At 70.0% G+C, this 115,343-nt stretch carries 92 protein-coding genes and 1 pseudogene (2 of these 93 cut by a window edge); 48 read left to right on the forward strand and 45 right to left on the reverse strand.

Annotated elements, in window-relative coordinates:
- Positions 1-13, forward strand: partial view of a CU044_5270 family protein gene (locus BLU81_RS01990; protein ID WP_157751089.1) — the 3' portion only. It extends 935 nt beyond the left edge of the window; the window shows 13 of its 948 coding nt (coding positions 936-948); the start codon falls outside the window, past its left edge; its stop codon occupies positions 11-13.
- Positions 14-60: 47 nt separating this feature from the next.
- On the opposite strand, the gene BLU81_RS01995 is transcribed toward BLU81_RS01990, so the two are convergent.
- Positions 61-1,227, reverse strand: a complete 1,167-nt coding sequence (locus BLU81_RS01995) for a dipeptidase (protein WP_092541057.1) — start codon at positions 1,225-1,227, stop codon at positions 61-63.
- A 170-nt stretch (positions 1,228-1,397) separates the two neighbouring features.
- Here BLU81_RS01995 and BLU81_RS02000 point away from each other — a divergent pair, with 170 nt between their 5' ends.
- The gene (locus BLU81_RS02000; protein ID WP_092541059.1) at positions 1,398-2,486 is read left to right on the forward strand and encodes a glycoside hydrolase family 26 protein; all 1,089 of its coding nucleotides are present in this window, start codon (positions 1,398-1,400) and stop codon (positions 2,484-2,486) included.
- Positions 2,487-2,758: 272 nt separating this feature from the next.
- Here the strand turns inward: BLU81_RS02000 and BLU81_RS02005 are convergent, their stop codons facing one another.
- From BLU81_RS02005 to BLU81_RS02015, 3 genes are read right to left on the reverse strand one after another with little or no spacing between them, the layout of a single operon-like run.
- Positions 2,759-3,334: a P-loop NTPase family protein gene (locus tag BLU81_RS02005; RefSeq protein ID WP_092541061.1), complete on the reverse strand. Its 576-nt coding sequence runs from the start codon at positions 3,332-3,334 to the stop codon at positions 2,759-2,761.
- A gap of 49 nt (positions 3,335-3,383) precedes the next feature.
- Positions 3,384-6,095, reverse strand: coding sequence for a DUF7824 domain-containing protein (locus BLU81_RS02010; protein WP_092541063.1), 2,712 nt, complete (start codon positions 6,093-6,095; stop codon positions 3,384-3,386).
- Entirely contained in the window at positions 6,092-7,426 is a 1,335-nt protein-coding gene (locus BLU81_RS02015; protein WP_092541065.1) for an SWIM zinc finger family protein, read from the reverse strand. Before BLU81_RS02015 ends, BLU81_RS02010 begins: the two co-directional genes overlap by 4 nt.
- A gap of 236 nt (positions 7,427-7,662) precedes the next feature.
- Between BLU81_RS02015 and pgi the strand changes: the two genes are divergently transcribed.
- From pgi to BLU81_RS51765, 3 genes are read left to right on the forward strand one after another with little or no spacing between them, the layout of a single operon-like run.
- The gene (pgi, locus tag BLU81_RS02020) at positions 7,663-9,294 is read left to right on the forward strand and encodes a glucose-6-phosphate isomerase (protein WP_092541067.1); all 1,632 of its coding nucleotides are present in this window, start codon (positions 7,663-7,665) and stop codon (positions 9,292-9,294) included.
- Positions 9,295-9,327: 33 nt separating this feature from the next.
- A complete protein-coding gene (locus BLU81_RS02025; protein ID WP_373873333.1) occupies positions 9,328-10,383 on the forward strand; it encodes a winged helix DNA-binding domain-containing protein in 1,056 nt (351 codons plus the stop codon).
- Between the two features lie 24 nt (positions 10,384-10,407).
- Positions 10,408-10,767, forward strand: a complete 360-nt coding sequence (locus BLU81_RS51765) for a carbohydrate-binding protein (RefSeq protein WP_331717476.1) — start codon at positions 10,408-10,410, stop codon at positions 10,765-10,767.
- Between the two features lie 54 nt (positions 10,768-10,821).
- Here the strand turns inward: BLU81_RS51765 and BLU81_RS51370 are convergent, their stop codons facing one another.
- Genes BLU81_RS51370 through BLU81_RS51770 form a run of 3 tightly spaced genes read right to left on the reverse strand, consistent with a single transcriptional unit; the run spans position 10,822 to position 13,096 of the window.
- A complete protein-coding gene (locus tag BLU81_RS51370) occupies positions 10,822-12,573 on the reverse strand; it encodes a sensor histidine kinase (RefSeq protein ID WP_092541071.1) in 1,752 nt (583 codons plus the stop codon).
- Positions 12,570-12,962: a response regulator transcription factor gene (locus BLU81_RS02035; RefSeq protein WP_307833813.1), complete on the reverse strand. Its 393-nt coding sequence runs from the start codon at positions 12,960-12,962 to the stop codon at positions 12,570-12,572. Before BLU81_RS02035 ends, BLU81_RS51370 begins: the two co-directional genes overlap by 4 nt.
- Positions 12,932-13,096, reverse strand: coding sequence for a hypothetical protein (locus BLU81_RS51770; protein ID WP_307833814.1), 165 nt, complete (start codon positions 13,094-13,096; stop codon positions 12,932-12,934). The genes BLU81_RS02035 and BLU81_RS51770 overlap by 31 nt, the downstream gene beginning before the upstream one ends.
- 387 nt (positions 13,097-13,483) lie before the next feature.
- On the opposite strand from BLU81_RS51770, the gene BLU81_RS02040 reads away from it, so the two are divergent.
- The gene (locus tag BLU81_RS02040; RefSeq protein WP_092541074.1) at positions 13,484-14,056 is read left to right on the forward strand and encodes a hypothetical protein; all 573 of its coding nucleotides are present in this window, start codon (positions 13,484-13,486) and stop codon (positions 14,054-14,056) included.
- Between the two features lie 8 nt (positions 14,057-14,064).
- Here BLU81_RS02040 and BLU81_RS02045 read toward each other — a convergent pair.
- From BLU81_RS02045 to BLU81_RS02080, 6 genes and pseudogenes are all read right to left on the reverse strand, one after another.
- Positions 14,065-14,515, reverse strand: a pseudogene (locus BLU81_RS02045) (IS630 family transposase); the annotation flags it as partial.
- Between the two features lie 124 nt (positions 14,516-14,639).
- A complete protein-coding gene (locus BLU81_RS02050) occupies positions 14,640-15,287 on the reverse strand; it encodes an MFS transporter (protein WP_157751091.1) in 648 nt (215 codons plus the stop codon).
- 546 nt (positions 15,288-15,833) lie between these two features.
- A complete protein-coding gene (locus BLU81_RS49075) occupies positions 15,834-16,067 on the reverse strand; it encodes an SDR family oxidoreductase (protein ID WP_092541082.1) in 234 nt (77 codons plus the stop codon).
- A 484-nt stretch (positions 16,068-16,551) separates the two neighbouring features.
- A complete protein-coding gene (locus BLU81_RS02070; RefSeq protein ID WP_092541086.1) occupies positions 16,552-18,825 on the reverse strand; it encodes a glycoside hydrolase family 3 N-terminal domain-containing protein in 2,274 nt (757 codons plus the stop codon).
- 28 nt (positions 18,826-18,853) lie between these two features.
- A complete protein-coding gene (locus BLU81_RS02075; protein ID WP_092541088.1) occupies positions 18,854-20,059 on the reverse strand; it encodes a glycoside hydrolase family 1 protein in 1,206 nt (401 codons plus the stop codon).
- Positions 20,060-20,079: 20 nt separating this feature from the next.
- Positions 20,080-21,387 carry an MFS transporter gene (locus BLU81_RS02080; RefSeq protein ID WP_092541090.1) on the reverse strand — a complete coding sequence of 436 codons (1,308 nt, stop codon included), beginning with the start codon at positions 21,385-21,387 and terminating at the stop codon, positions 20,080-20,082.
- Positions 21,388-21,489: 102 nt separating this feature from the next.
- On the opposite strand from BLU81_RS02080, the gene BLU81_RS02085 reads away from it, so the two are divergent.
- Positions 21,490-22,122: a TetR/AcrR family transcriptional regulator gene (locus BLU81_RS02085; protein WP_092541092.1), complete on the forward strand. Its 633-nt coding sequence runs from the start codon at positions 21,490-21,492 to the stop codon at positions 22,120-22,122.
- 76 nt (positions 22,123-22,198) lie between these two features.
- Here BLU81_RS02085 and BLU81_RS49080 read toward each other — a convergent pair whose 3' ends face one another.
- Positions 22,199-22,453, reverse strand: coding sequence for a hypothetical protein (locus tag BLU81_RS49080; RefSeq protein ID WP_172890467.1), 255 nt, complete (start codon positions 22,451-22,453; stop codon positions 22,199-22,201).
- 116 nt (positions 22,454-22,569) lie between these two features.
- Between BLU81_RS49080 and BLU81_RS47525 the strand changes: the two genes are divergently transcribed.
- From BLU81_RS47525 to BLU81_RS02110, 6 genes are all read left to right on the forward strand, one after another.
- Positions 22,570-22,917 (forward strand): hypothetical protein, encoded by a 348-nt coding sequence (locus BLU81_RS47525; protein WP_157751095.1) that lies wholly within the window; start codon positions 22,570-22,572, stop codon positions 22,915-22,917.
- Between the two features lie 259 nt (positions 22,918-23,176).
- On the forward strand, positions 23,177-29,110 hold the full coding sequence (locus BLU81_RS02090; RefSeq protein ID WP_092541094.1) for a non-ribosomal peptide synthetase: 5,934 nt from the start codon (positions 23,177-23,179) through the stop codon (positions 29,108-29,110).
- Complete coding sequence (locus BLU81_RS02095) at positions 29,107-29,313, forward strand: MbtH family protein (protein ID WP_092541096.1); 207 nt, start codon at positions 29,107-29,109, stop codon at positions 29,311-29,313. Before BLU81_RS02090 ends, BLU81_RS02095 begins: the two co-directional genes overlap by 4 nt.
- Complete coding sequence (locus BLU81_RS02100) at positions 29,271-30,029, forward strand: sulfotransferase-like domain-containing protein (protein ID WP_157751097.1); 759 nt, start codon at positions 29,271-29,273, stop codon at positions 30,027-30,029. Before BLU81_RS02095 ends, BLU81_RS02100 begins: the two co-directional genes overlap by 43 nt.
- On the forward strand, positions 30,019-31,755 hold the full coding sequence (locus BLU81_RS02105; RefSeq protein WP_197686097.1) for an ABC transporter ATP-binding protein: 1,737 nt from the start codon (positions 30,019-30,021) through the stop codon (positions 31,753-31,755). Before BLU81_RS02100 ends, BLU81_RS02105 begins: the two co-directional genes overlap by 11 nt.
- A 254-nt stretch (positions 31,756-32,009) precedes the next feature.
- Positions 32,010-33,215, forward strand: coding sequence for a dienelactone hydrolase family protein (locus BLU81_RS02110; RefSeq protein ID WP_092541100.1), 1,206 nt, complete (start codon positions 32,010-32,012; stop codon positions 33,213-33,215).
- Here the strand turns inward: BLU81_RS02110 and BLU81_RS02115 are convergent.
- A complete protein-coding gene (locus BLU81_RS02115; RefSeq protein ID WP_092541102.1) occupies positions 33,212-33,559 on the reverse strand; it encodes a DUF7638 domain-containing protein in 348 nt (115 codons plus the stop codon). The two genes, BLU81_RS02110 and BLU81_RS02115, sit on opposite strands and share 4 nt — an antisense overlap.
- Positions 33,519-34,670 (reverse strand): acyltransferase family protein, encoded by a 1,152-nt coding sequence (locus BLU81_RS02120; protein ID WP_092541104.1) that lies wholly within the window; start codon positions 34,668-34,670, stop codon positions 33,519-33,521. Before BLU81_RS02120 ends, BLU81_RS02115 begins: the two co-directional genes overlap by 41 nt.
- Before the next feature lie 26 nt (positions 34,671-34,696).
- Between BLU81_RS02120 and BLU81_RS02125 the strand changes: the two genes are divergently transcribed.
- Entirely contained in the window at positions 34,697-35,737 is a 1,041-nt protein-coding gene (locus BLU81_RS02125) for an alpha/beta hydrolase (protein WP_092541106.1), read from the forward strand.
- On the opposite strand, the gene BLU81_RS02130 is transcribed toward BLU81_RS02125, so the two are convergent.
- The 6 genes from BLU81_RS02130 to BLU81_RS02155 form a co-directional block, all read right to left on the reverse strand.
- Positions 35,734-36,549, reverse strand: coding sequence for a nucleoside-diphosphate kinase (locus tag BLU81_RS02130; protein WP_157751099.1), 816 nt, complete (start codon positions 36,547-36,549; stop codon positions 35,734-35,736). The two genes, BLU81_RS02125 and BLU81_RS02130, sit on opposite strands and share 4 nt — an antisense overlap.
- 37 nt (positions 36,550-36,586) lie before the next feature.
- A complete protein-coding gene (locus BLU81_RS02135; protein WP_092541110.1) occupies positions 36,587-40,072 on the reverse strand; it encodes an ABC transporter ATP-binding protein/permease in 3,486 nt (1,161 codons plus the stop codon).
- Between the two features lie 199 nt (positions 40,073-40,271).
- On the reverse strand, positions 40,272-41,453 hold the full coding sequence (locus tag BLU81_RS02140) for a metallophosphoesterase (RefSeq protein ID WP_172890481.1): 1,182 nt from the start codon (positions 41,451-41,453) through the stop codon (positions 40,272-40,274).
- Between the two features lie 151 nt (positions 41,454-41,604).
- Positions 41,605-42,273 carry a nucleoside/nucleotide kinase family protein gene (locus BLU81_RS02145; protein ID WP_092541112.1) on the reverse strand — a complete coding sequence of 223 codons (669 nt, stop codon included), beginning with the start codon at positions 42,271-42,273 and terminating at the stop codon, positions 41,605-41,607.
- A complete protein-coding gene (locus BLU81_RS02150; protein ID WP_231954035.1) occupies positions 42,270-43,019 on the reverse strand; it encodes a TetR/AcrR family transcriptional regulator in 750 nt (249 codons plus the stop codon). Before BLU81_RS02150 ends, BLU81_RS02145 begins: the two co-directional genes overlap by 4 nt.
- Positions 43,020-43,258: 239 nt before the next feature.
- A complete protein-coding gene (locus BLU81_RS02155) occupies positions 43,259-43,918 on the reverse strand; it encodes a hypothetical protein (protein ID WP_092541114.1) in 660 nt (219 codons plus the stop codon).
- Between the two features lie 253 nt (positions 43,919-44,171).
- Between BLU81_RS02155 and BLU81_RS02160 the strand changes: the two genes are divergently transcribed.
- A complete protein-coding gene (locus BLU81_RS02160) occupies positions 44,172-44,963 on the forward strand; it encodes a polysaccharide deacetylase family protein (protein ID WP_092541116.1) in 792 nt (263 codons plus the stop codon).
- A complete protein-coding gene (locus tag BLU81_RS02165) occupies positions 44,960-46,012 on the forward strand; it encodes a glycoside hydrolase family 26 protein (RefSeq protein WP_092541118.1) in 1,053 nt (350 codons plus the stop codon). Before BLU81_RS02160 ends, BLU81_RS02165 begins: the two co-directional genes overlap by 4 nt.
- Here BLU81_RS02165 and BLU81_RS02170 read toward each other — a convergent pair.
- The 6 genes from BLU81_RS02170 to BLU81_RS02190 all read right to left on the reverse strand — a co-directional run bounded on the left by BLU81_RS02170 (position 46,002) and on the right by BLU81_RS02190 (position 53,745).
- Complete coding sequence (locus BLU81_RS02170; protein WP_092541120.1) at positions 46,002-47,117, reverse strand: hypothetical protein; 1,116 nt, start codon at positions 47,115-47,117, stop codon at positions 46,002-46,004. The two genes, BLU81_RS02165 and BLU81_RS02170, sit on opposite strands and share 11 nt — an antisense overlap.
- An 81-nt stretch (positions 47,118-47,198) precedes the next feature.
- Entirely contained in the window at positions 47,199-47,978 is a 780-nt protein-coding gene (locus BLU81_RS02175) for a DUF1616 domain-containing protein (RefSeq protein WP_157751101.1), read from the reverse strand.
- The gene (locus BLU81_RS47535; protein ID WP_157751103.1) at positions 47,975-50,302 is read right to left on the reverse strand and encodes a hypothetical protein; all 2,328 of its coding nucleotides are present in this window, start codon (positions 50,300-50,302) and stop codon (positions 47,975-47,977) included. The genes BLU81_RS02175 and BLU81_RS47535 overlap by 4 nt, the downstream gene beginning before the upstream one ends.
- Positions 50,303-50,399: 97 nt before the next feature.
- Complete coding sequence (locus BLU81_RS02180; protein ID WP_172890482.1) at positions 50,400-51,725, reverse strand: glycosyltransferase; 1,326 nt, start codon at positions 51,723-51,725, stop codon at positions 50,400-50,402.
- The gene (locus BLU81_RS02185; RefSeq protein WP_157751105.1) at positions 51,722-52,678 is read right to left on the reverse strand and encodes a glycosyltransferase family 2 protein; all 957 of its coding nucleotides are present in this window, start codon (positions 52,676-52,678) and stop codon (positions 51,722-51,724) included. Before BLU81_RS02185 ends, BLU81_RS02180 begins: the two co-directional genes overlap by 4 nt.
- A gap of 53 nt (positions 52,679-52,731) precedes the next feature.
- Positions 52,732-53,745, reverse strand: a complete 1,014-nt coding sequence (locus BLU81_RS02190) for a glycosyltransferase family 2 protein (RefSeq protein ID WP_231954037.1) — start codon at positions 53,743-53,745, stop codon at positions 52,732-52,734.
- 941 nt (positions 53,746-54,686) lie between these two features.
- Here BLU81_RS02190 and BLU81_RS02195 point away from each other — a divergent pair.
- From BLU81_RS02195 to yidC, 5 genes are all read left to right on the forward strand, one after another.
- Positions 54,687-55,622: a sulfotransferase family protein gene (locus BLU81_RS02195; RefSeq protein WP_092541128.1), complete on the forward strand. Its 936-nt coding sequence runs from the start codon at positions 54,687-54,689 to the stop codon at positions 55,620-55,622.
- Between the two features lie 23 nt (positions 55,623-55,645).
- Entirely contained in the window at positions 55,646-56,557 is a 912-nt protein-coding gene (locus BLU81_RS02200; RefSeq protein WP_092541130.1) for a glycoside hydrolase family protein, read from the forward strand.
- Positions 56,558-56,825: 268 nt separating this feature from the next.
- Positions 56,826-57,920, forward strand: a complete 1,095-nt coding sequence (locus BLU81_RS02205) for a serine/threonine-protein kinase (protein WP_092541132.1) — start codon at positions 56,826-56,828, stop codon at positions 57,918-57,920.
- 261 nt (positions 57,921-58,181) lie between these two features.
- Complete coding sequence (locus BLU81_RS02210; RefSeq protein WP_231954039.1) at positions 58,182-58,460, forward strand: DUF6412 domain-containing protein; 279 nt, start codon at positions 58,182-58,184, stop codon at positions 58,458-58,460.
- A gap of 134 nt (positions 58,461-58,594) precedes the next feature.
- Positions 58,595-59,734 (forward strand): membrane protein insertase YidC, encoded by a 1,140-nt coding sequence (yidC, locus tag BLU81_RS02215; RefSeq protein ID WP_231954040.1) that lies wholly within the window; start codon positions 58,595-58,597, stop codon positions 59,732-59,734.
- 199 nt (positions 59,735-59,933) lie between these two features.
- On the opposite strand, the gene BLU81_RS02220 is transcribed toward yidC, so the two are convergent.
- Positions 59,934-60,848, reverse strand: a complete 915-nt coding sequence (locus BLU81_RS02220; RefSeq protein WP_157751107.1) for a S8 family serine peptidase — start codon at positions 60,846-60,848, stop codon at positions 59,934-59,936.
- 206 nt (positions 60,849-61,054) lie between these two features.
- Here BLU81_RS02220 and BLU81_RS02225 point away from each other — a divergent pair, with 206 nt between their 5' ends.
- Positions 61,055-61,405, forward strand: coding sequence for an STAS domain-containing protein (locus BLU81_RS02225; protein ID WP_231954042.1), 351 nt, complete (start codon positions 61,055-61,057; stop codon positions 61,403-61,405).
- Between the two features lie 73 nt (positions 61,406-61,478).
- Here BLU81_RS02225 and BLU81_RS02230 read toward each other — a convergent pair whose 3' ends face one another.
- Positions 61,479-63,677: a glycoside hydrolase family 9 protein gene (locus BLU81_RS02230; protein ID WP_092541136.1), complete on the reverse strand. Its 2,199-nt coding sequence runs from the start codon at positions 63,675-63,677 to the stop codon at positions 61,479-61,481.
- A gap of 161 nt (positions 63,678-63,838) precedes the next feature.
- On the opposite strand from BLU81_RS02230, the gene BLU81_RS02235 reads away from it, so the two are divergent.
- The 4 genes from BLU81_RS02235 (at position 63,839) to BLU81_RS02250 (ending at position 69,139) form a co-directional block, all read left to right on the forward strand.
- Positions 63,839-64,279 (forward strand): DUF5990 family protein, encoded by a 441-nt coding sequence (locus tag BLU81_RS02235; protein WP_092541138.1) that lies wholly within the window; start codon positions 63,839-63,841, stop codon positions 64,277-64,279.
- 154 nt (positions 64,280-64,433) lie between these two features.
- Positions 64,434-67,424 (forward strand): DEAD/DEAH box helicase, encoded by a 2,991-nt coding sequence (locus tag BLU81_RS02240; protein WP_092541140.1) that lies wholly within the window; start codon positions 64,434-64,436, stop codon positions 67,422-67,424.
- Positions 67,417-68,190, forward strand: a complete 774-nt coding sequence (locus tag BLU81_RS02245) for an SWIM zinc finger family protein (protein ID WP_172890483.1) — start codon at positions 67,417-67,419, stop codon at positions 68,188-68,190. Before BLU81_RS02240 ends, BLU81_RS02245 begins: the two co-directional genes overlap by 8 nt.
- A gap of 274 nt (positions 68,191-68,464) precedes the next feature.
- On the forward strand, positions 68,465-69,139 hold the full coding sequence (locus BLU81_RS02250) for a hypothetical protein (protein ID WP_157751109.1): 675 nt from the start codon (positions 68,465-68,467) through the stop codon (positions 69,137-69,139).
- A gap of 104 nt (positions 69,140-69,243) precedes the next feature.
- Here BLU81_RS02250 and BLU81_RS02255 read toward each other — a convergent pair whose 3' ends face one another.
- The 3 genes from BLU81_RS02255 to BLU81_RS02265 all read right to left on the reverse strand — a co-directional run bounded on the left by BLU81_RS02255 (position 69,244) and on the right by BLU81_RS02265 (position 78,492).
- Positions 69,244-70,671, reverse strand: coding sequence for an SDR family oxidoreductase (locus tag BLU81_RS02255; RefSeq protein ID WP_092541146.1), 1,428 nt, complete (start codon positions 70,669-70,671; stop codon positions 69,244-69,246).
- Positions 70,672-70,869: 198 nt separating this feature from the next.
- Entirely contained in the window at positions 70,870-77,715 is a 6,846-nt protein-coding gene (locus BLU81_RS50170) for an MMPL family transporter (RefSeq protein WP_231954044.1), read from the reverse strand.
- 39 nt (positions 77,716-77,754) lie between these two features.
- A complete protein-coding gene (locus BLU81_RS02265; protein ID WP_231954045.1) occupies positions 77,755-78,492 on the reverse strand; it encodes a hypothetical protein in 738 nt (245 codons plus the stop codon).
- 198 nt (positions 78,493-78,690) lie between these two features.
- Between BLU81_RS02265 and BLU81_RS02270 the strand changes: the two genes are divergently transcribed.
- Positions 78,691-79,227: an FKBP-type peptidyl-prolyl cis-trans isomerase gene (locus BLU81_RS02270; RefSeq protein WP_092541150.1), complete on the forward strand. Its 537-nt coding sequence runs from the start codon at positions 78,691-78,693 to the stop codon at positions 79,225-79,227.
- Here the strand turns inward: BLU81_RS02270 and BLU81_RS02275 are convergent.
- Positions 79,224-80,021 (reverse strand): YaaA family protein, encoded by a 798-nt coding sequence (locus BLU81_RS02275; RefSeq protein ID WP_092541152.1) that lies wholly within the window; start codon positions 80,019-80,021, stop codon positions 79,224-79,226. The genes BLU81_RS02270 and BLU81_RS02275 overlap by 4 nt on opposite strands.
- Before the next feature lie 9 nt (positions 80,022-80,030).
- On the reverse strand, positions 80,031-81,737 hold the full coding sequence (locus BLU81_RS02280; RefSeq protein ID WP_231954047.1) for a copper resistance CopC/CopD family protein: 1,707 nt from the start codon (positions 81,735-81,737) through the stop codon (positions 80,031-80,033).
- A 94-nt stretch (positions 81,738-81,831) separates the two neighbouring features.
- Here BLU81_RS02280 and pgm point away from each other — a divergent pair, with 94 nt between their 5' ends.
- From pgm to BLU81_RS02300, 4 genes are all read left to right on the forward strand, one after another.
- On the forward strand, positions 81,832-83,457 hold the full coding sequence (pgm, locus tag BLU81_RS02285; RefSeq protein ID WP_092541156.1) for a phosphoglucomutase (alpha-D-glucose-1,6-bisphosphate-dependent): 1,626 nt from the start codon (positions 81,832-81,834) through the stop codon (positions 83,455-83,457).
- Between the two features lie 82 nt (positions 83,458-83,539).
- Complete coding sequence (locus tag BLU81_RS02290) at positions 83,540-85,789, forward strand: putative bifunctional diguanylate cyclase/phosphodiesterase (RefSeq protein ID WP_092541158.1); 2,250 nt, start codon at positions 83,540-83,542, stop codon at positions 85,787-85,789.
- A gap of 153 nt (positions 85,790-85,942) precedes the next feature.
- Positions 85,943-87,031 carry a metallophosphoesterase family protein gene (locus BLU81_RS02295; RefSeq protein WP_157751111.1) on the forward strand — a complete coding sequence of 363 codons (1,089 nt, stop codon included), beginning with the start codon at positions 85,943-85,945 and terminating at the stop codon, positions 87,029-87,031.
- Positions 87,022-91,044: a hypothetical protein gene (locus BLU81_RS02300; RefSeq protein WP_157751113.1), complete on the forward strand. Its 4,023-nt coding sequence runs from the start codon at positions 87,022-87,024 to the stop codon at positions 91,042-91,044. Before BLU81_RS02295 ends, BLU81_RS02300 begins: the two co-directional genes overlap by 10 nt.
- 12 nt (positions 91,045-91,056) lie before the next feature.
- On the opposite strand, the gene BLU81_RS02305 is transcribed toward BLU81_RS02300, so the two are convergent.
- Positions 91,057-92,031, reverse strand: coding sequence for a hypothetical protein (locus BLU81_RS02305; protein WP_197686098.1), 975 nt, complete (start codon positions 92,029-92,031; stop codon positions 91,057-91,059).
- A 176-nt stretch (positions 92,032-92,207) separates the two neighbouring features.
- Between BLU81_RS02305 and BLU81_RS51375 the strand changes: the two genes are divergently transcribed.
- From BLU81_RS51375 to BLU81_RS02345, 8 genes are all read left to right on the forward strand, one after another.
- Complete coding sequence (locus BLU81_RS51375) at positions 92,208-92,420, forward strand: EAL domain-containing protein (protein WP_269461091.1); 213 nt, start codon at positions 92,208-92,210, stop codon at positions 92,418-92,420.
- Positions 92,421-92,429: 9 nt separating this feature from the next.
- The gene (locus BLU81_RS02315) at positions 92,430-93,767 is read left to right on the forward strand and encodes an MFS transporter (RefSeq protein ID WP_092541166.1); all 1,338 of its coding nucleotides are present in this window, start codon (positions 92,430-92,432) and stop codon (positions 93,765-93,767) included.
- A 46-nt stretch (positions 93,768-93,813) separates the two neighbouring features.
- A complete protein-coding gene (locus tag BLU81_RS02320; protein WP_092541168.1) occupies positions 93,814-94,665 on the forward strand; it encodes a carbon-nitrogen hydrolase family protein in 852 nt (283 codons plus the stop codon).
- 154 nt (positions 94,666-94,819) lie between these two features.
- Entirely contained in the window at positions 94,820-94,990 is a 171-nt protein-coding gene (locus BLU81_RS02325) for a hypothetical protein (RefSeq protein WP_157751115.1), read from the forward strand.
- Positions 94,991-95,049: 59 nt separating this feature from the next.
- On the forward strand, positions 95,050-95,595 hold the full coding sequence (locus BLU81_RS02330) for a MauE/DoxX family redox-associated membrane protein (protein ID WP_092541172.1): 546 nt from the start codon (positions 95,050-95,052) through the stop codon (positions 95,593-95,595).
- Positions 95,592-96,179, forward strand: coding sequence for a thioredoxin domain-containing protein (locus BLU81_RS02335; RefSeq protein ID WP_092541174.1), 588 nt, complete (start codon positions 95,592-95,594; stop codon positions 96,177-96,179). Before BLU81_RS02330 ends, BLU81_RS02335 begins: the two co-directional genes overlap by 4 nt.
- Entirely contained in the window at positions 96,179-98,002 is a 1,824-nt protein-coding gene (locus BLU81_RS02340) for an ABC transporter ATP-binding protein (RefSeq protein ID WP_092541176.1), read from the forward strand. The genes BLU81_RS02335 and BLU81_RS02340 overlap by 1 nt, the downstream gene beginning before the upstream one ends.
- Positions 97,986-98,423, forward strand: a complete 438-nt coding sequence (locus BLU81_RS02345; protein WP_092541178.1) for a S26 family signal peptidase — start codon at positions 97,986-97,988, stop codon at positions 98,421-98,423. Before BLU81_RS02340 ends, BLU81_RS02345 begins: the two co-directional genes overlap by 17 nt.
- Here the strand turns inward: BLU81_RS02345 and BLU81_RS02350 are convergent.
- Together BLU81_RS02350 and gndA are read right to left on the reverse strand one after the other, a co-directional pair.
- Positions 98,416-99,399 (reverse strand): AfsR/SARP family transcriptional regulator, encoded by a 984-nt coding sequence (locus BLU81_RS02350; RefSeq protein WP_172890484.1) that lies wholly within the window; start codon positions 99,397-99,399, stop codon positions 98,416-98,418. The genes BLU81_RS02345 and BLU81_RS02350 overlap by 8 nt on opposite strands.
- 255 nt (positions 99,400-99,654) lie before the next feature.
- Positions 99,655-101,091: an NADP-dependent phosphogluconate dehydrogenase gene (gene gndA / locus BLU81_RS02355; protein WP_092541182.1), complete on the reverse strand. Its 1,437-nt coding sequence runs from the start codon at positions 101,089-101,091 to the stop codon at positions 99,655-99,657.
- A gap of 153 nt (positions 101,092-101,244) precedes the next feature.
- Between gndA and BLU81_RS02360 the strand changes: the two genes are divergently transcribed.
- Entirely contained in the window at positions 101,245-102,636 is a 1,392-nt protein-coding gene (locus tag BLU81_RS02360; RefSeq protein ID WP_157751117.1) for a GGDEF domain-containing protein, read from the forward strand.
- Positions 102,637-102,712: 76 nt separating this feature from the next.
- Here BLU81_RS02360 and BLU81_RS02365 read toward each other — a convergent pair whose 3' ends face one another.
- On the reverse strand, positions 102,713-103,027 hold the full coding sequence (locus BLU81_RS02365; RefSeq protein ID WP_092541186.1) for a type II toxin-antitoxin system PemK/MazF family toxin: 315 nt from the start codon (positions 103,025-103,027) through the stop codon (positions 102,713-102,715).
- Between the two features lie 870 nt (positions 103,028-103,897).
- On the opposite strand from BLU81_RS02365, the gene BLU81_RS02370 reads away from it, so the two are divergent.
- From BLU81_RS02370 to BLU81_RS02385, 4 genes are all read left to right on the forward strand, one after another.
- Positions 103,898-105,499: a SpoIIE family protein phosphatase gene (locus BLU81_RS02370; protein WP_231954049.1), complete on the forward strand. Its 1,602-nt coding sequence runs from the start codon at positions 103,898-103,900 to the stop codon at positions 105,497-105,499.
- Between the two features lie 7 nt (positions 105,500-105,506).
- The gene (locus BLU81_RS02375) at positions 105,507-105,905 is read left to right on the forward strand and encodes an NUDIX domain-containing protein (RefSeq protein WP_197686099.1); all 399 of its coding nucleotides are present in this window, start codon (positions 105,507-105,509) and stop codon (positions 105,903-105,905) included.
- A complete protein-coding gene (locus BLU81_RS02380) occupies positions 105,902-106,177 on the forward strand; it encodes a sulfurtransferase TusA family protein (protein WP_092541190.1) in 276 nt (91 codons plus the stop codon). The genes BLU81_RS02375 and BLU81_RS02380 overlap by 4 nt, the downstream gene beginning before the upstream one ends.
- A 345-nt stretch (positions 106,178-106,522) precedes the next feature.
- Entirely contained in the window at positions 106,523-107,626 is a 1,104-nt protein-coding gene (locus BLU81_RS02385) for an alpha/beta fold hydrolase (protein ID WP_231954053.1), read from the forward strand.
- 38 nt (positions 107,627-107,664) lie between these two features.
- Here BLU81_RS02385 and BLU81_RS02390 read toward each other — a convergent pair whose 3' ends face one another.
- The 3 genes from BLU81_RS02390 to BLU81_RS47545 are packed head-to-tail and all read right to left on the reverse strand — an operon-like array spanning position 107,665 to position 109,125.
- Positions 107,665-108,714 (reverse strand): spore photoproduct lyase family protein, encoded by a 1,050-nt coding sequence (locus BLU81_RS02390; protein WP_092556493.1) that lies wholly within the window; start codon positions 108,712-108,714, stop codon positions 107,665-107,667.
- Positions 108,715-108,719: 5 nt separating this feature from the next.
- Positions 108,720-108,905: a hypothetical protein gene (locus tag BLU81_RS02395; RefSeq protein ID WP_092541192.1), complete on the reverse strand. Its 186-nt coding sequence runs from the start codon at positions 108,903-108,905 to the stop codon at positions 108,720-108,722.
- Entirely contained in the window at positions 108,889-109,125 is a 237-nt protein-coding gene (locus BLU81_RS47545; protein WP_157751119.1) for a hypothetical protein, read from the reverse strand. The genes BLU81_RS02395 and BLU81_RS47545 overlap by 17 nt, the downstream gene beginning before the upstream one ends.
- 143 nt (positions 109,126-109,268) lie before the next feature.
- Here BLU81_RS47545 and BLU81_RS50180 point away from each other — a divergent pair, with 143 nt between their 5' ends.
- Positions 109,269-109,607, forward strand: a complete 339-nt coding sequence (locus tag BLU81_RS50180; protein WP_092541194.1) for an alpha/beta fold hydrolase — start codon at positions 109,269-109,271, stop codon at positions 109,605-109,607.
- A 37-nt stretch (positions 109,608-109,644) separates the two neighbouring features.
- On the opposite strand, the gene BLU81_RS02405 is transcribed toward BLU81_RS50180, so the two are convergent.
- From BLU81_RS02405 to BLU81_RS02415, 3 genes are all read right to left on the reverse strand, one after another.
- Complete coding sequence (locus tag BLU81_RS02405; protein WP_092541196.1) at positions 109,645-110,976, reverse strand: MFS transporter; 1,332 nt, start codon at positions 110,974-110,976, stop codon at positions 109,645-109,647.
- 286 nt (positions 110,977-111,262) lie between these two features.
- Entirely contained in the window at positions 111,263-111,643 is a 381-nt protein-coding gene (locus BLU81_RS02410; RefSeq protein WP_092541198.1) for a hypothetical protein, read from the reverse strand.
- A gap of 21 nt (positions 111,644-111,664) precedes the next feature.
- Entirely contained in the window at positions 111,665-112,456 is a 792-nt protein-coding gene (locus BLU81_RS02415; RefSeq protein WP_092541200.1) for an alpha/beta fold hydrolase, read from the reverse strand.
- A 270-nt stretch (positions 112,457-112,726) separates the two neighbouring features.
- Here BLU81_RS02415 and BLU81_RS02420 point away from each other — a divergent pair, with 270 nt between their 5' ends.
- The 3 genes from BLU81_RS02420 to glgX form a co-directional block, all read left to right on the forward strand.
- Positions 112,727-113,923: a glycosyltransferase gene (locus tag BLU81_RS02420; RefSeq protein ID WP_092541202.1), complete on the forward strand. Its 1,197-nt coding sequence runs from the start codon at positions 112,727-112,729 to the stop codon at positions 113,921-113,923.
- A gap of 4 nt (positions 113,924-113,927) precedes the next feature.
- Positions 113,928-114,551 (forward strand): TetR/AcrR family transcriptional regulator, encoded by a 624-nt coding sequence (locus BLU81_RS02425; RefSeq protein WP_092541204.1) that lies wholly within the window; start codon positions 113,928-113,930, stop codon positions 114,549-114,551.
- Between the two features lie 449 nt (positions 114,552-115,000).
- Positions 115,001-115,343, forward strand: the beginning of a protein-coding gene (gene glgX, locus BLU81_RS02430; protein WP_231954055.1) for a glycogen debranching protein GlgX. The gene runs 1,781 nt beyond the window's last position; the window shows 343 of its 2,124 coding nt (coding positions 1-343); its start codon is at positions 115,001-115,003; the stop codon falls past the right edge of the window.

Here is a 115,343-nt window from a genome sequence, read left to right on the forward strand (position 1 = left end):
CGAACGGCCCTGAGGTGCGCCCGGGCGGCAGCTCGGGCGCACCCTCGCTAAAGATGACGGTCAGCGTGGCCAGAGGTGCTCCTCGGCGTGCTCCTCCGCGTCGCGCAGAGCCCGCATGATGTTGCGGTTGGCGAGGCGGTCCAGGTCGGGTTCGGTCCAGCCGCGTTTCGTCAGCTCGGCGAAGAGCCGTGGGTAGGCGGACACGTCCTGCAGATCGGCCGGCACCTCCGGGGTCCCGTCGAAGTCGCCACCTATGCCGATGTGATCGATGCCGGCCACCTCGCGGGCGTGTTCGACGTGGTCGGCGACCTGGGCCACCGTCGCCGCCGGTTTCGGGTTGGCGGCCAGCCACGGCTGGAAAGCCGGTTCGGCGGCCTGATCCACTACTCGCAGCACCGGGACCTGGGATTCCGGCTCGCCGGGGCGCGGGGCTCGTGGCCAGCCGAACTCCAGCGGCGGCAGACCCAGCCGGGACCATTCGGCGTCCGCGGCGAGCTGCCAGTCCCGGGCCGCCGCGGACACGAAGAGCGACACGAACGTCAGCATCAGGACGCCGCCGTTCTCCGGAAGCCGTTCGAGGACGTCGTCGGGGACGTTGCGCGGATGGTCGGTGACCGCGCGGGCCCCGGAATGGCTGAAGATCACCGGGGCGGCGGCCTCGTCCAGGGCGTCGCGCATGGTGTCGGCGGAGACGTGCGAGAGGTCCACCAGGATGCCAACCCGCTGCATCTCCCGGACGATCGCCCGCCCCTCGGCCGTCAGGCCGCCGTGCACCGGGTCCTGCGTCGCCGAATCCGCCCACGACGTGTGGTGGTTGTGGGTCAGCGTCACGTACCGCACACCCAGCCGGGCCAGTGTGCGCAGCACCCCGGCGGAACCGGCCAGGCAGTGGCCGCCCTCGACCCCGAGCAGCGACGCGATCCGGCCGCGTTCCAGCGCCCACTCCACATCCGCCGACGTGTAGGCCATCGCCAGATCGTCCGGGTAGGCGGCCACCATCCGGTGCACCAGGTCGATCTGCTCCAGGGTGTGCGTGACCGCCACCGCCTCCGGAAGGTCCGACGGCACGTAGACGGACCAGAACTGGCCGCCCACCCCACCGGCGCGCAGTCTCGGCAGATCGGTGTGCAGCGGTGGCCGCTCCCGTTCGAGCCCGGCCACGCCCGAGCCGTGCCACTCGCGCAGTCGCATCGGCAGGTCGTTGTGGCCGTCGATGATCGAATTCATGACCTGTAACTACAGACCGTTGCCCTCAGACGCAAGCCGATCCCGTCCTTCGGTGTGGAAAACCCGCAACCGGCCGGCACCGGCACGGGCACTGGCCTCGCACCCCGCGCCCTGGAATCTCTTTCACATGCCCGGCCGACAACGCGCCGGACAAACGGGGGAGTTACTGAATGCGACTGGCCAAGCTGCCGAAGTTCCTGACAGCTCTGACCGCCGTACTCGCTGGTGCCGGTGCCGCTCTGGTTCCGTCCGCCGCGCAGGCCGCTCCGGCCGCCGGTAGCGACTGTGTCACCGACGCCAAGCTCGTCCCGTCCTGCAACGTCCTCTGGGGCGGTGCGGCCGGCGGCTTCACCAGCACCCCGCGCGACCAGGCCCTGAAGACCTGGGAGAAGGCCAGTGGCCGGACCGCGTCGCTGTTCCACCAGTACCACAAGGGTGACGAGATCTTCCCGACCAAGGCGGAGATCGCGATGACCGAGGACCCCGCGAACCCGCGCGTCCTGCTGCTCAACTGGAAGATCGCTTACGGCTCGAACTGGGCCAAGGTCGCCGACGGCGCCCAGGACCGTCGCATCGACGCGTTCGCCGCCCGTGCCAAGAAGTTCGGCAAGAAGTTCTTCCTCGTCCTCAACCACGAGCCGGAGAACGACGTCATCGCCAAGAAGGGTTCCGGCTGGGAGGCCAAGGACTTCGCGGCCATGTACCGGCACACCATCGAGCGTCTGCGCGCCCAGGGTGTCGACAACGCGATCAACGTCGTCGCCTACATGGGTAACGAGGACTGGATGGCGAAGAGCTGGTGGGGCGACCTGTACCCCGGCGACGACGTCGTCGACTGGATCGGCCTGGACTCGTACGTCTCCGTCGAGAAGCACTGCCCCAAGGCGAACGCCAAGCCCAGCGCCAAGAAGAAGACCTGCTACCACTACGGCGACTTCGCCGACCTGCTCGACCGTAAGCCCAAGGGCGGCGGCCTCGGCTTCTACGACTGGGCCGTCACCAAGCACGCCGGCAAGCCCTTCATGGTCGCCGAGTGGGGCGCCTACCACCGCGTCGGCAAGCTCACCGACAAGGACGCCGTCTACGACAACGTCGCCGCCGAGCTCGCGAAACGCCCCGCCATCAAGGCGATCGTGCACTTCGACACCAAGAAGGACGACCAGGGCGACCGCGACATCAGCATCGACAGCACCCCGGCGAGCCTGGCCGCGTTCCAGAAGCTGGCCGCCAACCCGATCTTCGACGTGAAGATCGGCTGACTTTCCCCACCCCCGGTAAAGAGAGCGCCGCCCGGCCCCCCGCCGTGCGGCGCTCTCTCGTTGCCACCACAAACCCCGAAATCCCCGATTCCCCGTACGCCACAACGGCCCCCACCCGCAGCAATCCCCGGCCGCGCCCACCGCGCGAGGCCCCCGGCCCCTTACGGCCGCCCCGCGACCGCCGGGCCGAAGCGTCCCCGCACCGGCCTCCCGGCCGTCACCCGCGGTGCCCCCACTGCCAGCCCGTACTCCGCGAGCGTGCAGACGCCGGTTCATCCGTGATCCTCGCCCAGGTTGTGGCCGGCCCATCGGGTCACCTGGCGCCGACCCCGGAGACGGACCACGACCACATCGTGGCCTCGCCGCTCCAACAGTGTCCGCACCCTCGCTCCAGGACCGCCGAACGTCCGCCACGCCCAGCGAATCACGTGATCACGATCGGTGAACACGGTTCGGAGTGGCGGCTCGATGTTGCCGTTCCACAGCGGCTCGCGCTGAACGCGCCGGGCGACGGTACGCCCGATGACCTGGCGCATCACCAGATGGCGGGGATGGTCCAGCCACAGCACGCAGTCCGCGCGGCTGTGCAGGACGTCGCCGAGTCTCGTGGTGAACTGCCACTCGGTGACCCAGCGCGGCTGCGCGGCGAACGCCTCGACCTCGGCGACGAACGTCTGGCGCGGCTGCCAGTCCGGCCCGTGAGGCAGGGCGTCGAGTTCGACCCGGGGCAACTGCCAGCTCCGGGCGACGAGAGCGGCCAGCGTCGTCTTCCCCGAGCCGGACACTCCGGCGACCAGTACGCGCCGGGGGCGGCCGGGCAGAGTGTCGTCCCAGTTCAACAGCGGCACGGTGACAGCCTGGTCGGCGGGATCGTGGCAGTGCGTGCTGTCGGGCCGGTCATGCCGGGCCGGCCAGGGTGGTGTGCAGGCGTTTCGACTCCTGGACCAGGCGGGAGGTGCCGGGGAGAGCGGCCACCTCGGCCAAGCCGGGGATCTCGGTGCTCCTGGCGTGTGGGCCCAGAGCGACCGCCACCTGGGTGGCCAGTTCCAGCAGATCGGGGACGGCCCGCAGCCTGGTCGCCAGCAGCGGTGGCAGGACTGTGGTCAACAGTTCCCAGACCGCTGTGGAGGCTCCGGCCCGGTGGGCGTCGGCCAGCGCTGGAGTCACCCGGGACAGTTTCACCGTGCTGTCGGCGCACAGGTCGGCCAGGGCCGCACCGACCGCCGCCGCGAACGGTTCGGGTGTGGCGGCCAGCGTCAGGAACGCGTCGACGGCGGCCACCCGGTCCTGTTCGTGTTTGGCGCCCAGGCCGTAGGCCAGTCCGTACGCCAGAGCGGGACCGACCGGGCCGGTGCACTCGGCCAGCAGCGGCAGCAGCGCGCCGTGCTCCTTCCGGCCCTGGTCGGCCAGGGAACCCAGGTCGCCCAGCGCCCACGCCGCCGCCACCTCGCGATGGTGTGGCAGCACCATGGTCAGCACACTGTGCACACCCATGAAGTCGTCCGGTGACCACTCCGGATGTCTTTTCGGCTGATGAGTGAGCAGCTGCCGTTCCAGGCGGAGGCCGCCGTCCCGGGCCGGGGTGAGCCGCGCGCCCATCCGGCGGGGGACCGGTGCGTCCCAGGTGAACGCGCCCGACTCGTTCTTCTCGCCGAGCTGCTCGAACGGCTCGCTGACCGGATCGGGCAGGCCGCCGGAGTCGAGCCACTGCGCGAACTGCCGCCCGGCCGGTGAGGTGAGCTGCCCGGCCGCGACCGGGATCCCGGCCGGGACGCCGGTGCGGGGCAGCCGCAGCAGAGCCTGTTCCAGGTCGAACTGCCACGGCTGCCAGCCCTCGGCCTCGGCCCGGGTCAGCCGCTCCAGCAGCACCGCCGGGTTGATGCTCCCGTTCGTGTGGGTCGGGGTGGCGACCAGCATCGGCATCATCGAACCGTTGATGTGCACGGCGATCTCGGCGGCCCGCAACGCCAGCACCCCGGTCGGCGACGCGGACAGTTTCGAGCTGCCGCCGCCCCGGCGTCCCTCCTGCCAGGCGATCCGCACCGAACTGTAGAGCTGCTGGTGACCGGTGTCGTGCCGGGGCGGGTCGGTGGACATCCGGATGGCGGTGCCGAGGCCGTGGAAGGGCGACCCGGAGTTCCACCGGTTCGTGTCGAACCAGCCGGAGTGCCGGTCGAGGATCGGGGCCAGCGCGCCGGCCAGCTCCGCCCGGCGGCCACCGGCGTGCAGGGTGACCACGGCGGCCAGCACCCGCTCCCACCGGACGCCGGTCTGGTCGTGCAACAGGATCACCAGTTCCTCGGCCAGCTCGGCGGCGGTGGTGATCGGCGGTGGCATCAGAGGCGTCTCGACCGGGACCAGCACCACCGGCGCCACCGGGGCCGAGCCGGCGGCCACCGTGGTGCCGAAGATCTCGGCGGCCCGCGCGGTCAGGTCACCGGCCAGCATCGACGACTCACCGGCGATCCGGGCGGCGCTGCCCGGATCGAGACCGGGCAACTGCTTGGCGATCAGGGTCAGCGCCCGCTCCTGAATGTCCAGTGCGGGATGGCCGAACGCCGCGGCGATCGTCTCGTAGATCGCGCCGGCCTGGCCGGGTTCCCGGCGAGCCAGCCTCTCCAACCACGCGATCTGCGCTTTGACCAGCGTCTTCTCCTTGCGCACCAGCATCGGGACGCTGGCGTCGAGCAGGGTTTCCGGGTCGAGACGGCCGCTGTCGTCGAGCGTCCGCAGTGCGGTCTGGGCGAGCGCGGCGATCGGGCCGGGCGCCTCGGCCAGCAGCTGGTGATAGTCCGGCGAGTACTCCGCGATCTCGTCCACCGTGGGTGCCAGCGTCTCGTGCAGGACCACGAACGGGCGCAGCGCGTTGGGTCTGTCGCCCCGGGCCAGCCGGTCGACGGTGGCGGCCAGGACCGTCTTACGCTCCAGCCGGCCCTCGGCGACCAGGGCGGCGACCGCGCCGGGGAAACGGGTCACCGACCCCGGGTTGTCCGAGCCGTCACTCCAGGCCGCGTTGAAGATGTCGGCGCCCAGTCCGTCGATCTCGAAGACCGAGGGCAGGAGCAGATCGAGGTACGGATCGTCCCGCAGCCGCATCGTCAGCGGCGGCACCCGTTTCCCGCGGGGGCGGATCAGCCCCGCCAGCCAGCCTTTCACCACGCTCTCGGTGACCGGCGGCTCGACTCCGCCGGCCCGCATGAACGCGGCGGTGAAATCGAACTCGCTGCTGTCCCACACGTCCCGGGTGGACAGCCGCTGGGCCAGCCGGTGCCCCAGATCGCCGAGCCAGTCCACCTCGCGGGCGGCGGCGACGTCCAGCATGTATCCGACCGGCATCCACCGCCACTGGTCCCGCAGGTTACGGCGGGTCAGCAGGGCTGCCGCCTTCTGCGCGGTCGGTGCGGTGCCGAGGACGGCGATGGCGAACGCCCCGGCCGGGTTGATCTGGTCCCGCCACCAGGCCGACGGGTCCGCACCCTTGATCCCGGCCTCGACCGCCTTGAACACCGCCAGGCGCTCGGCTTCGGTGGCCCCGGTCAGCAGCCGGACGATCCCGGCGCCGTGATCCTTGCCGGCCAGTCCCTCCAGGGTCTCCCAGGTGAGGCTCATGCCGTCACCTCCGCGTCCTCCAGGTCGGCGGCGGCGCCGGCCTGGACCAGGCGCACCGCCAGGGCGTGTTTGCACGGGCCACGATCGCCGCGGTGCTTTGCCCACCACGGGCAGGTGCAGGACGTCGCGTCGCGCACGTGGTAGATCTCGTCGCCGCTGCGCACCACCGACACCTCGGGCCCGGCGGTCACCGTGCCGGCCGCGGCCAGCGCCCGGGCACCGGCCAGGCGGGGGTTCATCTTCTCCACGACGTCCGCGGAGTACGGCAGGGTGCGGTGGAAGTAGCCCGCCTCGGCCACGTCGTAACCGACCCGCCCGGCCGTCCCGAGCTGGGTGAGCGCGTCGCGGACCCGGGCCGCCCCGAGGCCCGCGGCGGTGGCCAGCGCGTCCACGTCGATCGTCGGATCCCACGAGAGCAGGGCGCTGACCAGGTCAGCGTCGTCGGCCGCCTCGTCACTGATCAGCGAGTCGAGGACCGCGCCCTCACCGGAGAAGCCACGGGACGGCTCCGGCGACAACGTCAGCGACAGCCGCAGCGACGGCGTGCTCAACTCCCACGTGCTGGCGACCGGGCCACTCCCGGCGGCGACGGCCGGGCCGTAGACGGTGAGCTTCCCCCCGTACCGCAAGAAGGGTTTGAGGGCTGTCAGTCGCCCGGCGCCCGGGAGGCAGACCGCGCCCGGCACCGGCCGGGAGGTGAAGCGCAGCGAACGACCGGCCGGAACCGCCCAGAGAACCGACTTGTCACCGACCGGCAGCCGGTTGAGCAGCACCCGGGCCTCGGCCACGCCGACCTCGGCGCGCGCGTCGAACCGGGCGGTGAGGACCTGCGCCTCGGCGAACCCGCGCAGCCAGCGGGACGGCAGCGGCACCTTGCGCTCGACCAGTTCACCGTCGAACGTGGTGACGGTCAGGTCGTCGGGGCCGACCGCGACGTGCATCGGATCGGTGCGCCCGACCCGGGTCAGGGCCCGCTGCAACGGCAGGTTGACGTCCACGTTGGTGGTGCCGTGCGCGACGATGTCGCCGTCCAGGCCGCCGGGCAGCACGTCCATCCGCGCGTAGACCCCGCAGCAGCCGGAGAACGACTCGAACCGCAGCCGGTCCGAACCGGCCGTGACGACCGGGTCGAGGCTGGTCGGCGGCAGCGGCCGGAAGTAGCGGGTGCGGGCCACCTCGGCCACGGCCAGCAGACCGGTGGCGGCGGCGCCGGGATCGGTCAGGAAGCCGGTGAAGAAACGGGGGTGTGCCGCCGGGCCACCGGAAGTCTGCAGGGTGAGGCCGTCGTCGAGGGCCGACGAGCCGAGGTACGAGTACGCCGCGGAAACCATGCCCGGAACCGTAGGGAAGGGGTACGACATTTTCGAGGGACGGACGGCCGTTTCCGGGTAGAGAAGGAGTCCGAGGGCACACGGTTCACCGGAGTGAGAAGAAGGACACCGGGGACGTACCGGCGTTATCGGGGGACTAACCTCGCCAGCAGGACACGACCGACCGGCCGGTTCGCGGGTGCCGGGCACCGGATCGTGCCACGATTTGAGCGTCGTCCAGGTCCGGAGTGGGAGTTATGAGCCAACACGTTTCCGACAGTGCCGAGTGGCAGGCTCTTCAGGGTCTCGCCGAGAAGTTCTCCACGGTGCACCTGCGCGACCTGTTCGACAGCGACCCGCAGCGTGGTGAGCGTTACGCCACCGATCTCGCCGGGCTCTACGTCGACTACAGCAAGAACCTGGTCACCGACGAGGTGCTGACCGCCCTGACCGCGCTCGCGCAGCGGGCGAAGCTCAGCGAGAAGATCACCGCGATGTTCTCCGGTGAGCACATCAACATCACCGAGGACCGTGCCGTCCTGCACACCGCGCTGCGCCTGCCGCGCGACGCCGCGCTCGTCGTCGACGGGCAGGACGTGGTCGCCGACGTGCACGAGGTCCTCGACAAGATGGGTGCGTTCGCCGACAAGGTCCGCTCGGGGGAGTGGAAGGGCCACACCGGCGAACACATCAAGACGATCGTGAACATCGGCATCGGCGGCTCCGACCTGGGCCCGGTGATGGCGTACGAGGCGCTGAAGGATTTCACCCAGCGCGACATCGAGGCCCGTTTCGTCTCGAACATCGACCCCACCGACCTGTTCGAGAAGACGCACGACCTCGACCCGGCCACCACTCTGTTCATCGTGGTGTCCAAGACGTTCACCACGCAGGAGACGCTGACCAATGCCCAGGAGGCCCGTTCCTGGCTGCTGGAGGGCCTCGGCGGTGACGCGGCCGCGGTCGCCAAGCACTTCGTCGCGGTCAGCACCAACGCGTCGAAGGTCGCCGACTTCGGCATCGACACGGCCAACATGTTCGGCTTCTGGGACTGGGTGGGCGGCCGCTACTCGCTGCCGTCCGCGGTCGGCCTCTCCGTCATGATCGCTATCGGCAAGGACCGCTTCGCCGAGATGCTCGCCGGTTACCACGCCGTCGACGAGCACTTCCGCAGCACGCCGATCGAGCGCAACATCCCGGCCCTGCTCGGCCTGATCAACGTCTGGTACGACACGTTCCTCGGCGCCCAGTCGCACGCCGTCCTGCCCTACGCGCAGTACCTGCACCGCTTCGCCGCCTACCTCCAGCAGCTCACCATGGAGAGCAACGGCAAGTCGACGCGGCTGAGCGGCGAGCCGGTCAGTTACCAGACCGGCGAGGTGTTCTGGGGCGAGCCCGGCACCAACGGCCAGCACGCGTTCTACCAGCTGGTCCACCAGGGCACCAAGCTGATCCCGGCGGACTTCATCGGCTTCAGCAAGCCGAACCACGACATCGGCGAGATGCACGACCTGCTGATGTCGAACTTCCTGGCCCAGACCGGCGCGCTCGCCTTCGGCCGCACCCTGGAGCAGGTCAAGGCCGAGGGCACCGACCCGAAGGTCGCTCCGCACCGGGTCATGCAGGGCAACCACCCGACCACCACGATCCTGGCCGAGAGCCTCACGCCGGGCACGTTCGGGCAGCTGGTGGCGCTCTACGAGCACATCACGTTCACCCAGGGCGTGATCTGGGAGATCAACTCGTTCGACCAGTGGGGTGTGGAACTGGGCAAGGTGATGGCCAACCAGCTGGCGCCGAAACTGACGTCGCGCGAGACCCCCGCCGACGACGCCGACTCGTCGACGAACTCGCTGATCAAGCGGTACCGGGCGCAGCGCGGCCGCTGACTTCTGTCGGACCGCTTCTCTAGGCTCAGGGCCGTGGACACCGACACGGCCCTGAGCCTTCGAATGACCAGCCTGCTGCTCGGCGACCGCTCGCAGCCCGACGTGGCGAGTGTCGTCGAGTGGTTCGGCGCGATGCAGGCGCAGGATCTGCAGAGCGTGCTGTGGTCGCTCGGCGCACGGCTGCCCGGCGCGACCCAATCCGAGGTGGTGGCCGCCACCGAGCGGAACGATGTGGTGCGGACCTGGCCGATGCGCGGCACCGTTCACCTGATCCCGTCCGCCGACGCGCACTGGATGCTGGAGCTGACCGGTGTGCGGGCACTGGCCGGTGCGGCGAAACGCCGCGAGTTCCTCGGCCTCAGCGAGAAGGACGCGGACCGGGCGGCCGACATCCTCGGCGAGGCCCTCACCGGCGGCGGCCGCCTGACACGATCGGAGTGCGTGGCCGCGATCAACGCGGGCGGCGTCCCGGTCACCGGCCAACTCGGCTACCACCTGTTGTGGTACGCCAGCCAGCGCGCCGTGACCGCCATCGCCCCCAACCGTGGCACCGAGCAGACGTTCGTCCTGCTCGACGAGTGGGCCACGAAACGCAACACCCCGTCCCGCGACGAGGCCCTGGCGATCCTGGCCCACCGCTATTTCCGCTCCCACGGCCCGACCACGGTCAAGGACTTCGCCGGCTGGACCGGCCTGACCATGGGCGACTCCCGCAAGGCGGTGGCCGCTGCCGGCCTGGAGAAAGTCGGCGACGACGTCTGGGTCGACCCGGAGGTTCTCGACGCGGCTCCGGTGACCGGTTGGCGAGCGTTGCCGGGTTTCGACGAGTACATGCTGGGCTACAAGGACCGTTCCATGATGGCCACCCCCGAACAGGTCGCCAAGATCATCCCCGGCGGCAACGGCGTCTTCCAGTCCACCCTGGTCCGCGACGGAAGGGTGATGGCCACCTGGAAGCGCACCATCGGCAAGAAGGCGGTGACCGTGTCCGTGTTGCCGCTCGCCGACTTCGATCTGAACGAGGCGGTCCCGGCGCTGGAGCCTTTCGCGGCTTACCTAGGGCTGCCGTTAATGGTTAAGAAGCCTTGATATTTAAGATGTGAACGCCAACATGTGAGGCATGCGAGTTCGACATGTGTTGATGCCGCTTGCCGCTGGGGCGCTGGTGGCGAGTGGGGCTGTGCCGGCGTTCCAGTCCAGCAGGGCGGCGGCCGTCGCCTGCTCCCGACGATCTGGGCCGAAGGTGTCACCTGCACCGCGGGTCACCAGGTCACCTGTCAGTCCACTCTCTATCAGGCGCTGGTCACCCACACCGCCCGGGCCGGAACCGGCTGGAATCCGGCGGCGACCCCGACACCGTGGACCTCGCTGGCGCCTGCACCGGCGGAAATCCGTCCCCCTCCGGTTCGCCGTCGTCCTCGCCCTCCACCTCGCCGTCGCCGTCACCGTCCAACCCGACCGGCTGCGGCGTGAAGGGACGTCCGGCGGCAAAGTGTTGCAGGGCTGCTGGGAGAACTGGGAAGGCCGTTATTCGGGTGTCGCTCGCGTGGGCATGCGGACGGTGAACGTGCTGCCCATTCCCGGTGTGCTGGCGGCGGTGATGTCGCCGCCGTGGGCCTGGACCAGCTTGCGGGCGATCGACAGGCCCAGGCCGCTGCCGCCCGTGGCCGGGGTGCGTGCCTTGTCGGCCCGCCAGAAGCGGTCGAAGACGTGCGGCAGATCCGTCGCGGCGATGCCCTCGCCGGTGTCGGCGACGTCGACGACCAGGTCGTCGGCCTCGGTGCGGGCCCGGATGTCGACCCGGCCGCCGGCCGGCGTGTGCCGGATGGCGTTGGCCAGCAGGTTGCCCACGATCTGCCGGAACCGGGCCGGGTCGACGGCGGCCTCCGGGTCGGCGGTGACATCGAGGCCCAGGCTGACCTCCCAGCGTTCGGCGGCGCCCCGGTGGGCTTCGCTGACCTGCACGAGCAGGTCGGCGATGAAGTAGCTGTCCCGGTTCAGGGCAAGGGTGCCGGCATCGGCGTCGGCGAGGTCGGCGAGGTCGTCGATGATGTGCTGGAGCAGGCCGGACTCCTCCAGCAGCAGACCCACCAGGTCCTGGTCCAGTTCGGCGAGGCCGTCCTGACCGGCGGTCAGCCAGTTGCGGATGTTGGTGAGTGGGCTGCGCAGCTCGTGGGCGATGTCGTTGACCATGGTGCGGCGCTGCTCCTCGCTGCGCTCGCTGCGTGCGGCCAGGTCGTTGAAGGCGCCGGCGAGCCGGCCGATCTCGTCGTTGCGGGTGATCGCCACGGGGGCCGGGCGATGGACGGCCCGGTCCGCGGCGGTGGTCAGGGCACGCAGCGGTCGGACCAGCCGCATCCCCACGACGAGGGTCGCGGTGACAGCGGCGAGAAGTACGAACGCTGTGGCCCCGGCAATGCGCAGGGTGCTCGCGGACGACAGTTCGAATACCGGTGTCGGGGGCCGGGCGGGACTGCTCAGGTAGAGGCGGGCCGACGGTGCGACGTACGGGCGGAGCTGGTCCCGCCGGGCCCGGTCGACGCAGTCCTGGATGTCCTGGCTGCTGCCGCCGATATTGTCGGGGCGGTACTGCCAGGTGAAGTCCACGCTGTACACGTCCACCTGCGGCAGATGCCGGTCGGTCAGGCACCGCCCGAGTCCGTGTGAAAGTTCCTTGAGCGCGGCCAGCTCGGTCTGGGTGGGGGCGTCCTCGCGGAAGGAGCAGTTCTGCCGCTGCCGTGGGTTCCGCTCCGCCAGTCGCACCACCGAGCGCCCGCTGGGCCGCTCGGCGACCGTCGCCTCGATGCCCTGTTCGTGCAGGCAGTTCAGGCGTTTCTCGGCCTGGGCCCGCTGCGCGGACCGGTCCCGCTCGGTCAGCTGGTACGGGCCGACCGCGCGCGGGTCGATGACGCCGGTCGTGGCGCCGAGCGGGTCCAGTACCGCGGAGGGCCGGCCCGGTAGCTTGCCGCCCGGGTGGGTCGCGGCGATCGGCTGGCCGTCCGCGGTGGTGAGGGTGATCTGCCGGCCGGTCTCGTCGCCGAGGTGCTGGACGGTCAACTCGACGCCGTTCCAGCTGTCGTGCGCGGCGGCGAAACCGAGCAGGGTGTCGTAGATCCGGGAGTCGCCGGCCAGCGACTGGCCGCGTTCCGCCTGCACCGCGCGGGTCGCGGTCTTGGCCGCCAGCCAGGCGGCGGTCGCGACCGACAGGATGACGATCAGCACGGAGGTGCCCAGCAGCCGGACGACCAGGCTGCGGTGCGGTGCGACGGGGCGGCTCATCCGGCCGAGCCGTCGGCGAGCTTGTAGCCGAAGCCGTGCACCGTCAGCAGGTACGCCGGGCTGCGCGGATCGGGTTGCAGCTTGCGGCGCGGGTTCACCACGTGCATGTCGACGCCCCGGTCGGTGGCGGTGCGGTCCAGGCCGCCGAGCCGTTCGGCCAGCTCCCGGCGGGTGTGCGCCCGTCCCGGCTCGGCGACCAGCTCCCGGGGGTCGTACGGCTTGGTCAGGTAGCCGTCGGCGCCGAGTTCCAAGCCGAGCACCCGGTCGTCGGCGCTGGACCGCGCGGCGAGCATCAGGATCGGCAGGTCGTAGTCGACCCGCAGGACCCGGCACACGTCCCGGCCGTCGATCTCGGTCATCAGCACGTCGAGCACGAGCAGGTCGGGCACCCGCCGGCGAATGGCAGTGATCGCGGCCGGCCGTCACCGACCACCACCGGATCCCAGCCGGCCGCCTGCAGGTAGCGGCGGACGATCTCGGCCTGCCGGGGGTCGTCTTCTGCGATCAGAATTCTGGCGAGCACGGCCCGACTGTAAACCGACCGATCACCGCAGCTGCGAAATCTGACAGTCCCTCGACAAATCCCTGACGGTGCGACGACGAGCCTTCGGCACCGTGATCGGCATGCAGTCAGCGGAGGTGGACGAATTGGGCGGCTGGTGGGGTCGCCTGGTTGCCCTCGGCCGGCGCGGCCGTCAAGCGGAGCCGGGCGCTCTGCCGCGACGATGACCGCCCGGTCGTCGTGCTCTATGGGACGACGCTGCTGTTCCGCCGGCTCGACCACCCCGGCCTGACCGGCCGGCGGCGCGCTGCTCGTCTGCGTGATCGCCGGGGTCCATCCCTGGATGCGTGCCGCCCGCCTGACCCCCACCGAAGCCCTCGCCTCCACCTGACGAAAGGTCACCACACCATGTCCAAGAAGCTCATGGTCGCGCTCACGCTGGCCCTTGGCGTCCTCGCCGGCTGCTCCGGGCCCGCGGAGGACTCGGCGCCGGAGGTGGTGTCGCTGTTGTCGCCCTCTGGCAGTGCACCCGATGCAGCCACCTCGAAAGCCGCGGCGCCGGCCGCCCCGGTGATCCGGCCCGACACCTCCTTCGAGGAGGTGCACCGGATGCAGCAGCCGTGGATGCGCTGCCTCAAGGAACACGGAGTTCCGATGGAGACCACCACGGAGGGGCTACTGGAGATCAGTGGCGAGGGAAACAGCAAAGAGACCAACGGCCGGCTGATCGCGTCGCGACCGGAGAACGAGAAGGCCTGCGGGAAGCTGAGGCCGGTCTTCGCCCCCGAACTGGACGAGGAGAAGAACCCGTACTACGACGATGACGACGACAACTTCCACAAGTGCCGCGTCGAGCACGGTGAGCCCCTGGTCAGGACGAACGGCCAATGGCGGCCCGGCCCCGGCTGGAACGACTGGGCTCCGGACGAGGCCATGCAACTCGCCTGCCAGGCCCAGGCCTTCGACGGCAAGAAGGGCTAGTGCTGTGAGTCGTCGACGCAGAGCACGACGGCTCGTTCGGGCGGGTTCAGGTAGAGGCCGACGACGTCACGGACCTTGTCGATGAACTGCGGGTCCTTGGGCAGTCGCCAGGTGTTCTGACGGTGTGGTTGCAGGCCAAATGCCCGCCAGATCCGCGACGCCGCGGTCTGCGACAGACCGGTATGGGAAGCCATTGAACGGGTCGACCAGTGGGTGGCGTCCTTCGGTGTCGTCTCCAGGGTCGTGGTGAACACGCGTTCCACGTCGGTGTCCGCGATCGTGCGGGGCCGGCCGGGGCGGCGAACCGGTCCCGCCATTTGTGGATCATGTTGCGGGAGCCCCGAGCCGGTCGGCGACCTGCAGGTTGGTGTCGTCCGGGGCGTCGGCACACGCTAGGACGATCCGGGAGCGGGCGGCGAGGGCTTGGGCGGACGACGGTCGACGCGACCAGGTCAGCAGTTACTTACGCTCGTCGGCGGTGAGCACGATCGGAACGGCTACCGGAGAAGGCATCCGTCACACGTACCCACCGACATCGACTTAAAGACTTAGGACACCCGGCAGAGGAGACATGGAAGTTCATTCATTTCGCGGTGCGGACCCGGAGGATGGCTATCGCGGCGATCGCGGTCAGGACGGTGGCGACTGCCCAGACGCCGCGGTAGCCGCCGGTTAGGGCGACGACCTGGCCGGCCAGGACCGGGCCGAGGGCCTGGCCGAGGTTGGAGCCGAGGCCGGCGATGCCGAGGTCCCGGCCGGCTGCCGCCTTGTCCGGCAGCACGTCGATGAACAGGGCCTGGTCGACTGGCAGGTAGATGCCGAACGCGATGCCAGCCACGATGCTCTGCAGGAACAACGCGGGCAGGGCCGCCCAGAACAGCGGGATGAGCATCGACAGTGCCATCAGCACCGAGGCGGCGACGACGAGCGGCTTACGGCGGCCGATCCGGTCGGAGATGCGGCCGGCCAGCAGCAGCGCAACGATGGTGCCCGGCAGCGAGGCGGCGGTGAGCAGCGGAGCTGTCCGGGTGGCGTCGGCGAGGCTCATCGCGGGTGTGATGTAGCTCTGCAGCATGTACAGGCCCAGGGCGGTCGAGGCGGCGTAGCCGAAGGTCAGCAGGATCCGTGACAGCCAGACCCAGCGAAAGTCGTTGTCACGCAGCGGGACGAGGAAGCCCGAGAAGAACGGTCCCCAGCGGTGCGCCGACACATTCGCGTGGAGGTTGGCCATGAACACTGCACCGTCGCGTAAGCGAGGCCCGTACCAGAGCTCCCGGGAGCGCCGCGAGCAGATCGCCATGGCAGTCGTCGAGCTGGTCGACGAGGTCGGCTACGACGGCGTCACCACCGCGCTGGTGGCCGCCCGCTCCGGCTCGACCGAGCCGACCGTGCTCTACCACTTCTCGATGGAGCTCAAGGTTCTCTCCGGTCCCCGTCGACGACACCTTTGCCGCGCTTCCGGCCGCTCAGCGCGAAAGCCGCAAGATCGTCAACGGCATCCGAACTTAGCTGTACGCCTTTGTGGCTCGTGTGTCCAGGCAGGGCCTGGTCATTCTCACGGTCACGATGCTCGGCCTGGGCTACGATCTTCTGTCGGCCGTGTTCAGCGTGGTCGTGATGCTTCCGGCTCTGTGGTCGTACTTCGGTCTGATGGGCCCGGAGAGCTGGGTGTTCCACATCGTGCTGCTGCCATGGTTCGCGGCGCTCAGTGCGGCGCTGCGATTCCGGCTGTTGGATCGGCTGCTAGGCCTCGACGACGCGGAGCCAGATCATCAGCTCAGTGTTCGCGGTGCCGGCGCAGCCCCGCCGCCTGTCCACCGTCGATGAGCACGTCGGTGCCGGTGATGTAGAACGATTCCGGGCCGGTGAGGAACGCGACCACGGCGGCGATCTCCGCCGAGGTGCCGGTCCGGCCGATGCCGCCGGCCTGCACCCACGGAGGTTTGGTCGGCGATGTCGGTGACTTCGCCGCAGGCGCCGTAGCCTTCGGCGCGCAGCGCGGTGACCACAGTCCTCGATCTCCGTTCCAACTTCGGGCAGTAGCGTGCCGAGCCCCTCACAGGTGGTCATGCAGATGATGCGGGGACGGTCGGCTTCGGCGATAACCGGGCGGCGGCCGGCCAGGTCGTACAGATCGGGGATGTCGATATCAACGACGATGAGGTCGACGTGGCCGTCCGCAATCCGCGCCATCGCCTTGGCGCCGGTCGCCACCGCGGTGACCACGTAACTGGTAGCCGACAACTGATCGGTCAACGAGTCGCGCAGCTGATCCTGTGGGACGACCACGAGCAGGTGGCCGCAGGCCACCGCTTGCCGAGACACCATCAGACCTCCTTGCCGGAACACTCCCACCATGCCAGCGGGCGACCGGCCCTGCATCGACCCGCTGCGGTATCCCGCTCCACTGCGGCGCCACCCAGCGCTCGACGGGCACAGTGAACCGGAACCCCGGCGGCGGCCTGCGCTCGGCAGGACCGCCGCCGCAACCGTGGTCAGCTACCGACGTCGAACGTGACGGTCAGGTCGGCGGCCGACGATCCACCGACGAAGACGTCGATGGTGGTCTCGTCCTGCACAAAGCCACGGGTCACAGCACTCCAGTAACGCAGTTGCTCCTGGCCGAGGGTGAACTCGACCGGAATGCTCTGCCCGGCCGCGACCGTGACCCGCCGGAACGCCTTGAGCTCGCGAATCGGGCGCGTCGAGGTGCCGTACCGTTGGTGGGTGTAGAGCTGGACGACCTCGTCGGCGGTGCGTTCGCTGGTGTTGGTCACCGTGACCGTGACGGTGAGGTGCTGCCCGACGGCGATGCGGTCGTGGCTGACGGCGAGGTCGCTGTAGGCGAACTGTGCGTAGGACAGCCCGTGACCGAACCGGTAGAGCGGGGTACTGGCGTCGTCGGTGTACCGCTGGTGTTGTTCCTCGGGCTGGAAGGTGCGGTGATGGGAGTAGATCATCGGGACCTGCCCGACGTGACGGGGCCAGGTGAACGGCAGCCGCCCGGCCGGTGAGACGTCGCCGAACAGCACGCTCGCGACGGCGTCCCCGCCGCGGGTTCCGGGGTACCAGGCCTGCACGATGGCGGGCACGTTGCCGTCGGCCCACCGTAGGTCGAGCGGGCGCCCGGACATCACCACGAGGATCACCGGGGTGCCGGTGGCGTGGATGCGCTGGAGCTGTTCGAGCTGACGGCCGGGCAGGTCGAGGGTGGAGACGGAGGCCTTCTCGCCGATCTGGTTCTGCCGCTGCCCGACGACCACTATGGCGATGTCGGCGCCGGCGGCCAGCTCGACCGCCTGGTCGATGGCGGTGTCGTGGTCGTAGTCGGCCGGTGTCGTCTCGACGGTCGGGTCCATCCGGTCGAACGGGGACGGGTGGATGCGTTCGGTGATGCCGGCGCCGGGCGCGTACACGATCGTGGTGCCGTCCTCGGCGCGGGCCCGCAGGCCGTCGAGGATGGTGACGGTCTCGGCGGTGTCGTGGTCGAACACCCAGGGGCCTAGGGTGTCGCGCTGACCGGTCGCGAGCTGCCCGATGACGGCTACGGTTCCGCTGCTGCCGGCTGCCAGCGGCAGCCGCTCGCCGTCGTTCTTGAGCAGGACGATGGATCGCTCGGCTGCCTCCCGGGCCAGCTCGCGAGCGCTTTCGGCGGTCAGCACCGTGGCGGCCGCCTCCTGGTCGACGTACGGGTTCTCGAACAGGCCGAGCCGGAACTTGGCGGTGAGCACCCGGCGTACGGCCTGGTCGACCTCCTTCTCGGTGAGCTGCCCGACGGCGACAGCATCCGGAATGCGCTGGTAGGCGGGGTCGAACATGGCCATCTCCATGTCCAAGCCCGCGGCGAGCGCTCGTGCGGCGGCGTCGGTGAGGTCCCTGGCGAAGTGCTGGGTGTGCAGGGACCGGACGGCGTTGGCGTCGGAGACGGTGAATCCGTCGAAGCCGAGCTCGTCGCGGAGCACGTCGGTGAGAAGCCAGGTGTTACCGGAGGCGGGCACCCCGTTGAGGTCCATGTAGGCGCTCATCACGTTCGCGGCGCCGGCCTCGATCGCGGCCCGGAACGGCGGCAGGTAGACGTTCCACAACTCGGCGTCGGAGATCTCGGCGTCGTCGTAGTCACGGCCGCCGCGGGAGGCGCCGTACCCGGCGAAGTGTTTGGGTCCGGCCAGCACGTTGTGCTCGGTGAGGTCGCCTTGGAAGCCGCGGACCTGGGCGGCGGCGATGGCCGACGTCAGGACGGGGTCCTCGCCGGCGCCTTCGACGATGCGGCCCCAGCGGGGGTCCTGGGTGACGTCGATCATCGGGGCGAACGTCCAGTTGATGCCGACCGCGCGAGCTTCGCGGGCGGCGACCGCCTGGGCCTTCTCGGCAACCTCCGGGGACCAGGTCGCGGCCATCGCGATGGGGACGGGGAAGATGGTGCGCAGGCCGTGGATGACGTCGTAGCCAACCAGCAGCGGGATGCCGTGCGGGCTCTGCTCGGCGGCGATCTTCTGCAACTGGTTGATGGTGGCGGGGTCCTTGGCGAACAGCACCGCGCCGGTGCCGCCGCTGCGGATGGCGGCCTGCACCATGAGTGGCTGCCGCAGGAAGGCACGGTGCTCCTCAGGGAGCGACTCGATGTCGAAGTCGGCGGGGATGTTCATCGCCACGCCCAGATAGAAGTACTGGGTCAGCTGCCCCGCCTTCTCCGCGAGGGTGAGCCGGGCGAGCAGGTCGTCGACACGGGCCTCGATGGAGAGGTTCGGGTCGCGGTAGGGCAGAGTCACGGGTTCTTCTCTCGTTGCGGAACGGCAATCACAACAGGCCGGATCGGGCGGTCGCGCCCAGCCAGCCAAGACTCGGCTTGGGGGTACGGGCGAACGTCTGCCGGTCGACGGCGACGAGCCCGAACGTCGGCCCCCAGTGGCCCCACTCGTAGTTGTCCAGCAACGACCAGTGCAGGTATCCGCGTACGTCGACGCCGTCGTTCATCGCTGCCGCGAGCCCGCGCAGCGCTTCCCGGGTGTAATCGATGCGGCGGCTGTCGTCGCCGGTGGCGATGCCGTTCTCGGTGACCAGGACCGGCAGCCCGGTGACGGCGGCGGCGTGGCGCACGGCGATACCGAGCGCGTCGGGCCGGTACGCGGCGCCGGTCAGCGTGTTGTCCGGGTGATCGGGGTGCGCGACGACACCGTCCTGGCCGACCTGCTGCGAGGAGTAGGACTGCACGCCGATGAAGTCGTCGCCGGCAGCGGCTTCGAGGTAGACGTCCTCCTGCTGGTAGCGGATCTCGGCGAGCTTGTGCTCGGCACCCGGCGCCGCGGTGAGCGCCCCGTTCGCGATCGACCAGCCGACCTTCGCTCCGGTGCGAGCACGGACGATGTCACGTACCGCGTGGTGGGCCTTGATGAACGGCTGCGCGTATTCGACGGTGGGCGACGGCAGATTCGCGGCGATCCGGTCGCGTTCGGCGTCGCCGTCGACAGTGGGGCTCTGCCACTGCTGCCACTGCCCGGCACGCATGGCCTCCTGCACCATCACCATCATGGCCATCATGTTGGGTTCGTTGATGGTGACCACCCAGTCGACGCCGTCGAGGATCTCGGTCACCTTCGTGACGTAGGCGGCGAACCGGTCGGCGGCGTTCGGCGCCCGCCAGCCGCCCTCCTCGGCGAACCAGCGCGGGCTGGAGAAGTGGTGCAGGGTCACCACGGGGGTTATCCCGAGTTCAAGCGCGGTGCCGATCATGCGTCGGTAGTGTGCGAGTTCGGCGTGGGAGAACTGGCCGGGACGGGGCTCGATGCGGGCCCACTCGACGCCGAACCGGTAGGCGTTGAGCCCGGCGTCGGCGAGCAGGCGCATGTCCTCGCCGTACCGGTGATAGCTGTCGGTCGCGTCGCCGGACGGTTCCATGCCGGGCACGAGGGTCTCACGGGCCCACCAGTCGCTGTTGAGGTTGTTGCCCTCGGTCTGGTGGGGCGCGGTGGCGGCGCCCCAGAGGAAGGTCGCGGGGAAGTCCATGGTCGGTGGCTCCTTTCCGGTCAGTTGGCGCCGCGGACCTTGGCGGTCACCAGGACGCCGCCGATCAATGTGCACACCGCGGCGATCAGGAAGAGCAGACCGTAGTTCTTGTCGTCGCCGGTCATCCCGATCAGCAGCAGCGGCGCCGCGATGACCGGTGCGATGGCCTGCGCGATGCTCGTCGCGTAGTTGTTGATGCCGAGGAAACGGCCGGCCTCGGTGTCGCGCTCGGGCAGGACGTCGAGCACGATCGCCTGGTCGACGGCGGAGAACACGCCCAGGCCGACGCTGCACATCAACGACCCGCCGATGAGTACGCCGACCGCAGACCCGCCGAAGGCCATGGTGATCGCACCTGCGGTGAAGGCGATGCCGGAGAACAGGACGAAGATGCGCCGCTTTCCCAGCCGGTCGGACAGCATGCCGCCCAGCAGGGCACCGCCGGCGGTGGCGACCACGCCGAGCAGGGACAGGATCGCGATCAGGCCGCCGATATCGGCCACTCCTCCATCACCTACGCGGGAGGCGAAGAACAGGGTGGTGAAGGTGGTGGAAAAAGTGACGCCGAAGTTGAAGATCAGCCGGCCCAGCCAGTTCCATGCGAAGTCCGGGTACGCGCTCGGCTTGAAGACCATGTCGCTCAGCGCCTTGCCGAGGGTGAGCTTCTGGGTGTTCTCGACCAGGCCGCGGCTGTCGGCCTCCGGCACCAGCGTCACCCACAGCAGCACGAACACCAGGCCGACAAAGCCTGGGGCGAGAAAGACCAGGAAGTTGTTGCCGATGAACGCGCTGGCGATGCCGACGCCGATGACGGCGCCGATCATCTGCGCGAAGCCGGACAGGCCGGCGACCCTGCCACGCTGCGACTCGGGCAGCCGGTCGGCCTGGGACAGGATCAGCGAGTTGTTGGCGTTGCTCCAGCCGATCTGCGCGACCATCCAGGCGAGGGCCAGCACCCAGACGTTGGGGGCGACCGCCATCAGCGCCAGGCCGATCAGGCCGAGGATCGTGCCGCCCAGGGAGAACGGGCGCCGCCGGCCGAAGCGGGTGCGGGTGCGGTCGCTCCACATCCCGACCAGGGGCATCGAGATGGCGGACGCGGCGGCGCCGATACCCACGACGTAGCCGAGGACCTCGACGTTCTCCGGGAGCAGCTGCTCGATCCGCAGGGACAGCGAGATGCCGACCGGGGCGACGAGCGCGATCATCCCGCCGAGGTAGGCGAGGACTACCAGCCAGATGTAACGGGCGTTCACCGGCGGCGTGTCGTCGCTGCCGACGGGGGATGCGGCTGCGCTGCGCGCGTTCGGTTCCTTTATGTCTGCCATCGCGAATTCCTTCGAGCGAGGGGGAACGCCGTCGCGAAAAAAATGCCGCGGCGTGGTTTTCGGGACCGTAGCATGAAAAAAATGTTGCGGTAAGGTTTTCGCATGATTTCCCGAGACGACCGCGCGACCGCCGCGCCGCCGCGCTCCCGTGGGCCTTACGCGAAGACCCGCAAGGTGCGCGAGAGCATCATCGAAGCGGCCGTCGAGGTCTTCGCGGCCACCGGCTACCACGCCGCGGCGATGAAGGAGATCGCACAGCGCGCCGGCCTCAGCGAGGGCGGCCTCGCCCACCACTTCACCAGCAAGACCGACCTGCTCTTCGAGATCCTCGAGCGACGTGAGGCGCGGGCGGGCACCCAGATCACCCGCCTGACCGGGATCGTCATGCTGCTCGCGATGGTGGACATCGTGGCCGAGGACAACCGCACTCCCGGCATGGTGGAGCTGCACACCACGCTCGCCGCCGAGGCGACCAGCCCCGGCCACCCCTCCCATGAGCACTACCTCAAGCGGTACGCGAACGTACGCCTGGTCGTCAGGAACGCCTTCGAGACCCTCGCCGAAGCCGGCGTCCTGGACACCACCCTGACCCCGGCCGAGCTCGCCGCCTCCTTCGTCGCCCTCAGCGACGGCCTGCAACTGCAATGGCTCTACCACCCGGACGAGGTGAACCCCGTGGCGACGCTGAGCGCCTTCCTTCGTTCGGTTGCCCCTCGGGTGGCGCCGTCATCCTGAGGCTGTACCGCGCCGAAACTCTATACATGGTCGTGAGTAGGCATTTTGAAGATCGGGTCAGGCTGCCCGGTGGTATTCATTGATCACGCCGCCGAGACGTTGCCGATGTCGTACCGGGGCGTTCATGGCGATGACGACGGTCGGATCGTGGTTCGGCGGTGAAGACCTCGTCGAACGCGGCGCTGTATTCGCCGTCCCGGTCGCGGATCAGGAACCGGAATCGGCCGGTGCGTTCGTCGAGTTCCGTGACGAGGTTGCGGGCCTGCTGGGCGACCCGGGCGTGGTCCGGGTTGGCGGTGACCTCGAGTAGGTGGACGCGGCGGGTGGCCACCAATCGGCAGGCACTGTGGACGGTGGCACAGAAGCGGGATATCGCGGACTGCGCCGGTGGCCGAGGATTCATCTCGCCGCCGCGCGCCTGTCGCGATTCTGAGGAGCCTGAAATGTTTGTACGTCACCGTCAGGTGCTGCCCGTTGCCGTTGTTCTGTTCGCGCTTTCCGCTTGCGCCGCCCGGCTTCATCCGCCCCGGAGCGGCTGCTCTCGCGCCGTCGACTGACGTTGCCGGGATAGCCGCCGGCCCTGAGCCAAAGGACCTCGAAGGGCTGGTCGCTCGGTTCGGTGGAGTGTGCGGAGGGGTGGGCGGCGGCCTCCCCGGTGGCATAACCACCACCGTCGGTGACGGTTGGTACCTGTTTCAGTTCATTGGCAAGGGCTGCATGTATCACGGCGAAGGTAGCGGCTACGACTGCAAGGGCCTCGGTATCGAAGGGTCCGCGCCGTTCTGTATCTCCTGACCTTCGTTAGTCGAGACGGTATTACGCAATACCTATCGGTTTCATAGGCCGAGGCCTACTTGATGATGTGCTCCAACGTCTGTCTCTCGACAGAGGGCGACGCGGCTGAGGTCCATTTTGTGTACCGCGATCCTGATGATATTCGCCATCTTGCTGCTTCTGTGGCTTTCCTCCACAGTGGCGGACTGTGCGCGGCGTTAAAGATCGTCGTACTTGTCAACGGCGCCGGGGTCCCGGGCGCCCTTCCGAGGAGGCCGTTGTGAGCGATCCGTGGACGTTGCCGGAGATGTTCGCCGCGCAGGTGGAGCGCGGCGCCGAAGAGACCGCCGTGGTGTGTGACGACGCGATGGTCTCGTTCGCGGAGCTGGACGGGCGATCCAACCGATTAGCCCGGCTGCTGATCGACCAGGGGGTCGGCCCCGAGGTCGTGGTGGCGCTGCGGATGCCCCGCGGAGTCGAGTTCGTGGTGGCCGCCCTCGCGGTGTCGAAGGCCGGCGGGGCGTACGTGCCGGTGGACGTGGCCTACCCGGCCGTGCGGGCCGAGTTCATGATGGCCGACGCGCGGGCCCGATGCGTGGTCACGACCGCCGGCGCGCGCCTGGAACCTTCGTCCGCGATCACCGAGGTGGTGCTCGACGACCCGAAGACCGCGGGCGAGCTTTCCGGATTGGACGGTGGCGCCGTGACGGACGCCGACCGGCACGAGGCGCTGCTGCCGGACCACGCCGCCTACCTCATCTACACGTCAGGGTCGACGGGCGTACCGAAAGGCGTCGTAGTGACCCATGCGAGTGCTCGGAACCTGGTGCGGTCGCAGACGGCGATCTTCGGGCTGGGGCCGGGCTGCCGGCGGCTGCAGTTCGCGTCGGTCAGTTTCGACGCTTCGGTGTCCGAGGTGTGGACGACGCTGCTGTCCGGTGCGGCCCTGGTGGTGACGGACCGGTCCCGGCTGGTGCCTGGCCCGGAACTGGTGGAGCTGGTGCGTAGCCGTGGGGTCACCCACGTGACGCTGCCGCCGTCGCTGCTGTCCGCGGTGGAGGATGCCGGGGGACTGCCGGAGTCGGTGACGCTGATCGTGGCGGGGGAGGCGTGCCCGCCGGCGGTGGCGGCTCGCTGGAGTCGCGAACGGCGCATGTTCAACGCGTACGGGCCGACCGAGGGCACCGTGGCGGCGACCGTGAGTGACCCGCTGGCCGGTGACGGTGTGCCGCCGATCGGGCGGCCGTTGCCCAACGTGCGGGCGTACGTGCTGGACGACCTGCTGCGGGAACAGACAACTGGTGAGCTGTACCTGGCGGGGGCCGGGGTGGCCCGTGGGTATGCCGGGCGGACCGGGCTGACCGCCCATCGTTTCGTCGCGGACCCGTTCGGGGCGCCCGGTGAGCGGATGTACCGCACCGGTGACGTGGTGATGCGGCGGCCCGACGGGCAGCTGGAGTACCGGGGCCGCGCCGACGACCAGGTCAAGATCCGGGGTGTCCGGGTGGAACCGGGTGAGATCGAGTCGGCGCTGATGAGCCTGCCGGGAGTGGACCAGGCGGTGGTCGTGCCGCACGGCGACGGCGCGGACCGCAGGCTGGTCGCCTACGTGGTGACCGACGACGGCGGTCCGGAACCGGCCGCGCTGCGCCGGGATCTGGCCGGGCTGGTGCCGGAACATCTGGTGCCGTCGGTGCTGGTGAAAGTCGACGTGCTGCCGGTGACGGTGAACGGCAAGGTCGACCGGAAGGCGCTGCCGGATCCGGGGGCCGAGTCGGGGCAGCGCGACTACGTCGCTCCGGTCGGCGCGGTGGAGCAGACCCTGGCCCGGTTGTGGGAGGAGATCCTCGGGGTGACCCGGGTCGGCCGTACCGACGAGTTCTACCGGCTCGGCGGTCATTCGCTGCTGGCGACGCAGCTGGTGAACCGGGTCCGGTCGGTGATGAACGTGGAGTTGCCGGTCCGGGACCTGTTCGAGACGTCGACGCTGGCTGACCTGGCCCGGCGGGTGTCGGTGTTGAAGACCGGTGTCCGGCCGGTGCTGCGGCGTCAGGTGCGTTCGGAGCGGGTGCCGCTGTCGTACCCGCAGCAGCGGATGTGGTTGACCGCGCAGTTGCGTGGTGGCGACGGGGCGTATCACATCCCGGTGGTGGTCCGGCTCGCCGACGGCCTGGACGAGGCTGCTCTGCGGGCTGCGGTGACCGATGTGGTCCGGCGGCACGAGCCGTTGCGTACCCGGTTCCCGGTGCTGGACGGGCAGCCGTACCAGCAGGTGGTGCCGATGGCCGAGCTGGGCGAGCTGCTGGTTCGCGAGCCGATCGCGGAGACCGGCTGGCAGGACACCGTCAAGCGGATGGTCCGCGAGAGCTTCGACCTGACGGCGCGGATCCCGCTGCGGGTGCGACTGCTGGAGATCGGGCCGGAGGACTTCGTCCTGGTTCTGGTCGTGCACCACGTCGCCGCTGACGGCGGGTCGATGAAACCGCTGATGCGTGACCTGTCCGAGGCGTACGAGCAGCGCCGGGCCGGGCATCCGCCGCGGTGGACCGAGTTGCCGGTGCAGTACGCCGACTTCGCGGTCTGGCAGCGTGACCTGGTCCGGCTGGCGCGGCCGCAGATCGCGTACTGGCAGGAACTGCTCGAAGGTGTTCCCGACGAGATCGCGTTGCCCGTCGACCGGGGCAGGCCTGCCGAACCGACGTATCGCGGCCGGTCGGTGCCGGTGTCGCTGCCCGCTGAGACGCACGAGCGGGTCGCCGAGGCGGCGCGGCGGCACGGCGCCACCACTTTCATGGTGTTGCAGTCGGCGGTGGCCGCGGTGCTGTTCCGTCTCGGTGCCGGTACCGACATCCCGCTCGGGTGGCCGGTGTCCGGCCGGGTCGACGAGGCCCTGGAGGATCTGGTCGGCTTCTTCGTCAACACCCTGGTGCTGCGGGCCGACCTCACCGGTGACCCGTCGTTCGGCCAGCTCATCGACCGGGTGCGGGAGCAGGACCTGCTGGCGTTCGGCAACCAGGACGTGCCGTTCGAGAGTGTCGTCGAGGAGCTGAACCCGCCGCGCGTACCGGGCCGACATCCGCTGTTCCAGGTGATGGTCGCCTCGCAGGTCGGCAAGTCGGCGCGGTTCGGCCTGGACGGGGTGCGTTCGGAGCGGGTCGGTGTGGGATCCGGGTCGGCGAAGTTCGACCTGAGCATCCAGTTCGTCGAGTTCCTCGACGAGGACGGCCGGCCGGCCGGGATCGGCGGCGAGGTGATGTACGCCGGTGACCTGTTCGACCACGACACCGCCGAGCGGATGGTCGCCATGCTCGGCCGGCTGCTGACCGAGGCGGTGGCGCGACCCGGCGTACCGATCAGTGTCCTGCCGTTGATGAGCGGGCCGGAACGGCTCGCCGTCGAGGCGATGAGCGCCGGAGAGGTCCGCGACCGGGGCGACCGGCGCTGGCCGCACGAGCTGATCCGGGAACAGGCCCGCCGGAAACCGTACGCGACAGCGGTACGTTTCGAGGGCGCCGGCCTGTCGTACCGGGAACTGAACCGCCGCGCGAACCGGCTGGCGCATCGCCTGATCGCGCTCGGCGTGGGCCGTGACGTGCTGGTCGGCGTGAGCGTGGAGCGGAGTTTCGACCTGGTCGTGGCGGTCCTCGCGATCGGCAAGTCGGGTGGTGCGTTCGTCCCGCTCGACCCGGACCTGCCGCCCGCCCGTCTGGCCTCGATGATCGCCGACACCGGCGTCCGGGCCGTCGTGACACACGCTGCCACCCGGGACCGGCTGTCCGGTCACGACCACCTGCTGCTCGACGTCGGCGATGCCGCGAACGAGCCGGTGTACGACCCCGGTGTGGCGGTGGACGGCGAGGACGCGATGTACGCGATCTACACCTCCGGGTCGACGGGCACCCCGAAGGGCGTGGTGAACGTCCACGCGGCGGTCAGCAACCGGATCGCCTGGATGGACGACAGGTTCACCCTCGGCGCCGAGGACCGGGTGCTGCAGAAGTCGCCGGTCACCTTCGACACCTCGGTGTGGGAACTGCTCTGGGCGCTGACCAACGGGGCGACCCTGGTGATGGCCCGGCCCGACGGGCACCGCGACCCCCGCTACCTGGTCGACCTCATCCAGCGCGAACAGGTCACCTTCGTCGACTTCGTCCCGTCGATGCTGGAGATGTTCCTGCGCGAACCCGGCGCCGTCGGCTGCACCAGCCTGCGCCACATCATCGCCGGTGGCGAGACCCTGACCCACAGCCTGCGCCGCCGCTTCGCCGAGGCGCTGCCCGAGACGCTGATCCACAACCTGTACGGGCCGACCGAGGCTGCCATCGGGGTGACCAGCTGGCTGTGCGGTGACGACGACGAGGGCCGCAGCGCGCCGATCGGCGTCCCGATCGCCAACGCACGGGTCTACGTGCTCGGCCCGGACCTGGACCATGTGCCGCTCGGCATGCCCGGCGAGATCTACATCGCCGGGCGCCCGCTTGCCCGCGGCTACCTGAACCGGTCGGCCCTGACCGCGCAGCGGTTCGTCGCCGACCCGTTCACGCCGGGCGAGCGGATGTACCGCACCGGTGACCGGGCCCGCCGCCGGTCCGACGGGGCGATCGAGTTCCTCGGCCGCGACGACGAACAGGTCAAGATCCGCGGCGTACGGGTCGAACTCGGCGAGGTGGAGGCCGCGCTGCTCGGACTGCACGGTGTCGAGCAGGCGGTCGCGATGGTGCACGGCGACGGTGTGGACAAACGCCTCGTCGCGTACGTCACCGGCTTCGACCCCGACCCGGTCCGGCTGCGGCGGCAGATGCCCGCGGTGGTGCCCGCACACCTGGTGCCGTCGGCGTTCGTGGCCATGGACGCCTTCCCGGTCACCGTCAACGGCAAGGTCGACCGCCGCCGGCTGCCCGACCCCGGCACAGCCGACCGCGAACGGGCCCACGTGCCGCCGGCCGGCCCGGTCGAGGAGTCTCTGGCCGAGGTGTGGCGCGGCCTGCTCGGCGTCGACCGGGTGGGCCGTGACGACAACTTCTTCGCCCTCGGCGGCCACTCGCTGCTGGCGATGCAGATGGTCAACGAGGTCCGGACACAGATGCGGGTGGAACTGCCCTTCCGGTACGTCTTCGAGAGCCTGACACTCGCCGATCTGGCCGACCGTGTCGGCGAACTGACCCAGTTGCCGGACGCGCCTCCGGAACGGACCTCGGCCGAGGACCGGATGCGTGCCCTGGTCGCGCAGGCCCTGGGCGTCGACTCGGTGGCCGCCGAGGACAACCTCTTCGACCTCGGCGGCGGCCGGGAGACCGTCGAGGCGCTCACCAGGGCGATCGAGGTCGAGTTCGGGGTGGCCGTCAACCCGCTGGTGGTCTCCGCGGTGCCGACCGCGAAGGACCTGGCGACGTGGCTCGCCGACGAGCCCGAGGAGGCGACCCTCGACGTGGTGGTGCCGTTGCGCACCGGGTCGAGCCCTGTCTCGCTGTTCTGCGTCCACCCGCTGGGCGGGCTCAGCTGGCTCTACTACCCGCTGGTCAACGCCATTCCGAAGACCTTCGGCGTGTACGGGGTTCAAGCCCGCGGACTGGACCCGGGTGAGGAACTGCCGGCGACCATGGCCGCGATGGCCGCCGACTACGTCCAGCAGATCCGCCTCGTCCAGCCGGAGGGGCCCTACCACCTGCTCGGCCTGAGCACCGGTGGGGAGATCGCCCACGAGATGGGTGTGCAGCTGCAGCGTGCCGGTCACGAGGTGGCCCTGGTCGCGATGCTCGACGCCCGTCCGACGCCGCACCGCCCGGTGACCTTGGTCGAGCGGCTGAACGCCCTCGCCCACCACTTCGACCTCAACCTTCCCGCTGCTGAGCGCCCGCACCTGACCGGCGACATCCTGTACGAGCACCTGCGTGAGCGGCAGGGGCCCTACTCGTTCCTGATGCGGCAGAAGGGCCGGGCCACCGTCGACTTCTACGAGAACCTGATCAAGATCGCCGACAGTCACCGGTTCTCGGTCTTCCAGGGCGACATCCTGTTCGTCGAGGCGGTCGCGGCCCGGCCGCAGGAGCACCACTTCGCACCGATGTGGCTCCCGTACGTCTCCGGCGCGGTCGACGTGATGGCCCTCGACTACAAGCACCGGCAGCTCGCTCGGGCCGAGGTGCTGCAGATCATCGGCGCGCGGGTGTCCGAGCACCTGCGCCTCACTCCTACCGAAGGGCCGACGGCATGACCAATCCGTTCGAACGTACCGACATCGAGTTCTTCGTGCTCGTCAACGATGAGGGACAGCACTCGCTGTGGCCGCAGGTGATCGACGTGCCGGCCGGCTGGCGCCAGGTCTTCGGGCCGCAGAGCCGCGACGAGTGCCTGGCCTACGTCGAGGAGTCCTGGTGGGACATCCGCCCGGCGAGCCTGATCGGGCGGACGGCGTGACGGGCCCGGACCTGCTGTTCCTCTGGGGTACCCCGCGGTCGATGTCGACGGCGTTCCTGCGGATGATGCTGGAACGCGGTGACCACGAGGTCTTCCACGAACCGTTCTCCAGCATCGTCGTGCAGGGCCGGACCGAGGTCGGCGACCACACCGTGACCAGCCACGACGAGCTGCTGAAACATCTCGAGGACCGGGCCATGGACCATCCGGTGTTCGTCAAGGAGACCACCGAGTACGACTATCTCGGCAACGGCGGGGACCGGATCCCGCAGGTGGGGCGGCACACCTTCATCATCCGTGATCCGCGGCGGGTCATCCCGTCGCACTACGCGATGAACGCGGACATGGTCTGCGAGGAGATCGGTTACGGACATCTGGTGGAGATGGCGCGGCGGGTCCGGGAGGTGACCGGGGAACAGCCGTACGTGGTGGAGGCCGAGGAGTTGCTGACCGACGCCGCGGGTGCGATCGAACGGTACTGCCGGGGCGCCGGTATCCCGTTCCTGGCGTCGTCGCTGTCCTGGCGGGCCGGCGATCAGGAGGTCTGGAGCCGCACCTCGCAGTGGCACCGGGACGCGGCCGGCAGCACCGGCTTCACCCGTTCCGAGCGTGCCTACCGGTCCACCACCGAGAACGACAGGTTCCTGTACGACTGCTACTGGCATCATCGGCCGGACTACAACGTACTGCGCAAGTGGGCCCGCAGTGTCGTCTAGCTCCACCGACGTCTCGCCGCGCCGGATCGCGCGGCTGTTCAAACCGCATTGGCCCCGGCTGAGTGCGGTCACGGCCATCATCGTCGCGTCGTCGCTGACGAACATGGCCACCCCGTTCCTGGTACGGGAGATCATCGACCGTGCGTTGCCCACCGGGAACGTGCGGCTGCTCGGCTGGCTGGTCGGCGGCCTGATCATGGTCGCCGTCCTGACGGCGGTGTTCGGCATCACCCAGACCTGGATCGCCACCGGGATCGGCCAGCGGGTCATGCACACGCTGCGGGTGGACGTCTTCACCCACCTGCACCGCCAGTCGGTGGCGTTCTTCACCCGCACCCGGGCCGGTGAGATCCAGTCACGCATCACCAACGACATCGGCGGCATGCAGGCGGTGGTCACCTCGACCGCCACCTCGATCGCGTCGAACGTGACCACCGCCGTCGCCACGTCGATCGCGATGCTCGCCCTGAACTGGCAGCTCTTCCTGGTGTCGATGCTGGCGCTGCCGCCCGCGCTGCTGCTGGCCCGCCGGATGGCCCGGCTGCGCAAGGAGATCACCGGCAAACGCCAGCGGGAACTCGCCGACCTCAACGTGATCGTCGAGGAGAGCCTGTCGATCAGCGGCGTGCAGCTCAGCAAGATCATGGGAACCGGCCCGGCCCTGATCGAACGCTTCGCCGGGTCGTCGTCCCGTCTCGTCGAGCTGCAACTGCGTTCGCAGCTCGCCGGGCGCTGGCGGGGCGCCACGATGAACATCATGTTCGCCACCATCCCCGCGCTCATCTACCTGAGCGCGGGGATCGTGCCGAGTGCCGCCGACCTGACCATCGGCACGGTGGTGGCCTTCACCGCCCTGCAGGGCCGGCTGTTCCAGCCGATGACCAGCCTGCTCGACGTCGGTGTCACCTGGAGCAGTTCGACAGCGCTGTTCGCGCGGATCTTCGAATACCTGGACCTGCCGGTCGAGGTCGACGACCCGATCCTGCCGGTCAGCCTGCCCCTGCCGGTGCGCGGCCACCTGCGGTTCGAGCACGTCGGTTTCACCTATCCGGACAACGAGAAGCCCGCGATCAGTGACATCACCCTGGACGTGCCGCCCGGTTCGTCGCTGGCCCTGGTCGGCGAGACCGGTTCGGGTAAGAGCACGGTGGCCGCGTTGATCATGCGGCTCTACGACCCGACCGCGGGCCGGATCACCGTCGACGGGTTCGACCTGCGGGCGCTGCGGCTCAACGAGCTGGTCGGGGTGATCAGCATGGTCGGGCAGGACACGTACCTGCTGCACGCCTCGGTCCGGGAGAATCTGCGGTACGCGCGGCCGGACGCCACCGACGAGCAGGTGGAGTGGGCCGCCCGGACGGCACAGGTGCACGACGTGATCATGGCGCTGCCGAAGGGCTACGACACGATGGTGGGCTCGCGTGGTCACCGGTTCTCCGGCGGTGAGAAACAGCGGATCGCGATCGCCCGGACACTGCTGCGCGACCCGCCGATCCTGGTGCTGGACGAGGCGACCAGCGCGCTGGACAACTCGACGGAACGGGCGGTGCAGACCGCCTTGGACGCCCTCGCTCGCGGCCGTACCACTGTCACCATCGCCCACCGGCTGTCCACGATCCGCAACGCCCACCAGATCGTCGTCATGGGCGAGGGCCGGATCCTGGAGGTCGGCACCCACGACCGCCTGATGATGATCGGCGGCCACTACGCCACGCTGACGTCCTGAGAAGCCGGGCTCGGCCGCAGGCCGATGGCCGCTGCCCAGAGGCGGGAGAGGTGGTCGAGCATCTTCTCAGGGTCGATGGGTTCGCGTGTTCGTTGATGATCACAGCGGCCTGCTCGACCATGCCGCCGAGGGTTTGGGATGGTTCGAAGAACTGGACCTTCGGCGACAACGCCAAGGCGCTGCAAGGGCGATAGCCGTTGACATGCGGGAAAGGGCTTTCTAGCGTCAGCATTCCATCGAGAGACAGGAATGTCATGAAGCGGCGCTCAGTGATCTCCCTTCCCGCGGTCGCGCTGGCCGCCCCGCATCTGGCCGATGCGCGGGCGGCTGCCGGCTTCGAGGGGCCGTCGGTGATCGACGGCAACCTGCCGGTCTTCTACGAGCGCCTCCGCGACGAACTGACCTTCCCGCTGGGCTGGTCCCGAACCGTGGGGAAAGACGCCGCGGGAAACCAAGCTGCCGGAAGCCGGGCCGGTGGAAGCCAGGCCGCCGGGAGGGACTGGAAACGCCGGGCCCGGGCCACCGTCGAGGAGCATCTCCAACAAGGGCCGGAGCGGGCCGCCTTCGCGCCGGAGGTGATCGACGAGCAGGCCGCTGCCGGTTACCGTCGCCGGCAGATCGTTTTCAACGTCACCCGGCACAGCCGGGTTCGGGCCACCATGTTGATTCCGGACGGTGCCGGGCCGTTTCCGGCCGCTCTTCTGCTGCACGATCACGGTGCCCGGTTCGACATCGGCAAGGAGAAACTGATCGAGCCCTGGTACGACGAGACCCGTCGCGCCTCGGCGAGCGCCTGGGCCACCAAGTATTTCAGCGGCCGATTCGTGGGCGACCAACTCGCCGCCCGTGGTTACGTGGTGCTCGCCGTCGACGCGCTCGGCTGGGGTGACCGGGGCGGCCTCACCTACGAGGGCCAGCAGGCCCTGGCCAGCAACCTGTTCAACCTGGGTTCGTCACCGGCGGGGCTGATGGCCCGCGAGGACGCCCGGGCCGCGGCGCTGCTCGCCACCCTGCCCGAGGTCGACCCGCGACGGATCGCGGCGGTCGGGTTCTCGATGGGCGGGTACCGTGCCTGGCAGGTCGCCGCCCTCTCCGACCACATCGCCGCGACCGTCTCCGTCTGCTGGATGACGGGCCTGAAGGAGATGATGGTCCCCGGCAACAACACTCTGCGCGGCCAGTCGGCTTTCTACATGCTGCATCCGGGTCTCTACCGGCATCTCGACATCCCGGACGTGGCCGGTATCGCCGCCCCGCGACCGATGTTCGTGATGGGCGGCGAACTGGACCCGCTGTTCACCGCGGAGGGCATCGCCGTGGCGTACCGGAAATTGGCTCTGATCTGGTCCGCGCAGCGGGCCTCGAGGAACCTGCGGACCAAGACCTGGCCCGGACTCGGTCACATCTTCACCGCCGAGATGCAGGACGAGGCGTTCAGCTGGCTGGACGCGAATCTCTAGCCACGGCGAGTTCCGAGCGAACCACCTCCAGCAACCGTCCCATCGGTGAGGTCCTCGAGCATCATCCCCGCGGTCCACGCCCGGTCGGCCGGACCGGAAACGATCACGCCGACGCCGGGCACCCACACCTCGGTCCCCTCCGGCGGGCTCAGCGTGAGCCTGCCGTCGGCGAGGGCGGCACGGAGCCCCGTGAGGTCGCCGCCGTGGCTGATCAGGCCGTCGGCGAAACAGGCAAGCGGTTCGAGGCGGTAGGCGCCGTCGTACGACCGGGTGAAGATCTGGCGCTGTCGTCCGTGGACGACGTCACCGTCGACCTCCCGCCAGGTGGGCGTGCTGTCCGGCATCCGCCGACCATAGACGCTGGCCGGGCACCTCGATCCAGCGGTGGGTGGCCCACGAGACGCCGAGCACCACGGCCAGGTAGCCGGTGGCCAGCAGCGGATCCGGAATGTCCGAGGTCAGGATCGGGCGGGCCAGTTCGATCACCAGGTAGTGGACCAGGTAGACCGAGTAGCTGAGCACCCCGATCCGGGCCAGCCACGCCGGGGTCCGCCGGTGCCGCAGCAGCATGCCGAGGGCGAACGAGCCACCGAAGACCAGCAGCGTGAGCACCGACCGGGTGATGTAGCGCGGGGTGAGCGCGTTCAGATCGGCCAGCTCGGTCAGCCAGACCACCAGCAGGGCCGCCGCCACCACCGCGATCACCACGGCCGCCTGCCACCAGGGGATCCGTGCGTGGTCGGCGTGGTGGATCACGGTGCCGGTGAACATCACCGCCACGATCAGCAGGCCGTCCCGAGTGTGCGCCGGGTCCATGTTGAACACCAGCAGGACCAGCGTCAGTACGCCCAGCAGCAGGCCGCCGGTGATCTCGGCCCACCGTCGACGGGACAACACGCCGGTCAGCCCAGCCGCCAGCAGAACCGCGGTGAGCAGGGGGATCGAGCCGAACCGGAGCGGTACGAGCGGTGCGGTGAGCGCCCCGGCCACCGCGAACAGGACCGGTGGAAGCGAGGAGCTTGTCACCCGTACCGCGAAAAGGCTTGTGACCAGAAGGTAGAAGACCATCTCGAACGAGAGCGTCCAGAAGACAGCGGTGATCAACGGCACACCGGTCAGGAACGGCAACATGATCACATGACCCAGCAGCGCCGGGCCGTCGACGGGCACGCCGCTGACGACCAGAACCGCGCCGACCGCCAGATAAAGGGGCAGGATCCGGCGGGCCCGGCTGCGCCAGAACCTCCGCAGATCGCCGTGCCGCTCCAGCGACGCCGGAATGATGTAGCCGCTGACCAGGAAGAACAGCATCACCCCGGCGGTGCCCGCGTGCAGCCATTCGCCGGTGACCGATCGCAGGCCGGTGAAGGCGAACCGGGTCAGATGGGCGTACACCACCAGGAGGACCGCGACGGCACGTAAACCGTCGAGCCAAGCCAACCTGGGTGCGGACATCCGGAAAAGATAGTTGACTCTTCCGCATGTCGATATGGACCACCGAACTCGCCGGCACCCTGCATCACGACACGATCGACTCGCAGGTGCTGCGCGGCAACCCGCTCGGCGACCCGCACGTGCGGCCGCTGTGGGTCTACACACCGCCCGGTTACGAGCAGGGCGACCAGCGTTACCCCACCATCTACGTGATTCAGGGCTACTCCGGCCAGGTCACCATGTGGGCAAACCGGCAGCCGTTCCGGAAACCCTTCATCGAGACCGCCGACGAGGTCTTCGCCGGTGGACAGGCACCGCCCTGCATCCTCGTCTACGTCGACGCGTGGACGTCCTACGGCGGATCGCAGTTCGTCGACTCGCCCGGCACCGGGAACTACCACACCTACCTCTGCGACGAGATCGTCCCCTACGTCGACCAGCACTATCGGACCATCCCGGACCGGGAGTCCCGGGCCATCACCGGGAAGTCGTCCGGCGGATTCGGCGCGATGATCACGCCGATGCTGCGGCCCGACCTGTTCGGCGCGCTCGCCACCCACGCCGGGGACGCCCTCTACGAATACTGCTACCTCGGCGAGTTCGGCAAGGCAGCCCGGGCGCTGCGTGGCCACGACCACGACATCCTCGCGTTCTGGAAGGACTTCCAGTCCCGGGTCGCCCTCACCAAACAGGAGGACATGGTCCTCATCCTGTTGCTCGGCTGCACCGCGGCGTTCTCCGCCGACCCCGACGGCACCCCGCGACTGCCGTTCGATCCGCGCTCCGGGCAGATCATCCCCGAACTGTGGGACCGATGGCTGGAGTGGGACCCGATCCGGATGATCGACCGGTACGCCGACGAGATGCGTTCGCTGCGTGCCGTCTGGATCGACGCCGGCACCAGCGACGAGTGGTACCTCGACCTGGGCGCCGAAGCCTTCAAGGACGGCCTGCTGCGTGTCGGCGTGCCGTCGGAGAAGATCGCGTTCGAACTGTTCCCCGGCAAACACGGCGGCATGGACCACCGTTATCCCCTGGCGGTGGCCTGGCTGGCCGAGCGCCTCAAACGGGACTCTCAGCAGCTCTAGCAGCGGGACTTTTGTCGGCCTGCCGGCTGCCAGCGGTCCGTCCAGCAGTTACGGATTCCGTGCTCCCGCAGCGCCCGCAGGCAGTGTCGCACGGCGGCCCGGTCACCGGCCGCGACCGGGGTGCCGCCGGTGAAGCCCGCGCGCAACGCCAGCAGCACGGCCTGCCGCGGGCTGATCCGGGGGAGAGCACGACACAGCGCGGTGACCGTCGAGTCCAGGGTGTGGTCGCGGTCCGGGCTGAGGAAGACGGCCCGGCTGCCGTCGTCCAACCGGACCGGGCCCGGATCCTCGGGCATCCCCTGGATCAGCGGCCACACCTCGTCGACAACCGCCGCGACGTCGAAGGTCACGTCTCCCGGCGGCCGGCGCTGCACCAGGCCGCTGTACGGGCCGACCTGATGACCGGTCAGGTGCCGCCGCTGCCGGTCCAGTTCACCGCGCTGTTCCGCGGCGTGCACCAGATTGGCGTACGGGCCGGCGGCGTACATCGAGCGGATCTTCCGTTTCACCCGCCGGGCCGCCTCGAACGCGTCCGGACCGCTGACCAGAAGCACCTCGGACGGGGCTGTCGTCAGATAGCGATCCAGGAACGCCAGCGTCAGACGGTGGCCCTCGTCGTCGTACTCGGCCCAGAGCATCCGCACGTCCGCGGGCGTGAGGGAAACATTGAACCGGTCGTCGATCTCCAGACTCTGAGCCTGGATCGCACGCTCCACCTGATCGGTCAGCCCCTGCCGCAGGCAATCCGGTTTGAGAAGCAGAAACGCGTCGATGGGAGACTCCCCGGGTCGGTGGCCGGTACCTTTCGGCACCGGCCACCGGATCCTAAGAAACCCCGGCAACCGCGGATCAGCCGGCCAGGTGGCCCCAGCGGTCGGCCAACTCGGCCCAGGTGCCCTGGTCCTCGGCGCGGCCGCCGATCAGGACCACCACCCGGTCGGCCTGGGCCAAGGCGGCCCGCTTCGACGTCGAGCCGACCACCGTCACACCGTGCGAGCGCAACGCCTCCCACAGCGCCAGCTCCGTCGTCACGTCCAGCGCGGACGAGACGTCGTCGGCGATCAGCAGCTCGGTTCGTGGTGCGAGCGCCCGCGCCAGGGCCAGCCGCTGGAGCTGACCGCCGGAGAGCCGGGTGCCCTTGTGCCCGATCAGCAGTTGCAGACCGCCACCGGCGGTGGCCAGGTCGTGTTCCAACTGGGCCACCGACACCGCGCCGGCCGCGTCCACCTCGTGCCCGAGCTGGATGTTGTCGGCCACCGTCCCGGACAGCACCCGCGGCAGCTGGGCGACGTAACCCACCTGGTTGGGCCGCAGGAACATCTCCGGCTCGTTGACCTGCTCACCGTTCCAGCGCAGGTCGCCGGTGTGGTGCACGATCCCGGCCAGGGCCCGCAGCAGCGAGGACTTGCCGGCCCCGACCGGGCCCAGCACCAGCACCAGCTGCCCGCGTTCGACGGTGAGGTCGATGTCGCGGACACCCAGAGCACCGTTCTCGTGCACCGCGCTGAAGCCGGACAGCTCCAGCGTGCGCAGCGGGTTACGGGGTGCGGTCGGCGGTGCGGGCGCCGTCCCGGCGGCCAGGTCGACCCCCGGCACGTCCGCGGAGTACTCCGCGGAACCGGTCATCTGCGCGGTCCGCATCGTCCACACCCGGGCCGACGGGAAGTGCGACACCAGGGACGCCGTGGTCCACGCGAACCAGCGGGCCGAACCCAGCACCGACACCGCGATCAGGGTCGCTGCCGGGGTGAGGTGCCCGTTCAGGTACATCGCCCAGGCCGCGATCGGCAGCAGACCGCTCGCGACCGATGGCGTGGACCGGGCCCACACCTGGATCGAGATCTCCCGTCGCTGCAGGTCACTGCGGGTCGCGTCGAGCCTGGCCAGATGCGCCAGCACCGGCTCGGTCGCGCCGGCCAGTTTCACCGTGCGCGCCGCCGACAGCGACGACACCAGCGACGTGGCGAACGCCGCCCGCGCCGCCACCGTCCGCCGGGCCGCCCGCTCCAGCCGCGGCCCGAACAGCGTCGCCGCCAGCCCGGACAGCAGCATCGTGCCGACGAAGAACAGGCCCGGCACGAACGACTGGGAGAACAACGTCATCGAGATCAACGCGAAGATCGCGATCGTGTTGTCGATCAGGTTGTCGGCCAGCATCACCACCCGCTCGGTGTCACCGCCCTGAGCGACCACCTCGGCCGGCGTGTGTTTGCTGACCCGGCGCGGGCCGATCTGGCCGTGCACCAGGCGCAGGCTGATCCGCAGCATCTGCCGCACCCACCACTCCGGGAACCAGGCCCCGGTGAAGTACAGCGACGGGATCAGCGCCAGCAACGCCACCGAGATGCCGATCGCCGGGTAGATCGGGTTGCCGATGCCGTCGACCACGTTCGTCCACAGCAGCGGCAGGATCGCGCCGTCGAAACCGAGCAGCACCAGGAACAGGAAGAAGCCACACGCGGCCAGCCCGTACCGCTTGTCGTTCATGGCCAGCCGCAGGATCTCCCGCATCGTCCGGGCTTTCGGGGCCTCGGGCAGCGGCGGCGGATCCACCGTCAGCAGCGGGTTGGCCAGCCCTTCCTGGCTCAGCTCGTCCCGCATCGCGGTGTCCCAGTCGTCGTGATCGGCGACCAGCACACCGCCGGCGGGCTGCGGTGCTGCCGGCACCGCCAGGTTGCTGCTCGCCATCAGCTCGGCGAACCGTTGTGACTCGCGCAGCGGACCCGACTCCAGCACCACACCGTCGGCGAGCACGACCACCTCGTCACAGCGCTGCACCGAGGAGAGCCGGTGCGCCACGATCACGCCGATCCGGCCTTCGAGTAGCCGGTCGGTGGCCCGCTGCACCCACGACTCGGTCACCGGGTCCATCCGGGCGGTGGCCTCGTCGAGGATCACCACCTGCGGGTCACGGACCAGGATCCGGGCGAACGCCACCAGCTGCTCCTGGCCGGCGGACAGTTTGTAACCGCCGTCGCCGAGCAAGGTGTCGATCCCGTCGGGCAGGCCCTCCACCCACGCGGTCAGGCCCAGCTCGCGGACCGCGCCGGCGGCCTGCGGAATCAGCGTGGCGTCGAACAGCGCGATGTTCTCGGCCAGCGTGCCGGCCAGGATCTCGGTCCGCTGCGGAACGATCGCCGTCCAGCGGCGCAGCCCTTCCACCTCGATGCCGTTGATGTCGGTGTCGCCGAGGAAGACCGTGCCGTCCGGCACGTCGACCGCCCTGGTCAGCACCTTGGCCAGGGTCGACTTGCCGGAGCCGGTCCGGCCGATCAGCGCGTACGAGCGGCCCCGCTCGAACGTCACACTCACATCGCGCAGCGCGGGCGGGCGGCCACTGTCGGCCTCGCCGTAGCGGAACGTCAGATTGCGCACCACCAGATCGCCGTCGGCCGGGGCCACCCCATCGGACTTCTCCTGCGGTACGTCACTGAGCAGCAGCACCCGGCCCCACGCACCGAGCGCGTTCTGCAGCTCGGGGACCATTCGGGTCACCTGCTCCAGCGTGCCGCCGAACCCGAGGGCCAGCAGCCACACCGCGGTCAGCCGGGCCCCGCTGATGTTGCCGGTGAACAGCGCCCACGCGCCGAGCACCACCAACAGGGCGATCAGCCCACGGGTGATCGCGCCGGCCGTCATGGTGATCTTCGAAGCGCCACGCCACACCCGGCGGCCGCGGCGCAGCACTTCGGCGGCGCGTTCGGCGTAGAGCTTGCGGACGTACGGCGCGGCCAGGCTCGTCCGCACGTCGTCCTGCCCGTGGATCGCCTCCTCCATCACCGCGGCCAGGTCGGACCAGGCCTCCTCCTCGGCGATGCGGATCGGGCCGATGCGCTGGACCGGTTTGTTCATCACCACGAACAGCAGCAGACCGACGGCGATCATCGCGATCGCGGCCGGCCACCAGACGAAGAACGTGGTGACGATGGACAGGATCGCCAGGGCCGCCGACTGGGCCAGCCGGGTGCCGGCCCCCCGCAACTCCGAACCGACCTGGTAGACGTCCGAGTCGATGCGGTCGAGCAGCTCACCGACCGGGGTGTTCTCCAGGGTGGGGACGTCCTGGCCGAACGCGACCTGGTTGAGACGCCGCCGCACCCGGGCCGTCCAGTCGGCGGTCAGTCCCGCCACCACCAGGTTGACGATCACATCGCTGAGCACCGCGGCGAGCAGCGCCACCACGAGCACCGTGAACAGCGGCACGGAACGATCGACGAGCACCGGCCCGGCCAGGGCTAACGACCCTGCCGAGCCGGACGCGCCTATCACTATCAGGAAGGCGACGAGCGTGGTGCGACTCGGGCTCGTGGCCCACAGATCGCGGAGCAGGCGCATGACGGGGTCCTCGAATGGCGTTGGGGAAGAAGGGCGGTGCCTCCATCCTGCTCGGCTCCCGAACCCCCGCTCAACAGGTTTATTCCCGGCAATTCCCCCAAGCGGCCACTGCGCTACCGCCCGTTCCGAAGCGTGCCGAGTTCGCCAGCCTCCCTGACGCGCCGGCTGGTCGGATGCGCCGGTCGGTTGGAGAGTGCTGTCAGGCGGTGGCGCGCAAGGTCAGGAGGGTGATCTCGCTGGGGGCGAAGATGCGGAACGGTGGGCCCCAGAAACCGGTGCCCCGGCTCGTGTAGAGCTGGGTGCGGTCGGAATGGCGGGACAGACCCTGCAGGGACGGCTGGTCGGTCAGGACCAGGTAGTGGAACGGCCACATCTGGCCGCCGTGGGTGTGGCCGGAGAGCTGCAGGTCGATGCCGTGCTTGACGGCGTCGGTGATCTGCTGGGGCTGGTGTGCCAGGAGCAGCACCGGCAGGTCGGGGTCGGTGCCGGACAGGGCGGCCTCGTGGTCGGTGCGGTGGCCGGGCAGGCCCGAACCGCCGGCGGTCCGGTCGTCGACGCCCGCCACGATCAGCGAGTCGCCGCCCCGGGTGACCAGCACGTGCCGGTTGTGCAGGGTCTCCCAGCCCAGGTGCTCCATGTGCTCCACCCAGCCCTGGGCGCCGCTGTGGTATTCGTGGTTGCCGGTCACGTAGACCCGGGCGAACCGGGCCCGGATCTCGCCCAGCGGGGCGGCCATCTCAAGGCGCTGATCGACCAGGCCGTCGGCGATGTCACCGGTGTGCGCGACGATGTCGGCGTCGAGAGAGTTGACCACCTCGGTGACGCCCCGCGACCAGGCGGCCCGGTTGATCGGGCCGTAGTGGGTGTCGGTGATCAGCGCTACCGTCAGCCCGTCGAGCCCTTTGCCGAGGCGCGGGATGGTCACGTCGACGCGGCGGACCCGGGAGACCCGCATCGCCTCGTGGTGACCCCAGGCCAGCAGGACCGTGGAGAGGATCACCACGAAGGCCGAGACGACCCGCGAGCGCAGCGGGCCGTCGACACCGGCCGCGAGCAGCAGCAGGCCCAGGAGCTGGCCGATGATCGACCAGACGAACAGCACCCAGGCGACGCCGAGCAGCGTGTCGGCGATCCGGGACTCGCGGTCGCGGTGCCCGCCGTGACCGCGGAACATCAGCCACGGGAAGACTCCGGCCACGGCCGCGAACAGCAGCGTGCCGGCCACGAAGACCGGCAGCGGCCAGTCGTTGCCGGACCACACCAGCGTCGCCCACGGCACCCCGAACAGCAGCGCGATCACCGCGACCAGCACAACACCGAACCGGGCCACGCGCGGGCCCCGCTTGCGCGGCTCGGTATCGACCGTTTCACCCACTGACATGAGGGCAAGCATGCCACTCCGGTGCGACAGAACCCGGACCGGACGGGAGCGAATCGGGTTCACCGAGACGCAGCCCACAGATCAGAAGCGGTGCGGGCCGCAGAACAAGAGCAGCGCGGCCCTGTGGACAGGGAGCAAGAACCGGACCGGCTCAGGAGCCCAGCGTTCGGATCAGGTCCGAGGAGATGATCAGGTCGGCTCGGGGCCGGGTGGCCGCGATCAGCTCGGCGTTGCGTTCGTCGGTGCCGTTCGCCCAGGCCGCCGCCGCGTCCGGTGACTTGCCGAACCGCACGTGCCGGTCGATCAGCCGGCGCAGGCGTTCGCCGTGGTCCAGGTCGGTGTACCAGACTTCGGTCAGCAGTTCCCGCACCGGTCCCCAGCGTGGCTCGGCTAGCAGCAGATAGTTCCCCTCGGTGATGATCAGCCGGGCTTCGCGGGACACGCCGATCGCGCCCGCGATCGGTTGTTCGAGGACCCGCTCGAAGCCCGGCGCGTAGATCATCTCGTCCTGGTCGTCGAGCAGGCGGCGCAGCAGGGCGGCGTAACCCCAGGCATCGAAGGTGTCCGGGGCGCCCTTGCGGTCGCGCAGCCCGAGCCGCTCCAGCTCGACGTCGGCCAGGTGGAAGCCGTCCATCGGCACGTGCGCGACCCAGCCCGCACCGAGGCCGGGCGGGGGATCGGCGGCCAGCGCGGTGACCAATTCGGCGGCGAGGGTGGTCTTGCCCGCGGCCGGCGGTCCGGCGATGCCGAGCACAGCCCGCCGCCCGCCGGCGGCGAGCTCCCGAGCGCGGTTCACCAGACCGGAGAAGGTGCGCGTCATGGCGTGCCGGCCGTGGGGGCGGCGTCGCCGACGAGAAGGGCGGGGCTCGCCGTAGTCGTGGGATCGGCGTTGTCGACGAGGACGCTGGGGCCGGCGGTGGTGGCGGGGAGCGGGTGGCCGGCGAGCACGACGGTGGTGGCGGGGAGGGTGTGGCCGACGAGAACGACGGGGTTGGGCACCGTCGTGGGGATGGCGTTGTCGACCAGGACGGCCGCGACGGCGGCGGCGGTGCTGAAGGCCTCGGTGTCGAGGACCCGGCTTCGGGCTGAGGCGCCGTCCAGCAGCAGCGCCAGTTGTTCGCCGAGCTGTTCGGGGTGGGTGGCGCCGGCCTCGCGGGCGGCGTCGGTGAGCCGCGCGGCGAAGGCCAGCTTGTAGTCGCGGGCGTGCACACGTGCCGGGTGGCCGGGGTCGGGGATCTCGACGGCCGCCGCGATGAACGGGCACAGGGCCGAGTGTGTGTCGAACACGGCGAGGAGCCGCTCGCGAGGGGCGAGATCGGTGCGGTCGAACACCTCGGGCAGGACGTCGGGATCGAAGCGCCGCAGGCCTTCGGCGATCAGCTCGTCCTTGCCGGCGAAGTGCTGGTAGAGCGTGCGCTTGGACACCTCGGCCACCGCGCAGAGCTGGTCCATGCCGGTGCTGTTGATGCCCTGCTCGCGGAACAGCTGCTGGGACGCGCTGAGGATGCGCTCGCGTGCGCCCCGGCCACGGCGCTGGCCTCGCGGCCCCTTCTCCAGCTCGGTCACTCGCCCAGCGTAACCCACTTCGGGTACCGCTCGGTGTGCATAGCTTGCGCCCGGCGGGGCCGGCCGGTACGTTAAGTGAACAGATCGGTGTACTTAGCGAATGGAGTGGTCATGGGCAAGCTCGATGGCAAGGTCGCGGTGATCACCGGCGGGACGAGCGGGATGGCGCTGGCGGTCTGGGCCACCGCTGACCTCGCGGGGTAGCCACGGCGCTCGGCCCGCTCGTACCAGAAGAGGGTTTAAAGGTTTCGCAGACCGAGACGCAGGCCGGCGACCCCAGCCGGGGAGAGTGCCCGGGAGGTGGCGCGGGTGAGGTCGGCGCGGATGGCCTCGGGGAGTTCGTCGCCGAGGGCGCAGAGGACCGGGTAGAGGTCGAGGACCTGGCGGTGGCTGAGCGCGCCGACGCCGATGAGCAGGCCGTTCAGGGCGGTGGGGCTCTGTTGGAGGCTGAGGCAGAGTTCCTGGCGCCACATCGGGTCGTGGACGTGGTCGGGGAATTCGCGGGCGATCCGGTTGCCGGCGGGAGCGCGCAGGCCGCCGAGGGTGGTCTGCCGGAAGCGGGCGACCGACGGGGCGAGGCGGCAGGCGATGCCGAGGCGGCGGGCCAGCTGAGGCACGGTGAGTACGTCGAGGCCGGAGGCGCAGCGCTCGCAGAGACGCTCGTAGGTCTTGGAGTGGATGACGGAGGCGGGGCGCTGGCAGGCGCCGTCGAGTCCGCAGATCGGGTCGAGGATCACTTCGGTGAGGGTGCCCTCGTGGTCGAAGCGGCCGACGGCGAAGTAGGTGGCCGGGGCGGTCCGGTATTGGGCCAGCGCGGCGCGGGCGCTGACGTAGCCGTCGGGGTCGACGCCGATGCGTGGAGAACCGGCTTCGGTGTGCAGTTGAATGAGGCGGAACATGGCGCGCGCTCCCGGGGTTTAGAGCGGTTTCGAGGTCGTATTCCGATACGTCGCCAGTGTGATAAAGGTTCAGGTGTAACTGTGGGTAATGAAAATGTGACTCTATTTGTGCTGGCAGGGGCGTCGGAAGGCCCCGGACATTACTCCCCGTAGTTTGAAAAGGCCAGAGGTCCGGTCGAATGGTGGAGTCGTTTCCCCAGGTGGGGCCGGTATCGTTCGCGGCCGTACAAGCTTGAGTTTTGGGGGTTCACGCGTGACCTGGTCCACGCTGCCGGCGCTGATGTATCACTCGGTCTCCGCGGTCGGCGGCCCCCTGCGGGACCTCGCGGTTCCGCCGGAGCGCCTGGCCGAGCAGCTCGCCGCGCTCACCGGCGCCGGGTACCGCCTGGTCGGTCTCACCGAGGCCCTCGACGCCCTGGAAGCAGGCAGCGCGGACCGGATGGTCGCGATCACGTTCGACGACGGCTACCGGGACTTCCTCACTCAGGGTGTGCCCGCGCTCCAGCAGGCCGGAGCCGGTGCCACCCTCTACGCCTCGGTCGGTCACCTCGGCGGTCACGCCGGCTGGCTCGGTCAGTGGTCTCCGGACTTCGGCCCGATGCTGACCTGGGAAGAGCTGGCGGAGGTGGCCGCGTCCGGTGTTGAGATCGGCAACCACAGCCTGATCCACCACCCGCTCGACGTGCTCACCCCGGCGCAGCTGCGCGAGGAGGTGGTCAGCAGTCACGACCAGCTCGAACAGCGGCTGCAACGTAGGGTGCGCTCGTTCGCGTACCCGCACGGCTACAACAGCGATCTGGTCCGCACGGTCGTCGAGCAGTCGGGGCACGACAACGCCACCGAGGTCGGCCGCCGCCCGCACACCCCGGCCGAGCGCCGGTTCGCGGTGCCCCGGTTCCAGCCCACCCCGGATCACACCGGCGCCGACCTGGTAGCGCTGATCGAGGGCGGGCCGGTGTTGTCCGCGCAGCTCAAGCAGTACGCGCAGCCCGGCTGGCGGATGGTTCGCAAGCTGGCGCGCAAGGCCGGCCGGAACCTGACATGACCGCCGGGCATCACCGGGCCCCGGGCGGGCTGAGCCGCCGCGGTGTGCTCGGGATGGCCGGGCTCGGGGTGGCCGCCGCCGGCGGCGGGTTCGGGATCTGGAAGGCCGCCGGGCGGACGGAGACACCGGTCGGTGTCGCGGCCACCCCGTCGGCACCGGCGCCGACCGCCGCGCCGTTCGCGGAGGCCGCCGACCCGGACAAGCTGGGCGGCACGGTGCCGTTCACGGCCGGCAAGGCGAAGCTCGGTTCCTACCTGGCCCTGGACAAGATGACCTACCCGGAGGCGGTCGAGTACCGGCGTGAGCAGCTCGGCCGGGACCAAGCGATCACGCACGTCTTCTATGCCTGGCCGGACCGGCTGCCGACCTCGATCGAAGGCATGCCGGCGAAGTCGACCCCGATGGTCTCGTGGCGGGGCACCAAGTACGCCAAAATTCTGGACGGCAGTTCCGACGACCTGATCGTGGCCGCGGCCCGCCGGATCAAGCGGTTCGACCGCCCGGTCCTGCTGCGCTGGGGCTGGGAGATGAACGGCCGCTGGTACGAGTGGGGCGGCGCGCAGAACGGCAAGAACCCGGCCGGGTACATCAAGTCGTTCCGCCACCTCCGGAAGATCTTCGACGCCGAGGGCGCCGACCAGGTCTCCTGGGTGTGGAGCCCGAACTGGAACTCCAGCACGAAACAGAGCTGGGACACGATCGACGCGTACTACCCGGGTGACAAGTACGTCGACTGGGTCGGGGTCTCCGGCTACAACCTGCACAACGAGTCGCCGGACGTCCTCTTCGACCCGATCTACCGCCTGTTCTCCGCCCGGAAACCGCTGATGCTCACCGAGGTGGGTTCGAAGGATCACGGCGGCAGCACCAAGGCCGACTGGATCACCAAGCTGTCCGGTTACGTCGCGGAGCGCCCGGCGATCGGCGGGGTGGTGTGGTTCGACACCGACACCCACCCGGCGTACCCGGAGCACTGGCGTTTCGACACGACCGCCGCGTCGACGGCCGCCTACCAGGCGATGGCGCGAACCGCCCGGTTCAGCGGCTGAACAGGGATCGGTAGGTATCGGACGACCCGGTGTTCGGCAGGCAGTCCGGGTCGTCCGGCCGCAGGATCGACGACTGCGAGAACGTGCCGTCGCACCGCTGGAAGTACGCCTCGTACGCCAGGTACTGGGCGTGCTCGGCGAACCACTGATGCATCCAGCCGATGAACTCCGGGTTGTCCTTACCGGCGTCCCCGGTCGGCATGATCCCCCACTCGCCGACCGAGAACAGCTTCCCGTGCGTCCGGGCGAAGTCGAAGAACCAGGTCAAACCCTCAGGATCGGCGGCGGTACGATCGAAGTCGGCCTTCGTCGGTGACCACGGGTGGTGGTCGTAGTTGTCGATGCCGATGATGTCGACGACGTCGTCCCCGGGGTAACAGTTCGTGCTCAGCCCGCCGCACAGGTCGGCCGGCGTGTTGTGCGCGTTGATCGTCCAGTCCACTACCACCTGCGGGTTCGCCGAGCGCAGCGCGGTGGCCGCTGACCGGTAACAGGCGATGTAGTCCTCGGTGTCCAGCCCGCGCCAGGCCATCGAGGACTCGTTCATCTCCCAGCCGAGCCGCACGATCGAGTCACCCCGGCCGTGGGTGACCATCAGGGTGCCGAAGTCGCGCCAGTTCTGGTCGTAGTCACCGGCCGCGCACGCCGCCATCAGCGTTTCGCCCTTGTCCGGCACCAGAGCCTGGGAGATCACCAGGACACCGTCGAAGTCGGCGAAGTTCTCGAACATCCAGCCGGAGTTCCGGGTCATCGAGTCGTAGTCGGTGCGGTCGGTGTAGGTCTGCGCCACGTTGCACGGCCTGCCCCGGAGGGTGCAGAACTCCGTCACCGAAGCGGTGTCGAGCACAGGGAAGCCGTTGACACCTGACAACCCGTGGTCGCCGGGCCAGCTGCCGGTTGCCCGGGGGAGTGCGATGGTCTGCCGGGCCGAGCGCGGGTCAGCTTCTGCCGTGTCTATCGGGATATCGGAGCTGGGCGTCGCCGCCGGATGATCATCGGACGGGTTGACCGTGATGGCGATGGCGATGACCAGGGCGAGAACCGCGACCCCACCGCCGGCCAGCCAGAGGCGGGCACGCCGGGGCGCGTCTGGGACGTCCGACATGTCTCCTGCTTCTACGGGACGCTTCTTACGGGACGCTTCTTACGGGACGCTTCTTACGGGACGCTTCTTACGGGACGCTTCTTACGAGACGGCGGCGATGATCAGGGTACGGAACGCCTCGACCTCGGCGCCGCGGAAGAGGTTCACGGTGACCCGCTGGTCGCTCGGAACGGTGATCCGGCCGGTCCAGTCGCCGTCGGTGTCCGGGGCGATGTCGTGTCTGCTCAGCTGCCGCCCGGTGGTGCCGGTGAGGATCATCCGATACGGCCCCGACGCCGCCTCCAGACCGTCCGCGGTGACCTGCACGACCCGGTTGCCCTCGGCGTCCACCGGCCCCGGCGCCGCCGCCGACAGACTCGTCACCCGGACGTCATAGGTGTTCACACTGTCCGCGAACGACCACACCCCGGCCACCCCGAGCAGCAGCACCGCCAGAGTCAGCGGCAGCACGTCCTTGACCAGGCGCTCCTGGGTGAAAACGAAACGCGGCTGCTCCCCGGACGGAGCCGGTTCCGGGGTCGCGTGCTGGAGCCGGTAGAACGCCACCCCGACCCCGATCATCGCGGTCACCGAGCAGACCAGCATCCAGCTCGTCCGGTTCAGGTGACCGCCGACGGCCCACAGCCCCAGACCCCCGAGGACCAGGACGGCAAGACTCAGCGACGGTACGAGCACGATCCGCTCGACCACCCCGATGTCCCGCCGTCCGGGGCGGATGATCGCCTCGGTCAGCGCCTGCCCCGGCAGCACGAACGCCAGCAGCAGACCGGCCGGCACGGCGAGCACGGGCGGGCCGAACTCGACGGCCGCCGAGGTCACGACAGTCAGGCCGGCGAGGACTCCGGCGCGTACCGGGTTCACGAGCTCCCCATCTGGTAGATCCGGACAGTGCCGTTGTCGTACAGCCGGGAGATCGTCGCCACCTGGTCGAACTTGCCGAGCTGTGCGTCGCTGAGCGGCTCGGTGATCCGGCCGGCCATCGGGTCGCTCTGGAAGTACGCGTTGTCCATCGGCAGCAGATCGCCGAGCCGGTGGTCGACCACCAGATAGTCGATCGCCAGGGTCCGGACCACCTCCTCTTCGGCCGCGGTCCACTCGGGGGCGTAGTACAACTCGCCCACCTCCCGGACCGGATCGGTCCGCCCGTACGTCGAGGAGAGCGCCACCGCCGTGATGTCACCGCCGACCCGGGCCTCGCGGGGCAGCTCCCGCTCCTGCCAGAACGACGCGTCCACCCCGTAGGCGTCCACCGACCGCTCGTAGGCGGCCGGCATGTACGGCCCCGGCAGCAGCGCCGACACCGGCGGCCACCCACCGGTCCGGGCCCCGACCATCAGCAGCGTGATCAGGGTGGTGCCGATGTACACCTGCCCGGCCAGCCGCCGCCCGGTGGTGACCGCGACACCCGGCGGCGGCACCGACAGCCAGCGGCGGCCGTTCTCGTCCTTGGCCGGGATGATCTGCACGGCGTGCACGATCGCGATGGCCGCGATGATCGACATCGGGACGTAGGTGAAGGTGGAGAGCCGACCGGCGATCTCCGGCCCGTTCTGGCCGAGGAACCGGGCCCCGTTACCGGCGAAGAACACCGCGCCGCCGACCAGTGCCGCCCAGCGCCAGGTGTCCCGGTCCTTGCGCAGGATCATGTCCCGGGCCACCGCGAGGAAGAGCACCAGCAGGCCCAGGATGCCGAGCCCCTGCACCGCGAGCTGCACCAGCGGGACCGGTTTGGTCACTCCGGCCTCCTCGCTGGCGGCGCCGCCGAACATCTGGTTCAGCGAGGCGGCCAGCCGCTGGACCGGCGCCTCCAGGTACGAGATGACGTCGGTGGCCACGAACCCGATCCACGAGCAGACGATCGCCAGCGCCACGGCCGGCACGATCAGCGAGTGCCAGGGCCGCGGCCGCTCCAGCGCCAGCTCGGTCACCGCGAGCAGCAGCAGCGTCGCGACCAGGGCGAACGCCGTGACGTGGTGGCTGACCGTGGTCATCGCGATGCCGATCACGGCCAACGCCAGGAAACGCCGCCCGCCGGCCGCCCGCCACCGCCGGTGCGCCCACACGGTGAGCATGAAGAACGGCAGGGCGGCGGTCGCGTACAGGAACATCGAGTTGAAGAAGAGGTAGTGCATCGCGGTCGCGTAGGTCACGCACGCCACCCCGGCCATCGCCGGGGAGTTGCTGGCCCGCAGCACCGCCGCGAACAGCCAGCCCACGAAGATCAGGTGGGCGACACCCGCCACGATGGTGCCGGCCGCGGTCACCGGAAGACCGGTGAGCAGCGACAACCCGGCTCCCATCTCGGCCAGGCCGGGAAAGTGCACAGCCGGGGGCAGCGCGTTGTTCGGCCGGAACAGCTCACCGGACTCGGTGATCAGAGTGGTGGCCAGCCAGTGCTGCAGCTCGTCGGGGAACCGGAACTGGTCCGGGCTGTACATCCACTTCAGCATGTACTGGTTGGTGGCCAGGCCCATCACCAGCACGAACGACTCGGCGACCCCGGCGAGCCGGCTGAGCAGCCGGAACACGACGGGAGAGAAGACGATGACCTGGCCGATCCAGTAGGCGGTCATCGCCCACCCGGTCTCGTGCCGGCCACCGGCGTAGGCCAGGGCCACCAGCACCACACCGAGGCTGGAGACGGCCAGGACCCACGGCGCCCAGCCCAGGTCGGCGGCCCGGCTCGGCTCCGGTGCTGGCTCGGCCGGCAGCCGGATGATGACGGTCTCGTCGGTCTTCTTGTCGACGACCGCACGCCCGGCGGCCTGCTTCTTCGCCGGTGCCTGCGGCAACCGGATGATGACGGTGTCGTCGCCGGCCTGTTTGCGCACCGTGCTCAGGGCGCCCTTGGCACCGGCCGGTTTCGTGCTGCTCGGCAGCCGGATGATCACGGTGTCGTCGGTGCCGGACTTCTTCCGCGCGGTTCCGCCGGTCTTCGCCGGGGAACCGGGCAGCCGGATGATCACCGTGTCGTCGCCGACCGTGCGCTTCTTCTTGGCGGGCCCGGTGGCGCGGATGACCACGGTGTCGTCGCCCTTGGTGGGCGGCAGCCGGATCACCTGGGTCTCGTCGGTGTCCGGCGGCCGGGGAGGAATGACGACTGTTTCGTCAGGCAGCGGTACCGCGGGTTTCGCGTCCGCTTCCTCCGGCGTCCGTTTCCGGTCGGACGTCGGCTGGTCCCCCATGGAAAGAGCCCTCCACACACTGGTGACGATGCATCCGCCGCCCCCACCCCCGGCGTCCGGGCGTGGGGGCGGCGGATGCTACGCCGCGTTGGTCGGTTTAGCGGGTACCCCGGAGTTTCGCCCGGGCGGCGCGCCGGCCCCGGAGGTAGGCACGTGGTCCGGCCATCATCCCTCGCCGGTTGGCCGTCAGGAGCTCACGTGGGAAATCGTCCCGCAGGGTCGACACCCGCAGGCTGTCCGCGCCGGTCAGATCCCGCAGCGCGGTCGGCGCCAGCTTGATCAGGGCGAAGAGCAGACCGGGCCGGCCCAGGACCAGACCGGTGTACGCCGCGGTCAGCCCCGTCCCGTACCCCACCATCTGTTTGTGCAGCCCCGCGAAGTCCCGCCGGTGGTAGTGGTGGGTGACCGCGGTGGGCTGGTAGACGATCGTCCCGCCGGCCAGCAGCACCTTGGTGAAGGCGAGAGTGTCCTCGGAGCCCATCGCCGGGGTGCCGGCGCCGAGGGCGTTGTCCCAGCCGCCGATCCGCTCGATCACGCCGGGCCGGAAGGTCATGTTGGCACCGGTGCCGAACGGCGGCAGCGGGTAGAGCGGGCTCTGCCGCTGCGCGGTCTCCGGGCCGAACCGGTCCGGGGTGAACCCGCGGCCCTTGCTGTGCCCGCCGAACTGCTCGAACCAGATCTGCGCCCGGGTCTCCAGCTCGGCCGGGACGATCACCCCGGAGACCACGTCGGCGTGCGGGTTCTCGACCAGGGCGCGGGCCACCTCGGCCAGCCAGTACCGGTCGGCCAGCTCGTCGTCGTCGATCCACGCGACGATCTCTCCCTTGGTGGCCTTCTCCGCGGTGTTACGGGCGAAGGACAGTCCGGCCGTCGGCTCCTTGAGGTAGTCGACCTTGCCGCGGCGGGCCGCCGAGCGGGCCACCTCGGCCGTCGCGTCGGTCTCCGGCGCGTTGTCGACGACCAGGATCCGGGCCGCCGGGTAGACCTGGGCGAGCAGGCTGTCCAGGCAGCGGGCCAGCGCACCCGGCCGTTCCCGGGTGCAGACCACCACGGTGATGTCCGGTGCCGTGGCCAGTGCGGCCCGCCGGCTCGCCAGGAACGCCGGCTCGGTCGCCGGGACGAACCCGGCCGACGGCACCGGGGCACCGTCCAGCCGGGGCCGGATCACGTCGCCCAGTTCGGCGTCGATCGCCGCGGCCAGGCCGGCCGGGGTCAGACCCTGCTCCGGTACGTCCACCAGGATCGTGCCGAGCGGTTCGGTGAAGAGCCGCACCAGCGCCCACGCCTGCTGGACCCGGCGGCCGTCGGGAGCCGTCGCGCCGACCGGCGGCAGCGGCTCGGAGAGTTCCAGGTCGAGGACGACGGCGGGAAGGACGCCGCTCTCTTCGTCGAGCAGCGGGGCGGCGGGGACTACGGCGGTCACGGGGCAACCTCTACGGGGGTCTTGCGGCTGAGCCGCTTCGAGCTGACGGTCTCGACGACGCCCCCGAAACCGGCGGCGGCGACTCCGGCGACCACACCGCCGGAGCGCAGGAAGTTGTCGGAGCCCTTGCCGGTCAGGCCCGCCCCGAAGTACCGGAACATCGCCATGGGCAGGGACCGGAGGTAGTTGCGCTCGGCTCCGAGCGCGTCGTTCTCGTGCAGGCCGGCCATCTGGACCTTGCCGCGGCCCTCCGCGTAGCAGCGGCGCACGAAGAAGCGGAAACTGGCCCGTTGTCTCGGCACCTCGTGCTGGATGACGGCGCTCGGCACGTACATCCAGCGGCCACCGCCGACCTGGCTCATCCGCAGGCAGAGGTCGGTGTCCTCGGGCCGGTTGCGGGAGCCGAGCTTGCCGAAGCCGACCCGGAAACCGCCGGCGGCCTCGAACACCTCCTTGCGAACGATCATGTTGGCCGACCACACGTTGCGGATGGGCGCGGTCTCGGTGGGCATCCCGGTGTACGAGCCACCGACCGCCCACAGGAACTCGGCCGGCATCCAGCGCGGGGCCGGGCCCTCCCAGGCGGGCTGGATCGCGCCGCCGGTGCCGACCACGGTGGGTTCGGCGAACGGCTCGATCTGCCGGGCCAGCCAGTGCCGGTCGGCGATGATGTCGTCGTCCAGGAACGCGATCAGTGGCGTCCTCGCGTGGAAGGCGCCGGTGTTGCGGTTGCCGGAGACACCCTGGGCGTAGGCGTTCCGCAGCACGGTGACGCCGGGCAGCTCGCGCTGGATCCGCTCGTACATCGCCGGGTTGTGGTCGACCACGACGACGATCTCGTCGGGGGTGTGCGACTGGGCCCGCGCGGACTCCAGCGTCCGTGTCAGGTAGTCCCAGCGCACCTCGGAGTAGGTCGGGATGACGATCGTCGTCGCGAGAGGGGTGTGGTTCACGAGGGGAGTGCTCCTGTGGGCGGGAGGGGCGCTCGAAGCCGGTGGAAGACGGTTCAGTCGTCGAGCGAGGTGCGGCGCAGGGTGTTGATGTCCTGGGTCTGCCGGCTGCCGAGGTCGTCGAACGCGCGGGCCCGGGCGGACCGCAGGTCCTGGGTGGGCTGGGCCCCGAGGTCGTCGAAGGACCGGGCCCGGATCTGGTTGATGTCCTCGGAGCGCCGGGCGCCGACGGTGCGGTTGAGGTGGCCGGCGTTCTGGCGGGGGTCGGCCGCGTGGCGGGGCGCGACCGGGTTCGCCAGCGGAGGGGTGCTGACGCGCGGCGCGATCAGCTGCAGGCCCTCGACGAACGGGCGCTTGCCCGAGCTCCGGCGGCCGCGCATCCGGCCGAACTCGCTGAAGATGGTGCGGAGCACCCGGAAGCCGTCACGGAAGGTGTTGAGGTTGCTCTCGCCGTGGATGCGCTCGTGCTCGGTGCTGCCGACCTCGCCGACCTTGAGCTTCTCCGCGACCGCGCGGATGTTGATCATGGTTTCGATCTCGAAGCCGTCGCCCCAGAGCTTGCTGCCGTCGGCCGGCTGCGGCAGGTTCACGTCCGGCAGGTCCAGGGCCGGCACGACCGAGCGCCAGAAGGCGTTGTAGCCGTAGCACAGGTCGGTGAAGTGGGTCTTGAACAGCACGTTCACGACCAGGTTGAGCCCGTCGTTGCCGAGCTTGCGCAGCCGGGTGATGTCGTGACTGTGGCCGCCGTGGCTGAACCGGGAGCCCTTCACGAAGTGGTCGCCGCGGATCAGCTTGTCGACGAAGAGCGGGATCTCGCCCGGGTCGGTCGAGCCGTCGGCGTCGATCATCACGATGATGTCGCCGGTGCAGGCCCGGAAGCCGACCGCGAGGGCGTTGCCCTTGCCCTTACGGGTCTGCTGCACGATCACCGCGTCCGGGCGTAGCTGACGCGCCACCTCGACGGTCCGGTCCTTCGACCCGCCATCGACGACGATCACCTCGGTGATCATCGCCGGGAGCTTCGCGAACACGTGCGGCAGGTTCCGCTCCTCATTCAGCGTAGGAATCACGACGCTCACGGTCGGTGATTTCGGGCGGTTACTGTCGGTGTCCGTGTTCAAGTGCGAAAGCTCCATGTCGGTCCCTTCCGGGGGGCGGCAATGCGACTTCGTTGCGCGATTTCCCGGAGGGGACCGCACAGCCGCTCGCTTAAGGAATTCAACCTAGCAAGGGATTACGTAGCGTCAACAGGCCGCGAAATAGGTTCTGATCACAGTTCCCGTCGCAGCGCTGCAGGAGCAGTTTTAACGCACTTTCGCCGAAGATGAAAGGTGCTGTCATTACGTTCCGTAACGGAAGGCGGTCGCAGAGTGGGCCGTACGCGGATATTTCCCGGTAAATACAAAAAGCCGCCGTGGATCATCCCAAATGCGGACAAGATCGTCAGGTGGGCGCTCACCATGCGGAATTCTGCATTCACTCTGTGTGCAGCGTCCGGTAGGCCCACGTAGGCGGGCTGTCGCTGGCGGTGAGCGTCTATTGTGGGCCGGACGGGGACAGGTGGCCCGGCGCCCATAGCCCGCCACCGCTGACGGGCGTTGGTGAGACGATGGCAACTAAAACCGGACTTTGTGTATGCGGACATCCCTTTTCGGCGCATGAGCACTACCGACCCGGGTCGGATTGCGCGCTTTGTGACGCCGGGGTGTGCCCGCGCTTCCGGTCGGCCGCGCCCTGGTGGCGGCGCCTGCTGGGCCGCGACTGACGCCGGCGCCCCTCGCCCGAACGGTGGAAGCCGTGATCATCTGCCGGCTGCCGACTCGGGTGATCGGTGATCGTCTGCGACGTCGCCCGCGGCGAGCCGGTGACCAGACGGAACGTCAATTTTCGGTGACCTCGGGTGCCGGAACGGGCATCCCGTCATCAACAGGGCGTCCGCCAGGTGGGTGAACGGCTGCGAAATCCTATTGGGTCGGTAGGCTAATGCTGATTCCGACCTGAGGGAGACCCGATGACACTTCCCGACTTCCTGATCGCGGGCGTGCCCAAGGCCGGCACCACGGCCCTGCACGCCGCGCTGGCCGGGCATCCCGACCTGTTCCTGCCGTCGGTCAAGGAGCCGAAGTTCTTTCTCTCCGACGGGCCGCCGCCTATCGTCGGCGGCCCCGGTGACGTGCAGACATACCAGGAGCACGTGTGGCGGCGGGCCGACTACGAGAAGCTCTTCGCCCCGGCTTTGCCCGGCACCCTCAAGGGCGAGGCGACCCCGTTCTACCTCTACGACCTGGCATCCCACGACCGGATCAAGGACCTGGTCCCGGACGTGAAGCTGATCATCCTGCTCCGGGACCCGGTCGATCGGGCCCACTCCAACTGGACCCACCTCTGGGTGGCCGGTCTGGAGGAGGAGGCCGACTTCCTCACCGCCTGCCGCGCCGAGCAGTCACGCCGGGCGAACCACTGGGCGGACTTCTGGCACTACATCGGGCTAGGGCTGTACGGACGGCAGCTTCAGCACCTCTACCAGCGTTTCTCTCGCGAACAGGTGCTTCTGCTACGCTACCGCGACCTCAAGGACAGCCCGGCGCAGACGCTGGACCGGGTCTGCTCCTTCCTCGGTGTGCGGACCGGTGTGCTCACCTCGATCCCGAGGGAGAACGTGAACCGTCACTACGTCGAGGACAACGCCGTGAACCGCGTGTTGCGCGGCCTGCTGCGGACCGGCGGCGAGTTCGGGCACCACTTCCCGGTGCCGCTGCGCCTGGCCGCCCGGGGTCCGGTGCTCACCCTCCTGCACCGCAAACGGGGCAACCGCCCGGTGACCACCCCGGACGAGCGCGCCGCCCTCCTGCCGTACTTCGCCGAGGACATCGCCCTGCTCCAGGACGTCACCGGCGAGGATTACGACGACTGGCTGAGCCTGGACCGGCACGCCAAAGCCCGGTGAACCACCTACTTGGGAGAGCCGCCTTGACCATCGGAATCACCGCCCTGCCCCTGCCCGGATGGGAGGACTCCACCGTGGTGGTGGAGCCGCCGGGCACCGAGCCGGGAGCCTGGTCCGGCGCACCGAGCACGGTCCACGCCGACGGGTTCGTCTACCTGGTCTACCGCCTCCGCCTCCCGCTCGGTGCCGGTCGCGGCATCGCCAACGTGGTGGCCCGCTCCGCCGACGGCATCGACTTCACCGTGGTCGCCGAGATCGGCAAGGACCGCTTCGGCGCCGAGTCCCTGGAGCGACCTGCCCTGGTCCGCACCCCGGAGGGCAGGTGGCGGCTCTACGTCAGCGCCGCCACCCCCGACACCAAACACTGGCGGGTCGACCTGATCGAGGCCGACACCCCGGAAGGCCTGGCCACCGCCCCGGCCCGGACCGTGCTGGCCGGTTCCCCGGAGTCCGGTGTCAAGGATCCGGTGCTGCACCACGACCAGCACGGCTGGCACCTGTGGGCGTCGGTGCACCCCCTGGAGTCCTGGGACGACGCCGACCGGATGACCACCGAGTACGCGACCAGCCCCGACGGTGTGCACTGGACCTGGGTGCGCACCGCCCTGACCGGACGGCCGGGGGAGTGGGACGCCCGTGGTGTGCGGGTGTCCTCGGTGGTGGTCGACGGCGACCGGATCACCGTCTCCTACGACGGCCGTGCCACGGCCGGCGAGAACTGGGAGGAGCGGACCGGCGTCGCCTCCGGTGTGCGACTGCCCGACGGTACGTTCGGGCAGCTCACCGCCGAGGACCGGGAGCCGGTCGGCAGCCCGCACGAGCCACACGGCCTGCGCTACCTCAGCCTCGTCGCGCTGCCCGGCGGCCGCCAGCGGCTGTACTACGAGGCGACCCGTGCGGACGGGGCGCACGACCTGCGTACCGAGTTGTTCTGAGACCCGCCTGTTGACTCTCCGTGACGCGCCGCGGTGGCGTTTCATCGATTTATCAATCATCAGCTGAATTCGATTTATCCCAGCATTTGAATTCGGGAGCGTTCCCAGATTTCGGTTTCGGGAACGCTCCCAAATTGCTTTCCTCCGATGTGGACGATAATTGTGGTGGACCCGGCCGGAGAAAATGACACCGTCCATTCGGTGGGAACGTGCGTTTGTGCCCGGGCCGGAGGGGTATAAGTGCCCCGGCAACAGACAGGGGGCCCTGATGCGGAATCTGGGTGGGCGGTACCGGTTGATCAACCGCATCGGACTCGGCGGGATGTCGGAGGTGTGGCGCGGGCATGACCGTGTCCTCGACCGCCCCGTCGCCGTCAAGATCATGGACCCCGGTGTGGAGGGTTCGCTCGGCGTGCCCGGTGTGGACCTGGTCCGGGCCGAGGCGCGTTCCGCGGCCCGGCTCGCGCACCCCAACGTCGCCGGCGTGCACGACTTCGGCACCTCACCGGGCCCGGACAGTGAGGTTCCGTACATCATCATGGAACTGGTCGAAGGCCAGACCCTGAGCGAACACCTGGCGGCCGGCCGCCTCGACTGGCGCATCAGCGTCCGCGTCTGCGCCGAGGTCGCCGCCGCCCTGGCCGCCGCCCACGCCGAGAACGTGGTGCACCGCGACATCAAACCGGCCAACATCATGCTCACTCCCGCCGGCGCGAAGGTCCTGGATTTCGGCATCGCCGCCGTGATCGGCTCCCCGGACCCCGACCCGGACGGCCCGGTGATGGGCACCCCCGCCTACATCGCCCCCGAACGTTTCGACGGCCTCCCCGCCACCCCCGCCTCCGACATGTTCGCCCTGGGAACCCTGCTCTACCACTGCCTGGCCGGCCGTCTCCCGTGGACCGCCCGCAGCCACACCGAGCTGGTGATGGCCCAGCGTTTCGCCGCCCCCGACCCGATGCCCCCGCTGGCCGACCTGCCCCCCGAGGTCATGGACCTGGTGTCCCGCTGCCTGGCCCGTGACCCCGCCGACCGCCCCACCGCCCTGGTCGCCGCCTTGCTACTGGCCGAATCCGTCGACGCCCGCGTCTACGTCCCGCTGGGTGACCTGGACCCGGACTCCCGCCGCCAGCCTTCCGTCTCCCCGTGGACCGAACGAGCAGCCGCCGCCCCCACCTCCGCGTCCCCCGCCTTCCCCCACCCCGTCACGTCCCCCACGCCGCTCTCCTCTCCACCCACCCCGCCTTCCTCCGCCCTTTCTCCCTCCGCCCCCTTTCCTTCCGCAGCTCCCGGCTCGTCCCATCCCGACGCCGTCCCGTACGCCCCGGACGACGTCCACGTCGGACGCCACAGAGCAACCTGAAACCCTTTCTCCGGTACGAGCGAGTCCGCACCGCTTCCACCTCCGGCGCTGTTCACCGTGGCCCCGCCGCAACGCGCGAGGCGCCCCGGCACAAGGTCACCCCGCGACCGCCGGGCGGAAGCGTCCCTCACCGCCCTCCACCGACCGTCTTCCTCGTCCCGACCGCCGGTCTCCATCGGCTGGCCTCCTCGACACGGTCGCGGCTGACGGTCCGGTGACTTCGTGGTGGGGGCTTTGGGCTGGTGGTGTTACGGTGGCGCCGTGAAGTGGTGGGATGCGCTCTCTCGCCTGGCCGGCATGCTTGCCGAGGCCGGGTCGCCGGAGCTTGCCGGTGGGGCTGGTGCCCTGGTCGGTGTCCTGCTGATCGCGATGCTCGCCCGGATGCCACTGGTCCGCCCCGTCGAGGGTGGCGGCTACCGGGCTGGCGTGTGCGCGTTGCGCAGCCGGGCCGTGCGGGTCGGTGTGCCCCGCCACCGTGACCCCGACGCGTCCGGGCGGACCCGCCCCCGAGGGCCGACGGGCGTCCTCGCGGTCGCCTGAGCGGGCAAATCTCTTACTCTTCGTAACTTCAGCTGCCCGCTCCTGGCGGCCGCCGGTGACTGTCCGTCAATGGTCCCTCGCCGTTTCGGCGGAGGTCTCATCAGTCTTCAGCAGCCCCTGGGGGTTACCTCGTCATGTTCAGCGACATCATGTCCCTCGTCTATCACGGCATCTCGGCACTTCTGCTCTTCTGGCACGCCCTGTGGGACCGGGTCCTCGGCGACCCGCACGGTCTCGGCACCGACTGGGCGTGGGTGCTCGGCATCGTCTTCCTGGTGCTGACGGTTCGTGCCGCGATCTTCCCGTTGTTCCTGCGCCAGGTGAAGTCGCAGCAGGCCATGCAGCGCATCCAGCCCCAACTGAAGGAACTGCAGGCCAGGCACAAGGGCGACCTGGTGTCGATGCAGGCCGCGCAAGCCGAGTTGTTCCGCCGCGAGAAGGTCAGCCCGTTCGGCGCCTTCCTGCCGATGCTTCTTCAGGTCCCGATCTTCATCGGCCTGCTGCACGTGCTGCGCCACTTGAAGCCGTCCATCACCAACGGCCGCACCCTGTACGGCTGGACCGAGACCCAGTTCGCCGACGCCTCCTACGCCAAGTTCCTGACCGCCCCCATCGCCGCCGCCTTCCACTCCGGCAACGCCGAACTGGCAACCTTGGGCGCCGACGGCATCAAGGTCAAGATCGTGGTGGGCATCCTGATCGCCGCGATGGTGACCACGACGTTCCTGACCAGCCGCATGTCCATCCTGAAGACAGGCTGGTCGGAGAACCCCCAGCAGCGCACGATCCAGCGCCTGATGCTCTACGCCATCCCGGTGTCCCTGCTCTTCTCCGGCTTGATCTTCCCGCTCGGCGTGATCATCTACTGGACCACCACGAACCTGGTCTCCCTGGCCCAGCAGTGGTGGGTCCACCGTCGCTACCCGTCCCCGCCCCTGGACAACACCATCCCGGCCACCAGCCCCGCCCTCACCACCACTCCGCGAGTGGGCGCGAAACCAGCCGACCCCCACCGCCGCCGCCCCACCACCCCCACCGGCTACAGCTCCACCGGCCACAATTCCACAGGCCACGGTCCCAGCGGCCACAACTCCACCGGTCACAGCTCCTCTGGTCACAGCTCTGCTAGCCACAGCTCCAGCGGCCAAGGTCCAGCCGGCCACAGCCCCACCGACCGCAAACGCGCCGCCGATGTGGTGGCCCGCCGAGCCGCCGACCGCAAACGAGCCGCCGACCTGGCAGCCCGCAACACCGCCAAACCCGGCACTCCGTAGCACTGCCGACGTGGCGGCCAGCCGCACCGCTGACCCGGCAGCGCGCGACACTACCGACCACGAACGATCCGACACTCAGCCCGGCCGAGACCGTCCCGCGAACCCCGTGGGCGACCCCACCTGCCCGAGTTGATCATCATCCCGGGCAGCGGGCAGCAGCGAGGGTGGGCGGGCTGCGGGCGGCAGGCCAGGCGGTTGGTCAGTTGACCGTCTGAGCCAGTGGGGCGGCCCACTCCATCCCGGCCAGGATGTCGGAGTCGAAGCACCCGCCGTGGCGGTCGCAGACCTTGCCGATGACGAGGTTCGCGCCGGGGGCGACACCGCGGTAGCGCCCGCCGGACGCGGCGCCGGAACCGGCGGTGATCGAGGCGACGTGGGTGCCGTGCCCGAAGAGGTAGTCGATGCCCTCGCCGGTGAAATCCTTCGTCGCCACGATCCGCCCGGCCAGGTCGGGGTGGGTCAGGTCGACGCCCGTGTCGAGCACGCCGACGGTGGCGCCGGTGCCGTCGAATCCGGCTTGCCAGGCCGCCGGGGCACCGACCTGCGCAACGCTGACGTCGAGGGCGACGTGACTCCGCCCGTCCAGCCAGACCTTGCCGACCGCGGACCGCAGGGTGCTGCCGGTGAGTGACGACCAGAGCCGGGCCCGGCCGGTGCGGTCGGCCCGGACGGCGAGGGTGCGGGTGACGGGCAGAGTGCGTGTCAGCCGGACACCGGGGATCGTGGTCGCGGTCTGTGCGGTCTTCGCCTGGCCCGGATAGTCGATCAGCAGCGGGAGATCACCACCGGAGTAGCCCTCGCGCAGCGGCAGGGTGATGTCGAGCAGGCGCTCGTCGAGGCGGCCGGTGCGCAGCAGTGGGAGCGCATCGGCCGGGAGCACCCGGCTGGTCGCCCCGGAGCGTTCGACCCGGAAGCGGACGTCCTCGCGGCCCGGAGCCGGGTGGACGGTGATGTCGTCTCCGGTCACGAGGACGGTGCCGCCGGTGATCAGGGTGACCGTCGCGGTCCCCGCCGGGGTCCGTGGTGGGGCGGCGGGGGCGGCCGAGGCCTCCGGTGCCACGAGGAACAACGAGGCCAGACCCAGCACTGCTACGAGCACGTCAGGACGGCGCATGGGTTTCCCTCTCCACGGATCGATCGTCCGGACATGGATATGCGCCATTGGGTGGAGCGCCGGGGCCCCGTTCGGGGGCTCCGGAGGTCAAAAGCCTTGCGGCGTACGGGTTGTGCGCCCCGACCTCCGAACGGCGGGGGACTCTGCGAGGACATGACCGGGGTGTACGGCGCGGCGGACGGTCGTTCGCCAGGCTCGGAGGGCACATGATGGGCGAAGCCGTGATGACGACGCGGCGGCAGGCCGACGGCACGACGGTGGTCGACGTGCGCGGCAGTCTCGACGTCTCGACCGTCGGCGGCTTACGCACGACCTTTCAGGACACGCTGCACACCGACCGGCCCCGGCTGATGATCGTGGACCTTATGTTCGTGACCTTCATGGACTCGATCGGGATCGCCCTGCTGGTCGCCGGTCACGAGTCGGCCCGGGAACAGGGCACCCGGCTGGTGCTGCGCAACCCGAGCGAGTTCGTGCACCGTCAGCTGCGGATAACCGGCCTGGCGGCCCTCTTCGGACTGCCGGCTGACGCGGGCACGAACTCCTACCGTCCTTGACCATCGGTCCCTCCTCGGCTGAGCACACCGCACAGCCTAGGAGGGACCAGTTGACCGAAACTTGACCGCGGAGTCAGCCGAGTTCGGCGGCGTACCCGATCAGGTGGGCCAGTGCCGCGTTCCAGTTGATGGTCAGTTCGTTGGTGGACCAGGACTGAATGTCGTCGATGTAGCAGAACTGGCCGACACAGCCCTGGAGCAGGCTCTGCGCGACCGGGTCCTGGATCGACGAGTTCGGGCCGCCGGCCAGGGTGCCGGGCGGCGGGTGCGGCAGCGACGGGTCGAGCTGAGCGGCGTACCAGCGGCTGTGCTGGTTCTGCGCGGCGACCTCGCCGTACCCGGTGACGTAGGAGATGTTCAGCGCGTTGCGGCCGAACAGCCAGTCCAGGCCGGTGATCAGGCCGTTCCGGTACTTCGCCCGGCCGGTGAGCCGGTGCGCGGCGGCGATCACCACCAGGTTGTTGGCGACGATGCTGCTGGAACCCCAGTCCCATGAGTTGTTCGCCGGGGCGTAGGCGACGCCGTACGGGTGCTCGCGCTGGATCGCCAGGTACTTGTCGGCACCCGTGACCAGCTGGGACTTCACCGTGGACAGGCCGGGCAGCCGGTTCGGGACCAGCGCCAGGTCGATCTTCGCGGCGGCGGCGGTGGACGCCCAGTCGAACGCGACCGGGCCGAACACGTCAGCGGAGTGCTCGGGCGACGCGAGCACATCGGACGCGTACTTCCGCTCGCCGGTGGTCAGGTACAACTCGGCCGCCGCCCAGTAGAAGTCGTCGGTCACCTTCGCGTCGTTGTAGGCGCCACCACCCACGCCGTCGGACTCCGGGGCGTACAACGCCGGGTTGGCGCGGGCCGCGTCGTAAGCCGTGCGGGCGGCAGCCAGCGCACGCCGCGCGAACGCCGCGTCGTACGGCTTGAAGAGCCGGGCAGCCTGCGCCGCGGTGGCGGCCAGGTTGAGAGTCGCCGCGGTGGAGACCGGGTGCAGCTCACGCGGCTGCGGGTCGAGGTGCGGCAGCAACGGCAGGCCGGTCCACGCCCGGTCGTGGATCTTGTGGTGCACCAGGCCGCCCGGCGCCTGCATGCTGAGCAGGAACTCCAGCTCCCAACGGGCCTCGTCGAGGATGTCCGGGACCCGGTTCCCGCTCTCCGGAATGCTCAGGTTCAGCTTGCGGGAGCCACGGTTGTGCTCGTACTCGGCGAGCAGTTCCCACACCGAGATGCCACCGTTCACCACATATTTGCCGTGGTCACCGGCGTCGTACCAGCCGCCGCGCACGTCCAGGGTGTAGTCACAGACGCCGGGCTGGCACGGGACCGCGGTGTCGCCCTGGTTCGGCGCCACGCCGACGTGCCCGGCGGGCCGGGCATAACCGGGCCGGAGGTCGTCACGGATCGCGATGCCACTGCGCTGGGTGTAATAGAGCTTCAGAGCATCAGAGCGGAGCTTCTGGTACGCCTGGCGGCCGATGTCGAAGGGCCGGGACGTCTCGCCGTCCGCGGTGATCGTCAGCCCCGTCGCGGCCCGGTGGACTCCACTGAAGTCGATGGTGTGCACGTTCTGCCCCGACGACGGATCGGTGCCGCGCGGAACCGTACGCCCGCTGGCAAGCTTTCTGCCCGTCTTGTCGTTCAAGATCCAGGGCAGGGCGCTGGTGTACGACGTGACAACGGTCGCGCCCTTGGGCCCGTCCGGTAGGTACGCGACCTGGTTCACCCGTACCCGCGGCCCGGTGTCCGGCTCGTAGACCTCCGGCGGGACACCGCCCACCAGCGAGACGTTGTCGACGCAGAAACGCCAGGGATCGGGGCTGCCGCCGACCTGGAAGGCGACCTGACCCTGGGTGGTGCTCGCGTTCGCGGTGAACGTCCACTCGTAGTGCTGCCAGCCGCCGAGGATCGGGGACTGCTCGAAATAGGTGTCGTACGGGCTGACCGCGAGGCCGGTGATGGCCCGGACCACGTGCCCGGCGTCACCGCTCGCGTCGAAACTGAACCGGTAGGTCTCACCGGCGACCAGGTCGACGTCGTTCTGGCCGACCGCGGCGTCCCAGCGGTTCACCGTCCCGCCCGGGACGTCGACGCAGGCGCGGCCGTCGGCCAGTCCGATGGTCATGCCCGCGTTGGTCCAGAACGGTTCGGTGCCACTGTCGAAAGTGCCGTTGACGACCTGTTCGACCTCGTCGGCGTACGCCGGGGCGGCTGCTCCGGCGGTCAGCAGGATGGCGGCGGAGATGGCGGCGATCAATCGGGAGCGCTCCCATAGATGCATGGAAACATATTGGTTGCGGGCGTGTTACGGCGTCAACGGCCCGGCGGCAGACGACCCCAGCCTGACAGGCCAGGCCCTGTGTGGCGCGGATGCCGTCAGGCGCCGGCTGGGAATCGCCTCGCTCCCACGCGATCCGCCACACAGGGCCTAGAGTCGGCGGGATGCGGATTCGGATCGAGGGCCACGACCTGCCCGGACGGACCGGGGCGCCACAGGCCGAGCAGCTTCGGCTCGGTGGCGTCGAGGTGGGAGTGCAACGGCGCAAGGACGTGGTGGACCGGATCGGAGTGCACGCCGACCGGGCCGTCTGGGAACTGGAGATCGACTCCCGGGAGGTGGACGGCCACCTCGACGTCGGCGGGCCCTGGGTGCACGGCCGGACGGGAGCCCGGTTCCTCTACCTGAGCTGGGGTTCCACCAGCACCGGGGAGTTCGCCGGGTTCCGCCGCGCCAAGCTGATGTTCGGTGACGTCCCCAGCGATCTGCTCCGTGCCGCCGCGAGCGACGGTGTACTGGTCGCGCGCCTCGGGCTGACCGGCCCGGACGGTGGCCCGCGCTGTGCCCGGGTCAAGCCCCCGGAGATCACCTGGACGCTGGAGTGACAGTGGTTACATCCGGGCCGGCGGGGCCGGAATCCGGTCGGTGCGCGGCGGAAAGTGTCAGACGGGCGGCCTAGAGTCGGCGACATGTTCAGCGACCGGCTCGTCCCGCAGCCCCACCCGGAGTTCCGGTGGCGCCGCGTCGCGGGAGGCCGCCATGACTGATCCGGTGGCCGCCGGTGTCCGGGTGCTGCACGGGCTGCTCAGGGCCGACGGCGCGCTGAGTCTCTGGGGCGAGGACGGGGCAGCTGTGGGCGCCCGGTCGGCGGCTCGGGGTGCCGCGCCGCCACACCCGTTCGCGGTGGCCGCCGACCGGCTGCCACCCGGGGAGTCCTGGGCGGAGATCGCCGTGGTCCTGCCGTCGACCGCGTCCGGTCCGATGCCGTCGCCGCAGCTGGGGCTGCCGGAGCGGCGCGGAGTGCCGAAGGCGCGGGCCTGGCGGGTCCCGGCGGTCAGTGTGCCGTTCGCCGACACGGAGCTGATGGCCGAGTTCGAGGGGCGGACCGCCCCGTCGGCCGGGTGGATCGTGGAGCTGTGCGGTTTCGCGGCGAGTCTGGTCCGGCGCGGGCGGGTGCTGCCCGGCGTGCGACTGGACGGTTCCCGGCCGGTGGCCTGGTGGCGACCGGTGGTGGTCGGGGCGGACGCGGTCCGGCAGGCCACCCTGCTCGACCGCATGCCACCGGCCTGCCTCGCGGCACAATCCACCTCCGCCGCGGCTGCCGCCTCCCATCCCGGGGAGGCGGTGCTGCGGGCCGCGCTGGAGCGCCTGGTGGACGGGCTGGTCCGGACCCGGCTGGCCGAGGCGGGCGTGACCCTCGCCGGATACGGGTGGCTGGCCGCCCTGAGCGGCGAGCCCGAGTTCGAGGCCGCGCCCGCTCTCGCCGACGAGCTGGCGGAGCGGCTCGGCACGTGGTTCGAGCAGGCCGCGGGCGGGTCCGAGGTGCGGGTCTGCTTCCGGCTCAGCGACCCGCGTGAGCACGAGCCGGTGATGCCCGCCGAGGTGCCGCTGCCGGAGGACACCTGGCGGCTGGAGTTCCTGGTGCAGGCGGTCGACGAGCCCAGCGTGCTGGTGCCCGCCGCCGAAGTGTGGCGGGACCGGTCGGCACCGCTGCGGCGGTGGACCTCGCATCCGCAGGAGCGGCTGCTCGCCGGGCTGGGCCGGGCCGCCCGGCTCTACCCGGACCTCGGTGAGGCGCTACGGCAGGTCCGCCCGGTGCAGATGCTGCTCGACACCGAGGGGGCGCACCGGTTCCTCAGTCACGCCGCCCTGCTGGAGGAGGCGGGCTACGGCGTGCTTCTTCCGGCCTGGTGGCGGCGCCGGCCGAGCCTCGGGCTGTCGCTGGAGGTGCGCGGGCGGGAGCCGGTCGCGCACGTGCTCCGGGACCGCACGGTCGGTCTGCGGGAGCTGGTCGACTTCCAGTGGGGCCTGGCGCTCGGCGGCCGGACCCTGACCGAGGACGATCTGGCCGACCTGGCGAAAGCCAAGGTTCCGCTGGTCCGGCTGCGCGGGCGCTGGGTGTTCCTGGACCCGGCACGGCTCGCCGCGGGGCTGGCGTTCCTGAAACGCGGCGGCGGCCGGATGACCGCGGGCGACGCGTTGCGGGTGACCCGGCTGCTCCCGCCTGAGGAGTTGCCGCTGCCGGTGACCGACGCACGCGGCGAGGGCTGGCTGGCCGACCTGCTCGCCGGGCGGCTGGACGAGCGGCTGGAGGTCCTGCCCCCACCACCCGGGCTCGTGGGCGTGCTCCGGCCGTACCAGATCCGGGGCTTCTCCTGGCTCGCGTTCCTCGATTCGCTCGGACTGGGCGCCTGCCTCGCCGACGACATGGGACTCGGCAAGACCGTGCAGCTCCTGGCCCTGCTGCTGCACCACCGGGCGGGCCCGGCACTGCTGATCTGCCCGCTGTCGGTGCTGGGTAACTGGCAGCGGGAGGCCGAGCGGTTCGCGCCGTCGCTGCGGGTGCGGGTGCTGCACGGCGCCGGGCGTGACGATCCGGCGGGGCTGGCCGACGGTGCCGACCTGGTGCTGACCACCTACGCGACGGCGGTGCGGGACGCCGACGCCCTCGCCGCGATCTCCTGGGACCGGGTGGTGCTGGACGAGGCCCAGCACATCAAGAACAGCGGCGGCCTGGCGGCCCGGTCGGTGCGCCGGTTCCCGGCTCGCAACCGGATCGCGCTGACCGGCACCCCGGTCGAGAACCGGCTGTCCGAGCTCTGGTCGATCCTCGACTTCGTCAACCCGGGGGTGCTGGCGTCGGCGCACACGTTCCGGGCCCGGTTCGCGGTACCGATCGAGCGGTACGCCGACGAGGACGCGGCCGCCCGCCTGCGGCAGGCCACCCGGCCGTTCCTGCTGCGCCGCACCAAGGTGGATCACGCCATCGCCGCCGAGTTGCCGGTCAAACGGCACGTCCGGCACCTGTGCGGGATGACGACCGAGCAGGTCAGCCTCTACCGCGCGGTCCTCGACGACCTGCTCGAAAGGCTCGCCGAACCGGGCGAGAAACGGCTCAAGGGCCTGGTGCTCGCGGCGATGACCAAACTCAAACAGGCGTGCGTGCACCCTGCGCTGCTCCTCAAGGACGCCTCGCCGCTGCCCGGCCGGTCCGGCAAGGTGGACCGGCTCGAGGAGATCGTCGACCACGCGCTGGGAGCGGGCGAGAGTCTGCTGGTCTTCACCCAGTTCGCCCGGTTCGGCGCGATGCTGACCCCGCATCTGACGGCCCGGTTCGGGGCGCCGGTGCGGTTCCTGCACGGCGGCACCGCCCGCGGGGCACGAGACAGCATGGTCGCCGAGTTCCAGCGGGCCGAGGAGCCCGGGATCTTCGTGTTGTCGCTGAAAGCCGGCGGCACCGGCCTCAACCTGACCGCCGCGAACCACGTCGTCCACGTGGACCGCTGGTGGAACCCGGCGACCGAGACGCAGGCCTCCGACCGGGCCTTCCGCATCGGCCAGCGCCGTGACGTGCACGTCCATACCCTGGTCTGTCTCGGCACCCTGGAGGAACGCATCGACCGGGTCCTGACCGACAAGGGTGTCCTCGCCGAACGGGTCGTCGGTTCCGGCGAGGGCTGGCTGAGCGCCCTGTCCGCGAACGAACTGCGTGACCTGTTCGCCCTGTCCCCGGAGGCGATCGTTGACTGACTTCGCGCTGGCGTTCCTGGGGATGTTCGAGTCACTACGGATGGGGCCGACGTTCGCCCGCGGGCGGCGCGACGAACGGGCCGGGCACGTGCGCAGCCTCACCGTCTCCGGCAGTCTCGTCGTCGCGCTGGTCCGCGGCCCCGAGGACCCGGTGGCGTTCCGGTCCCGGATCGCGGTCCGCTCCTTCGGCGCCGCCGAGTGGGCCCGGGTGGAGACGACGCTGGTCGCCGAGGCCCGGTTCACCGCCGACCTGCTCAACGGGCGGATGCCACCGGGTGTCGAAGCCGTCTTCGCCGGGGAGGGGCTGAATCTGCTGCCGCTCTCCCTCGACGAGGTGGCCCTGGACTGCTCCTGCGAGCGGTGGCCGATGCCGTGCGCCCACCTGGCGGCGACCTGTTACGCGCTGGCCCGGGCATTCGAGAGCGATCCGTTCGAGGTGTTCACGTGGCGGGGCCGGTCCCGCGACGAGTTGCTGATGCGGTTGCGCCGTCTCCGCGAGGCGAAAGCGGTGGATTCTTCCTCTTTTTCGCCGTCGCCGTCGCCGTCGCCGTCGCCTTCTTCGCCGCCTCCGGTGCAGCCGGCAGAGAATCCGGTGAGCTTCTGGGGTGCCGGTTCGTTCGGCGTGGACGAAGGTGCGCCTGCGGTGGCCCGTCCGGACGCGCTCCTGGACCAGCTCGACCCGCCCGGTCTCAGCCACGAGGGCCGCCCGATCGCCGATGTCCTGCGTCCCGCCTATCAGGCGTTGCCGGATTCACCGGATGTGTGATTCCTCAGACCCTGATTGCTGGTTTTAAACCTGATTCGCGGGATTTTTCATACTGCTGAAGAAAATGGCTGCCGGGTGCGGATCGGTGACCTCGGAAGTCCATGAAACGCCTGGTCACGGCAGGTTTGAGTGCACCCGTGGTGCCCGCGGACCTGACCTTACGGCTACCCGTCGGGTCGTCCGAACGGCCAGGTTCCTAGTATTTGCCGGATTCCTCTCATAGGTCCGTGATCAGCTAACTGAGTCATGGCGATTTGTCCTGAAAAGGTGTGAGATGAAAAACGCAAAGCGGATGCTGGCTCTGGCCGGCATGACTCTGGCGGCCGGTGCGATGCTCGGGATCACTCCAGCACAGGCCGCACCCGCCACCACCCAGGCGCCCAGCACCGCCACCGCGAAGAGTGGTCCCTACTACGACTGGGACGACCAGTACGTGGTCGGCTACTACAACAACGAGCGGGACTGCCGTAAGGCCGGCTGGTGGGGCGAGCGGCGTGGCGCCTGGTCCGACTACGACTGCTTCCCGGCCTGGGGCTACAACAACTGGGGCCGGGTCTGGGTGCTGCAGGTCGAGGAGAACGACTGGCGCTGGGACCGGTGGGACGGTGGCTGGCCCCGTGGCTGGGACTACCGCCCGACCCACTACGGACGGCCGTTCAACGTCGGCGGGGGTGGCTACAACCACCCGTTCGCTGACCTGTCGTACGTCGGTTACGACTTCCCGCGCCACCCGCACAAGCCGTACCACCCGGGCAGCGGTTACCCGGGCGGCGACTACAACGACTACGACGGTTACAAGAACAACGACTACAACGGCTACAAGAACAACGACTACAAGAACAACGATTACAACGGCTACAAGGACAAGGACTACTCGACGCCGGTCGTGAACGAGACGAGCGCCGGTGTCACGGCCGCCATCACGGCCACCGGCATTACCGGTAACTAGGGCACTCGGGGCCTCCCGGGCTGACCAGCTCGCGCACCGGCCGACCCGACAGTGAAACGAAAAGGCCGCCCCTCAGCCGAGGGGCGGCCTTTTCACGTCCGGACCTACCAGGCGACCGGGGCGTAATCCTTCAGGAAACAGCCGTACAGATCCTCGCCCAGCTCACCGCGGATGATCGGGTCGTACACCCGGGCCGCGCCGTCGACCAGATCGAGCGGGGCATGGAAACCCTCCTCGTGCAGCCGCATCTTCGTCGGATGCGGGCGCTCGTCGGTGATCCAGCCGGTGTCGACGCTGGTCATCAGGATGCCGTCGGCGAACATGTCGTCCGAACTGGTCCGGGTCAACATGTTCAGCGCGGCCTTGGCCATGTTCGTGTGCGGATGCCCGGCACCCTTGTAGCCACGCGCGAAGATGCCCTCCATCGCGGACACGTTCACCACGTACCGCCGGGGGTACTTCGACGCCGCCATCGCCGACCGCAAGCGGCTGACCAGGATGAACGGCGCGGTCACATTGCAGAGCTGCACTTCGAGAAGCTCCAGCGGGGCCACCTCGTGCACCCGGTCGCTCCAGCTGTTCGTCGATGTCACGTCGGGGATCAACCCGCCCGCGTCGATCGCCACCGACCGGGCGGTCAGCGCCATCGACGTCACCTGCTCAGGCGTCAGCCCCGGCGCGGAAGCCGCGGTCAGAGCGGCCGCCGGCGACGAGCCGATCGAGGCCTGGGCGGCGAAATACTCCAGCGCGGGCAACGGGCCGTCCGGCAGCGGGGCCGTCTCGGCCGCCACGAGTTCCGAGTAGGAACCGGCGGTCCGGCGTACGGTCTGGGCCGCGTTGTTGATCAGAATGTCCAGCGGACCACGCGCCGCCACGGACTCCGCAAGGCCCACCACCTGCGCGGGGTCTCGCAGATCGATGCCGACGACCCGCAGCCGGTGAAGCCAGTCGGCGCTGTCCGGCATCGCCGAGAAACGACGGACCGCGTCGTGCGGGAACCGCGTGGTGATCGTCAGATCGGCGCCGTCGCGCAGCAGACGCAACGCGATGTACATACCGATCTTGGCGCGTCCACCGGTGAGCAGCGCGGTCCGGCCGGTCAGATCGGTCCGGGCATCCCGTCGCGAACGGTTCAGATGCGCACAATCAGGGCAGAGCTGGTGATAGAACGCGTCCACCACCGTGAACCGCTGTTTACACGTGTAACAACCCCGAGCCTGCTTCAGCACACCCGCCGACGCACCCAGAATCGTGCTCTTCAACGGAATGCCGGCCGTCTCGTCGTCGATCCGCCCCGGCGCACCCGTCGCCGTCGACTCGGTCACCGCCCGATCGTGCGCGATCACCGCCTGCCGGCGCTCCCGGCGACGCTGCAACTTCACCGTCTTGAACAGGCCGGCCGTCGCCCGCCGCAACGCCACCGCATCCGGATGCTCCGGCGGCAACTCCTCCGCCTCGGCGAGAACCGCGAGGCAGACCGCGAGCCGCTCCGGGTCCACACCCACGGCATCCGGATCGACACTGCCGGTCATTCCTGCATCCCCCTATTTTCGAGCCCGCACGCACTGTACTTACCCGCGGTCCTATCGGCCGCCACCGGCATCCGGCAAGGGATGCCGGTCACCAGCCAGCCCGATTCACATTCAGACCCAGCGCCGGTACGGGTGACAAGCCTCAGTCTCCACCGGCCTTCACCGTCCGGCCCCGCCCCAACGGTCACTCCTCGCCGGTCAGGGCTGGGCCGGGCCACTCGCCGAGTCGGTTGCCGGTCCGGTCTCCGAGTCGGTCGCCGGGCCTTCCGGTGCGGCTCCCTGCGCGGCATCTCGCCCGGGGCGAGTCGGCTTCGGGTGGTCGGCGAGAGAAGCCGGGCGCTGAGACCGCCGATCGTAGGGGTGCTCTCCGGAACCCGCGGTCCACGACGGCCCGCTGTTCGCCTGCCGCTGAGCCCCCCGGCCCTGATCCGGCAGGTGATCGGCGAGCGTCGCCGGCCGGATGGTCCCGCGCAGCCGATCATCCAGCGTCTCCGGACGCCGCCCCCGCTGATACTCGATCTCGTTCCGGCTCGCCTCCACCGCGGCCGCCTCCACCGCCGTGGTCTCTGCCGCGGTCGACGCCTCGGTCTCCGGATCCCTGGCGTCACCCGCCGGCCGTGGACGCCCGGCCGCGACATCCTCCAGCGTCTGAGGCCGCCGAGCCACAGCCACCGGCTGCTCCTCTTGTTGCTCTACCGGCTGCTCTACCGCCGCGGCTGAGGTCGCGGCACCCACCACTGGCGAAGCGTCAACGCCCGGGCCATCCGTGCCTGCCGGAATGTCGGCGCTCGCCAGGGCATCCACGGCCGGACTGTCTACTCCGGTCCAGCCATCCTCATCCACCGTCGACTGCGAGCGGTAGGGGTGCCCGAAATCCATGGAACTCGCCCCAGCGGCCAGCACCTCATCGAGCGTTTGCGGCCGACGGGCCCCCATCGAGCGATCCGCTGCAGTGGGCACACCCAAAATGTCCGCGCTCTCCCCGAGGTCCGAGCCGGCCCCAGCGGGTTCGCCGGCGCCGGAAACAGGAACCCCTACGACATCAGCCACGTCACTGACCGTCCCGGCGGTTTCCACAGCGCTGATCTCCTCGTCATCCACGGCGAAGTCACTCCCGGCGACACCGATTCCGAATTCGTCCGACGGCCCGTTCTCATCACCGCCACCAGCCACCTCATCAGCCGAACCACCACCGACCGGCTCTGCCACCGACTCATCCGCGACCGGTACCTCATCCGGAATCCCGTCGCCCGCCTCCGATGCCGAAGGGGCCGCGTCAGGCTCTACGGCCGGAGCGTCCACATCTGCGGCGTAGGCATCTGTGAACGTCTCCAGGACCGGAACATCCGACACCGGAGCCGATGCGCTGCCTACCGAGTCGATCTCGGTATCGGGTAGCTCCTGCGGAGAGGCGAACTCCTCACCCACCGGCGTTGCCGTGTTCGCTGGATCTTCCAGCCGCTCATCCGAATCGGGTGTCTGCTCACCTGGAACCTGAGAGCCCGCCTCCACGGTGACAGCACCGTCCGGGACGTCATCCACCGGGAGAGGAACACTGTCCGCTGCCTCGCCGCCAGACGCGCTGTCCACTGAGACGATCGACTCGTCACGCGTCGTCGCGACGAAATCAGCCGACCCGGGCGTGACCTGATCGAGGGTGACCGGCTCGGATGCGGCCGGTTCGACGGTCCCGGTGTAATCCGTGGCCTCCGGGTCAGCCGCAGTGTCGGAAGCCGGAACGGTCACCGCCTCGGTGTCGGAAGCTGGTTCCGGTGCCTGCTCGGACTGCGTGTCCGCCGCAGGTTCGAACGCCAGGTTCAGCTCGCTGAAGACCTCTGATTCGCTGCCCGCCACTGGCTCGGTCACTGCTGCTGGGACGCTGGCGAACTCGGAATCGTTGGCCAGTGAGAGATCAGCGACTGGTTCCGCTGGTTCGGCCTCGGCCCCCTGAAAGTCGACCGATTCGAAGTCGGTCAACCGAGAGTCAGCGGGTTCTGACTCAGCACCCTCAGCGGCGCCAACCTCGGATTCGCCAACCTCTGATTCGGCCGGTTCGGACTCGGCTGGGTCAGAGGTGGTTGGTTCGGCGGTGGCCGGATTTGTCAGCCATTCGTCGAGGGTCTGCGGGCGCCGGGGACTCTCGGGATCCGTGACCATCTCGGTGGGCTGGTCGGCCTCGGGCGAGGAATCCAGTTCGGAATCGGTGGCAGGCTTGGCGGGAGCGTCAGCCAGCCAGTCGCCGAGGGTTTGCGGCCGACGTGCGGTAGACGATTCGGCGTAGGGATGCGGGAGCGTCGCCTCCGGTTTTGGAGCGGATCGCGCCGGACCCGACGGCGCGGGCTCGGACCACCAGGCCGGGGGCTCGACATAAGGCAGCGGCCCCGCACCGGGCGACACCGGAACAACCGGCGACGAAGACGCTTCCTGGTCCTGGTCCTGGTCCTGGTCGCGGTCCTGGGACTGGGACGGGTCGGCTGGGGGCGTCTCCTGGGATGTGGGGGAGTCTGCCTGCGGGTCTGGTTGAGCGGCTCGGTCGAGCCAGTTGAAGGAGTCGGGCTGGGGGGCGGTCAGGTTCGCCAACCGCGGATCCGACCGCCAGGCGAACGGGTCAGGAATCGCCGTGCTACTCGCGCTGGACGAGGGCTCGACCGGCGTGGCATCGGCGACCGGCGTGGCGTCGGCGGTCGGCGTGACTCTTTCGAGTGGTTCGGCCTCGGCGAACGGGGTGGTCTCCGGGAAGGGCACGAACGTCGGTTCCGGCGCGGAGTCGGCGGCCTCTGGCGCGGCCTCGAACTCGGCGGGTGGCGTCTGTTCCGCTTCGGGGCTGGGTTCCGGGATTGCGGTGGCTTCCGCGCTGAACTCGGTCGCTGCGGGTTGATCGAGTTCCGCGTACGGCTCGATCTCCGGGAGTGGTTCGAAGGCGGCGTGCGGTTCGATCTCCGGGAGCGGTTCGGTCTCTGGGAGGAGCGGGGTCTCAGTTGACCAGGCTGGGTCTGAGTCTGGCGAAGAGAAGATGACCGGAGCCGGAGCCGACTCGGGAATGGGAGCGGATTCCGAGGCTGAGGAAGGGAACTCCGAGGCTGAAGGCTGGAACTCCAGGGCTGGGTGGTCGGAGGGAATCGCTTCCTGGTCCTGGTCTGCGGATTCGGTGGGTGCGAGTTCCGCTGAGTCCGGGAGCGGTGTGAAGTCCGGTTCGGGCAACTCGGATGGGGTGTGTGCGTTCTCGGACAGGTAGTCGTCAGCGGACGGCATCTGGTGAACCACCGCGTCGCCGGCTTCGTCGCGATCGGCGTTGGCGTCGGGTCGGGGATCGGGGTGGGGGGCCGGGTCGGGGACGAACTCCGCGAAAGCGTTGAGGACGGATTCGAGTGCGCTTGCCGGAACGGGCTTGTCGGTGTCCGTGGGGCGGTCGTCGGCGGAGTCGATGGTGTCCGGGCGGTCGGCAGGGACGTCATCGGGGTCGGCAGGGATGTCATCCGGGGAGATGGCCGCTGGGATGGCTGTCGGGACGGCATCCGGGGAAAGGGTCGAGTCCGGCAGCAGGGGAAGCGACTGGGGTGCGGTGCTGGCGGAGTCGCTCAGGGACCCAGCGGGCTCGGTGCTGCTGACCGTGACGGTCTCGCCGGGCGTGACGGTGTCGTCGGGCGTCACGGTGTTGTCGGGTGTGGTGGAGGTGGGGCCGGGCTTGGGGGTGGGGCCGGCCAGTGCGGCTGCCTCGGCCAGCTTGGCGGTCTTGGCCGGCTTGACCGTGGACTGGGTGCCCAGGGTGGGGAACGCCGGTGTTGTGGTGTCGTTCGCCAGATGGGGAGGCAAACGGAGGATCTGGGTGCTGGCGGGGTCGAGATCGTCCAGGTCCCGGGGGGCTTCCGGGATCACCGGAGGTCTTGGGTCAGCCCGCACGGTTTCGGCTCCGGCGGCCAAGGTGGCCTCCACCTCGGCCCAGATGGTTTCCGGATCGATCGGTTCCGGGGCTGCGGTCACGCTTGCCTCTACTTCGGCCCAGATGAGTTGGGTGTTCTCGTCGTCGGCGGAATCCTTCGACGGGATGGCCGGCGCGCCGTCCGGCGCCGACGGGGAGGAACTCGGCGTGCCGGACACGGCCTCGGCCGGGGTTGGCAGCGAAACCAGCGTGCCGGATGCGGTGTCGGGCAGCGCGACGAAAGGATCCGTGGCATCGGGCGGGGCGACGAAAGGATCCGGTGTGTCAGGTGCGGTGTCGGGCGGGACGACGTGAGAACCCGATGTGCTGGATGTGGCCGGATCCGGCGGGGTCGACTCGGAGGGAATGGAGTCGTCGGGCGGAACCGGGCCGGGCGGGGTGGCAGCGTCGTCGGCTGCGAGGGGGAGAGGGCTCCACGCGGTGATCGGGGCGGCGGATGTCGCGGGATCGGCCGGGGACATGGTGAAACCTGCTGGGGACGAGCTAGGTAGCGCCCTGAAGGAGCCCGTGCTTTCCGAAAAGTCATCAGGAGCGGAAGCGGCGGCGAGGCCGTCGTCCGGTTCTGATCCGCCGACCGCCTGTGAGGAGACGGAGGAACCAGCGGAGGAAGCGGGTTCAGAGGCGGCAGGAGCAGCGGCAGCAGAAGCGGCGGCGGGGAGTTTGGGCGTGGCGTAGGGGGCCAGATCGGCGGTGCGGTGGCGGCCGGGGGATCGCGTCTCCGGTGACTCTTCGTCACCCGTACCGGCGCTGGGGGTGGACGAAGTGGGCCGGTCCGGTAGCAGGCCGCCGGCATGGGCCATCGCGTCGTTCTTGCCGGAGATGTAGTTGAGGAAGTCCTCGTATTCCAGGACCACCGGGTCTGTCGCCGGCGCCGGTGTCGGCCCGGACGGCAGTGCGGCCTGAACGGGCTTGCCGGGCAGGGCGTGGGTGACCAGGGTTCCGTCGATGACGGTGGTGTCGCGCCAGGCGTGCCGGCCGGTGGGTGTCTCCTCTTCGCCGGCGTATTCGGCGAGGCCGGCCTTCTCCTGGAGGCGCCGCAGCGGGGCGGGGGCCCACCAGGCGGCGTCGCCGAGCAGGCGCAGGACGGCGGGGACCAGGAGGACGCGGACGACTGTGGCGTCCAGGACCAGGGCGATGATCATGCCGACGCCGATGAACCGCATGGTGGTGACCGACGACAGGGAGAACGCGCCGGTGACGACGATGAGCAGCAGGGCGGCGGCGCTGATGACCCGGCCGGTGCGGGTCAGGCCGATGGTGACGGCTTCGGTGGTGCTGGCGCCCCGCAGCCGGGCCTCGACCATCCGGGACAGCAGGAACACCTCGTAGTCGGTGGAGAGACCGAACACGACGGCCGCCATCAGGACGACGATTCCGGCTTCCAAGGGGGTCGGTGTGACGTTGAGCAGGGACGCCCCGTGGCCTTCCTGGAAGATCCAGACCAGGGCGCCGAAGGTGGCGGTGAGGCTGAGCGCGCTCAGCACCACGGCTTTGACCGGGAGCAGGATCGAGCCGAAGGCCAGGAACATCAGTACCAGGGTGGCGCCGGCCAGCAGCCCGATCATCAACGGCAGCCGGGCGCCGATGGCGTCGAGGCTGTCGACGTTGCGGGCGGTGGCGCCGCCGACGAGGATCTCGGTGCCGACGGGTGCGGGCAGGGCGCGCAGCCTGCCGACGGTGTCGCGGGCCTCGTCGCTGAACACGTCGGCGGTCTTGAGGTCGGCGTTGAGGACGACCACGTCCTTGCCGTTGCCGCCGCTGCCGGTGACCGTCTGGACGCCGGGGACGTTGCCGGCCGCCGTGGTCAGGGCTTCGACGTCGGGCTGGTCGCCGGTCAGGGAACGGACCACGATCTGGACGCCGTCCGAGCTGAACTGCGGATAGTCGGCTTTGAGGGTCTCGATCGCGACGCGGGACGGATCGCCGGCGGGCAGTTGGCGTTCGTCGTTCTCGCCGAAGCGGGCGCCCAGGATCGGCAGGGCGAGGAGCAGAAGGACGGCCACGATGGGTACGGCCACCGCTACCGGCCGGCTCAGCACCCATCTGGCGAGCCGTTCCCAGCCGGCGTCACCGGCGGCGGCGAAGGGCAGTCGCACCGGGATCTTGTCGACGCGTGGCCCGAGCACCGCGAGCAGGGCGGGCAGCAGGGTCAGGGACAGCACCATGGCGAGGAAGACGGCCGCGAGGCCACCGTAGGCGAGGGATTTCAGGAAGCCCTGCGGGAACAGCAGCAGCCCGGCGAGCGCGGTCATCAGCAGGGTGGCGGAGAAGACCACGGTGCGGCCGGCGGTGGCGACGGTGCGTTTGACCGCTTCGGCGGTGTCGTGGACGGCCTGCTCCTCGCGGAACCGGCCGACCATGAACAGCCCGTAGTCGATGGCCATGCCGAGACCGAGGAGGCTGGCGACGTTGACGGCGAACGAGTTGACTTCGTGGGTGAGCGCGACGGCGTGCAGGAACCCGAGGGAGCCGAGGACCGCGCAGCCGCCGATCACCACCGGCAGGGACGCCGCGACCAGCGAACCGAAGATCACCAGCAGCAGGATCAGCACGATCGGCAGCGAGATCATCTCGGCGATCGCCAGGTCCTGGGTGGACCGTTCGGTGGACGCGTGCCCGAGCGGGATGCCGCCGGCCAGCTCGACCCGGGCGCCGGGGACCGTGAACGAGTCCTCGATCTCCCCGTACGCCGCCATCTTGTCCGCGTCGTCTTCACCGGCCAGGGTGATCACCGCGATCGCGCTGGACCGGTCGGCGGACGCGAACGTCTGCTGCTTGTTCGCCCAGTACGAGGTCTGCGCGGTGACCGCGGACTTCGGCAGTGCCGCGAGACGTTCGGTGATCAGCTTGCCGAGGGCGGCGTCGTCGATGCCGCCACTGTCCGGCGTGTAGATCGCGATGACGTCGCCGGCCTGCCCGTTCGTCGCCGCGGCCACCACGTCGGCGGCCCGGCCCGACTCACTGTCCGGGTCGTTGTAGCCACCTTCGGTGAGCTGCCCGAACACGCCGAAGCCCCAGCCACCCGCACCGAGCACCGCGACGAGCGCGATGATGAGTACCGGCCACCGTAAGCGGGCGACCCGCGATCCCCAGCCCGCGAACACGCGTTCCCCTTTCCCGGTTCTACGATGAGTCAGCGCAGGTCAGCTCAAGGCCGCGGCCTGCAGGGAGACGCCACCGCACGTGCTGTCGAAAGATGCGGCCGTGATCCACTTGACGGAGATCTTGCCAGTACCTGAAGCACGGTACGAGATGACGTAGGCCGTCGTCTGCATGGCGGGCCCCTCGACTGTCCAGGAATCGGTGATCGTCGCCGAGGAATCCACGTCGGTGGAGAGCCCGACCTCGAGGGTGCCGCGTGCGTTCGTCGCCCCGACGTACAGCCGCAGGGTGTTGCGGCCGGGCCCGGCCGGTGCCGACAGAGTGAATCCGTTGCCCGCGCCGCACGTGCTGATCCCGCTAGTCACGCTGGAAGTGCCGGTCCAGCGGAACCGTTGCGGGCTGGCGGTGTGCCGGTTGCGGGGCGCGCTCGGGGTGCCTTCGAGGATGGTGAAGGCGCCGTCGGGTTTGCGTTCGAGCGAGTAGCGGCCGTCCTCGCCCCAGTGCACCCAGTCGATCGTCCCCTCGGCGGCCAGATCGACGGTGTCGGCGATCGGCACCCGCTCGTAGACGATCGAGTCGATCGGCGCGAGCGACGGTGACGCCGCGACGCTGAGCAGCGGAATCGGCACCTGCTCGGTCGGCGCGACCGGTTCGGCCGGTGCCGCCGCCTTCGGGCCGTCGTCGCCGAGCTGGAACAGCACGGCGCTGAAGACCGCCACGGCCGTCACCCCGGCCACGATCACCACGGCTGGTTCGCGGTACTCCCGCCATCGGAGCAAGGTTCCTCCAGAACGGGTGCGGCGGGCAGGGGCGCTAAACGATCTCATCTGCCGGGCCCGGGGTGAAGAGGGGGAGCCGGGTGGGAACGGACGGTGGATCATCCACCTCGGCGATTCGGGGGAGGTTCTTCGCCGTGTTCCGCCCGATTGCGAGTAGCGTGTCCGGAGTTTCCGACTTGCCGATCCGGGAGTTCGACGATGAGTGACAAGACCATCTCCACCAGCAAGCGGCGTGGCCAGGCGATTGCGGGTGTCCTCAGCGGCGTGCTCGTTTTCGCGGTTCTGGTGGCCGTCTTCTTCGTGGTCCGTGACGAGGATGACGAGCCGGTCCCCACGGCGGCCCCGGCGTCGGTGGCCCCGGCGGGCGAGGCGTCCCTGACCCAGGAACCGCAGATCGCGACCGGCACCGGCACCCTCACCGACCTGGTGATCAAGGAGCTGATCCCGGGCACCGGCGCGGTCGTGAAGACCGGGCAGACCGTCAGCGTCAACTACAAGCTGATCGGTTACACCTCCGGCGACGTGATCGACTCGTCGTGGGCGAACGGCAAGTCCACCCCGACCAGCTTCCCGATCGGGGTCGGCAAGCTGATCCAGGGCTGGGACAAGGGCATCCCCGGCCAGAAGGTCGGCAGCCGGATCCAGCTGGACGTGCCGGCCGCCCTCGCCTACGGCCCGGAACGCGGCGACCTGCGCTTCGTAGTCGACATCCTGTCGGCCGAAGATGCGGGCTAGAGCTCGGTCACGACCACATCGAGCCGGCGTGGTCCACCGGCCGGGGCGTTCTGTTCCTCGACGGTGAACTTCAGGTCGCGCAGGGCGGTGATCAGGTCGTCCACCGAATCCGGCGCGGCCTGCTCGGCGGCCAGCTCGCGTACCAGGCGGCCCTTGGTGGCCTTGTTGAAATGACTGACCACGGACCGTTTCGCCACTCCGCCGACGACCCGTTCGTGCAGCACTCGCAGGGCTGCCGCGTTGCCGCCGGGCACCCACATCGCCGCATAGGCGCCGGATCGCAGGTCCAGGACCGGCGTCTGTGCGGTCACTTCGTCAAGAGCGGGCTTCAAGACCTTCTTCCAGTACGGGGTGAGGCCCCCGATCGGCGCCGGCAGAGTGACACCGACCGCGCATCGGTAGGCCGGAATGTGATCCCCGAGCCGGACCACACCCCACAACCCGGAGAACACCACGGCGGTACGATTCAGCCACTGCTGAGCCCCGGTCTGCAGAGTGTCCGGGCCGAGTGCCTCGTACAACACGCCGGTGTAGATCTGCGAAGCCGGCGCAGCCGGTGCCCCGGCGAGCACCGTGTTGCGGGCCAGTTCCCCCCGCTGACCGTCGCTGAGCCCCAGCACCTTCAGGCTGTCCGCGATCGACCGCTCACTGGTGCGGGAACAGAGCGCGACCAGCCTGTTGAGCACCCGCGTGCGGGCGGCGGCCAGCGCCGGCAGCCACAGCGACGACGGGTCGACGGGGGAGCCGGACACGGCCGGGGTCTTACCTTCGGAGGGCGGGAGCAGGATCAGCACGCGAAAACATTAACCGCCGACTGTCACGCTGGTTTTCACACTCGCCCGGTCGATCTCGGTGGTCCGGATCGTGAAGGTGATCTCGTAGGTGCCGGGTAACGGGAACGACATCGAGCCGAGCGCCTGGTTGCCGGTCGGCAGGCCGGCGATCGGCTGGGCCACCGCCTCCAGCGCGGGATCGGTCAGCCGCGCGGTGACCTGCCACTCCTCGGCCCGCAGCGGACCGCCGTCCGGGGTGTAGAGGAAGGCGTGGATGGTGTTGTACTCGCCCAGTTCGACCGGGTAGATGTTGAACTGGACCGCGTAGAGATCACTGGTCAGCGTCTCGGAGAAGCCCTGACCGGTGATCGGCTTCTCCTTGGTGGCGGCGATCCGGCCCGGGTCCACCTGCACCAGCACCGAACTCAGCGCCAGAATGACCACACTCGCGGCCACCTCGATGCCGACGGCCCGGCGCACCCCGGCCCCGGCCGCCCCGGCGACGACCATCCGGCGAGCGAACGCGGCCGCGCCCAGCACCGCCGCGGTGACGCCCAGTTTCGCGATCAGCAGCTGCCCGTAACCGGTCTCCCACAGCGCGGACACCTTGCCCATCTGCACCACCGCCTGGATCGCCCCGGCGAAGACCAGCCACAGCACCGCGATCGCGGCCCAGCGCGACCAGACCGGCAGGACCACCCCGAGCACCCGCGGATGGGTGCCACGCAGCAGGAAGACCGCGAGGGTGACCAGGCCGCCGATCCACACCGCCATCGCGGCCATGTGCACCACCCCGGCCGTGACGGTGATCCCGGACATCGGGGCGGCCACCGCGTGCCCGGTCAGCGGCCACGTCGCGAGCCCGGCCGCGGACAGGGCGAGTACCGCGTACGGCCGGGTCCTGCTGAATGTGGTCTTCGTCTTCTGATCTGCCGGCACGACCTCCACGGGCGCGCCCGCCCCGACCAGGACGCGGGCCCGGGCAGTACGCGGGGCTCGGCTCAGCATCGGCAGCAGAAGCCCGGCCAGCACGCCCAGAATCGCCAGCCGGCCCACCAGTAGCAACCCGAACTCGCTGGTCACCGTCTCGGTCAGCTCCTGCGCCGATACCTGCCACAGCGGGGCCCCGGAACCCTGCTGGGGGTAACTGGCGATCGCTCCCAGGGTGGCGAACGCGGTGAGCGCCAGCCCCACCCGCACCGTCTTCAGCGCGCCCGACCGGGACCGGCGGCGCGGCCACAGGAACGCCAGGAACATCGCGGGACCGGCGATCAGGGTGATCCCGGCGTACCCGATGGTCTTGAAGACCGGCACGGCGACCTCGACCGACGGGTGGGTTCCGATCGTCTCCGACGGGGCCTCCGGGCGTTCCGACGGCGCCCCGACCGAGAACGAGATCGCGCCGCCGACCGGGTGACTGTCGGCGGAGATGACCCGGAAACTGATCAGGTAGGTGCCGAGCGGCTTGTCCGCCTGCCGGACCGGGATGCGCATCGTGGTGCCCTCGACGACGGCTTTGCCGGAGATCCGGTCCCCGTTCGGTGCGATCACCTGCACCCGGCCCTCGACCGGGGTGACCGGCTCGCTGAAGGTCACCGTCACCTCGGCCGGTGAGGCGCCGATCACGCTGCCCGGCGCCGGGGTGGCGCCGACCGGTGCGGCGTGCGCCGAGGCGGGCGAGGCGGGCAGGGTGAGCGAGGCGAGAAGGACGAACAGGAACAGCATTACCCGGGTCACAGAAGGTAGTTCGGATCGGCGCCGGGAATGGTTCAAGGTGAGCACCTGGTTACGATCCGACTCAGCTCCCGACCTCTTCCCGGAGGAGACCCTCATGTCCGTCCACGCCCGCGCGGGCCATCCCGCCGAACCGGCCGATCTGATCGACGTACCCAAGGTCATCTCGCGTTACTACACCGAGCACCCGGACCCTGCGCAAGTGGGGCAGGGGGTCGCGTTCGGCACCTCCGGGCACCGCGGCTCCAGCCTGCGCACCGCCTTCAACGAGGACCACATCGCCGCGACCAGCCAGGCGATCGTCGAATATCGCCGTGCGCAGGGGACCACCGGGCCGCTGTTCCTGGGGCGTGACACGCACGCTCTCAGTGAGCCGGCTTTGATCACCGCTCTTGAGGTGTTCGCCGCCAACGATGTCGTGGCTCTGGTCGATTCGCGCGACGGGTACACCCCTACGCCCGCGGTGTCGCACGCCATCTTGCGCTACAACCTGCTCAATGGTGACAAAGCGGATGGGGTGGTGGTCACTCCGTCGCACAATCCGCCCGATGACGGTGGGTTCAAGTACAACCCGCCGAACGGTGGGCCCGCCGACACCGACGCCACTCGCTGGATCCAGGACCGGGCGAACGCCCTGATCGCCGGAGGGCTCAAGGAAGTGCGCCGGTCCGCCCGGCCGGAAAACCCCGAAAAATACGACTACCTGGGTACGTACGTCGACGACCTGCCGAACGTGATCGACATCGACGCGATCCGTGCCGCGCAGGTGCGGATCGGCGCCGACCCGCTCGGCGGTGCCAGTGTCGCCTACTGGGGTGAGATCGCCGACCGCCACCGGCTCGACCTGACCGTGGTCAACCCGCACGTCGACCCGACGTTCGGATTCATGACCCTGGACTGGGACGGCAAGATCAGGATGGACTGTTCGTCGCCGTACGCGATGGCGTCCTTGATCGCCCAGAAGGACCGTTTCCAGATCGCCACCGGCAACGACGCCGACGCCGACCGGCACGGCATCGTCACCCCCGACGGCGGCCTGATGAACCCCAACCACTACCTGGCCGTCGCCATCGGCTACCTCTACCGGACCCGCGACGGCTGGCCGTCCGCCGCCGGTATCGGCAAGACCCTGGTGTCGTCGTCGATGATCGACCGGGTCGCCGCCGACCTGGGCCGCCGCCTCGACGAGGTGCCGGTCGGCTTCAAATGGTTCGTGCCCGGCCTGATCGACGGCTCGATCGGCTTCGGCGGCGAGGAGAGCGCCGGGGCGTCGTTCCTGCGCCGCGACGGCAAACCGTGGAGCACCGACAAGGACGGCCTGATCCTCGACCTGCTCGCCGCCGAGATCATCGCCACCACCGGGAAGACCCCGAGCGAGCACTACCGGGAGCTGACCGCCCGGTTCGGTGAGCCGGCGTACGCCCGGATCGACGCCCCCGCCACCCGCGAGGAGAAGGCGATCCTCGGCAAGCTGTCGCCGTCGCAGGTGACCGCGTCGTCCCTCGCCGGCGAGCCGATCACCGCGGTCCTGACCAGCGCACCCGGCAACGGCGCGGCGATCGGCGGTCTCAAGGTGGTGACCGGGTCCGGCTGGTTCGCGGCCCGGCCGTCCGGTACCGAGGACGTCTACAAGATCTACGCCGAGTCGTTCCAGGGCCCCGAGCACCTGGCCCGTATCCAGCAGGAAGCCCGCGCGGTCATTTCGGCCGCCCTGGCCGGCTGATCTTTCGTCTCAGCTCGACGGCTCCTGCGCCGACTGTCAGTCTGCAAGCAGAACGCAACCGGACAGGAGCCGTACGAAAATCATGACCGCACCCGTACGCCCCGCAGTGTTCGCCGCCGTGGCGAACCTCGGCGTGCTGGTGTGGCTGCTCGTACGCGGCGACGACGTCTTCTACGGCTACCTCGGCGGCCCGATCGCCCTGACCGCGGGCGTGTACGCGTGCCACCGGATCGCCCGCGCAGCCGGCCTGAGCCGGCCGGCGCAGCGGTTCTGGCGCCGCCTCGAATACGCCGGGGTCCTGCTGCTGATCACCGCGTGCGTCGCCGTGGTCCGGGCCAACAACGACGCCGGTATGTCCCTCTGGACGGCCGTGCCGCTGATGTCCGGCGTCCTGATGCTGATGGTGGCGTTCCTCGGCCTTCCCGGCCCCAGCCGGACCGGCTCCGCCTGGGTGCGCGCCACCCTCGACGGCCTGACCGTCGCCGTCGCCGCCGGGCTCGTCTTCTGGTACGGCGTCCTCGACCTCGCACCCCGCGACACCTCCCTGACCGCCCGGATCGTGGCCGCGGTCGTCGGTGTCGGCGGGGTCCTGCTGCTCGTGGTGATCGGCAAGTCCGCGGCCCAGCCGGACAGTGCCGTCGCCCCGGCCGCCCTGCGGGTTCTCACCCTCGGCCCGATCACCTGCGTCGCCGGCACCTTCCTGCAGATCGCCGGATCGGTGGACGCCCGGATGGCGGTGTCGGTGCTGTGCCTGCCCCTCACCGGCGGGGCCCTCGCCCTCGGCGCCCACCTCCAGCAGCGTGCCCTCGACCGGCCCGGCGGTGCGGCCCCGGCTTCCGGGCGCTCGCTGTTCAACCTGCTGCCGCTGCTCGCCGTCACCGCCATGGCCGCCCTGGTGATCAGCGTGAGCGCCCACGACCTCACCCACCGGCAGCGGATCATCATCGTCGGCGCGGTTCTGATCGCCGGATTCGTCGCCACCCGCCAGCTGCTCAGCCTGCGGGAGAACACCGTCGCCCTGCGCGGCATCCGCGCTCAGCAGGCCGAACTCGAACGTCTCGCGCTCAGCGACAACCTGACCGGCCTGCCCAACCGGGTCCGGTTCACCGTCGCGCTCACCGAACGCCTCGACGCGGGCGAGCCGGCCGCCGCCCTGATCATCGACATCGACGACTTCAAAATGATCAACGACACGCTCGGCCCGGCCGCCGGAGACCAGCTGCTGTACGCGGTGTCGCAGCGCCTGCGCAACCAGTGCTCGCCCGGCGAGATGCCGGCCCGGCTCGGTGGCGACGAGTTCGCCGTTCTGCTGCCCGCCGTGGACGGCGCCGCCGACCGGGTGCTGCAGGCCTTCGCCGAACCCTTCACGATCGCCGAACAGCAACTCCTGCTGCACGCCAGCGCCGGTGTCGCGCTCGCCGAGGACTGCGAGACCGCCGACGAGGTGCTGCGCAACGCCGACATCGCGATGTACGCGGCCAAGGAGAGCGGAAAAGCCTCCTGGGTACGATTCGAGCCGCGGATGCGCCAGGACATGGCCGCGCACGCCCGGCTCGCCGGGGAACTGCGCAACGGCATCGCCGGCGGCGAGCTGCGACTGCTGTACCAGCCGATCTTCGACCTGGTCACCGGCCGGATCCACGGCTGCGAGGCGCTGGTCCGCTGGCAGCACCCGGTGCGCGGGTTCGTGTCACCGGGCGAGTTCATCCCGTGCGCCGAACGCTCCGGGCTGATCGTGCCGCTCGGCTCGTGGGTGCTCCGGGAGGCGTGCGAGCAGCTCGCGCGGTGGCGCATCGAACGGGGGGCCGCCGCGGTCGAGGCGGTCAACGTCAACGTGGCCGTCCGGCAGTTGCGGGAGCCCGGCTTCGTCGACGAGGTCGCCGCCGTCCTCAGCGACACCGGGCTCACCCCGTACGATCTGATCATCGAGGTCACCGAGTCGTCGGTGGTCGACGGCTGGCAGGTGACGGAGACCCTGCAAGCACTTCACGACATGGGCGTACGCCTGGCCCTGGACGACTTCGGCACCGGCCAGTCGTCACTCAGCCTGCTCCGCGCCTTCCCGGTGAACTCCCTCAAACTCGACAAGTCGTTCGTCGACGGCATCGCCGACGGCGCCGACCGGGGCCGGCTCGCGGTCGCCGCCGCGGTCGCCCTGCTCGCCGAGCATCTCCAGCTCAAAGCCGTCGCTGAAGGCATCGAGCACCAGGAACAACTGGAGCGGCTGCGGGACATGGGGTACCGCTACGGACAGGGCTTCCTGATGGCCCGGCCGCTGCCCGCCGCCGACTGCGGCGCGCTGATGGCGGACGCCCCGGTACACGTCGCGTAGCCGAGGCCGGCAGCAGGGTCGACCTGAGCGGAACAGCCGCCACCGGCTGCGAGGCTGACCTGACCGAACGGCGCCACGGTTCCCGCGATCCGGCAACCCGGTTGCATCCGTATCCGTCACCGGCCGGCTACCGGTGCCGGTGATCGTACTGGGGTGGATGTCGAACTGGGCCGGCGGCGCCGGCGCCTTACCGGCCTGATCGCCGGGCTTCTGGCCGCCGTGCTCCTGCCGACCGCCGGCTATGCCGCGCTGACCGGGGAACCCGACACCAGGACCGGCCCGACTCGCACGGCGGTGCCGCAGGCCGCGGCGGACGCCGACGGGGAGTTGATCGCCGCCGTCGGCGACATCGCCTGCGCGCCCACCAACCTGGTGTACCGGGGTGGCGAGGGCAGCCCGGCCGGGTGCCGCGAACGCAAGGTCGCCGACCTGCTCGCCGGGCAGCGCCTGGCAGCTTTCCTGCCTTTGGGCGACCTGCAGTACGAGAAGGGCCGAGCCGAGGAGTTCGCCAACGTGTACGACCAGTTCTTCGGCCCGTACAAGGCGATCAGCCGGCCGGTTCCGGGTAACCACGAGTACCAGACCAGCGAGGCCGCAGGATACTACGGCTACTTCGGGAAGTCGGCTGAGCAGGAGAACACGTATGGCGTTCCCGGCGCCTACAGCTACGAGATCGGCAGCTGGCACATGATCGCGATCAACTCCAACCTCTGCAGCCCGCAGAGCCGCTGCGACAAGGGCAGCAAGATGATGACGTGGCTGACCGCCGACATGGCCGCCCACCCGAACCGGTGCACGCTCGCCTACTGGCACCACCCGCTCTGGTCGGCCGGTCATCACGGCGACTACGCGCCGATGACCCCGGTGTGGAACGCCCTGCTCGACGGCGGTGTCGACGTCGTCCTGGTCAGCCACGACCACAACTACCAGCGGTTCGTGCCGCTCGGCAGGGCCACCGCGAACAGCGTCTCGGCGATGGCGCCGCCGGTGATCGTCCCGGAGGACAAGGGTATCCGCCAGTTCATCGTCGGTACCGGTGGCGCCAACAACTACGACGTCGCCGACGAAACCGAACGCCCCGACCTGGCCGGCCGGATCGCGGCCAGGTACGCCGACACCACCGTCGCGCTGTTCGGCATGCTCTTCGTGCGGCTTGCCGAGGGCGGCTACTCATGGGAGTTCGTCCAGGCCCAGCCGGCTCCGGTCGCTTTTCACGACGCGGGTACCGGGACATGTCACTGATCCGGTGCGGGTACCGGAGGTCAGCCGGGTACCTGCTGGTCCTGATCCTGGTCGCTGTCTTCGGGGTGACCGCGCAGGCGCTGGCAGCCATCGCCCGAATCGCGCCGCCGACCGGATTCACGGCGGTCGCCGGCGACGGGCGGGTCACCCTCTCCTGGACCCGGGCGGCCGGTTCGACCGGCGTCGACATCATCCGCAACGGGGCGGTATTCGCCGAGCAGGTGCCCGGTAGACGGTGGACCACCGAGGTGGTCCGCAACGGCGCGACCTACAAGTACGCACTGCGCAGCGTCAACGCGAAAGGCAGTCGCTCGGCCAAGAGCGCGACCCGGACGGTCACCCCGCAGGCGCCGCCGCCGGCCCTCAACGGCGTCGCCGTCCGCAACCAGAACCGGCAGGTCACGCTGACCTGGAAGCCGCCCAACAACACCATCGCCGCGACCGTTCAGGCCCGGGTCGACGGCGTCCCGGCACGCACCGCCAAGGCCTCCGCGGGGGTGCTCACCATCGGTAACCTGGTCAACGGCAAAACGTACCTGATCACCCTCGGAGCGCTGAACCGGAACGGCACCGCAGGCAAGATGGTCCAGGTCACCGTCATCCCCACCGAGGAGGACCAGCGGTCCCCGTTCGGTCTCACGGTGACGGCCGGTGCCGGCCGGGTGGACCTGAGCTGGCAGCCGGTCGCCGGTGCCCAGCGCTACCAGGTGTATCGCAACGGCACGATGATCTCGACGATCGCCGCGCCCGGCCGGACCGCGGCCGACACCGGCCTGACCAACAACGTCACCTACCGCTACCATGCGCGGGTCGTGGTCTCCGGCCAGTTGTCCGGCCCGTCACCGACCAAGGTAGCCACCCCGCTGGCGATCCCGGCCGCACCGGACCCGGTCACCGCCCAGCCCCGTGACGGAGCGGTCCTGCTGAGCTGGCCCGAGCCGGTGGACCCGGTCGCGATGTACGAGGTGTACCGCAACAACACCAAGGTCGCCGAAGTGCCCGGCACCAGTCTCAACCACATCGACTCGATACTGGTCAACAAGAAGGCGTACCGGTACCAGCTGCTGCCGTACAACGCGAACAAAGCAGCCGGGCCGCGAAGCGCCGTCGTCACCGCCGTGCCCGGTCCCGCGCCCGGTGCCCCAGCCGCGCCCTCCGCCACCGCCGGTGACAGCAAGATCACCCTCTCCTGGCCGGCCGGCGACACCGGCCGCTGGTTGCTGCTGCGAGACGGCACCACCCTCGGCGGCGTCCTCACCGCCCCTGGGTTCGTAGACACCTCCGCGGTCAACGACATCACCTACCGGTACGCGCTGCTGGTCGTCGGCGCCGACCAGCAGTGGTCCCTCCCGTCCCCGGCCGTCACCGCCACGCCACGGGCGATCCCACCGAACCCGCCGACCGGGCTGCAGGCCGTCGCCGGTAACACCGAGGTGACCCTGACCTGGGACATGCCACTGTCGGCGGCGGCACGGTATCGGGTGTACCGCGACGGCACCCGGGTCGCCGAAGTGGCAGCCTCCCCGGCCCACGACGGCGCCCTCGACAACGACACCACCTACGAATACTGGGTGACCGCCCTGGACGCGCGGGGTGTCGAGTCGGCGTCGTCGGCCCGGGTGCCGGTCCGGCCGACCCCACCGGCCGAAGACGCGCCCACCGTAACCGTGGCCGGTCAGCACGAGGCGGCACAGCTGACCTTCACCGCTCCGCAAGGCCGAACAGTGGCCCAGTGGCGGGTGCTGCGCGACGGTGTGGAAATCACCCGGACCACCCAGCCGACGGACACCGACCGGCAGCTCACGGATGGCCGACCTTACCGGTACCAGGTGCAGAGCGTGTACGACGACGGCAGTGTCTCGCCGCTGTCCACGGTCGCGGTGGCTGTGCCCCGCGCGCCCTGGCAGTCGGTCTCCGTCGGCACCGCGTTCGCCTGTGCCGTCCACGTCACCGGCACCGTCCGCTGCTGGGGTGCCAACGACAGCCGCCAGCTCGGCGACCTGTCCACCGTCGGCTCGGCCGCCGCGCCGGTCGTGGTGACCGGCCCGTCCGGTGTCACCCAGGTGGCGGCCGGCTCCCGGCAGGCCTGCGCAGTCGCCCATCCGGGTGTCCTGTGGTGCTGGGGCGGGGTGCTCGGCAAACCCGACCAGATCACCCGGCCGGTCGTGGTGGCCGGACTGTCCGGGGTCACCGCCGTGGACTCCGACGGCGGCACCACCTGCGCCGTCGCCGGTGGCACGGTCTGGTGCCTCGGCGACGGCAGCCGCGGCCAACTCGGCGGCCCCGCGTCCAGCACCGACCCGGTGAAGATCAGCCTGCCGGACACCGCCACCGCTGTCACCGTCGGAGGCGGGCACGCATGCGCGCTGCTCGCTGATGCGACGATCGTCTGCTGGGGCGCCGACGAACACGGGCAGCGATCCGGCACGCCGTCCGCCGCCCGCACCCCCGCCCGGGTCGCGGGTCTGACCGGCGTGTCAGCGGTCTCCGCCGGAACCGACCACACCTGCGTGCAGACCGGTATCACGGTGTCCTGCTTCGGCGCTGACGACGTCGGCCAACTCGGCCGCACCGCCACCGCGTCCGGTCGGCCCGCACCGGTGATCGTGCCGGCCGCCAACGCGGTCAGCGCCGGCAACCGCTACACCTGCGTCACGCTGCTCTCCGGGCAGGCCCGCTGCTTCGGTGCCGGCCGCGCCGGGCAGCTCGGCGACGGCGCGGGCCTGAACTGGGCTGTCCCGATGACCGTCCTCAACCTTGACACCGCCACCAGCGTCGCCACCGCCGGCGGAACCGGCGCCACCACGTGTGCACTCACCCGCGACGGATCGCTCTGGTGCTTCGGCGCCAATGGCTCCGGGCAGCTCGGCGCCGGCGCCGACAGCCGCTCGTCGCGGCCCAGCGAACCGATCGCCGGACTCGTCGGCACCACCCGCATCGCGCTGGGCACCGACGCCGGGTGCGTCATCCGGGACAGCGCTGTCTGGTGCTGGGGTGACAACCGGTGGGGCGCCGCCGGGGGCGTGGCCGGCGTGCCTGCCCCGCATCCCATCCGGATCCTGCTGCCCGACGGGGTCAAACCGCGCACCGTCGTGGTCGGCACCGGCACCAGCTGCGTGCTCTCCGAAGCCGCCGAGGCCTACTGCTGGGGAGCCAATGGCTCCGGCCAGGCCGGGCAGCCGGCCGCACCGACCGTCGCCCCCGCTCTGGTACCGATCAAGGGGGCCAGCGAGATCGCCGTCGGCGACCAGGTGACCTGTGTGCGGCGGGCCAACGGCAGCCTGTGGTGCTTCGGCCGCGCCGACCTGCTCGGCGCCGGTCTGACCGAGAAGACCCCCAACCCCGGACCGGTGCAGGTGGTCGACGGCACCGGCCGGCCTCTGACCCGGATCTCCCAGGTCGCGGTCGGGCCCGGGCACGTCTGCGCCACCGAGCGGTACATCGAGACCGCGCCCGCGTCCGGCGGGATGTGGTGTTTCGGGACCAACAGCGACGGACAACTCGGCACGGCGGGCGGCACCGCACCGGTCGCCCGGCGGGTCCCCGGCCTGTCCGGCGTGATCGCGGTCGGCGCCGGCCGCGCCCACACGTGCGCGGTGGCACTGCTCCCGGCGCGGGCACTATGGTGTTTCGGTGCCAACGAATCCGGTCAGCTCGGCCTCGGCGACCTGAAAGGCCGCACCATGCCCACCCTGGTCGTCGGTGTGAAAGCCTCGCGGCTCGCCGTGGCCGGCGACCTGACCTGTGTGAAGAGCCCGAACCCACAGGGCTGGTGCTTCGGCGCCGGCGCTGATGGACAGACCGGCAACGGCCTGTTGCGCGCGGGCGAGCCGCTGGCGCAGGTGCTCTACGACCGCGACGGGATACTGTTGGTGGCCCAGCTGGCCACCAACGGGACGACCAGTTGTGCGGCCCGCGTCGACGGGGCGGTGACCTGCTGGGGTGCCCGGACCCTCACGTCGTTCGGGGAGGGGCCGGTGCTCAGCTACCCCGACGAACACGTGGTCGACTGATCGCGGGCCCGGTCAGTGCACGTCGACGGTGAACGCCGCGACGTGCACCGTGCTCGAGACCCGGAACTCGGCGAACAGCCGGTAACGGCCGGGGCCAGGCGGGGTCCACCGGAAACGGGCGGTACCGGCTGCCGGGTCCGGCTCGGCGTGGGTGTGCAGGTACGCTACGTCACCCTCGCTGAACGCCACCAGGTGGGCGGCGGCTCCCAGATACGGTTCGAGCCGGGTCGGCGTGCCAGCCGGGTCGCTCACCCGTACCGTGACCGGGCCCTCGCTTCCGGCGGTGGGAGAGCCGTCCAGCTGTACCGTCAGATGGCCGGTCTCCACCTGTGGGGCCGGCGGCGGCAGGGGATCCTGCAGTTGTTCTCCGGCGACCGTCAGGTCGACGCCCAGCGTCACCGGCAGCGGTTGCCCGCCGACGACCGCGGTGAAATCGGCTATCGCCCGGTAACCGCCCGGGCCGGGAAGCGTCAGGTCGGTGTTCCAGATGCCGTCCGGAGCCATCGCCGGGTGCAGGTGCTGGAATCCGGTCAGATCCCGGCGGATCACGATCAGGTGCAGCAGACTGTCGTGCACCTTCGTGTAGGCGGTGACCGGCGCGCCGCCGGCCGCGAGGATCCGGAACCGGAGTGGCCGTGGCCGCCCGGCCTCGAAAGCTGTCGCCTCGGGGGCGAGAGTCAGCCCGTATGCGGTCCGTGCGAGACCGGCCGGGTCCGCCGCGCCGGATGCGGTCCCGTGTTGGTGGACGGGCGCACCGGTCACATAGAACACCGAGTCCGGAACCGGCCCGGCCGATGCCACCGGTGGTACCGGGGGCGCGGGCGAGTCGACGGTCCGGCCGGCGACGAATCCGGCGAGCAGGGCGATGCCGAGAGCGGCACCGGCCCGGAATCCGGCCCATCCGCCCGGCCCGCACTGGTTCGTTCCGTTCGTTCCGTTCGCTCCGGCCGTCTCCGGAGAGGCGGCTACGGAGTCATTGTCGGTCATCGGCACGTCCGGATGTTCGGTTGATCGGCTACCTCTCCAGACTGGGCGATGGCATTCCGGCTTTGCCGTCGATCCCAGGTTTTGCCACGGAGGACCGTGTGGTCCGGCGCCCTTGAGGGGCGCCGGACCGGCGGAGAATCAGGCGTCGACCTCGGGACGACCCTCGGCCCGATCACCTGCGTCGCCGGCTCGCGGTCGCCGCCGCGGTCGCCCTGCTCGCCGAGCATCTCCAGCTCAAAGCCGTCGCCGAAGGCAGCGAACACCAGGAACAACTGGAGCGGCTGCGGGACATGGGGTACCGCTACGGACAGGGCTTCCTGATGGCCCGGCCGCTGCCCGCCGCCGACTGCGGCGCGCTGATGGCGGACGCCCCGGTACACGTCGCGTAGGTTGCACCCATGACCGTCATCACCGGCCATGTACGCACCTTCTACCAGCTCCTGCTCAACACCGGGCTGGTGTCGGTCATCAACTTCACGGTGTGGTTCGCCGTCACGTTCTGGACCTACCTCCAGACGAAGTCGGTATTCGCCACCGGCCTGATCTCCGGCATCTTCCTGGTGCTGACCGCGTTCACCGGAATCTGGTTCGGCAGCCTCGTCGACAACCATCGCAAGAAGACCGTCCTGCAGGGCTCGGCCGTCGCCTCGCTGGTGTTCTACGGCAGCGCGCTCGCGGTCTACCTGGTGGTTCCCGAGGCGGCGTTCCGGGACCCGGCCGACGCGCGGCTCTGGGCGTTCGTCCTGCTGCTGATGTCCGGGGTGATCGCCGGCAACATCCGCACCATCGCCCTGCCCACCCTGGTCACCCTGCTCATCGACGAGGACCGCCGGGACCGGGCCAACGGCCTCGTCGGCACCGTCTCCGGCACCACGTTCCTGGTGACGTCGGTGATCTCCGGGGTGCTGGTGGCCTTCGACGGGATGCTCTCGGTGCTGCTTTTGGCCCTGGTGGTGCTCGGGCTGTCGGTGCTGCACCTGGTCTTCGTGCCGATCCCGGAGATGGTGTCGCCGCACGAATCCGGCGCCACCTCCGGCATCGACGTCCGCGGCACACTGCGGATCATCGCGGGCGTGCCCGGCCTGTTCGCGCTGATCCTGTTCAGCACGCTCAACAACTTCCTCGGCGGCGTGTTCATGGCCCTCGCCGACGCGTACGGCCTGTCCCTGGTCTCGGTCCAGGCTTGGGGTCTGCTCTGGGGTGTGCTCAGCACCGGCATGATCATCGGCGGCATCGCGGTGTCCCGCACCGGCCTCGGCAAACGCCCGCTGCGCCTGCTGCTGCTGATCAACATGGTGCTGTGGGCGATCATCATGATCTTCCCGCTGTGGGCGTCGATCATCCCGATGGCGATCGGCATGTACCTGTACATGCTGCTCATGCCCTACGCGGAAGCCGCCGAGCAGACCATTCTGCAGCGGGTGGTGCCGTACGAACGTCAGGGCCGGGTCTTCGGCCTCGCCCAGAGTGTCGAACAGGCCGCGTCACCCCTGACCGCGTTCCTGATCTCGCCGATCACCCAGTTCATCTTCATCCCGTTCATGTCCGACGGCGGAGCCGGGGCCGCGGCCATCGGATCCTGGTTCGGCACCGGAGCCGACCGGGGAATCGCCCTGGTCTTCGTCCTGACCGGTGTCCTCGGCATCCTGGCCACCGCGATCGCCCTGGCCAGTCGCCCGTACCGGGCGCTGTCCGCCCGGGTGGCCTCAGCGGAACCCGAACCTGCCCCGGCCTGAGCGGAGGTGAACCGGTGCGTGCGGCTCGTTTCGCTAGGGTGCTGCGATGGCCGCCGCAGAGGGAAGCATCCGGATCGCCGTCGCGCAGACAACGGTCACCACCGACCCCGGTGTGAACGGTGCGGCCGTCCGTGCCGCGATGCGCCGGGCCGCGGACCAGGGCGCGCGCCTGGTGCATTTCGGGGAGGGCGCCCTGTCCGGCTATGCCGGGGCCGCCAAGTCGCACTACACCGGCTGGTCCATCGACTGGGCGCCGGTCGCCGCGGAACTGCGCCGCACCATGGCCCTGGCCGCCGAACTGGGGATCTGGGTGGTGCTGGGCGGCAACCACCGGTTGACCGGCGCGAACCGGCCCCACAACTCACTCTGGGTGATCAACGACCGTGGTGAACTCGCCGACCGTTACGACAAACGGTTCCTGTCGCACTCCGAGGTCACCGGCTTCTACACACCCGGCGACCATGCCTGTGTCTTCGACGTGGACGGTTTCCGGTTCGGGTGCCTGCTCTGCATCGAGGTGAACTTCCCCGAACTGTGGATGGAACAGCTGACACTCGGCGTGGACTGTGTGCTCTTCTCCACGTACTCCGACGATCCGATCTTCGAGATCATCGCCCGTGGCCACGCCGCCGCCAACAATTTCTGGGTCAGCATCGCGCTGCCCGCCCAGTGCGCACCGTCCGGCCCGTCCGCGCTGGTCGGCCCGCACGGCTACCTGCTGCGCCAGGCCCGCCCGGACAGCCCGGACGTGATCTGCGCCGACCTGAACCGCGCCGACCCCACACTCGACTTCGCCCTCAACAAGGCCCGCCCGTGGCGCGGGACCGCCCGCGCCGGCCACCTCTACACCACCCACCAGACCTCCGATCCCCGGAGCGCCGACCGAACCGCCATCTGAGTCGGACCGGCCATCAGCCGGACGAAGGGCCTTTCCGGGACTTCTTACGTCAAGCGGACGCCAAGTGCACGCCAAGTACCCGGCAAACGCCCGGTGCCACGATCTCCGCAAGCCGGCACCGGCCGGCTGTCGGATCGATCGTGAGGAGTTCGCGATGAAGATGTTCAACGCGCTCGGGGACCGCCTGCTGGGCCTGGTCCTGCCCACCGCCACGGTGTCGGCGGCCTCCGCTCTCGCCTGCTGGGACACCGGCGTGAGCTGCGGCGTCAGCAAGACCCGCTACTGCTGCGACAGCGGCAACTGCTACTGCGTCTGCCACTGCTGATCCGCTCGCGGGCCGGGCGGCCGTCGTGCCGTCCGGTTCCGCCTCACGACGGAGGTTCCATGGCGTACGTCGAGATCTGCGGCCGTCTCCTGATCGGCGCGGTCTTCCTGTGGGCGGTGGCCGGCAAACTGCGCGGCCGGGGGTCCTTCACTGCTTTCGCCGAGTCGATCCGGGCCATGCCGGGTGTCCCGAAACGGCGCCTGCGCGTGGTCGCGGCCCTGACCGTCACGGCCGAGGCCGCGGTGCCGTTCCTGTTGCTGTCCGAGATCACCGCGCCGGCCGGGCTGCTGCTGGCCATCGGCCTGCTGGCCGTCTTCGTCACCGCGATCGCGGCGGCGTTGCGGCAGCGCACCATGGCCACCTGTCAGTGTTTCGGCTCGGCTCCGGTCACGTTGGGCCGCCGGCATCTGATCCGCAACGGACTGCTCGTGACCGTGGCGCTGGCCGCTCTCGCCGGTACCGCCGACCAGACCCCGGCGGCACCGGCCGGAGTGCTGATCGCAGTCTCGGCCGGACTGCTGGGGACGGTGCTGATCGTGTTCTTCGACGAACTCGTCGGACTGTTCGCCGCCCCGCGCGGGGCTCTCCCAGGGAGACCAGGATGATCTTCATTGTCGCGGCCCTCGTGCTCGTCGGGCTGCTCGGTGTACTCAATCTCGCCCTCAGCATCGGCATCATCCGCCGGCTGCGGGAACAGCAGGACCAGGAACCCCGGCAGACCGGCCGCCCGGACCCGGTGCTGCCGCCCGGCGCTATCGCCGGCCCGTTCACCGCGACCACCGTGGACGGCGAACCGGCCGGCACGTCCCCGGCCCTGGTCGGGTTCTTCTCCCCGGGCTGCGGATCGTGTGCCGAGTTGCTGCCCGCCTTCACCTCCTACGCGGCCCGGACGCCCGGCGGCCGGGAGCGGGTGCTCGCGGTGATCTCCGGCCCGGAGGAGATGGCCACCGAATATCTCGACGCACTGGCGCCGGTGGCTCAGGTCGTGCTCGCGTCACCGGGCGCGCCGGTGCTGGCCGCCTTCCAGACGAAGGCCTACCCGGCCGTCTACCTGCTCGGTGACGACCGCCGGGTGCTGTTCAGCGGTGGCCGGATCGACGACTTCCCGGCGCAGGTACCCGCCCTTCCCACGCTGCCCGCGGCACTGCAGCCGTCCATCGGGGATCTCCAGCCGTCGGCTGGGGCGTGATGGCCGGGTTGCGGTCCGCGGCGGCGCAGGCCACCAGCCTGACGGTACGGGCGGCGCCCGCCGTGGTCGCCGGATATCTCCTGGTCGCGGTGCTGGAGTCGGCGGCCCCGGTGGCCACCGCCTGGCTGACCAAACTGATCCTGGACGGGCTGACCGCCGGATCCGGTGTGCCGCTGGGGCTGATCGGGGGACTGGCGGCGACCGGTGTGGTCGCCGGGCTCGCCGGTCCGGCCGGTGGCTACCTGCGCGTCGAACTCGGCCGGCGGGTCCGGCTGCACGCCACGGACGTCCTGTTCGCGGCCACCGAACGGTTCACCGGGCTGAGCCGGTTCGAGAACCCCCGCTTCCTCGACCGGCTCCGCCTCGCCCAGCAAGGTGTGGACAGCTCACCCGACTTCGTCACCGGGTTGTTCGGACTCGGCCGGGGCACGCTGACGCTTATCGGATTCGTCGCCGCACTGCTGGTGCTGAGCCCGATCATGACCGGGATCGTGCTGGCCGCCGGCGTACCCATGCTGGTCATCGAGATCCTGCTGTCCCGCCGCCGGGCGGCGGTCACCTGGCAGGTGGGGCCGACCGAACGCCGCGAACTCTTCTACCGCACCCTGCTGACCGATGTGGACGCGGCGAAGGAGATCCGGCTGTTCGGTTCGGGGTCGTTCCTGCGAGCCCGGATGACCACCGAGCGGAAGACCGCGGACCGGGTGCACCGGCGGATGGAACTGCGGACGCTGCGAGCGGAGGGCCTTCTGGCCGCGCTGACCGCCGTGATCGCCGGGGGAGGCCTGTTCTGGGCGGTGCTGGCCGCCGTCCGAGGCGCTCTCACCGTCGGTGACGTGTCGATGTTCGTCGCTGCCGTCGTCGGTGTTCAGGGCGCTCTCCGCTCGGTGGTGTCCGAACTCGCCGCCACCCACCACAGCCTTCTGCTGTTCGGCCACTATCGGGCCGTCGTGCATGCCGGCCCCGATCTGCCCGAGCCCGCTCACTCGCGGGAACTGCCGGAACTGCGGCAGGGCCTGCGACTGCGGGACGTCTGGTTCCGCTACGGCGACGACCACCCGTGGATCCTGCGGGGCGTCGACCTGTTCATCCCGCACGGCTCGACGGTCGCCCTGGTGGGGTTGAACGGCGCCGGCAAGAGCACCCTGGTCAAACTGTTGTGCCGGTTCTACGACCCGCAGCAGGGCTCGATCACCTGGGACGGCGTCGACCTGCGCGACGTGCCGGCCGGGCGGCTGCGCGACCGGATCAGCGCGGTCTTCCAGGACCACATGAACTACGACCTGACCGCCGCCGAGAACATCGCCCTGGGCGACATCGGCTCCCTGATCGCTGGTTCCCACCGCGGGGACGATCGGATTCGGGGCGCTGCCGAACGTGCCGGTGTCCATGACCTCCTCGCCGGGCTGCCCCGCGGCTACGACACCTTGCTGACCAGGCTGTTCTTCGAAGGCCTGGGAGACAGTGACGGGGCCGAGACCGGGGTGGTGCTGTCCGGTGGTCAGTGGCAGCGCCTCGCCCTGGCCCGGGCCCTGGTCCGGGACCGCCGTGACCTGATGATCCTCGACGAGCCGAGTTCCGGCCTCGACCCGCAGGCCGAGCACGACGTGCACGAACGGGTTCGTGAACACCGGTCCGGCGCCACCAGCCTGCTCATCTCGCACCGCCTGAACACGGTCCGCAGCGCGGATCTGATCGTCGTCCTGTCCGACGGCCGCATCCTCGAACAGGGCGACCACGACACCCTGATGGCGGCTGGCGGCAGCTACGCCCAGTTGTTCACCCTGCAATCGGAGGGCTACCGCGATGAGCTGGTCCGCTAGCACCGCCCCACCCGTCGATTCTCGTGGGCGGCGGGTGCCGGCCGTACTCCGCGAGTGCTGGGCCGCGATCTTCCGCCGGCGCTGGGTCGCCGTCGTCGACGGGCGCAGCATGGAACCGACGCTGAGTGAAGGCGACCGGCTGCTGATCCGCAGGTGCGCCCCGGCCGGGGTGCGCCGGGGCGACATCGTGGTGGCCCGTGAGCCGCTGTCCACCCTGCCGGGCCGGCTGGTGGTCAAACGTGCGGTGGCCGTGCCGGGCGATCCGGTTCCGCCCCGGCTCGGACTCGCCGGTGACGTAGTCCCGGAGGGGGCGCTGGTCGTGCTCGGCGACAACCCGGACCAGAGCCGCGACTCCCGGGACTTCGGTTACCTGCCCGCCTCCCATCTGCTCGGAGTGGCCGTCCGGACCCTGATCACTTGAGCAGGAGTTCGGCGGCGGAGATGCAGTTCTCCAGCGAGCGGCGCATCTGCAGGCGCTGTTCCTCGGCGATCGTCTCCTGCCGGTTGTAGAAGCCGATCAGGCCCCGCATCCCCTCGACGATCTTGTCTACGTGATCGACCGGCTCGGAGTCGGGTTCCAGCAGGACCCGATGCAGGCGCTGCACCTCCGGGCCCGGGTCGACGCCGAGCGTTCCCACCAGGTGTTCGCGCAGCCGGCGGTAGGCGTCGAGAGCCTCCGCCGGGCGCCCGCACCGGTGCAGGGCGATCATCAACTGGGTGGTCAGTTGTTCGGCGCCGGGGTACTCGACGACGGCGCCGGCCAGGACCTCCACCACGTCGTGCGGGCGGTCCAGGCCCAGCAGGGCATGCGCGTGCGCGCCCAGCAAGGTCAGCCGCTCGCTGGCCAGGCCGGCCCGCACCCGATCGGCCCAGTCACCGGTCATCCCGGCCAGTGGCTCGCCCTGCCACAGGATCAATCCGGCCGCCGCCAGCCGGGCCGCGCCGGTGAAGTCGTCGCCCGCCAGCCGGGCCCGTGCCTCCCGAGACAGCTCCCGGGCCCGGTTGAGGTCCACTTCCGGGCCGGGGACAGTCAGACGATAGCCGTCTCCGGCCCGGTCCAGGCGAGCCGTCCCGTTCGGTTCCGCGGCCCGTCGTAACACCTTCCGCAGCCTGGTCACATAGGACTGGACACTGGTTCTCGCCGCCGCCGGCGGATCGTCCGACCACACCCTTTCGATCAGCACGTTGACCGGAACCGGCAACCCCACCGAGAACGCCAGGGCGGCCAGGACCGCCCGTTGTTTCGGCGGACCGACCGGCACCTGTTCTCCGTGCGCCAACAATTCCACCGGCCCCAACAGCCGTAACTCCACCGCTGCCTCCCCCGTGAGACACCCATGCCTGATCAGCACGGCCCACAGTGCCCCCTCGTGGGTGATCACTATGGAGATCGGCATCGATACTATGCGTTGTCGAACGGTGGGGCGGAGGTCTGTCCACAGGGGCCGGACGTGCGCTGTCCGGCCGGCGTGCATCATGCCTGGCCGTGACCGAGACCGGACGTGTTGCAACAAGTCGGAAAAGATTCGTGGATCTCGGACGGCAGCGAGCCGATGCCGGGTGGCCGGCGCAGCGGGCCGGATGCCGAGCGGGCGGCCGGAAACGAACGGGCCCGGCCGCGACAGCGACCGGGCCCATTCGGAAACCGGAGATCAGGCGTCGACCTCGGGACGGCCCTCGGCCGCCCACAGGGTGTGGAACGAGCCGGGCTTGTCCACCCGCTGATAGGTGTGCGCCCCGAAGAAGTCGCGCTGCCCCTGGATCAGGGCGGCCGGCAGCCGGGAGGCACGCAGGCTGTCGTAGTAGGCGAGCGCCGACGAGAAGCCCGGCGCCGGGATGCCCTGCTGGGCCGCGGTCACCGCGACACGCCGCCACGCGTCCTGCGCACCGGACACCGCGTCGAGGAAGTACTGGTCGACGAGCAGGGTGGGCAGGGTCGGGTTCTTGTCGTACGCCTGCTTGATGAAGTCGAGGAACTTGGCCCGGATGATGCAGCCGTCCCGCCAGATCTTGGCCATCGCACCGGGGTCGATGTCCCAGCCGTACTCCTTGCTGGCCGCCTGGATCTGCTGGAAGCCCTGCGCGTACGCCACGATCTTCGAGGCGAACAGCGCCTGCTCCACGTCGGCCCGCAGGTCACCGGCGTGCTGACCGGTCACCGCCGGGCCGGGCAGACCCGCGTCGGTGGCCGCGGTGCGCTCCGGCACGCCACCGGAGATGGCCCGCGCGAACACCGACTCGGCGATGCCGGAAACCGGAACACCCAGATCAAGCGCCGCTTGTACGGTCCACCGGCCGGTGCCCTTCTGCTCGGCCCGGTCCACGACGATGTCCACGAACGGCTTGCCGGTCGCCGCGTCGACCTGCTTGAGCACCTCGGCGGTGATCTCGATCAGGTACGAGCCCAGCCGGCCCTCGTTCCAGTTCGTGAAGATGCCGGCGATCTCGGCGGGGGAGTGCCCGCCCACCTGACGGAGCAGGTCGTACGCCTCGGCGATGAGCTGCATGTCCGCGTACTCGATGCCGTTGTGCACCATCTTCACGAAGTGCCCGGCGCCGTCCGGGCCGACGTGCACACAACACGGCTCGCCGTCGACCTTCGCCGCGATGTCCTCCAGCAGCGGGCCGAGAGCCTCGTACGACTCCTTCGGCCCACCCGGCATGATGCTCGGGCCGTGCAGCGCGCCCTCCTCGCCACCGGAGACACCGGCGCCGACGAAGTGCAGGCCCTTCGCCTTGAGGGCCGCCTCCCGCCGCCGGGTGTCCGCGTAGTGCGCGTTACCCGCGTCGATCAGCATGTCGCCCTCTTCGAGAAGCGGGGCGAACTCGTCGATCACGGCGTCGGTGGCCGGACCGGCCTTCACCATGATCACCACGCGGCGCGGGCGCTCCAGGCTGGCCACGAACTGCTCGGCGGACTCGGCCGGGAGGAACGTGCCCTCGTGACCGAACTCCTCGACGAGTTCCTTGGTGCGGCCGTAGGACCTGTTGTGCAACGCCACCGTGTGTCCGTGCCGGGCGAAGTTACGAGCCAGGTTACGGCCCATGACCGCCAGGCCGGTGACACCGATCTGCGCCTTCTGCGACATCGTTTAACGTCCTTCCTCGTTACCCGCCCGTTACGGGCCCCGCGGTCATTCTTACGGGATCGGAGCCCGGTCGGTTCGATCACGTCCACAGGTTGAACAGCTCAAGTGCCCGCCGCGGTGACCGATCGCATCTGCGTGACCCGGTTTCCCGCCATGACGGCCTTCCTCGTGGTGGCCCTCGCGTGCACGGCGGCCATCCCGGTGATCGCCGCCGAGGACCGGCACCCCCTGTTTGTCATAGTCGCACTGTTCGACCTGGTCGCGGTGCTGATGGTGGTACGCCGGGCCCCTCGCGGCGACCGCACACCCTTCGTCCACCTGACCTTCGGGGTCCTCTGGCTGCTGGTCAACATCGTGCTGGCCTGGATCGGCGGCGACACCGTCATCATGGTCGCCGACCTGGTGCTGGTCGCCAGCAACCTGCACCTGCTGGCCGGCGCGGTCACCCTGGTGCTGCGGCGCGCCCGTGGCGACGTCGGCGGGCTGGTCGACGCCGCCGTGATGGCGATCGTCCTGTGCGCCCTGATCTGGACCGTGCTGCTGCAACCGGGACTCAACGCGGCCAGCGTCGCTTTGCTCCAGCAGACCAATCTGCTGGCCAGCATCCTGCTGCTCTCCGGCGTGCTGGGTGCGCTCATCCGCGCCGTCCGGCTATCCGCGTCCCGCCCGGCCGCGCTCACTCTGTTGGCCGCGGCGGTCCTCTGCGATCTGGTCGCCTACATCTTCTCGATCACCGCGACCGGCACCGTCACCACCCAGACGGCACTGCCGGTCAACGACATGTTCTTCATGGCCGGGTACGGGTTGCTCGGGCTCGCCGCGCTGCACCCGTCCGCCCCGTTGCTGGCCCGTCCCGGACCGGTCCCGCCCGACCGGCTGCGGGTGGTGCTGCTCACCGCGGCCGTCACCGTGGTACCGACCGTCGCCGGAGTTCGCGACATCCTCGGCGTCCGCAGCGACGCCGCCCTGCTCACCGTCGGCAACCTGCTGATCGTGGGCCTGGTCGCGTTCCGGGTCGCCCGGCTCGGCCGGCAGCGGGAGGCCGCCGAACTACGGCTGCGGCACCAGGCCACCCACGACCTGCTGACCGGCCTGCCCAACCGGGCCGAACTGTGGCACCGTCTCGACGCCGCGCTCAGCCGCGAACAGCAGTCCGGCCGCCCGGCGGTGGTCCTGCTGTTCTGCGACCTCAACGGCTTCAAACAGGTCAACGACCGGCTCGGGCACCTGGCCGGCGACCTGCTGCTGACCGAGGTGGCGACCCGGTTCCGGGCCGGGCTCACCGGGTCGGACGTCGTCACCCGGTACGGCGGTGACGAATTCGTGCTGATCAGCGAAGACGAGGACCAGCAGGCGGCCGCCGACCGGCTCACCGCGCACATCCGGGCCGCCCTGAACCGGCCGATCCCACTCGGCGGCGAGGACATCCGGGTCGGCACCAGCATCGGCGCGGTCCTGTCCGACGGCCGCCGCGACGCCGACGACCTGATCCGGCACGCCGACCAGGCGATGTACGACGAGAAAGCGCTGCGCCGGGCGGCCTGAGCGAGGGAGTCCTACGCCAGGCGGTCTGTGGTGAAGTGCTTTGCCGCCGGCGTGTGGAGAAGCCGGGTTGGGCGGGTCAGATCTCGAAGAGTTCGCGCATCGCCGCGACCAGCCGGACCATGCTCGCGCCGGTCACCATGCCGATCCGCTCGGCGCCCGTGGAAGCGGGCAGACGGCGCAGCCGGTTGATCACGACCACCCCGGTTATCGGGTCCTGCTCGGTCAGGGCCACCGCGTACGGCGGCAGTTCGGTGGCGCCGCGCTGACGAACGATCGGGGCGCAGAACGGGGCCGCGTTCTTCCGCTCGTTGTGACTGTCGCCGGAGAGCACCAGGACGCGGTAGCGCAGGTCCGCGCGGTCACCGATGGTCCAGATCTCGCCGCGTCTCATCTCAGCATGATCCGGAGATCGGCGCGGTCCGGCTCGGCATGGCAGGAAGCGTACCGCCGCACCGATCTCCCTCGCGCCCGGGTGCGAGGCTACCGGCGAGTCACCAGGCACGTCATCTGCCTATCGCGAATCCTCTTCATGATAGGCGGCCGGGCACGGTTCGTGACCGACAGCAGCGCCACCCGTTCCGCCCGCGGCCAGCCCGCCCGCGAGCGCCCCGAAGCACCCGCGCCCGGTCAGCCGGACACACCCGAAACCCGCGCCGGCACCACACCCCGACGAGACCGCAGTCACACCCACTCACCCGGGCGTGTCCCTCACCGCCCGAGCCCCACACACCGAGCCACAAGCCGAACCGCATTCCCGGCCCACGCAGGCCGACGTGCCGTCTTGTGTGGTGGGTTGGGGTGCGGTTCGAGCCGTAACTCGGCACGCGTGGTGGGGTGCCGCTTTGTGTGCCGAGTAGGGGTGCGGATCGAGCCGCAACCCACCGCACAAGGCGTGGCGGGGGTGGTGGCGAATCGGGTGCTGGGCGGGTGGACTGGGGTTTGGTGAGGGACGCATTCGGCCCGGCGGTCGCGGGGTGGCCTGGACGGGCCGCCTTCGTCGCGGGGAGGGGGCGGGGCTTTGGGCTGGCGTACCGGAAAAGGGTTGGGGGGTTCAGGGGGCCGCCTGGGTCGAGTGTGGAGATTCGCGGGGGAGGGGTGGGGGCCGAACGTCGGACGCCCGACCGGGTGACCTGGGGGATCTGTGGTCCTCCGCAGGTACTCGGCCGGATGATCGGGGGATGTGAACGGGCCGTGCGCTGGCGTAAGCAGGAAGCTGGAGCGCGGGAGGTCGTTGGTGGTGGGTCGGGCGTTGGCGCAAGCGGTGGGCAGGCCGCGTGTCGAACCGGTGTGGGGGACGGTGGACGGTGGGCGGGTCGCACTGGAACGTGCGGTCGGGTTGCTCGCCGGTCGGGCACGGTGCCGGCTGGCGGAGGCGCATCGTCATCTGGTTCGGACGGCGGCGGAGCAGCGCTGTGACGTGGCTGATCTGGCGCGGCGGGTGATCCGGTTGCTGGACACGGCGGAGGCGATCCGGATTCCGGTGATGGAGCGGCGGCGGCCTGGAGGCGACGGGTTGCCGGGTGCGGCCGGCTTGCCGGACAGGGCCGGATCGTCGGATGCGGCCGGGTCGCCGAGGGGCGACATGGCCGGGTTGCCGAGGCTCGACGGGATGCCCAGGACGGACGGGATGCCGGGGGCGGACGGGGACGGGCTGCCGGAGGTGGAGACGGTTTCGGAGCTGGTGGCGGCGGCCCTGGTTGATCCGGCTCCGGTCCTGGTGGCGGCTGAACCGCCGGGGCGACGGTTCACGCCGTGGCTGGCCACCGTGCAGGGGGTGCTTGACTCGTTGCCGGGTATGACCGGGTATCTGACTGGGGAACGGGACGCCGACGGGAACCTGACCGAGCTGGTGTGGGCGGCGGCCAGTCCGGAAGCGGTGACCAGCGACGGCCGGCGGGGTGCGCAGCTGATCGGGTCGCCGCTGCGCCGGCAGATGATCACCGAGGAGCGCTGGCAGGCCTATCAGCGGGTTCTCGACACCGGGGAGCCGGCTGATCTGGGGCCGGTGCGCATCGGTGGTGCCGACTTCGTGATCCGGGCGGGGCGGCTCGGGCCGGGGCTGCTGATCAGCTGGGAGCGGGCGGCGGGGCCACGGGACGCGGACCGGCTGGCCGAGGTGGAGCGGACTCTGGCGGCCGAACATGACCTGGCCGGCCGTCTGCAGCGGATCATCCTGCCGATTCCGGCGGAGCCGCTCGATCTGCCGGGGTTGCGGGTGGCGTTGCGTTATCTGCCGGCCACTCAGGAGACGATGGTCGGCGGTGACTGGTTCCACGCGGCGGCGCTCAGTGACGGGTCGACGCTGCTGGCGGTCGGTGACGTGGCGGGGCACGGTACCCACGCGGCGACCGTGATGGCTCAGCTCCGGCACGCGCTGCGGGCCCTGTCGGTGGTCACCAGCGACCCGGGGACCCTTCTCGAACACCTCAACCAGCTGACCTGTGAACTGGGCGCGGACGATTCGGAACTGGCGGCCACCGCGGTGATCGCCCGGTTCGATCCGTCCCGCGGTGAGCTGGTGTGGGCGCAGGCGGGGCATCCGCCGCCGCTGCTGAACCGGCGCGGCTACACCGCACCGCTGGCCCGCCCGCCCGGTCCGATGCTGGGGGTGGTGGAGAACGCCCGGTACGCGAACGCGGTCGCCGGGTTCGACTCCGGGGACGTGCTGCTGCTCTACACCGACGGCCTGGTCGAACATCGGCGGCGCAGCCTGGACGTGGGGCTGGACGCGCTGATCACCACGGTCGACGACGCGGTGCGGGCGGCTCCCCGGCAGCCGCTCGGCGAGTTGTTGGGCCGGTTGCAGCGCGCCAACCCGGATGACGACACGTGCATCCTGGCCGCCCGTCCCGGTGTTGCATGATCGTAGGGTGCAACCTTCGGTCTCCTGTGTTTTCGTGTGTCACGACGGCGACGGCCGGATTCTGCTGGCCCGCCGGTCCGCCCGGGCCCGCGACGAGCCGGGCGCCTGGGACTGCGGGGCCGGGGCGCTCGAGTTCGGGGAGACGTTCGAGGCCGCGGTGACCCGGGAGGTCGGCGAGGAGTACTCGGCGCGTCCTCTGGAGATCCGGCAGCTCGGGGTCCGTAACGTGCTGCGCGCGGACCCGCCGTCGCACTGGGTCGCGGTGGTCTTCGCGGTGCTCGTCGACCCGGCCGGGGTGCGGATCGGGGAGCCGGACAAGTTCGACGAGCTGGCCTGGTTCACCCCGGCGGCGTTGCCGTCGCCGTTGCACTCGCAGTTGCCCGCGACGCTGGCCCTGTTCCGATGACGCCGGTCGTCCTGGACGGTGGGGACCGTCGCTGTGTGCTGCTGCTCATCGAGTTGCGCAAACTCACCACGACGCTGCCCGCGGACACGGTGATCCATCTGATCGCCACCGATCCGGCCGCGCCGATCGACCTGCCGGCCTGGTGTCATCTGACCGGGCACGGCTATCTGGGCCCGGTGCAAGGTCAAGACCGTCCGACATTTGCGGTACGGGTGACAGCGGGCGCCGTGACCACGGACTCCGCCCGGCCCTGGCATCCGCCGGCTCGCTGACCGGAAGTCTTACCCGGAGCGCGTTCTCTGCGGAGTCGCCGGAAACCGGTCCCGAGACCGGATCTGCTCAGCGGGAGCGTTTCCGTAGAACGGCGAGACAGGCGTGCCGTGGCCGCTGCACACTCTCCGGGTGGGCTCGCACGAGCCGATCAGTGTCTGACTTTGATATTGAACGATCGATTAAATGGATCTTTTGAATTCCGGTGGCACATCGTTCTGTTGACGTGTGCGGACACCCGAAGAGGCACGCACCACTGACCGTGCCAACCGATCCGTTCCGGGGAAGATCGGCTTTAGGCTGTGTCATCCATCGATCATCCACTTCGGATTTCGCAGGAGAACCTGGTGCCATTGAAGAAGATCTCCCGTCTGTTCCTCGCCGCGCTGATCGCCGTGTGCGGGGTAGTGGTCGCCACTGCCGGACCGGCATACGCGACCGTGCCGGGATTCGTGCTCAGCTCGACCACCGCGAGCCTGCCGGCCACCCTGTCCGCGCTCGCCACCGGCAAACGGATCCAGTACGTCACCACCAACATCAACGGCAGCCTGACCACCGCGACCGGTCTGGTGCTCACCCCCAAGACCGGCAAGAAGAACAAAGTGGTGGCGTGGGGGCACGGCACCACCGGACTCGCCGACATCTGCGCGCCCTCGAACAATCAGGCGGTCTTCTGGGAGGAGGCGCGGATCGCGGTCGCTGAACTGCTCAGCCGTGGCTGGACCGTCGCCGCACCCGACTACCCGGGACTCGGCACCGCGCAGGCGCACCCCTATCTGGTCGGCGCCAGTGCCGCCCGGTCTCTGATCGACAACGTCCGGGCCGCCCGTTACCTCGACACCGCGCTGTCCACCCAGTACGTCGTCGACGGCCATTCCCAGGGCGGCTCCGGAGCACTGTTCGCCAGTCAGCTGGCTCCCACGTACGACGGCAATCTGGTTTTGAAGGGCACCGCCTCGATCGCGCCGCTCTCCAACATCCAGGAGATCGTCCAGGGCATTCCTGGCACCGCGGCGCAGGGTTACCTGGTGATGGCGCTCTACGGGATCAACGCGGTGGAACCCGCCTTCGACCCGAAGACGGTGCTGGCCGCGCCGGCCGAAGCCAAACTCGGTGTGCTCCAGACCGGTTGCCTCTACCCGATCCTGGCCGCCTTCGAGAACTTCACCGCCGCTCAACTGGTCGAGGGCGGAACCGTTCCGCAGGCGGTCGTCAACAAGATGATGGCCTACGAGAATCCGCTGCAGACCGCGCCGAGTGCGCCCGTCCTCCTCGTCCACGGGACCGACGACGAGGCCGTGCCGTACTTCCTCTCCGAGATCCTCGCCGGCCAGGCCACCTCGTACGGGGTGTCGGTGACCTTCCAGACGATCGACGGTGCCAACCATGACGGTGCCGTCATCCAGTCGTCGGTGCAGGTGGCCGATTGGATCGCGGCCCGGTTCGCCTGACTGATCCAGGGGCCCCGCCGGAATGCGGCGGGGCCTTTTCAGAACGCGTACCGGATCCGCAGGTACGGGGTCCGGGCCCGGATCAGATCAGTCAGCGCCCGGACGTATCCGCCTTTGGATCCGGTGCGATAACGGACGTTCAGATCGCCGTTCTGAGAGCGTTTTATCTGCTGCAACTCCGGTCGCCACAGCAGGTCCTCGGCCCGCGGATGCCAGCCCAGGTTCACCTCGTGCAGTCCCCGGTTGTGGGTCAGGAAGATGATCTCGGTCGCGAGCTGCCGTCGCGTTTCGGCGTTGATCCCGGCGTCGAGTTGATCCAGCAGGTCACGCCAGTCGTCGAGCCAGCCGTCCCGGACCACCACCGGGCTGAAGTTGACGTGCACCTCGTAACCGGCGGCGACGAAATCGTCGATCGCCGCGATCCGTTCGCCGACCGGGCTGGTCCGGATGTCGAGCAGTTTCGCGTCCGCCTGCGGCATCAGCGAGAACCGGATCCTGGTCTTCTTCTGTGGATCCCAGCCCAGCAGATCCCGGTTGACGTACTTGGTGGCGAAACTGGCCTTCGCGTTCGGCAATCCTTTGAAGAGGTCCACCAGATCACGGACGTTGTCGCTGACCAGCGCGTCCGCCGAACAGTCGGAGTTCTCCCCGATGTCGTAGACCCAGTCCTTCGGGTCGCATTCGTTCGGTTCGGGTTTGCGGCCCTGCCGGACCGCGTGTTTTCCGGTGTACGACAGAATCCGCTCGATGTTCGCGAAAACCGTGATCGGGTTGCTGTATCCCTTGTGCCGCGGAACGTAACAATAGGCGCACGCCATCGCACAACCATTGGCGGTGGACGGGGCGATGAAATCGGCGGAACGCCCGTTGGGCCGGGCCGTCATCGTCTTCTTGATCCCGACGACGAGCGCCTCCCGCTTGATCCGGACCCACCGCCGGACGTTCGTCTCGGCGCCGTAGACCTCCGGAATCCGCTGGTGACTCTCGATGTCGACGATCGTCGCCGCCGGCCACCGATCCAGGATCTCCCGCCCGCGCGGCAGATCCGCGGCCCCCGCCTGCAGGTAGATGCGCTTGATGTCCAGCATCTCGCTCACTGCTGGAACACCCGGTCCAGGTGCGCGTCGATCAGCGCCAGGGCCTCGGACGGCTGGTAGAGGCCGGACCGTTCGGCCACGTCGCGCAGACTCACCGACTCGAACCCGGCGGCGCCGATGGCCGCGAAGACCGCGTCGGCCAGCAGCCGTCGCCGCTGCTCATGATCAATCTGTTTCGGCACGTTCCGACAGTACCCACTCTTGTTGACGCAGGGTTATCATGCGGGTGCATGAAAACGAGGGGGCGGGATGACCGTCGAGTACGCCCGTGACAACGACGCCGAGATCGCCCACGAGACCTTCGGTGACTCCGGCGAGCCGCTGCTGCTGATCATGGGGCTGGACTTTCAGATGATCTGGTGGCCGGACGCGTTCTGCGAGCGCCTGGTCGAAGCCGGTCATCACGTGGCCCGTTTCGACAACCGCGACAGCGGCCTGTCCACGCACTATCCCGAACCGGCCGGCGGCGGCCCTTCCGGGCGCTGCTCGACGGCACCCACCCGCTGCCGAAACCCGTCACCCCGGAGCAGCAGGTCGCCAATCTGGTGGAGACCTACCGGGTGTTCGCCTCGCCCGGCTACCCGTTCCCGGAGCAGTGGGCGCGGGAGACCGCCGCCGTCAGTCACGCCCGTAGCCCCCGCGACCCGGGGGCCACTCAACGGCAGCTCGCGGCCAGTCGCGCCGTGCGATACCCGCCGCTGTCGGGCATCACCGCACCGACGGTCGTCATCTCCGGCGCCGACGACCCGCTGAGCAAGCCACGCGCCGGGCGGGACACAGCCGCGCAGATCCCCGGCGCGCGTTTCGAGTCGTACCCCGGCATGGGCCACAACCTGCCGGCGGAGCTCTGGGACGACGTGATCGCGCAGATGCCCGGCCCCTGAAACGGCGGGCCGCACGCCGGCAATGCCATCGATCCCGTCAAAGCCCGGCGGAGTCGGCGGTCGCGTGTGCCCAGCGGCTGGTGCTGAACCGGCCCAGCACGAGCACCGCGATCCCCAGGCCGCAGAGGATCCACCAGGCCACCGGGGAGCCCGCGCCCGCGGCCGCGGAGGCGACGACCGCACCGATCACCGCCACCCCCAGCGCGCTGCCCACCTGCCGGCTGGTCGACGCGATCGCCGCCGCCACCCCCGCCTGCTCGCGGGGCATGCCGGAGACCGCGGTGTTCGTGATCGGCGTGTTCACCATGCCGAACCCGAACCCGAACAGCAGATAGCCGACGAACAACTGCCACGGCGGCGTGTCCGGCCCGGCCCACGTCAACGGCAGCAGGCCGAGCGCCATCGCGACACCCGCGATCTGCAGCGGCAGACGCGTGCCACGGGCGGCGACCAGCCGCCCGGACAGCGGCGACGCGATGATCGTCATGACCGCCATCGGAAGCGTGTACAGCCCCGCGTGCAACGCCGACAGACCACGCACCTCCTGCAGGTACAGCGTGTTCAGGAAGAGGAACCCGCCGAGCGCCGCGAACGCGCAGACCGCGACCAGGGTGGCCCCGGAGAACGGGATGCTGCGGAAGAACCGCAGTTCGATCAGGGGTTCCGCGCGGCGCGGCTCCCACCACAGCAGCGCGGCCAGCGCCAGCGCGCCCAGCGTGAAACAGCCCAGGATGAGCGGGGAGGTCCAGCCGGTCGCCGGGCCCTCGATGATGCCGAACGTGACCCCGGCCAGCAGCATGAAGACCAGCACCTGCCCGACCGGGTCCGGCCGCCGGGCGTGCTCGGCCCGCGACTCCGGGATGAACCGCCAGGCCAGCAGGAATGCGGCGATCCCGACCGGCAGGTTGATCCAGAAGATGGAACGCCAGCCGAACGAGTGCACCAGGAACCCGCCGGCCAGCGGACCGAGCGCCATGCTGAACCCGGTGACCGCGCCCCAGACGCCGATGGCCCGAGCCCGTTCCTTCGGTTCGGTGAACGTGTTCGTGATGATCGACATGGCGACCGGGTTCAACATCGAGCCCCCGACGGCCTGCAGCGCACGGGCGGCGATCAGCCACCCCAGCGACGGCGCCAGACTGCACAGCAGCGACCCCACCGTGAACAGGACCAGCCCCGTCTGAAAGACCCGGCGCCGCCCGATGCGGTCAGCAGTCGACCCGGCCAGCACCAGAAGACTGGCCAGAACCAGCGTGTACGCGTCGAGAGTCCACTGCAGCCCGGACACCGGCGCGTCCAGGTCCGCCCGGATAGCAGGCAACGCGACGTTCACGATCGTGACGTCCAGGCTGATGATCAGCAGACTCATACAACAGATCGCGAGCACGAGATGACGACGGGGCACGCCTCGGTTCTACCCCTGGTCCCGGCTCACATCTCTGACTTGTCGCCTAGATCTCCGCGGCGGTGCCCGGGTCAGTGGCACCCCCTGAACGACCTGCCGGACCCGATGATCCCCTAACACCCGGCAAGCGCTCACCGACTACCGTGCGGGCCGGCCCTGCAGCGAACTCGGCTGGCCGCGGCGAGCAGCACCAGCGGCAGGAGGTGCCCGTGCAGCGGCGCGGCGGCCAAGACAATACGCACAAGTCTCCTTAAGAGTCTCTAGGCCTGAACCGCACGGCTCCGATCGCCATCAGGATCACACCGGGAAGGAAGAACAGCCCGACCGACAGCAGGCCGAGAAGCACGAACACGGTCAATGCCGTGATGCTCAACCCAGCCGCGGCCCGTCGATGACGAGGCCGGACCAGCAACGGTAGGGCACACGCCAGCACCGGTACCGCCAGCGCGAAGGCGACCTCGGGTCGGCTGTCCCAGAGGCTCGCCATCCGATCGGTGACGACGACCTGGCCGCTCTGGCCGCTCCCGGCCGGCCCGTACGCCTCGTTCACCGCCACCGTCGGAAGAAACAACAGCGCCAGCGCAGTGCCAAGACTCAACAGCAGTGCCGCAACGAACCATCGCTTCCTCATGTGGGGCCCCTTCCGAACTCCTCAGACGAACAACCGGTCGGCGAAGGCGGCCACGACAGCGGCGACTCGGGCCGGTGCCCGCAGATTGGCGCCGTGGCCCTGGTCCCGCAGACTCACCCGCTCCGCGCCGGGGATGACTTCGGCCAGCGCCGACAGGCGCTCGGCCAGGTGCTGCGGGCTGCGCCCGCCACCGAGCAGCAGCACCGGACGTGAGATGGCGGTGTAGGCGGAGCGCCGGTCACCGAGTGCGTCGATGGCGGCGTTGTCGTCGAGTTGGCGTGGGATCAGCCGCCGCCAGCTCGGCAGGGCGGCGACCAGCACAGCGGATAGCCAGGCCAGGACCCGTGGCAGGCGGACGACGTCACGCAGGAAGATCTGGATCGCTCGGCGTGGGCGGCCGCTCGCCAGCGCGGCTTGCGCCCGGACGTTCGCGTCACCACCCAGCGGTGCGCCGACGACCACGGGCGGCTCGTAGAGGACCGCGCCGACGAACGCGTCCGGCGCGACCAGCAGTGCTTCCAGCGCAACGACGCCGCCGGACGAGTGCCCGACCAACAGCACTGGCCGCCCGAGCGCGCGGGCAACTGCCACGGCGTCGGCCGTCTCTGCTGCCAGTCCCGGCGGCGGGTCCAGATCCATGCGATAGCGGCGGCGCCGTACGCGTACGACCCGGAACCGCGCTGTGAGGTGCGTAGCCACACGCCGCCATGCCGTCTCATCGTTCATGCCCGCATGCAGAACCACGATCGGTGGGCCGGAGCCTTCAGCGACCGCTCTCACGATCGTGCCGTCAGTGGACGTGATGATCAACATTCATCCTCCCCCGGCAGGACTGGCTGCCGAACAGGGTCCAGATCGAGGTGGGCCCGTTGATCAGGCGAAGACGTCCCGCCGGGCACTTCAGTCGCCCGCCGACACGTAGTGGTTCTGCGGCGGGGTTCGTGCCGGCAGCTGACAACCGTCACACCTGGCGTTTCCAGGATGTCCTTCCTGTGCGAATTAGCGCCTGACTCGTGCGCTGCGCACCGATGACAGAACTCGACACATCTCGATCGATTACTACGATCCTAGTAGAGTGAGGAGATGGCCACAATAGTGATCGTCACGGTCGGCACGCGGGGTGACGTCGTGCCCTACGTGGCGCTCGGCTCTGCACTGCGGGACGCAGGCCACTGCATTGACGTCGCCACCCACACGTCGCTTCGCGGTCACGTGGAGTCGGCCGGGCTGGGCTTCGTATCGCTACCGGTGGAGTTCAGTACGGGGCCGGATACGCGCCCGCTGACCGTACGACGGTTCGCCCGGGTGCTCGCCGGTCGATGGCTGGACATCGGCAGGGCAGTAGCGGCCGCGTCCGTAGAAGCGGATCTGCTGTTGCTCGGCGGCATGGGTTGGATCGGCTATCACGTGGCCGAAGCCCGGAAAATCCCGAGCATCGGCGTCTTCCTTCAGCCGTTGGACCCGACCCGGGAGTTCCCACCGCCGCTGCTGACCACCCGATCGCTGGGCGCCTGGGGCAACAAGGCTGCAGCACGGTCGCTACGACTGCTCGGCCAGCTGCCGTTCGCCCGGCAGACCGCGGCGCTACGACACGAGCTGGGACTGCCGGCCGCTGGCCCGACCGCGATGTTCCGTCGGATGGAAGCCGAACAGTGGCCGGTCCTGTACGGGTTCAGCCCAGCCGTCGTGCCTTCCCCACCGGACTGGCCGGTCTGGCGCCGCACCATCGGCTACTGGTGGCCGAGGGCGGACGCCGGCCTGTCGCCTACCCTGCAACACTTCCTCGACGACGGTGACGCGCCGGTGTACATCGGACTCGGTAGCATGTCTCCGCCCGGCGCAGGTGACCTGATCAGCCGTACACTCACTCGGCTCGGCCGGCGCGTGGTGGTACAGCGCGGAGCGGCCGGCCTGTCGGCCGGACAACGGAATGTGCTCGTCGTCGACGACGAGCCGCACGCCGCGCTGTTCCCCCGCGTCGCCGTAGCCGTACACCACGCCGGCGCGGGCACCACTGCGGCGGCACTACGCGCCGGGACGCCCAGTGTGTGCCTGCCCTTCACGGCCGACCAGCCGTTCTGGGCCCAGCGAGTCGCCGCGATCGGCGCGGGACCCCCACCGCTGCATCGGCGGGCGCTGACCCCCGGGCGGCTCGCGGCGGCGATCGCTTCAGCCGGAGGCTACCGAGAAGGCGCCGCGCTGATCGGGTCCCGGCTCGCCACCGAGGACGGCGTCAGTCAGGCCGTCGCCGAGATAGAACGGCGGCTGCCGGTACAGTGATCCGATGCCGTCAGCGACCGTGACGAAGATCGTCGACGCCGCACTGAGCGTGCTCGGGACCGGCGGCATCCATGCGCTCAGCCACGCCCGGGTCGACACCGCCGCCGCGCTCCCGCCGGGCTCCACGTCCAACTACTTCCGCACCCGAGCGGCTCTCGTTTCCGCCGCCGTCGCACGGCTGCACGAGCTCGACGAGGTGGACTGGCGGGCCGCCGTCGCCGCCGGCCCACCGACCGATCTGGCCCGGCTCACCGACGCGCTCGCCGCCTTCGTCGACGCCGCCACCGGCCCCCTGCGGACGAGAACCGTCGCCCGGTACGTCATCTTCGTGCAGGGCGTCGTGGAGCCAGCTCTGATGGACAGCCTCAACGGCGACCGCCGCCGACTCGTCGACCTCATCGCTGCGACCCTCACCGACCTCGGCGTGGACCAGCCGGCCGACATCGCAACGACACTGCTGGCTGGCGTGGAAGGACTGATCCTGCACCGCCTCACCGGGTTTGCCGCGCCCACCCCCGCCGACCCGCAAGTGCGCAACCTGATCAATGCCCTGTGCGATCCCGCTACGGACCTTGGGCAAGGCGGCCGACCTGTCAAGGCTCGGACAGAGCGCCCTCGCCTCAGCTGAGTGGCTGCGGCTAGCTAGGTGTTCTGCCCAAGGAGGTTGGGAACGCGGCTGGCGGGTGGGCCGCCGATGGCGCAGTGGTGCCGGTGGTGATCGTAGGTGTGCAGACACCGCCACCGTGCGCGGCCTCGATGTCGCCACATCGGGCCGGCCACTGGGTTCTGACGTGTCAGCGGCGAGCCATCAGGGTAATGCCAGGCGGCCGCCACCCTGGCGGCGATAGCGAGCCCCGGAGCAACTCTTGCAAACGCGTGCCTGGTCCTTGGGTGCCTTGGATGAAGCTACCGCCAGATGTCGTGATATTTAATCCCGTCAATGTCTTGCGGGCCTGCCGTGCGGTACCCCGCCGGCTCCCGCCGGCACGGCCACCCTCGAGCACCATGCTGAACTGTGGAAACCCGAAGGCTATAAAGTAGAACTGGCCCAGAACAACGATGGGACGATGATCGTTCGTGTGTGCACAACCCAGGCATATCTGGCCGGGCAACCCGTACCCGCTGGGGGCCACCTACGATGGTGGCGGTACGAATTTCGCGCTCTTCTCCGAGGCGGCGACCAGGGTCGAGTTGTGTCTGTTCGATGAGAACGGCACGGAGACCCGGATCGACCTGCCGGAACGGGAGGCGCTGGTCTGGCACGGTTACCTGCCACGGGTGGTGCCGGGGCAGCGGTACGGCTACCGCGTGCACGGCCCGTACGAGCCGTCCTGGGGTCAGCGGTGTAATCCCGGCAAACTGTTGCTGGACCCGTACGCCAAGGCGATCGACGGCGACTACCAGTGGGATCAGGCGCTCT

Origin of the sequence: Actinoplanes derwentensis, from assembly GCF_900104725.1 — a bacterium.
Classification (GTDB): domain Bacteria; phylum Actinomycetota; class Actinomycetes; order Mycobacteriales; family Micromonosporaceae; genus Actinoplanes; species Actinoplanes derwentensis.

Coding starts and splice junctions, on each gene's coding strand:
- BLU81_RS01995 (WP_092541057.1), bottom strand. CDS start 1,227: ATGAATTCGATCATCGACGGCCACAACGACCTGCCGATGCGACTGCGC.
- BLU81_RS02000 (WP_092541059.1), top strand. CDS start 1,398: ATGCGACTGGCCAAGCTGCCGAAGTTCCTGACAGCTCTGACCGCCGTA.
- BLU81_RS02010 (WP_092541063.1), bottom strand. CDS start 6,095: ATGAGCCTCACCTGGGAGACCCTGGAGGGACTGGCCGGCAAGGATCAC.
- BLU81_RS02015 (WP_092541065.1), bottom strand. CDS start 7,426: ATGGTTTCCGCGGCGTACTCGTACCTCGGCTCGTCGGCCCTCGACGAC.
- pgi (WP_092541067.1), top strand. CDS start 7,663: ATGAGCCAACACGTTTCCGACAGTGCCGAGTGGCAGGCTCTTCAGGGT.
- BLU81_RS51370 (WP_092541071.1), bottom strand. CDS start 12,573: ATGAGCCGCCCCGTCGCACCGCACCGCAGCCTGGTCGTCCGGCTGCTG.
- BLU81_RS02040 (WP_092541074.1), top strand. CDS start 13,484: ATGTCCAAGAAGCTCATGGTCGCGCTCACGCTGGCCCTTGGCGTCCTC.
- BLU81_RS02050 (WP_157751091.1), bottom strand. CDS start 15,287: ATGGCCAACCTCCACGCGAATGTGTCGGCGCACCGCTGGGGACCGTTC.
- BLU81_RS02075 (WP_092541088.1), bottom strand. CDS start 20,059: ATGGACTTCCCCGCGACCTTCCTCTGGGGCGCCGCCACCGCGCCCCAC.
- BLU81_RS02080 (WP_092541090.1), bottom strand. CDS start 21,387: ATGGCAGACATAAAGGAACCGAACGCGCGCAGCGCAGCCGCATCCCCC.
- BLU81_RS02085 (WP_092541092.1), top strand. CDS start 21,490: ATGATTTCCCGAGACGACCGCGCGACCGCCGCGCCGCCGCGCTCCCGT.
- BLU81_RS02095 (WP_092541096.1), top strand. CDS start 29,107: ATGACCAATCCGTTCGAACGTACCGACATCGAGTTCTTCGTGCTCGTC.
- BLU81_RS02110 (WP_092541100.1), top strand. CDS start 32,010: ATGAAGCGGCGCTCAGTGATCTCCCTTCCCGCGGTCGCGCTGGCCGCC.
- BLU81_RS02115 (WP_092541102.1), bottom strand. CDS start 33,559: ATGCCGGACAGCACGCCCACCTGGCGGGAGGTCGACGGTGACGTCGTC.
- BLU81_RS02120 (WP_092541104.1), bottom strand. CDS start 34,670: ATGTCCGCACCCAGGTTGGCTTGGCTCGACGGTTTACGTGCCGTCGCG.
- BLU81_RS02125 (WP_092541106.1), top strand. CDS start 34,697: ATGTCGATATGGACCACCGAACTCGCCGGCACCCTGCATCACGACACG.
- BLU81_RS02135 (WP_092541110.1), bottom strand. CDS start 40,072: ATGCGCCTGCTCCGCGATCTGTGGGCCACGAGCCCGAGTCGCACCACG.
- BLU81_RS02140 (WP_172890481.1), bottom strand. CDS start 41,453: ATGTCAGTGGGTGAAACGGTCGATACCGAGCCGCGCAAGCGGGGCCCG.
- BLU81_RS02145 (WP_092541112.1), bottom strand. CDS start 42,273: ATGACGCGCACCTTCTCCGGTCTGGTGAACCGCGCTCGGGAGCTCGCC.
- BLU81_RS02155 (WP_092541114.1), bottom strand. CDS start 43,918: ATGTTCCGCCTCATTCAACTGCACACCGAAGCCGGTTCTCCACGCATC.
- BLU81_RS02165 (WP_092541118.1), top strand. CDS start 44,960: ATGACCGCCGGGCATCACCGGGCCCCGGGCGGGCTGAGCCGCCGCGGT.
- BLU81_RS02170 (WP_092541120.1), bottom strand. CDS start 47,117: ATGTCGGACGTCCCAGACGCGCCCCGGCGTGCCCGCCTCTGGCTGGCC.
- BLU81_RS47535 (WP_157751103.1), bottom strand. CDS start 50,302: ATGGGGGACCAGCCGACGTCCGACCGGAAACGGACGCCGGAGGAAGCG.
- BLU81_RS02195 (WP_092541128.1), top strand. CDS start 54,687: ATGACACTTCCCGACTTCCTGATCGCGGGCGTGCCCAAGGCCGGCACC.
- BLU81_RS02205 (WP_092541132.1), top strand. CDS start 56,826: ATGCGGAATCTGGGTGGGCGGTACCGGTTGATCAACCGCATCGGACTC.
- yidC (WP_231954040.1), top strand. CDS start 58,595: ATGTTCAGCGACATCATGTCCCTCGTCTATCACGGCATCTCGGCACTT.
- BLU81_RS02220 (WP_157751107.1), bottom strand. CDS start 60,848: ATGCGCCGTCCTGACGTGCTCGTAGCAGTGCTGGGTCTGGCCTCGTTG.
- BLU81_RS02225 (WP_231954042.1), top strand. CDS start 61,055: ATGATGGGCGAAGCCGTGATGACGACGCGGCGGCAGGCCGACGGCACG.
- BLU81_RS02230 (WP_092541136.1), bottom strand. CDS start 63,677: ATGCATCTATGGGAGCGCTCCCGATTGATCGCCGCCATCTCCGCCGCC.
- BLU81_RS02235 (WP_092541138.1), top strand. CDS start 63,839: ATGCGGATTCGGATCGAGGGCCACGACCTGCCCGGACGGACCGGGGCG.
- BLU81_RS02240 (WP_092541140.1), top strand. CDS start 64,434: ATGACTGATCCGGTGGCCGCCGGTGTCCGGGTGCTGCACGGGCTGCTC.
- BLU81_RS02250 (WP_157751109.1), top strand. CDS start 68,465: ATGAAAAACGCAAAGCGGATGCTGGCTCTGGCCGGCATGACTCTGGCG.
- BLU81_RS02255 (WP_092541146.1), bottom strand. CDS start 70,671: ATGACCGGCAGTGTCGATCCGGATGCCGTGGGTGTGGACCCGGAGCGG.
- BLU81_RS02270 (WP_092541150.1), top strand. CDS start 78,691: ATGAGTGACAAGACCATCTCCACCAGCAAGCGGCGTGGCCAGGCGATT.
- pgm (WP_092541156.1), top strand. CDS start 81,832: ATGTCCGTCCACGCCCGCGCGGGCCATCCCGCCGAACCGGCCGATCTG.
- BLU81_RS02290 (WP_092541158.1), top strand. CDS start 83,540: ATGACCGCACCCGTACGCCCCGCAGTGTTCGCCGCCGTGGCGAACCTC.
- BLU81_RS02300 (WP_157751113.1), top strand. CDS start 87,022: ATGTCACTGATCCGGTGCGGGTACCGGAGGTCAGCCGGGTACCTGCTG.
- BLU81_RS02305 (WP_197686098.1), bottom strand. CDS start 92,031: ATGACCGACAATGACTCCGTAGCCGCCTCTCCGGAGACGGCCGGAGCG.
- BLU81_RS02315 (WP_092541166.1), top strand. CDS start 92,430: ATGACCGTCATCACCGGCCATGTACGCACCTTCTACCAGCTCCTGCTC.
- BLU81_RS02320 (WP_092541168.1), top strand. CDS start 93,814: ATGGCCGCCGCAGAGGGAAGCATCCGGATCGCCGTCGCGCAGACAACG.
- BLU81_RS02325 (WP_157751115.1), top strand. CDS start 94,820: ATGAAGATGTTCAACGCGCTCGGGGACCGCCTGCTGGGCCTGGTCCTG.
- BLU81_RS02330 (WP_092541172.1), top strand. CDS start 95,050: ATGGCGTACGTCGAGATCTGCGGCCGTCTCCTGATCGGCGCGGTCTTC.
- BLU81_RS02335 (WP_092541174.1), top strand. CDS start 95,592: ATGATCTTCATTGTCGCGGCCCTCGTGCTCGTCGGGCTGCTCGGTGTA.
- BLU81_RS02340 (WP_092541176.1), top strand. CDS start 96,179: ATGGCCGGGTTGCGGTCCGCGGCGGCGCAGGCCACCAGCCTGACGGTA.
- BLU81_RS02345 (WP_092541178.1), top strand. CDS start 97,986: ATGAGCTGGTCCGCTAGCACCGCCCCACCCGTCGATTCTCGTGGGCGG.
- BLU81_RS02350 (WP_172890484.1), bottom strand. CDS start 99,399: ATGCCGATCTCCATAGTGATCACCCACGAGGGGGCACTGTGGGCCGTG.
- gndA (WP_092541182.1), bottom strand. CDS start 101,091: ATGTCGCAGAAGGCGCAGATCGGTGTCACCGGCCTGGCGGTCATGGGC.
- BLU81_RS02360 (WP_157751117.1), top strand. CDS start 101,245: ATGACGGCCTTCCTCGTGGTGGCCCTCGCGTGCACGGCGGCCATCCCG.
- BLU81_RS02365 (WP_092541186.1), bottom strand. CDS start 103,027: ATGAGACGCGGCGAGATCTGGACCATCGGTGACCGCGCGGACCTGCGC.
- BLU81_RS02380 (WP_092541190.1), top strand. CDS start 105,902: ATGACGCCGGTCGTCCTGGACGGTGGGGACCGTCGCTGTGTGCTGCTG.
- BLU81_RS02390 (WP_092556493.1), bottom strand. CDS start 108,714: ATGCTGGACATCAAGCGCATCTACCTGCAGGCGGGGGCCGCGGATCTG.
- BLU81_RS47545 (WP_157751119.1), bottom strand. CDS start 109,125: ATGACCGGCTTCGACCAGGCGCTCGCAGAACGCGTCCGGCCACCAGAT.
- BLU81_RS02405 (WP_092541196.1), bottom strand. CDS start 110,976: ATGAGTCTGCTGATCATCAGCCTGGACGTCACGATCGTGAACGTCGCG.
- BLU81_RS02410 (WP_092541198.1), bottom strand. CDS start 111,643: ATGAGGAAGCGATGGTTCGTTGCGGCACTGCTGTTGAGTCTTGGCACT.
- BLU81_RS02415 (WP_092541200.1), bottom strand. CDS start 112,456: ATGTTGATCATCACGTCCACTGACGGCACGATCGTGAGAGCGGTCGCT.
- BLU81_RS02420 (WP_092541202.1), top strand. CDS start 112,727: ATGGCCACAATAGTGATCGTCACGGTCGGCACGCGGGGTGACGTCGTG.
- BLU81_RS02425 (WP_092541204.1), top strand. CDS start 113,928: ATGCCGTCAGCGACCGTGACGAAGATCGTCGACGCCGCACTGAGCGTG.